Origin of the sequence: Devosia pacifica (assembly GCF_014652635.1) — a bacterium.
GTDB classification, from domain to species: Bacteria; Pseudomonadota; Alphaproteobacteria; order Rhizobiales; family Devosiaceae; genus Devosia; species Devosia pacifica.
This window is the reverse complement of sequence record NZ_BMZE01000001.1, coordinates 744,735-855,151: the sequence shown is the minus strand read 5'-3', so window position 1 is coordinate 855,151 and position 110,417 is coordinate 744,735. Positions and strand designations below refer to the sequence as shown.

122 protein-coding genes, 1 tRNA gene and 2 other RNA genes (2 of these 125 cut by a window edge) are annotated in these 110,417 nt (G+C 60.2%); 82 read left to right on the top strand and 43 right to left on the bottom strand.

The features are described 5' to 3' along the window. The 3 genes from IE127_RS04360 to IE127_RS04350 form a co-directional block, all read left to right on the top strand. A protein-coding gene (locus tag IE127_RS04360) for an FdhF/YdeP family oxidoreductase (RefSeq protein ID WP_189423742.1) crosses the window boundary here: on the top strand, positions 1-106 show its 3' portion. Its footprint begins 2,105 nt before the window's first position; the window shows 106 of its 2,211 coding nt (coding positions 2,106-2,211); its start codon lies beyond the left edge, outside the window; the stop codon is at positions 104-106. A 129-nt stretch (positions 107-235) separates the two neighbouring features. Further along, positions 236-1,891: an energy-dependent translational throttle protein EttA gene (gene ettA / locus IE127_RS04355; protein WP_189423740.1), complete on the top strand. Its 1,656-nt coding sequence runs from the start codon at positions 236-238 to the stop codon at positions 1,889-1,891. 72 nt (positions 1,892-1,963) lie between these two features. Then, positions 1,964-2,797, top strand: a complete 834-nt coding sequence (locus IE127_RS04350) for an alpha/beta fold hydrolase (protein ID WP_189423738.1) — start codon at positions 1,964-1,966, stop codon at positions 2,795-2,797. A gap of 71 nt (positions 2,798-2,868) precedes the next feature. On the opposite strand, the gene IE127_RS04345 is transcribed toward IE127_RS04350, so the two are convergent. Next, the gene (locus tag IE127_RS04345) at positions 2,869-3,318 is read right to left on the bottom strand and encodes a host attachment protein (protein ID WP_189423736.1); all 450 of its coding nucleotides are present in this window, start codon (positions 3,316-3,318) and stop codon (positions 2,869-2,871) included. Between the two features lie 186 nt (positions 3,319-3,504). Here IE127_RS04345 and rarD point away from each other — a divergent pair, with 186 nt between their 5' ends. Further along, entirely contained in the window at positions 3,505-4,467 is a 963-nt protein-coding gene (gene rarD / locus IE127_RS04340; RefSeq protein ID WP_210310412.1) for an EamA family transporter RarD, read from the top strand. A gap of 6 nt (positions 4,468-4,473) precedes the next feature. On the opposite strand, the gene IE127_RS04335 is transcribed toward rarD, so the two are convergent. Further along, a complete protein-coding gene (locus IE127_RS04335) occupies positions 4,474-5,382 on the bottom strand; it encodes a hydrogen peroxide-inducible genes activator (protein WP_189423734.1) in 909 nt (302 codons plus the stop codon). 125 nt (positions 5,383-5,507) lie between these two features. Here IE127_RS04335 and IE127_RS04330 point away from each other — a divergent pair, with 125 nt between their 5' ends. The 8 genes from IE127_RS04330 (at position 5,508) to IE127_RS04295 (ending at position 14,132) form a co-directional block, all read left to right on the top strand. Further along, positions 5,508-7,034: a catalase gene (locus tag IE127_RS04330; protein ID WP_189423732.1), complete on the top strand. Its 1,527-nt coding sequence runs from the start codon at positions 5,508-5,510 to the stop codon at positions 7,032-7,034. A 182-nt stretch (positions 7,035-7,216) separates the two neighbouring features. Then, positions 7,217-8,347: a DUF2336 domain-containing protein gene (locus IE127_RS04325; RefSeq protein WP_189423730.1), complete on the top strand. Its 1,131-nt coding sequence runs from the start codon at positions 7,217-7,219 to the stop codon at positions 8,345-8,347. Positions 8,348-8,432: 85 nt separating this feature from the next. Further along, on the top strand, positions 8,433-9,398 hold the full coding sequence (locus IE127_RS04320; protein ID WP_189423728.1) for an ArsR/SmtB family transcription factor: 966 nt from the start codon (positions 8,433-8,435) through the stop codon (positions 9,396-9,398). 3 nt (positions 9,399-9,401) lie between these two features. Then, a complete protein-coding gene (metF, locus tag IE127_RS04315; RefSeq protein WP_189423726.1) occupies positions 9,402-10,301 on the top strand; it encodes a methylenetetrahydrofolate reductase [NAD(P)H] in 900 nt (299 codons plus the stop codon). A gap of 198 nt (positions 10,302-10,499) precedes the next feature. After that, positions 10,500-11,432 carry a hypothetical protein gene (locus IE127_RS04310; RefSeq protein ID WP_189423724.1) on the top strand — a complete coding sequence of 311 codons (933 nt, stop codon included), beginning with the start codon at positions 10,500-10,502 and terminating at the stop codon, positions 11,430-11,432. A 102-nt stretch (positions 11,433-11,534) separates the two neighbouring features. Then, positions 11,535-12,287 carry a J domain-containing protein gene (locus IE127_RS04305; protein WP_189423722.1) on the top strand — a complete coding sequence of 251 codons (753 nt, stop codon included), beginning with the start codon at positions 11,535-11,537 and terminating at the stop codon, positions 12,285-12,287. A 33-nt stretch (positions 12,288-12,320) separates the two neighbouring features. Next, an RNA gene (gene rnpB, locus IE127_RS04300) (RNase P RNA component class A) lies at positions 12,321-12,693 on the top strand. 74 nt (positions 12,694-12,767) lie between these two features. Continuing rightward, entirely contained in the window at positions 12,768-14,132 is a 1,365-nt protein-coding gene (locus IE127_RS04295) for a cytochrome P450 (protein WP_189423720.1), read from the top strand. Here IE127_RS04295 and IE127_RS04290 read toward each other — a convergent pair whose 3' ends face one another. Further along, positions 14,133-14,999, bottom strand: coding sequence for an alpha/beta fold hydrolase (locus IE127_RS04290; protein WP_189423718.1), 867 nt, complete (start codon positions 14,997-14,999; stop codon positions 14,133-14,135). Positions 15,000-15,117: 118 nt separating this feature from the next. On the opposite strand from IE127_RS04290, the gene IE127_RS04285 reads away from it, so the two are divergent. The 3 genes from IE127_RS04285 (at position 15,118) to IE127_RS04275 (ending at position 17,645) form a co-directional block, all read left to right on the top strand. After that, positions 15,118-15,660: a methyltransferase family protein gene (locus tag IE127_RS04285; protein WP_189423717.1), complete on the top strand. Its 543-nt coding sequence runs from the start codon at positions 15,118-15,120 to the stop codon at positions 15,658-15,660. Between the two features lie 96 nt (positions 15,661-15,756). After that, a complete protein-coding gene (locus IE127_RS04280; protein WP_189423715.1) occupies positions 15,757-17,433 on the top strand; it encodes a Na/Pi cotransporter family protein in 1,677 nt (558 codons plus the stop codon). After that, a complete protein-coding gene (locus tag IE127_RS04275; RefSeq protein ID WP_189423712.1) occupies positions 17,430-17,645 on the top strand; it encodes a SlyX family protein in 216 nt (71 codons plus the stop codon). The genes IE127_RS04280 and IE127_RS04275 overlap by 4 nt, the downstream gene beginning before the upstream one ends. Here the strand turns inward: IE127_RS04275 and IE127_RS04270 are convergent, their stop codons facing one another. The 3 genes from IE127_RS04270 to IE127_RS04260 are packed head-to-tail and all read right to left on the bottom strand — an operon-like array spanning position 17,646 to position 20,622. Continuing rightward, a complete protein-coding gene (locus tag IE127_RS04270; RefSeq protein WP_189423710.1) occupies positions 17,646-18,683 on the bottom strand; it encodes a response regulator in 1,038 nt (345 codons plus the stop codon). A gap of 2 nt (positions 18,684-18,685) precedes the next feature. After that, positions 18,686-19,132 (bottom strand): response regulator, encoded by a 447-nt coding sequence (locus IE127_RS04265; RefSeq protein ID WP_244639923.1) that lies wholly within the window; start codon positions 19,130-19,132, stop codon positions 18,686-18,688. Further along, the gene (locus tag IE127_RS04260; protein WP_189423708.1) at positions 19,129-20,622 is read right to left on the bottom strand and encodes a sensor histidine kinase; all 1,494 of its coding nucleotides are present in this window, start codon (positions 20,620-20,622) and stop codon (positions 19,129-19,131) included. The genes IE127_RS04265 and IE127_RS04260 overlap by 4 nt, the downstream gene beginning before the upstream one ends. Before the next feature lie 265 nt (positions 20,623-20,887). On the opposite strand from IE127_RS04260, the gene rsmH reads away from it, so the two are divergent. The 20 genes from rsmH (at position 20,888) to IE127_RS04160 (ending at position 46,133) form a co-directional block, all read left to right on the top strand. After that, the gene (gene rsmH, locus IE127_RS04255; protein ID WP_189423706.1) at positions 20,888-21,841 is read left to right on the top strand and encodes a 16S rRNA (cytosine(1402)-N(4))-methyltransferase RsmH; all 954 of its coding nucleotides are present in this window, start codon (positions 20,888-20,890) and stop codon (positions 21,839-21,841) included. Beyond that, entirely contained in the window at positions 21,838-22,215 is a 378-nt protein-coding gene (gene ftsL, locus IE127_RS04250) for a cell division protein FtsL (protein ID WP_189423704.1), read from the top strand. Before rsmH ends, ftsL begins: the two co-directional genes overlap by 4 nt. Continuing rightward, complete coding sequence (locus tag IE127_RS04245; protein ID WP_189423702.1) at positions 22,215-23,921, top strand: peptidoglycan D,D-transpeptidase FtsI family protein; 1,707 nt, start codon at positions 22,215-22,217, stop codon at positions 23,919-23,921. Before ftsL ends, IE127_RS04245 begins: the two co-directional genes overlap by 1 nt. Positions 23,922-23,945: 24 nt before the next feature. Then, a complete protein-coding gene (locus IE127_RS04240) occupies positions 23,946-25,394 on the top strand; it encodes a UDP-N-acetylmuramoyl-L-alanyl-D-glutamate--2,6-diaminopimelate ligase (protein ID WP_189423700.1) in 1,449 nt (482 codons plus the stop codon). Then, positions 25,391-26,785 (top strand): UDP-N-acetylmuramoyl-tripeptide--D-alanyl-D-alanine ligase, encoded by a 1,395-nt coding sequence (locus tag IE127_RS04235; protein ID WP_189423699.1) that lies wholly within the window; start codon positions 25,391-25,393, stop codon positions 26,783-26,785. The genes IE127_RS04240 and IE127_RS04235 overlap by 4 nt, the downstream gene beginning before the upstream one ends. A gap of 27 nt (positions 26,786-26,812) precedes the next feature. Continuing rightward, complete coding sequence (gene mraY, locus IE127_RS04230; protein ID WP_189423697.1) at positions 26,813-27,898, top strand: phospho-N-acetylmuramoyl-pentapeptide-transferase; 1,086 nt, start codon at positions 26,813-26,815, stop codon at positions 27,896-27,898. A gap of 111 nt (positions 27,899-28,009) precedes the next feature. Then, positions 28,010-29,170, top strand: a complete 1,161-nt coding sequence (locus tag IE127_RS04225; RefSeq protein ID WP_189423695.1) for an FtsW/RodA/SpoVE family cell cycle protein — start codon at positions 28,010-28,012, stop codon at positions 29,168-29,170. Then, the gene (gene murG, locus IE127_RS04220; protein ID WP_189423693.1) at positions 29,167-30,285 is read left to right on the top strand and encodes an undecaprenyldiphospho-muramoylpentapeptide beta-N-acetylglucosaminyltransferase; all 1,119 of its coding nucleotides are present in this window, start codon (positions 29,167-29,169) and stop codon (positions 30,283-30,285) included. The genes IE127_RS04225 and murG overlap by 4 nt, the downstream gene beginning before the upstream one ends. After that, on the top strand, positions 30,282-31,700 hold the full coding sequence (murC, locus tag IE127_RS04215) for a UDP-N-acetylmuramate--L-alanine ligase (protein ID WP_189423691.1): 1,419 nt from the start codon (positions 30,282-30,284) through the stop codon (positions 31,698-31,700). Before murG ends, murC begins: the two co-directional genes overlap by 4 nt. Then, complete coding sequence (murB, locus tag IE127_RS04210) at positions 31,697-32,674, top strand: UDP-N-acetylmuramate dehydrogenase (protein WP_189423689.1); 978 nt, start codon at positions 31,697-31,699, stop codon at positions 32,672-32,674. The genes murC and murB overlap by 4 nt, the downstream gene beginning before the upstream one ends. Continuing rightward, the gene (locus tag IE127_RS04205) at positions 32,674-33,597 is read left to right on the top strand and encodes a D-alanine--D-alanine ligase (protein WP_189423687.1); all 924 of its coding nucleotides are present in this window, start codon (positions 32,674-32,676) and stop codon (positions 33,595-33,597) included. Before murB ends, IE127_RS04205 begins: the two co-directional genes overlap by 1 nt. Continuing rightward, on the top strand, positions 33,585-34,463 hold the full coding sequence (locus IE127_RS04200; RefSeq protein ID WP_189423685.1) for a cell division protein FtsQ/DivIB: 879 nt from the start codon (positions 33,585-33,587) through the stop codon (positions 34,461-34,463). The genes IE127_RS04205 and IE127_RS04200 overlap by 13 nt, the downstream gene beginning before the upstream one ends. Continuing rightward, positions 34,460-35,773, top strand: coding sequence for a cell division protein FtsA (gene ftsA, locus IE127_RS04195; RefSeq protein WP_189423683.1), 1,314 nt, complete (start codon positions 34,460-34,462; stop codon positions 35,771-35,773). The genes IE127_RS04200 and ftsA overlap by 4 nt, the downstream gene beginning before the upstream one ends. 220 nt (positions 35,774-35,993) lie before the next feature. Continuing rightward, positions 35,994-37,037: an AAA family ATPase gene (locus IE127_RS04190; RefSeq protein ID WP_189423681.1), complete on the top strand. Its 1,044-nt coding sequence runs from the start codon at positions 35,994-35,996 to the stop codon at positions 37,035-37,037. A 222-nt stretch (positions 37,038-37,259) separates the two neighbouring features. Continuing rightward, positions 37,260-38,939, top strand: coding sequence for a cell division protein FtsZ (ftsZ, locus tag IE127_RS04185; protein ID WP_189423679.1), 1,680 nt, complete (start codon positions 37,260-37,262; stop codon positions 38,937-38,939). Positions 38,940-39,042: 103 nt separating this feature from the next. After that, positions 39,043-39,999, top strand: coding sequence for a UDP-3-O-acyl-N-acetylglucosamine deacetylase (gene lpxC, locus IE127_RS04180; protein WP_189423677.1), 957 nt, complete (start codon positions 39,043-39,045; stop codon positions 39,997-39,999). 75 nt (positions 40,000-40,074) lie between these two features. Continuing rightward, positions 40,075-40,944, top strand: a complete 870-nt coding sequence (locus tag IE127_RS04175) for an outer membrane protein assembly factor BamD (RefSeq protein ID WP_308430291.1) — start codon at positions 40,075-40,077, stop codon at positions 40,942-40,944. Positions 40,945-41,043: 99 nt separating this feature from the next. Beyond that, on the top strand, positions 41,044-42,714 hold the full coding sequence (recN, locus tag IE127_RS04170) for a DNA repair protein RecN (protein ID WP_189423673.1): 1,671 nt from the start codon (positions 41,044-41,046) through the stop codon (positions 42,712-42,714). Positions 42,715-42,717: 3 nt separating this feature from the next. Next, the gene (gene ligA / locus IE127_RS04165; RefSeq protein ID WP_189423671.1) at positions 42,718-44,859 is read left to right on the top strand and encodes an NAD-dependent DNA ligase LigA; all 2,142 of its coding nucleotides are present in this window, start codon (positions 42,718-42,720) and stop codon (positions 44,857-44,859) included. Positions 44,860-44,861: 2 nt separating this feature from the next. Beyond that, positions 44,862-46,133 carry a hypothetical protein gene (locus tag IE127_RS04160; protein WP_189423669.1) on the top strand — a complete coding sequence of 424 codons (1,272 nt, stop codon included), beginning with the start codon at positions 44,862-44,864 and terminating at the stop codon, positions 46,131-46,133. 19 nt (positions 46,134-46,152) lie between these two features. Here IE127_RS04160 and IE127_RS04155 read toward each other — a convergent pair whose 3' ends face one another. Beyond that, entirely contained in the window at positions 46,153-47,973 is a 1,821-nt protein-coding gene (locus IE127_RS04155; RefSeq protein WP_189423667.1) for an aminopeptidase P family protein, read from the bottom strand. After that, complete coding sequence (locus IE127_RS04150; protein ID WP_189423665.1) at positions 47,974-48,135, bottom strand: hypothetical protein; 162 nt, start codon at positions 48,133-48,135, stop codon at positions 47,974-47,976. Between the two features lie 78 nt (positions 48,136-48,213). Here IE127_RS04150 and IE127_RS19810 point away from each other — a divergent pair, with 78 nt between their 5' ends. Continuing rightward, positions 48,214-48,345, top strand: coding sequence for a hypothetical protein (locus tag IE127_RS19810; RefSeq protein WP_280516633.1), 132 nt, complete (start codon positions 48,214-48,216; stop codon positions 48,343-48,345). A 65-nt stretch (positions 48,346-48,410) separates the two neighbouring features. Here the strand turns inward: IE127_RS19810 and IE127_RS04145 are convergent, their stop codons facing one another. Further along, positions 48,411-49,280 (bottom strand): 50S ribosomal protein L11 methyltransferase, encoded by an 870-nt coding sequence (locus tag IE127_RS04145; RefSeq protein WP_189423663.1) that lies wholly within the window; start codon positions 49,278-49,280, stop codon positions 48,411-48,413. A 111-nt stretch (positions 49,281-49,391) separates the two neighbouring features. Here IE127_RS04145 and IE127_RS04140 point away from each other — a divergent pair, with 111 nt between their 5' ends. After that, positions 49,392-49,688 (top strand): putative quinol monooxygenase, encoded by a 297-nt coding sequence (locus IE127_RS04140; protein ID WP_189423661.1) that lies wholly within the window; start codon positions 49,392-49,394, stop codon positions 49,686-49,688. A gap of 7 nt (positions 49,689-49,695) precedes the next feature. Here the strand turns inward: IE127_RS04140 and IE127_RS04135 are convergent, their stop codons facing one another. Continuing rightward, positions 49,696-50,013, bottom strand: coding sequence for a heavy metal-binding domain-containing protein (locus IE127_RS04135; protein ID WP_189423659.1), 318 nt, complete (start codon positions 50,011-50,013; stop codon positions 49,696-49,698). A 12-nt stretch (positions 50,014-50,025) separates the two neighbouring features. Further along, positions 50,026-52,362 (bottom strand): ATP-dependent helicase, encoded by a 2,337-nt coding sequence (locus IE127_RS04130; RefSeq protein ID WP_210310411.1) that lies wholly within the window; start codon positions 52,360-52,362, stop codon positions 50,026-50,028. Between the two features lie 201 nt (positions 52,363-52,563). On the opposite strand from IE127_RS04130, the gene IE127_RS04125 reads away from it, so the two are divergent. Both IE127_RS04125 and IE127_RS04120 read left to right on the top strand, forming a co-directional pair. After that, positions 52,564-54,744, top strand: a complete 2,181-nt coding sequence (locus tag IE127_RS04125) for an esterase-like activity of phytase family protein (RefSeq protein WP_189423655.1) — start codon at positions 52,564-52,566, stop codon at positions 54,742-54,744. A 192-nt stretch (positions 54,745-54,936) separates the two neighbouring features. Further along, positions 54,937-58,539: an AsmA family protein gene (locus IE127_RS04120; RefSeq protein WP_189423653.1), complete on the top strand. Its 3,603-nt coding sequence runs from the start codon at positions 54,937-54,939 to the stop codon at positions 58,537-58,539. Between the two features lie 14 nt (positions 58,540-58,553). On the opposite strand, the gene IE127_RS04115 is transcribed toward IE127_RS04120, so the two are convergent. The 3 genes from IE127_RS04115 to ssrA all read right to left on the bottom strand — a co-directional run bounded on the left by IE127_RS04115 (position 58,554) and on the right by ssrA (position 59,727). Further along, positions 58,554-58,787 (bottom strand): ribbon-helix-helix domain-containing protein, encoded by a 234-nt coding sequence (locus IE127_RS04115; protein ID WP_189423651.1) that lies wholly within the window; start codon positions 58,785-58,787, stop codon positions 58,554-58,556. Between the two features lie 5 nt (positions 58,788-58,792). Beyond that, a complete protein-coding gene (locus IE127_RS04110; protein WP_189423650.1) occupies positions 58,793-59,287 on the bottom strand; it encodes an SspB family protein in 495 nt (164 codons plus the stop codon). A gap of 108 nt (positions 59,288-59,395) precedes the next feature. Continuing rightward, positions 59,396-59,727: a transfer-messenger RNA gene (gene ssrA / locus IE127_RS04105) on the bottom strand. 75 nt (positions 59,728-59,802) lie between these two features. Here ssrA and IE127_RS04100 point away from each other — a divergent pair. From IE127_RS04100 to IE127_RS04075, 6 genes are all read left to right on the top strand, one after another. After that, a complete protein-coding gene (locus IE127_RS04100) occupies positions 59,803-60,312 on the top strand; it encodes a thermonuclease family protein (RefSeq protein ID WP_189423649.1) in 510 nt (169 codons plus the stop codon). A 67-nt stretch (positions 60,313-60,379) separates the two neighbouring features. After that, entirely contained in the window at positions 60,380-61,174 is a 795-nt protein-coding gene (locus IE127_RS04095) for a thymidylate synthase (protein ID WP_189423648.1), read from the top strand. After that, positions 61,171-61,719, top strand: a complete 549-nt coding sequence (locus IE127_RS04090; protein WP_189423647.1) for a dihydrofolate reductase — start codon at positions 61,171-61,173, stop codon at positions 61,717-61,719. Before IE127_RS04095 ends, IE127_RS04090 begins: the two co-directional genes overlap by 4 nt. 61 nt (positions 61,720-61,780) lie before the next feature. Continuing rightward, positions 61,781-62,953, top strand: a complete 1,173-nt coding sequence (gene hflK, locus IE127_RS04085) for an FtsH protease activity modulator HflK (RefSeq protein WP_189423646.1) — start codon at positions 61,781-61,783, stop codon at positions 62,951-62,953. 3 nt (positions 62,954-62,956) lie between these two features. Further along, on the top strand, positions 62,957-64,228 hold the full coding sequence (gene hflC / locus IE127_RS04080) for a protease modulator HflC (RefSeq protein WP_189423645.1): 1,272 nt from the start codon (positions 62,957-62,959) through the stop codon (positions 64,226-64,228). Continuing rightward, entirely contained in the window at positions 64,225-64,416 is a 192-nt protein-coding gene (locus tag IE127_RS04075) for a DUF2065 domain-containing protein (protein WP_189423643.1), read from the top strand. Before hflC ends, IE127_RS04075 begins: the two co-directional genes overlap by 4 nt. Here IE127_RS04075 and IE127_RS04070 read toward each other — a convergent pair. Next, entirely contained in the window at positions 64,413-64,961 is a 549-nt protein-coding gene (locus IE127_RS04070; protein WP_189423641.1) for a GNAT family N-acetyltransferase, read from the bottom strand. The two genes, IE127_RS04075 and IE127_RS04070, sit on opposite strands and share 4 nt — an antisense overlap. Beyond that, on the bottom strand, positions 64,958-65,830 hold the full coding sequence (serB, locus tag IE127_RS04065; protein ID WP_189423639.1) for a phosphoserine phosphatase SerB: 873 nt from the start codon (positions 65,828-65,830) through the stop codon (positions 64,958-64,960). Before serB ends, IE127_RS04070 begins: the two co-directional genes overlap by 4 nt. Between serB and miaA the strand changes: the two genes are divergently transcribed. Then, entirely contained in the window at positions 65,829-66,743 is a 915-nt protein-coding gene (miaA, locus tag IE127_RS04060; protein WP_244639921.1) for a tRNA (adenosine(37)-N6)-dimethylallyltransferase MiaA, read from the top strand. The two genes, serB and miaA, sit on opposite strands and share 2 nt — an antisense overlap. Before the next feature lie 2 nt (positions 66,744-66,745). Here miaA and IE127_RS04055 read toward each other — a convergent pair whose 3' ends face one another. Next, complete coding sequence (locus IE127_RS04055) at positions 66,746-68,164, bottom strand: MATE family efflux transporter (RefSeq protein WP_189423637.1); 1,419 nt, start codon at positions 68,162-68,164, stop codon at positions 66,746-66,748. A gap of 84 nt (positions 68,165-68,248) precedes the next feature. On the opposite strand from IE127_RS04055, the gene IE127_RS04050 reads away from it, so the two are divergent. The 9 genes from IE127_RS04050 to IE127_RS04010 all read left to right on the top strand — a co-directional run bounded on the left by IE127_RS04050 (position 68,249) and on the right by IE127_RS04010 (position 77,776). Next, complete coding sequence (locus IE127_RS04050) at positions 68,249-68,599, top strand: DUF423 domain-containing protein (protein ID WP_189423635.1); 351 nt, start codon at positions 68,249-68,251, stop codon at positions 68,597-68,599. Between the two features lie 89 nt (positions 68,600-68,688). After that, a complete protein-coding gene (locus tag IE127_RS04045) occupies positions 68,689-68,961 on the top strand; it encodes a YMGG-like glycine zipper-containing protein (protein WP_189423633.1) in 273 nt (90 codons plus the stop codon). Positions 68,962-69,247: 286 nt separating this feature from the next. Continuing rightward, positions 69,248-70,891, top strand: a complete 1,644-nt coding sequence (locus IE127_RS04040; RefSeq protein ID WP_189423632.1) for a BCCT family transporter — start codon at positions 69,248-69,250, stop codon at positions 70,889-70,891. A gap of 231 nt (positions 70,892-71,122) precedes the next feature. After that, positions 71,123-71,332, top strand: a complete 210-nt coding sequence (locus IE127_RS04035; RefSeq protein WP_189423630.1) for a cold-shock protein — start codon at positions 71,123-71,125, stop codon at positions 71,330-71,332. A 302-nt stretch (positions 71,333-71,634) separates the two neighbouring features. After that, entirely contained in the window at positions 71,635-73,398 is a 1,764-nt protein-coding gene (locus IE127_RS04030; RefSeq protein ID WP_189423628.1) for an acetolactate synthase 3 large subunit, read from the top strand. 27 nt (positions 73,399-73,425) lie between these two features. Further along, the gene (ilvN, locus tag IE127_RS04025) at positions 73,426-73,980 is read left to right on the top strand and encodes an acetolactate synthase small subunit (RefSeq protein WP_189423626.1); all 555 of its coding nucleotides are present in this window, start codon (positions 73,426-73,428) and stop codon (positions 73,978-73,980) included. Positions 73,981-74,107: 127 nt separating this feature from the next. Beyond that, positions 74,108-74,854, top strand: coding sequence for a pyridoxine 5'-phosphate synthase (locus IE127_RS04020; RefSeq protein WP_189423625.1), 747 nt, complete (start codon positions 74,108-74,110; stop codon positions 74,852-74,854). Positions 74,855-75,074: 220 nt separating this feature from the next. Beyond that, positions 75,075-75,674 (top strand): NADPH-dependent FMN reductase, encoded by a 600-nt coding sequence (locus IE127_RS04015; RefSeq protein WP_189423624.1) that lies wholly within the window; start codon positions 75,075-75,077, stop codon positions 75,672-75,674. Positions 75,675-75,850: 176 nt separating this feature from the next. Then, entirely contained in the window at positions 75,851-77,776 is a 1,926-nt protein-coding gene (locus IE127_RS04010; protein WP_189423623.1) for a potassium transporter Kup, read from the top strand. Between the two features lie 12 nt (positions 77,777-77,788). Here IE127_RS04010 and IE127_RS04005 read toward each other — a convergent pair whose 3' ends face one another. Beyond that, positions 77,789-78,226, bottom strand: a complete 438-nt coding sequence (locus tag IE127_RS04005) for a hypothetical protein (protein WP_189423622.1) — start codon at positions 78,224-78,226, stop codon at positions 77,789-77,791. A 143-nt stretch (positions 78,227-78,369) separates the two neighbouring features. Then, positions 78,370-79,515, bottom strand: a complete 1,146-nt coding sequence (locus tag IE127_RS04000; protein WP_189423621.1) for an NADH:flavin oxidoreductase/NADH oxidase — start codon at positions 79,513-79,515, stop codon at positions 78,370-78,372. A gap of 163 nt (positions 79,516-79,678) precedes the next feature. On the opposite strand from IE127_RS04000, the gene IE127_RS03995 reads away from it, so the two are divergent. From IE127_RS03995 to IE127_RS03965, 7 genes are all read left to right on the top strand, one after another. Continuing rightward, positions 79,679-80,326 carry a TetR/AcrR family transcriptional regulator gene (locus tag IE127_RS03995; protein WP_189423620.1) on the top strand — a complete coding sequence of 216 codons (648 nt, stop codon included), beginning with the start codon at positions 79,679-79,681 and terminating at the stop codon, positions 80,324-80,326. 22 nt (positions 80,327-80,348) lie between these two features. After that, positions 80,349-81,368, top strand: coding sequence for a ketol-acid reductoisomerase (ilvC, locus tag IE127_RS03990; protein WP_189423619.1), 1,020 nt, complete (start codon positions 80,349-80,351; stop codon positions 81,366-81,368). A gap of 107 nt (positions 81,369-81,475) precedes the next feature. Then, positions 81,476-81,949, top strand: a complete 474-nt coding sequence (locus tag IE127_RS03985; RefSeq protein WP_189423617.1) for a GFA family protein — start codon at positions 81,476-81,478, stop codon at positions 81,947-81,949. Between the two features lie 17 nt (positions 81,950-81,966). After that, positions 81,967-82,854, top strand: coding sequence for a PhzF family phenazine biosynthesis protein (locus tag IE127_RS03980; protein ID WP_189423616.1), 888 nt, complete (start codon positions 81,967-81,969; stop codon positions 82,852-82,854). Positions 82,855-83,184: 330 nt separating this feature from the next. Then, positions 83,185-84,741: a 2-isopropylmalate synthase gene (locus tag IE127_RS03975; RefSeq protein ID WP_189423614.1), complete on the top strand. Its 1,557-nt coding sequence runs from the start codon at positions 83,185-83,187 to the stop codon at positions 84,739-84,741. After that, complete coding sequence (locus IE127_RS03970) at positions 84,738-85,199, top strand: GNAT family N-acetyltransferase (RefSeq protein ID WP_189423612.1); 462 nt, start codon at positions 84,738-84,740, stop codon at positions 85,197-85,199. The genes IE127_RS03975 and IE127_RS03970 overlap by 4 nt, the downstream gene beginning before the upstream one ends. A 70-nt stretch (positions 85,200-85,269) precedes the next feature. Beyond that, positions 85,270-86,220 (top strand): endonuclease/exonuclease/phosphatase family protein, encoded by a 951-nt coding sequence (locus tag IE127_RS03965; protein ID WP_189423610.1) that lies wholly within the window; start codon positions 85,270-85,272, stop codon positions 86,218-86,220. Here the strand turns inward: IE127_RS03965 and IE127_RS03960 are convergent. Then, the gene (locus IE127_RS03960) at positions 86,217-87,332 is read right to left on the bottom strand and encodes a pyridoxal phosphate-dependent aminotransferase (RefSeq protein WP_189423609.1); all 1,116 of its coding nucleotides are present in this window, start codon (positions 87,330-87,332) and stop codon (positions 86,217-86,219) included. The two genes, IE127_RS03965 and IE127_RS03960, sit on opposite strands and share 4 nt — an antisense overlap. Before the next feature lie 319 nt (positions 87,333-87,651). On the opposite strand from IE127_RS03960, the gene IE127_RS03955 reads away from it, so the two are divergent. Then, the gene (locus tag IE127_RS03955; protein ID WP_189423608.1) at positions 87,652-87,858 is read left to right on the top strand and encodes a hypothetical protein; all 207 of its coding nucleotides are present in this window, start codon (positions 87,652-87,654) and stop codon (positions 87,856-87,858) included. Positions 87,859-87,902: 44 nt separating this feature from the next. Here IE127_RS03955 and IE127_RS03950 read toward each other — a convergent pair whose 3' ends face one another. After that, entirely contained in the window at positions 87,903-88,730 is an 828-nt protein-coding gene (locus IE127_RS03950; RefSeq protein WP_189423607.1) for a mechanosensitive ion channel family protein, read from the bottom strand. Between the two features lie 165 nt (positions 88,731-88,895). Between IE127_RS03950 and IE127_RS03945 the strand changes: the two genes are divergently transcribed. Next, positions 88,896-88,971 (top strand) — tRNA-Lys (locus IE127_RS03945). Between the two features lie 82 nt (positions 88,972-89,053). Here IE127_RS03945 and IE127_RS03940 read toward each other — a convergent pair. The 21 genes from IE127_RS03940 to IE127_RS03840 form a co-directional block, all read right to left on the bottom strand. Continuing rightward, positions 89,054-90,103 carry a tyrosine-type recombinase/integrase gene (locus IE127_RS03940; protein WP_189423606.1) on the bottom strand — a complete coding sequence of 350 codons (1,050 nt, stop codon included), beginning with the start codon at positions 90,101-90,103 and terminating at the stop codon, positions 89,054-89,056. Positions 90,104-90,393: 290 nt separating this feature from the next. Beyond that, positions 90,394-90,621, bottom strand: a complete 228-nt coding sequence (locus IE127_RS03935; protein WP_189423605.1) for a hypothetical protein — start codon at positions 90,619-90,621, stop codon at positions 90,394-90,396. Further along, complete coding sequence (locus IE127_RS03930; RefSeq protein WP_189423604.1) at positions 90,614-90,841, bottom strand: hypothetical protein; 228 nt, start codon at positions 90,839-90,841, stop codon at positions 90,614-90,616. Before IE127_RS03930 ends, IE127_RS03935 begins: the two co-directional genes overlap by 8 nt. Further along, positions 90,834-92,030 carry a hypothetical protein gene (locus tag IE127_RS03925; protein WP_189423603.1) on the bottom strand — a complete coding sequence of 399 codons (1,197 nt, stop codon included), beginning with the start codon at positions 92,028-92,030 and terminating at the stop codon, positions 90,834-90,836. The genes IE127_RS03930 and IE127_RS03925 overlap by 8 nt, the downstream gene beginning before the upstream one ends. After that, on the bottom strand, positions 92,020-92,304 hold the full coding sequence (locus IE127_RS03920) for a hypothetical protein (RefSeq protein WP_189423601.1): 285 nt from the start codon (positions 92,302-92,304) through the stop codon (positions 92,020-92,022). The genes IE127_RS03925 and IE127_RS03920 overlap by 11 nt, the downstream gene beginning before the upstream one ends. Next, a complete protein-coding gene (locus tag IE127_RS03915; RefSeq protein WP_189423600.1) occupies positions 92,301-92,606 on the bottom strand; it encodes a hypothetical protein in 306 nt (101 codons plus the stop codon). Before IE127_RS03915 ends, IE127_RS03920 begins: the two co-directional genes overlap by 4 nt. Then, the gene (locus IE127_RS03910) at positions 92,606-93,460 is read right to left on the bottom strand and encodes a hypothetical protein (protein ID WP_189423599.1); all 855 of its coding nucleotides are present in this window, start codon (positions 93,458-93,460) and stop codon (positions 92,606-92,608) included. Before IE127_RS03910 ends, IE127_RS03915 begins: the two co-directional genes overlap by 1 nt. 26 nt (positions 93,461-93,486) lie before the next feature. Further along, entirely contained in the window at positions 93,487-94,146 is a 660-nt protein-coding gene (locus tag IE127_RS03905) for a hypothetical protein (RefSeq protein WP_244639920.1), read from the bottom strand. Beyond that, entirely contained in the window at positions 94,143-94,649 is a 507-nt protein-coding gene (locus IE127_RS03900; protein ID WP_189423598.1) for a nuclease domain-containing protein, read from the bottom strand. The genes IE127_RS03905 and IE127_RS03900 overlap by 4 nt, the downstream gene beginning before the upstream one ends. Continuing rightward, on the bottom strand, positions 94,642-94,830 hold the full coding sequence (locus tag IE127_RS03895) for a hypothetical protein (RefSeq protein ID WP_189423597.1): 189 nt from the start codon (positions 94,828-94,830) through the stop codon (positions 94,642-94,644). The genes IE127_RS03900 and IE127_RS03895 overlap by 8 nt, the downstream gene beginning before the upstream one ends. Next, positions 94,823-95,041 (bottom strand): hypothetical protein, encoded by a 219-nt coding sequence (locus IE127_RS03890; protein WP_189423596.1) that lies wholly within the window; start codon positions 95,039-95,041, stop codon positions 94,823-94,825. The genes IE127_RS03895 and IE127_RS03890 overlap by 8 nt, the downstream gene beginning before the upstream one ends. After that, positions 95,038-95,397, bottom strand: a complete 360-nt coding sequence (locus tag IE127_RS03885) for an ASCH domain-containing protein (RefSeq protein WP_189423595.1) — start codon at positions 95,395-95,397, stop codon at positions 95,038-95,040. The genes IE127_RS03890 and IE127_RS03885 overlap by 4 nt, the downstream gene beginning before the upstream one ends. Then, positions 95,397-95,612: a hypothetical protein gene (locus IE127_RS03880; RefSeq protein ID WP_189423594.1), complete on the bottom strand. Its 216-nt coding sequence runs from the start codon at positions 95,610-95,612 to the stop codon at positions 95,397-95,399. The genes IE127_RS03885 and IE127_RS03880 overlap by 1 nt, the downstream gene beginning before the upstream one ends. Continuing rightward, the gene (locus IE127_RS03875) at positions 95,609-96,067 is read right to left on the bottom strand and encodes a NinB/YbcN family protein (protein WP_189423593.1); all 459 of its coding nucleotides are present in this window, start codon (positions 96,065-96,067) and stop codon (positions 95,609-95,611) included. Before IE127_RS03875 ends, IE127_RS03880 begins: the two co-directional genes overlap by 4 nt. After that, a complete protein-coding gene (locus IE127_RS03870) occupies positions 96,064-96,264 on the bottom strand; it encodes a hypothetical protein (RefSeq protein WP_189423592.1) in 201 nt (66 codons plus the stop codon). Before IE127_RS03870 ends, IE127_RS03875 begins: the two co-directional genes overlap by 4 nt. A gap of 70 nt (positions 96,265-96,334) precedes the next feature. After that, complete coding sequence (gene bet, locus IE127_RS03865; protein WP_189423591.1) at positions 96,335-97,342, bottom strand: phage recombination protein Bet; 1,008 nt, start codon at positions 97,340-97,342, stop codon at positions 96,335-96,337. Further along, a complete protein-coding gene (locus IE127_RS03860) occupies positions 97,339-97,860 on the bottom strand; it encodes a siphovirus Gp157 family protein (RefSeq protein ID WP_244639918.1) in 522 nt (173 codons plus the stop codon). The genes bet and IE127_RS03860 overlap by 4 nt, the downstream gene beginning before the upstream one ends. 2 nt (positions 97,861-97,862) lie before the next feature. Then, entirely contained in the window at positions 97,863-98,054 is a 192-nt protein-coding gene (locus tag IE127_RS03855) for a hypothetical protein (protein ID WP_189423589.1), read from the bottom strand. Then, positions 98,044-98,295: a hypothetical protein gene (locus IE127_RS03850; RefSeq protein ID WP_189423588.1), complete on the bottom strand. Its 252-nt coding sequence runs from the start codon at positions 98,293-98,295 to the stop codon at positions 98,044-98,046. The genes IE127_RS03855 and IE127_RS03850 overlap by 11 nt, the downstream gene beginning before the upstream one ends. Then, positions 98,292-98,606, bottom strand: coding sequence for a hypothetical protein (locus IE127_RS03845; protein ID WP_189423587.1), 315 nt, complete (start codon positions 98,604-98,606; stop codon positions 98,292-98,294). The genes IE127_RS03850 and IE127_RS03845 overlap by 4 nt, the downstream gene beginning before the upstream one ends. Next, positions 98,603-98,959 carry a hypothetical protein gene (locus tag IE127_RS03840; protein WP_189423586.1) on the bottom strand — a complete coding sequence of 119 codons (357 nt, stop codon included), beginning with the start codon at positions 98,957-98,959 and terminating at the stop codon, positions 98,603-98,605. The genes IE127_RS03845 and IE127_RS03840 overlap by 4 nt, the downstream gene beginning before the upstream one ends. Positions 98,960-99,154: 195 nt before the next feature. On the opposite strand from IE127_RS03840, the gene IE127_RS03835 reads away from it, so the two are divergent. Then, positions 99,155-99,421: a hypothetical protein gene (locus IE127_RS03835; RefSeq protein ID WP_189423585.1), complete on the top strand. Its 267-nt coding sequence runs from the start codon at positions 99,155-99,157 to the stop codon at positions 99,419-99,421. Here the strand turns inward: IE127_RS03835 and IE127_RS03830 are convergent. After that, positions 99,418-100,125, bottom strand: a complete 708-nt coding sequence (locus IE127_RS03830) for an XRE family transcriptional regulator (protein WP_189423584.1) — start codon at positions 100,123-100,125, stop codon at positions 99,418-99,420. The two genes, IE127_RS03835 and IE127_RS03830, sit on opposite strands and share 4 nt — an antisense overlap. Before the next feature lie 30 nt (positions 100,126-100,155). Here IE127_RS03830 and IE127_RS03825 point away from each other — a divergent pair, with 30 nt between their 5' ends. The 17 genes from IE127_RS03825 to IE127_RS03745 all read left to right on the top strand — a co-directional run. Further along, positions 100,156-100,380: a YdaS family helix-turn-helix protein gene (locus tag IE127_RS03825; protein ID WP_189423582.1), complete on the top strand. Its 225-nt coding sequence runs from the start codon at positions 100,156-100,158 to the stop codon at positions 100,378-100,380. Between the two features lie 83 nt (positions 100,381-100,463). Beyond that, complete coding sequence (locus IE127_RS03820; protein ID WP_189423580.1) at positions 100,464-100,799, top strand: YfdP family phage-associated protein; 336 nt, start codon at positions 100,464-100,466, stop codon at positions 100,797-100,799. Beyond that, positions 100,792-101,598 (top strand): DUF2303 family protein, encoded by an 807-nt coding sequence (locus IE127_RS03815; RefSeq protein WP_189423579.1) that lies wholly within the window; start codon positions 100,792-100,794, stop codon positions 101,596-101,598. Before IE127_RS03820 ends, IE127_RS03815 begins: the two co-directional genes overlap by 8 nt. A 598-nt stretch (positions 101,599-102,196) precedes the next feature. Then, a complete protein-coding gene (locus IE127_RS03810) occupies positions 102,197-102,598 on the top strand; it encodes a hypothetical protein (RefSeq protein WP_194599187.1) in 402 nt (133 codons plus the stop codon). Positions 102,599-102,705: 107 nt separating this feature from the next. Further along, positions 102,706-102,930: a hypothetical protein gene (locus IE127_RS03805; protein ID WP_189423575.1), complete on the top strand. Its 225-nt coding sequence runs from the start codon at positions 102,706-102,708 to the stop codon at positions 102,928-102,930. After that, positions 102,930-103,145: a hypothetical protein gene (locus tag IE127_RS03800; RefSeq protein ID WP_189423573.1), complete on the top strand. Its 216-nt coding sequence runs from the start codon at positions 102,930-102,932 to the stop codon at positions 103,143-103,145. The genes IE127_RS03805 and IE127_RS03800 overlap by 1 nt, the downstream gene beginning before the upstream one ends. Then, positions 103,142-103,360: a hypothetical protein gene (locus tag IE127_RS03795; RefSeq protein WP_189423572.1), complete on the top strand. Its 219-nt coding sequence runs from the start codon at positions 103,142-103,144 to the stop codon at positions 103,358-103,360. Before IE127_RS03800 ends, IE127_RS03795 begins: the two co-directional genes overlap by 4 nt. 361 nt (positions 103,361-103,721) lie before the next feature. Next, on the top strand, positions 103,722-104,141 hold the full coding sequence (locus IE127_RS03790; protein ID WP_189423570.1) for a helix-turn-helix domain-containing protein: 420 nt from the start codon (positions 103,722-103,724) through the stop codon (positions 104,139-104,141). Further along, positions 104,134-104,316 (top strand): hypothetical protein, encoded by a 183-nt coding sequence (locus IE127_RS03785; protein ID WP_189424751.1) that lies wholly within the window; start codon positions 104,134-104,136, stop codon positions 104,314-104,316. Before IE127_RS03790 ends, IE127_RS03785 begins: the two co-directional genes overlap by 8 nt. Next, complete coding sequence (locus IE127_RS03780; RefSeq protein ID WP_189423568.1) at positions 104,313-105,719, top strand: replicative DNA helicase; 1,407 nt, start codon at positions 104,313-104,315, stop codon at positions 105,717-105,719. The genes IE127_RS03785 and IE127_RS03780 overlap by 4 nt, the downstream gene beginning before the upstream one ends. Continuing rightward, positions 105,719-106,579 (top strand): DUF1376 domain-containing protein, encoded by an 861-nt coding sequence (locus IE127_RS03775; RefSeq protein ID WP_189423566.1) that lies wholly within the window; start codon positions 105,719-105,721, stop codon positions 106,577-106,579. Before IE127_RS03780 ends, IE127_RS03775 begins: the two co-directional genes overlap by 1 nt. 187 nt (positions 106,580-106,766) lie before the next feature. Continuing rightward, complete coding sequence (locus IE127_RS03770) at positions 106,767-107,588, top strand: hypothetical protein (protein ID WP_189423564.1); 822 nt, start codon at positions 106,767-106,769, stop codon at positions 107,586-107,588. Beyond that, positions 107,585-107,764, top strand: a complete 180-nt coding sequence (locus IE127_RS03765) for a hypothetical protein (protein WP_189423562.1) — start codon at positions 107,585-107,587, stop codon at positions 107,762-107,764. The genes IE127_RS03770 and IE127_RS03765 overlap by 4 nt, the downstream gene beginning before the upstream one ends. Continuing rightward, the gene (locus tag IE127_RS03760) at positions 107,761-108,333 is read left to right on the top strand and encodes a hypothetical protein (protein WP_189423560.1); all 573 of its coding nucleotides are present in this window, start codon (positions 107,761-107,763) and stop codon (positions 108,331-108,333) included. The genes IE127_RS03765 and IE127_RS03760 overlap by 4 nt, the downstream gene beginning before the upstream one ends. 201 nt (positions 108,334-108,534) lie before the next feature. Beyond that, positions 108,535-108,963, top strand: a complete 429-nt coding sequence (locus IE127_RS03755; RefSeq protein ID WP_189423558.1) for a putative Ig domain-containing protein — start codon at positions 108,535-108,537, stop codon at positions 108,961-108,963. Between the two features lie 87 nt (positions 108,964-109,050). Beyond that, positions 109,051-109,362 (top strand): hypothetical protein, encoded by a 312-nt coding sequence (locus tag IE127_RS03750; protein ID WP_189423556.1) that lies wholly within the window; start codon positions 109,051-109,053, stop codon positions 109,360-109,362. Continuing rightward, positions 109,349-110,417, top strand: partial view of a phage terminase large subunit gene (locus IE127_RS03745; protein WP_189423554.1) — the 5' portion only. It continues 236 nt past the right edge of the window; the window shows 1,069 of its 1,305 coding nt (coding positions 1-1,069); its start codon is at positions 109,349-109,351; its stop codon lies beyond the right edge, outside the window. The genes IE127_RS03750 and IE127_RS03745 overlap by 14 nt, the downstream gene beginning before the upstream one ends.

Genomic DNA, 110,417 nt, shown 5'->3' with positions numbered 1-110,417 from the left:
GACAGAAGTGGATCCGCGCTCACAGACCCCGGCTTTCAAATCGGTTTCGGTAGACATAGAGACTGGCATCCGGGAGGCTGACGCGGAGCCCGTTGCTTCTGCATAGGGCTGAGCCAGGAGGCCAAGTCGGCCGCGCCGGGCCTCTTCCCATCGGCAGCGCTGTTGCTAGTGGCTCCGGGATGGCCTAGATACCGCGCAAGTTTCCACGATCATTTCAAGCGGGGATCACGCGGCCATGGCCCGCCAATTCATCTATCATATGCACGGAATGTCCAAAGCCTATGCCGGTGGCAAAAAGGTTCTGGATGGTATCAATCTCAGTTTCTACCCGGACGCCAAGATTGGCGTTCTCGGCCCGAACGGCGCCGGTAAATCGACCCTCCTGAAGATCATGGCGGGGATCGACACCGAATTTCAGGGCGAGGCCTGGGTCGCGGATGGCGCGACTGTCGGCTACCTGTCACAGGAGCCGCAACTCGATCCGGCGCTCGACGTGATGGGCAATGTCATGACTGGCGTGAAGGCCAAGAAGGACGTGCTCGATCGCTATAACGAGCTGATGATGAACTATTCCGACGAGACGGCCGATGAAGCCTCAAAGCTTCAGGACCAGATCGATGCGGAAAATCTGTGGGATCTCGAGTCCCAGGTCGAGATGGCAATGGAAGCGCTTGGCTGCCCATCGGGCGATGCTGACGTGACCAAGCTGTCCGGCGGTGAGAAGCGCCGCGTTGCGCTGTGCGCGCTACTGCTTTCGAAGCCCGACCTGTTGCTGCTCGACGAACCGACCAACCACCTCGATGCCGAAACCACCGGCTGGCTCGAGCGGCATTTGCGCGACTACGAAGGCGCAGTGCTGATCATCACCCACGATCGCTACTTCCTCGACAACGTCACGGGCTGGATCCTCGAGCTCGATCGTGGCCGCGGCATTCCCTACGAAGGCAATTACACGGCCTATCTCGAATCCAAGGCGAAGCGTTACGCGCAGGAGCAGCGCGAGGATGCGGCGCGGCTCAAGGTGCTGCAGCGCGAGCGCGAGTGGATGGGCCAGTCGCCGCAGGCGCGCCAGGCCAAATCCAAGGCGCGCGTGCGGGCCTATGATGATCTGGTGAAGCTGAACGAGGCGCGCAGCCAGTCGTCTAACGCACAGATCGTCATTCCGGCCGGTGAACGGCTCGGCCAGAACGTCATCGACGTCGAGGGCTTGAACAAGGGCTTTGGTGAGCACCTGCTGATCGAGGATCTCAGCTTCAGCCTGCCGCCAGGCGGCATTGTGGGGATCATCGGGCCGAACGGTGCCGGTAAATCGACGTTGTTCAAGATGCTGACCGGACAGGAAGAGCCGGACTCAGGATCTATCAAGGTCGGTGAGACGGTGCATCTCGGATATGTCGACCAGAGCCGTGATGCGCTCGATGCCAACAAGACTGTCTGGGAGGAAATCTCCGGCGGTCAGGACGTGATCATGCTCGGCAAACGCGAAGTCAATTCGCGCGCCTACACCTCGGCCTTCAACTTCAAGGGCGGGGACCAGCAGCAGAAAGTGGGTAATCTTTCGGGTGGTCAGCGCAACCGCGTGCACCTCGCCAAGATGCTCAAGTCGGGCGCCAACGTCCTGCTGCTCGACGAGCCGACCAACGATCTCGACACCGAGACGCTGGCAGCGCTTGAAGAGGCTCTGGAAGAGTTCGCCGGTTGCGCCGTGGTGATCAGCCACGATCGCATGTTCCTCGACCGTCTTGCGACCCACATGCTGGCCTTTGAAGGCGACAGCCATGTCGAATGGTTTGAAGGCAATTTTGCCGATTATGAAGCGGACAAGATGCGCCGGTTGGGGCCGGAAGCCGTCAATCCGAAGCGGGCCACCTATAAGCCGCTGACGCGCTAATCAGTACTGCAGGCGGAGCTGAAGCTTCGCCTGCATTTTCTTGTGGGCTGCGGCCCGTTCTGGAGTGGCCCGATGGCCCTTGCCGAATTTTCCGAGTGGATTGGGGACGCCCGCTTTGGCGGTTTTGAGGGCGGCGAGGGGCTGCCGGTGGTCTTTCTGCACGCCGGTGTTGCCGACCACCGCATGTGGCGCGATGCCATGGAGATGGTGGTCGCTGCCGGGTACCGCGCCTTCGCCTATGACCGCCGCGGGTTCGGCTTGACCGAGAGCCCCGACGAGCCGTTCAGCCACATCGATGACCTTGAGGCGGTGCTCGATGCGCGCGGCATTCAGGCTGCGGTGCTGGTTGGTGCCTCAATGGGCGGGGCGCTGGCGCTCGATTTCGCGCTCGAAAATCCTGAGCGCATTGCCGGGCTCGTGTTGGTCGGTACGGCGCTGAGCGGAGCCGACGAACCGGACCTGCCGGACGAGATCCTGCCATTGATCGAAGCGATGGATATCGCCGACGAGCGAGGCGATCGGGACATGCAGATCAAAGTCGCGGCGCATGCCTGGCTTGATGGTCCGCTGAGCCGCAATGGCCGCGTCGAGGGGCCGGCTCGGGTGCTGTTCGAGGAGATGAACGCGGCAATCTACGCCAAGCCTCAGCTCAGTGAGGAAATCGAGGCCGAATCGATCGTGGATGATCTGGAGGAAATCACGGCGCCAACGCTGCTGGTGGTGGGCGAACTCGATTTCCCGCACATCATCGCGCGGCACGACGACCTCTCCGATGTTCTCGAGAACACATTTGCGACCATTGTCGAAGGCACTGCGCACTTGCCGCCGTTGGAGCGCCCTGCAGTGTTCAACCGGCTTTTACAGGAATTTCTTGAAGCGATTACCGGTCAGGCGCCGGACGCTTAGAAGCTTGATACTTTGAGTCAGCGACTTGCCGCGCTGATTCTGACAGACGCGGCAAGCCATTGATTTGACTTCTAAACGGCGATGATGCCGTCGAGATGCTTGCTCATCTGCTCGGTTGGCAGATTGGTAAGATCCTTGTCGAGCTCGGCGATGACGGCCTTTTTCGATTCCGGCCCGAGCGCCTTGCGAATGGTGCCAAGGGCGATCGGTGCTGCCGCAATGATCAGCCGGTCAAATGCACCCTGCTGTTTGCTCTTTTCCAGCATCTCGGCCATGGACTTCACGAACTCGGCCTCGCGATGTTCGACCGGGTCGGTACGCGGCTCCATGGCACTGCGGCCTGGTCCCGCTGAGGAGAACGAGCGGCCCGGACGGTCAGCCATGATGTCCTTCGACTGCATCGCGGGAATGGAAAACTCATGACCGCGAACCTGCTGCAGCCCCTTGTTCGGGCCGGTATTTTCCAGCACGCGCGCCTGTCCTCCATCGGCGACAAGTACCCAGGTGACGGTCTTTTTCATCGTCTCGCTCCTCGAAGTTTCTGAAACGGGTTCAGTCTGACGCCCAACGCGTCGGTGGCGGAAAGGTTTGCATGGATACGACCGGACCGCTCAGCCTAGCTGAAGCAAAATTTGTGGCAGGCTGGAGGCGGGCGAGGAAAGCTGCTACCAGCCGCCGCAGGGCTCCGCTCGGGGCCGGAGTCTTACATGTCCGAACCTCAACACATCCCTCCTATCGCGCCGCCAGAAACGCCAGCTACACGTAGCGGTACCCTGGCCGACAATGCGAAAGGCGGCGTGCTGGCCGCGCTTGCCGCCTATGGGCTGTGGGGCTTTCTGCCGATCCTGTTCCGAATGCTCGACGGCGTGCCATCGACGCTGATCGTTGCCGAACGCATATTGTGGTCTCTTGTACTTGTCGGCGTTTTCCTGCTGATCAAACGCAGGCTAGGTGAGGTGATCGCGGTTCTGCGCGATCGCCGGCGTCTGTTGTATGTCACTGTTGCCGCGCTGGTTCTGGCATGCAACTGGCTGCTCTATGTGTGGGCTGTCGAAACGGAGCAATTGCTGGAGGCCAGCTTTGGATACTTCATCAATCCGCTGGTCAATGTGGCGCTTGGCATGGTGCTGCTGGGCGAGCGACAGAACCGTTGGCAGGCGGTGTCGATCGCAATAGCGGTGGTCGGTATCGGCATTCAGGCAGCGGGTCTCGGCAATATCCCGTTCATCGCATTGGGTCTTGCGCTGTCGTTCGGACTTTATGGATTTTTCCGCAAGACAGCCGGCGTTGGAGCGACCATCGGGCTGTTTGCAGAAACGCTGGTCATGGCGCCGATCGCGCTCGTTTTCGTGGTGGTGTTCACTGCGTTGCACGGAACCGGGCCGCACGCAGATCCGCAGACATTCATCTTGCTGATGCTCACCGGACCAGCAACCGCCGTGCCGCTGCTGCTTTTCGCCTATGCCGTGCAGCGTCTGCGGCTTACGACGATCGGCATGTTCCAGTACATTGCGCCGTCCATCCAGTTTCTTGTTGCGATCCTGATGTTCGGCGAGGCGCTGAACGAGGTCCGGCTAATCAGTTTCGCCCTGATCTGGATTTCGCTTGCGGTGTTTACCGTCGACAGCGTTCGCCAGCGGCGTCGGCGCTCATCGTCCGCGGCGGCCTGAGGGCCTTCAGGCGGACGATACAGTCTGACGCTGAACGTCGCGAATTACGGTTGCGATTGCTGCAAAGGTTTCGGCGAAGGGTGACCCCTCGCGCCAGACCAGACGCAGCATGCGACCGGCCTGCGGATCCGCCAATGGATGAATGGTGACGCGTTGATCGGCGGCTTCCTTTCGCAGCGACAACCGGGGCAGGAGCGTGACACCCTGACCGTTGGCGACAAACTCGACAATGGTCGACAAAGAGGTGGCGGCGAACGTCCGGGCGCCTCGGTTGGCCTCGAGCTGACAGGCATCGATCGCCTGATCACGCAGGCAATGCCCCTCATCGAGCAGCAGGAAACGTGCCGGGTCGACCGCTTGCAAGGTCAATGGACCGTGGGAGCGCTCGTCGCGCCCCGTTGCCAGCACAAATTCATCCTCGAAGAGTTCGACGCTTTCAAACCGGACGCCGTCTGCAGGAGGCTCTGTGGCAAGCAGTGCCAGGTCGACATCACCCTCCTCGAGCCCGGTCAAGAGCGCATCGGTCTTGTTCTCGCTGATGCTGAATGACAGTTGAGCGAGCTTTGATCGGAAAGCGGGAAACACGTCCGGCAGCAGATATGGCGCGACTGTCGGTATGAGGCCAAACCTGATCGGGCCGTTCGGTACGCCGCCGCGTCCTTCCGCAAAGGCTTCGAGCCCTTCAGCGGCTGCGACGACTGCACGCGCCCGCTCAAGAAACTCGCGACCGAACGGGGTAGGGCGAACCGACCGGGAGAGCCTGTCGAATAGCGGCGTGCCGCAAGACTGCTCAAGCAGTTGGATCTGTTGCGACAGGGCAGGCTGGCTAACGTGGCATCGTTCGGCTGCACGACCGAAATGCGCGGCCTCGGCCACAGCAATTGCATAGCGCATCTGCCTGAGCGAAATTGCCATAGGAATTTCTTATCGGATTGGAAAGATCAATCAATTTGATCAATCGCCGCGTTGACGTCAAGGTGCCTTTCTAGAATCGCTAAAAACTGGCGGTGGAACCCGCCGGACTACACGGGGAGACAATCATGGCAGAAGACAAACCAAGGTTGACGACCTCCGCGGGCGCGCCCGTGGTGGACAATCAGAACAGCAAGACGGTGGGGCCCCAGGGGCCGCTGCTGCTCGAAGACTATCAGCTGGTGGAAAAGCTTGCGCACCAGAACCGCGAACGCGTGCCGGAGCGCATCGTGCATGCGAAAGGCTGGGGTGCTTACGGCACCTTCACCGTGACGCACGACATCAGCAAGTATACCCGCGCCAAGCTTTTCTCCGAAGTTGGCAAGAAGACCGAAATGCTCGCCCGCTTTTCGACGGTGGCCGGTGAGCAGGGCGCTGCGGACGCCGAGCGTGACGTGCGTGGCTTTGCACTGAAGTTTTATACCGAAGAAGGCAACTGGGACATGGTTGGCAACAACACCCCGGTGTTCTTCGTCGCCGATCCCTACAAGTTCCCGGACTTCATCCACACACAAAAGCGCCATCCCAAGACCAATATGCGCTCACCGACGGCTATGTGGGATTTCTGGTCGCTATGCCCTGAATCGCTGCACCAGGTGACGATCCTGATGTCGGATCGCGGCCTGCCGGTTTCGCCGATGCACATGAACGGCTACTCCTCGCATACGTTCTCGCTGTGGAATGCAAATGGCGAACGCTTCTGGGTGAAGTTCCACTTCAAGACCCAGCAGGGCCACAAGCACTTCACCAACGAAGAAGCCGAGAGCGTCATCGGCAAGACGCGCGAGAGCTACCAGGAAGCGCTGTTTGGTTCGATTGAAAAAGGCGAATTCCCGAAGTGGACGCTGAAGATTCAGGTGATGCCTGAGGACGAGGCCGAGGAATTCGAAAAGAAGACCGGCTGGAGCGCGTTCGACCTTACCAAGGTTTGGCCGCACGACATGTATCCGCTGATCGAAGTCGGCGAAATGGAGCTGAACCGGAACCCCGACAACTATTTTGCCGATATCGAGCAGTCTGCGTTCAATCCGTCAAACGTCGTCCCCGGCATCGGCTTTTCTCCCGACAAGATGCTTCAGGGCCGGCTGTTCTCCTATCCGGACGCACACCGCTATCGCATCGGCACGCATTACGAGGCGCTGCCTGTCAACAAGCCGCGCTGCCCGGTTCACCATTACCACCGCGATGGCACCATGCCGTTCGGCCTGCACACCAACCCCGATGCCTATTACGAGCCGAACAGCTTCGGTGGTCCGGTTGAGGACAAGAGCTTCGAGGAGCCGCCGCACAAGTATGCCGGCACCGTCGGGCGGCACGAATTCCGCGCCAACGCCGATCATTACTCGCAGCCTCGCGCCCTGTTCGAGAAGGTGTTCGATGATGCGCAGCGCGATCGGCTGTTCCACAATATCGCTGCGGCGATGGGTGGGGTGCCGGAATTCATCGTCGAGCGTCAGCTTGCGCACTTCAAGAAGGTGCATCCGGACTACGAGGCCGGCATCCGCCAGGCGCTCAAGGAGCAGCACGGGTATGAAGCCAACACCATCGCTGCCGATGGTGATGCGGCACGCGCTGGCGTCAACGCTGCCGAGTAGCAGGTTTTAGTTTGTCAGGATCGAAAAGGGCGTGGCACGAGCCGCGCCCTTTTCAGTTTCAGATTTAGACAAGGCTGCTAACTGATTAGAATTCGATTCAAATTTGCCTTCGGTATTTCAGGCCGCCCCTACGTGACTGCCCGCACACTGTGAGGAAGTCAGGCATAGTGCCGGAGGGTAAAATGGCCGAGTTGGACGAGGGGCATCGCGCCTTTTCGAGCTTCAGGGTGCTGAGCGACGATCACCAGGATACCGAGGGTGAGCGCGAGCAACTGTTCCGCAACATGGCGAAACTGTTCTCTTATGTTTCGGACCGGTGCGACGACGACCAGATTGCCCAGTATGACGACGTGCTGTGCCAACTTGCAGCTTTGGTTGAACTTGAGGCGCGTGTCGAAGTCGCCGAGCTCTTATCGCCACTCAATCGCGCCCCGGGGACCGTTATCCTTCGGCTGGCGAATGATGAAATCGAGGTTGCGCGTCCGCTGCTCGAGTTCTCGAGCGTCCTCGGCGAGGACGACCTCATTGATATCGTCATCAACAAAAGCGAAGCGCACCGAACTGCGATTGCCGGCCGGCAGGCAGGCCTGACCGAGAAAGTGGGCGCTGCGCTGGTCGAGCATGGCGGCAGCGGCTCGGTTACACAGCTTGTGCGCAATCCCAAGGCCGAGTTTGCACGCGAGACGCTGGAGCGCCTTATAGAACGTTCGGACCGCGACCCTGAAATTGCCGACAGTCTGCGCAACCGCCCCGACATCGACTGGAATTCGGTGCGCAGTACCATCGACCGCGTGTCCCGGTCGGTCATGGCAGGCCTAGAAGACAGGGCTGCGGTCGACCCGGTTGCAGCCGATAAGGTGAATGCCGCGGTCTATGCCCGCATGCGCAACAATGCCGGCTTTAACGCCAGCGAATGGAAGAGCGCCTACAATCAGGTGCGTGCGCTCGGCGAAAAGCGGCAACTGGACAGCAAGGCGCTGGCGCGGTTCGCGCGTTTCAGCTACGGACACCACGCCGCTGCAACCATCTCAGTACTGTACCACGTTCCAGCGGAAGTTCTGGTCAAGTGGCTGGCCATGCAGGATTATGCGGCGATGACTGTGGTGCTGCGGGCTGCGGAAGTGGACGAAGACATCTTCGACAAGGTGATGGCCGTGCTGCCGTGGCGGGACCTGCCCTCTGAGGAGGATCGCAAGAATGTGCGCGTTCGCTTCGACGCGCTCAACCGTTACCAGGCTCGCGAGATACTGGAGACCTGGCGCAAGCGCGGTTTCCGGCGACAGGGCTCTGCACCGGTGAAGGCGACGGCCTGAGCTCTTATTCGACGCTAAGGTGTAGCGCGGGCTAGACCCGGTAGCCGATAGGATATAAAGACATCTTTATATCCCGTGAGGCTACATGGCGACACTCGACACATTGGTGAGCGTGCTCAAGGGGGCGGGTGAGGATACCCGCCTTCGTATCCTTGCGCTCCTGGCCGATGGTGAGCACACGGTCAAGGACCTTACAGAGATCCTGTGCCAGAGCCAGCCGCGCGTTTCCCGACATCTCAAGTTGCTCGCCGATGCAGGGCTGATTGAACGCCATGCCGAAGGAGCCTGGGCATATTTCGGCCTCATCCGTTCGGGTGCCGGGAGCGAGCTGGCGCATTGGTTGGTTGAGAGACTAGACGGCGATGATCCGGCACGTCGGGCCGATCGGGAGCGGCAGTCCATCGTTCGCGAGGCACAACAGCTGCAGGCGGCGGAGTATTTCGCAGGTGTTGCGCAGAGTTGGGATTTTCTGCGCAGCCTGCACGTGCCGGAATCTGCTGTCGAGCGCGAGATTCTATCGGTGCTCGAGGGCAGGATGCTGGACTTCGTGGTGGATCTCGGCACCGGGACGGGGCGCATGCTGGAGCTGCTGGCGCCGCACTACAGACATGGCCTGGGGATCGATTCGAGCCGAGAGATGCTTTCGGTGGCGCGCGCGAAACTCGGCGCGGCGGGTGTGTCGCATGCACAGGTGCGCATGGGCGATCTCATGCAGATGGATGATTTCGCGGCGCAGAGCGACCTCGTCATCCTTCATCAAGTGCTTCACTACTTCGATAATCCGGGGCAGGCAGTGGCTGCAGCTCGACAGATGCTGAAGCCGGCAGGCGAGATGCTGATTGTCGACTTCGCGCCTCATGAACTCGAATTCTTGCGCGTGGAGCATGCCCACAGACGCCTTGGGCTCTCGCCGGAGCAGGTGCAGCTATGGGCCGAGCGCGCCGGCCTGCGCGTGGCATCGCTAAAAGAATTTCCCAATATCAACGTCGAGGGACACGCCGGGTTGACGGTGTGTCTGTGGCGCCTTGCAGAATCTCAACAGGAGAGCTGATCAATGCTTTCGTCCCTGACCGATCGTCCGAGCCGCCGCTCGGCCAGCCAGCGTCCCGAAGTGCAGCTTTCGTTCGAATTCTTCCCGCCGAAGACCGACGCGATGGAGGCGCGGTTCTGGGAGTCTATCGATCGGCTCGCACCTTTACGGCCGCGCTTTGTTTCGGTGACCTATGGGGCTGGCGGATCTACGCGTGAGCGTACCTTGCGCATGGTCTCCCAGATCAAGGGCCGGAGCGGGGTGGACGCGGCGGCGCACCTGACCTGTGTCGGGTCCAGCAAGGACGACGTCAACGCTGTCGTGGAAGGCTATAAGGAGGCCGGAATCAACCGCATCGTTGCATTGCGCGGCGATCCGCCGGAAGGCGTCGGCCAGCCTTTTACCCCGCACCCCGAAGGCTATAAGAGTGCAGCGGATCTGGTGGCGGGGCTGCGACGCATCGGCGACTTCGATATTTCCGTTGCCGCATATCCAGAAATGCATCCACAAAGCCTCGACTGGGATGCCGATATCGACAATCTCAAGCGCAAACTGGACGCCGGGGCGCAGCGTGCCATCACGCAGATGTTCTTCGATAACGCGGACTATCTTCGGTACGTCGAGCGGGCGCGAAAGGCGGGTATCACCGCCCCGATCGTGCCCGGCATCCAGCCGATCCACAGTTTCAAGCAGATCTCGGGGTTTGCCGCCAAATGCGGTGCCACGATACCCGACTGGTTCGCCGAACGCTTTGAGGGGCTGGACGACGATCCCGACACGCACGCGCTCGTGGCGTCTGCGGTTGCAGCCGAACAGGTGATGGAACTGCTGGACGAGGGCGTGACGCAATTTCACTTTTATACGCTCAACCGGTCCAACCATGTGCTGGCCTTGGCACGGCTTTTGGGGCGGCGGGTTTCTTAGGCTTTCGGTAACCATTAACGCGACTTCAACCATGATTTGGTCCCATTGGGCTGGCATGGATCGCGCGGTTTGCCGGCGCGTATTGCGGCATGAAGTGTGTTCAGGCCGGGTTCAGCTAGGTCATTCTAGTCTAGGACATCGGTGTGAGCCGTAGCGTATAGGTCGCCGCAGCGACCGGACCTTGAAGGACAATGTCGGATGAAGATGAGCCGTCGTGTCACGAATGGATTGGCGTGGGCTGGTTTGCTGGTTGTGATCGGCGTGCCATCGGCAGATGTGATTACCGCCCAGTTTGCCGGAGAGACCTCCGAACAAACGAACGCTGATGTCGCAATTGTCTCGAAGCCTGTGGTTCTTGAAACCGAGGCGCCGGAGCGCCTCGATGAAGTGGCGGAAACCACCGAAGCGCCTGTGGATGCCTCCGAGAGTGCCGCAGATGTCGCAGCGCGTGATCCCGTGGACAATTTCATCCAATCCGGGCGAGAGCTGCCGAGCTATATCAGTTCGGGGAATGATGCGCCGAGCAACACAGCTTCCGTGCCAACACCGGTAGAGCCGGCGGCACGGCCTACGAGTGCCCCGGTAGCCAGCCCGGCCCCCGCGACACAGACTGCCGCGCCATCGCAGCCGTCGTCTCCGCCGCAGCCTGCGGCAGTGGCAGACACGCCGCCGACAAGTCCTGTTGAGATCGTCGAACAGCGTTCAGAGGTCGCATCGCTGCCGCAAGGCGACAGCACCGCAACCAATGCTGCGCCGAGCGATATACCATCGACCACTGCTCTCGCACCTGTTCCCATGCCACGCTCGATGCGGCCCGAGCCGGTCGAGCAGGCGTTGATTGTGCCGGAGCGTCAGGTTCCGTCGCCGAGCTATGCCGATGCGCCGGTTCCGCCTGCCGATGTAAGGTCCAGCGCGCGAGTCGTTACCAGCGATGACCTGGCGGATTGGGAATACGGCCCGCTGTCGGATTTCCTCGAGGGGCAGAGCAGGGGCAGCGTGAGCGCTCCCGAAAGCCGCTATGATCCGGATGGGTTCTTTCTGGACGAGGGGCCGAACGGCTCGAGCAGCGCGGAATTCCGCCGCGATTATTCCGATCCCGGCCGCGTGGTTCGGGTCTATCCATTGAACTGAGCGGGAGCGCCAAGCGGCGCTCCTTTCGTTTCTGGGCCACGGTGCCTTGACGTGACCGCTGCAAAGCCATCCTGTTGCGGTACGAGGTGAACGGGGGTCCGGATGCGCAAAGCTGAACAAACGCGTGCCGGCAGCGATGTCTGGTCGAGGCTGGCGGAGCTGATCGGGTCGCCGCGCGAACGGACGGGACTTGCAGGCTCGCTGCTGAACATCCTAGATCCAGACACCTGGCTCCCCGGCGGGCGCGACGCCGCGTTCACGCTGGCGCTGATCGCACTTGCCGCGAAAATGGCGGTGGCCGACGGTGCCGTGACTGCCTCCGAGGAGCGTGCTTTCAGAGCCACTGTGGAGGTGACGAAAGGCCAGGAGGAGCATGTGCAGCGCGTGTTCGATCTGGCGAAGCAGGACGTTGCCGGCTACCAGGCCTATGCACGCAAGATTGCCCGGTTCTTCCACGACAGTCCGGACACGCTCGAGCACGTACTCGATGCGCTTTTTCACATCGCCACGGCCGACGGGATCGTTCATGAGGCAGAGCTGGAATACGTGCAGGCTGTCAGCGACATATTCGGGTTCGACGAAGCGCGGTTCGAGCAGATCGCGGAACAGCACGTGCGGCTCGACAAGGGTCTCGATCCTTACCGGGTGCTGGGGCTTTCGCCGGACGCGGAGCCTGCAGAAGTTCGTCGCGTCTACCGGCTCTTGGTGGCGGAACACCACCCAGACAGGCTGATTGCCAAAGGGGTGCCCGAGGAGATGATCGATTCGGCGACGCAGCGAATGACCAGCATCAATCTTGCGTATAACGCGATCATGAAGCCGCAGCAGCGCCTGATCAGCGCAGAGCAGGATTGACGGAAGGCCTCCCGGGTCCGTAAAGCACCCCGGCCAGTTGACCGGGCGGCCGCTCTTTCGGGAGAGGAAAGTCCGGGCTCCATTGAAACACGGTGCCGGATAACGTCCGGCGAGGGTGACCTCAGGGAAAGTGCCACAGAAAGCAAACCGCCGCGATGCGTCGCGGTAAGGGTGAAAGGGTGCGGTAAGAGCGCACCGGTCGTCTGGTAACAGACGTCGCACGGTAAACCCCACCGGGAGCAAAACCAAATAGGGATGACGCGGAGTTCGCTCCAGCCGGTTTCATGGCCTGTCATCCGGGTTGGTTGCACCAGGCGTCCGGCAACGGGCGTCGCAGATGAATGGCCGCCGCGTCCGCATTTCGATGCGGGCCTTACAGAACCCGGCTTACAGGTCAACTGGCGTTCACCTTCGGCTTGTATTGCTTCGGCGAACAGGCCACTACTTGCTGAGGCCACACATAATCCCAGCGGGTCGGAAATGACGGCAGTCGAAGCGCCTTCGCACGAACAGGCAATCACACCGACTGGCCCAAAGGGCCTTCCGGTTCTTGGACATATGCTGGAGATGGGGCGCGACACGCTCGGATTTCTGGAACGCAGTGCGCGCGAGCATGGGGATGTCACCGCGCTGCGGCTGGCGACCTTTCCAGCAATCCTCGTCAACAATCCGGATCTTATCGAGCAGGTTCTGGTCAAGCAGCACACCAAGTTTACCAAGAACCGGGTGTTCTGGCGCCAGCTCAGCGCGCTTTTGGGCAACGGCCTGTTCACCGCGGAAGATTCCGAGTGGCAGCGCCAGCGGAAACTGGCGGCACCGGCATTCGCCACGCGACCGCTCGAGAGCTATGCACCGCATATGGTCTCCATTGCCGAAAAGCATATCGGTGCCTTCGAGGATGGTGCGGTCATCGACATGCACCGCGAGATGATGGCGCTGGGGCTCTTGATCGCCGCGCAGACGCTGCTCGATGCCGATGTGTCCGACTATCTCGATGACATGGAGAAGGCCGCATACTGGGTGATCGACGAAGTGGCCGCGCGGTTCTCCCGACCGGTCGTCATTCCCGACGTCGTGCCGCTGCCGGGTCACATACGCTATCGGCGCGGCATCGATTTCATCGAAAAGATGGTCTACCGCATCATTGCCGAGAACCGTGCGGGCAAAGGCGCTGAAAGCGGGTTTCTGGCGTTGCTGATGGGCGCGCGTGATGAGAACGGGCAGGCGCTATCCGACAAGCAGTTGCGCGACGAAATCTGCAACATGCTGCTTGCCGGTTACGAAACATCGGCACTCAGCATTGCCTGGGGTTTCCATCTGCTCGGCCAGCATCGGGACATTCAGGACCGGATCGCCGCCGAGGTGAAGCGCGTTGTCGGCGATCGGTCCGTCACCCACGAAGACTTGCCGAATCTTGTCGAGACCGAGCATGCGGTCATCGAGATTTTGCGGCTCTTGCCCCCCGGCTGGGCAATCGGGCGCGAGGCCCGGGAGGATGTACGACTTGGCGCATATCACGTGCCAAAGGGGACCACTGTGATCCTCAGCCCTTGGGTGACGCAGCGTGATGCGCGCAATTTTGAAGACCCTTTGAGTTTCAAGCCGGAGCGGTGGGCGGGCGATTTCCGCCGCAAGCTGCCTCGCTTCGCATACTTCCCATTTGGCGGTGGGCCGCGCGTGTGCATCGGCAATCGGTTCGCGATGATGGAGGCGATGCTGTTGCTGGCGACCATCGTGCAGCGTTTCGATGTCGAGCGCCTGACCGACCGGCCGGTGAAGTTCCTGCCCTCGATTACACTGCGGCCGCAAGGCGGGATCTGGGTGCGCTTGAACCGTCGGCGCTGATCAGGCGCGCCGATGCAGCTCGACGGGCGGCGTTGCGCGTTCGTGGATAGCGACCTCTGCGGCGAAACGGTGCAACAGCGTGTTGAAGGCATACGGCCTGTTGCGGAAGGGCGCGTGTCCTGCGTCGGGCAGGATATGGCACATGCCCTCCCAAAGATTGCGATATTGCAGACCGGCGAGGTAACGTAGCCGCACCACAGGTTCATCCGAGCCGTTCACGACGGCGAGCGGTATGGGGGAGGTCTGAACAACGGTCTTCTGGTTGGCGCCTTCTCCGCGCATCAGACTGCGGTTCACCCGCGTGCGCATCGCCCCATCAGCACGAAGAACCGCTGCAACGTCGTCGGGTGTGGCGCCATCCTTGAAGCACAGGCGCGCAAAGCGCTCCGCATCCTTGCTGGTGTAAACTGCCTTGGATGCGAGAAGCATGTCCCAGTGAGCCTGAAAACCTTTCAATGCGGCGACCGGACCGCGTCCGATGGGCGCCGCACCTGATATCATCACCCCTGAGAGCATTTCCGGGTGCCGGCTCATCAGCTCAATCGCGATGTGTCCGCCAATTGACCAGCCGAAGACCGCAACGCGTTTGATGCCGCTGGCCTCAAGTACAGCGGCCGTCAGCTCTGCGAGCGCCGGTAAAGTGTATGCCTGGTCTACATCTTCACAGTCATCGGACTGTCCGTGGCCGGGCAGGTCGAAGGCGATCAGTCTGAAATGATCCGCCAGCGGGCTTGCGAACTGACGCTGGAACACGAGGCCATCACTGCCCAGTCCGTGAAGCATCAACAGTGGCGGACGATCCACGAGTGTATCGTGTACCGCTATCCGGCCAACGCGCGTATCGAAATATGTTGCCTTCGCGTGCATGAGTAACCTCACCATCAGGAACTCATACTAGGCCCGAAAGATATACTGGGAGTTTCAGGTTTCGGTTAAGCAAGTGTTGTAATGTCGGATCGATTCCGACCCAGCAACGGACCGATGCATGACACTCGATCTTTTCGTAACACTCGTTAGTGCCGTAATTGTCGGTGCTTATATGTGGTCAGTCCGGGGACATTTCGCCTCGGAGGGGATGCCGCGCGGGGCATTGGTCATCGCATTGATCGTGACGGCCAACACCATTGTCCTGCTGGCGCTGACATGGCTGTTGCCGCAGCCTGCCTGGGCTCAAATTCTCGGTATCGCGATCGAAATTGCGAGCGGGTTGCTATTCGTCTGGGCGATCATGTCGTCTCGCAAGGCCCGGCTGAAGTTCGTGTTTGATCCGGAACACCCTCACGGGCTCGTCGAGAGCGGGCCATACCGGTTTGTCCGGCACCCGTTCTATGTTTCCTACATCGTCTTTTGGACAGGCTGGTCTATTGCGACGTGGTCCGCATGGTCGCTGATCGGTCTTGTGGTGGTCATCGCTCTTTATGTGCGGGCTGCGCGCATGGAGGAGAACAACTTCGCGGCGACGCCGATGTCGGGTGAGTACGCATCCTACCGTCAGCGTGTCGGCTTTTTCTGGCCAAGGCTGCGCTAGCGGAACTATTGTTACATCTTTCGCTTTCGGTAGTACGCAGGTTCTCAAATCGGCGCCTGTCGTTCTTTCCAAATTCTGTGAGGTGTATCCGCGCAAATGAACCTTTATCTCGTGCTCTTGCATCTGGCTGGCGCCATTACTTTACTATTGTGGGCCGTTCGCATGGTCCGGACCGGCGTCGAGCGCAGTCAGCAACCTGCACTGAAAAGGCTCTTGCGACGGAACGGCGGCGGTGGCCTGCGCGCGGCTGCCATCGGCGCGGCGATTGCTGTGCTGCTGCAGAGCTCAACAGCGGTAGCAATGCTGGCAGCCGGGTTCGCTGCCGCTGGAACGCTGACACTTGCGACGGGATTGACGCTGATGCTGGGGGCGGATCTTGGATCTGCGCTCGTCGTTCAAATTCTTTCGGTAGAACTGACCTGGCTTGTGCCGCTCTTGCTGGTTGCGGGCGGTTGGGCATTCTTCAGGGGCGGTTCCCGCAAATTCCGACAGGGTGGTCGGATCCTCATGGGGATCGCGCTCATCCTCGTCTCATTGCAGATGATTGGAGAAGCGACGGAGCCGTTGCGGGCATCGGCGTTGCTGCCGGGCGTAGTCGGTTATCTGGCGAGTGATTTCGTCACTGCGTTTCTGATAGCTGCAGCATTCACCTGGCTTGTCCACTCGAGTGTGGCCGCAATATTGCTCTTCGCAACGTTCGCGGTGCAGGGGCTGGTGCCCTCAGAGCTTGGCGTGTCGCTTATTCTCGGCGCAAATGTCGGCGGTGGGCTGATCGCGATGGGCCTGACCCGCAACAGCGTCGTCGCAGCGCGCCGCATCGCACTCGGCAATCTGGTGTTCAGGGGCTCGTTCGCTGTAGCTGGACTTCTTGTCTATCACTACCTGCAGCCTTCGCTCACGCTCTTGGGCGGCGAGACAGCGCGACAGATGATCAATCTGCACCTTGCCTTTAACGCGCTCCTGCTGGCGCTCTGCCTGCCACTGACCGGGCTGATGAGCCGGCTGGTGTCGCGGCTGATCCCTGAACACGAGCAGCCAGAGGAAGCGCAGCTGGTGCTGACGAGCAGTCGGCTCGACCGGTCCGTGATATCTCAGCCGACGCTGGCGCTGGCCAGTGCGAAGCGCGAGTTGCTGCGCATGGCAGAGATCATCGAACGGATGATCACGCCGATGATGGATCTCTACGAAACGGGTGATCCCGTTCAAATCAAGCAGGTCAAGAAGCTTGAGGAAGCGGTTGATCGGGCACAGTCCGATATCAAGCTGTATCTGGCCCAGATCAGCTACCCTGAAGATATGCGTGACGAGGCGCGCCGCGGGCAGGAGCTGGCGAATTTCGCGATAAATCTCGAATATGTTGGCGACGCCATCTCGAAGACGCTGGTGAAGCTTGCAGAAACCCGCCGCGACCAGAACTTGAAGTTCTCCGCCGCCGGTTGGCGCGAACTCAACGAGCTGCATTATCGGGTGATGCAGAATATGCAATTGGCGCTCAACGTGTTGATGTCCGAGGACCCGGAATCAGCCCGGCTGCTGCTCGAGGAAAAGGATGCGATGCGTTCGGCAGAGCGGGCAAGCGCGGTGGGGCACTTGCAGCGCCTGAGGGATGGCGCTGCGCAAAGCATCGAGACCAGCAATATTCATCTGGAAACGGTACGTGCACTCAAGACCATCAATTCGTTGTTCGCGAGCGTTGCGTATCCAATCCTGTCGCAGAACGGCGACCTGCTCGACAGCAGACTTGTCGAACAATCATCGCGGGGTGAAATGTGAGCGGGGATATCGAAGCGAGGCTCGAAGGGCTTGAGGTTCGCGTGGCCTATCAAGAGCAGACGATCGACGATCTCAACAAGGCGCTTTCCGAGCAATGGCGGACCATCGATGCGCTAAAGAGGAAACTCTCTCAGCTTGAGGAAGAAGTGGCCGAAGCTGAAATCTCTGCCCGAGCCGAGGGGGCGGTCGAGCGACCCCCGCCTCACTACTGATCAGAGTTCGATGCTCAGTATGGCGCGCGTGCCCTTGTCTTTCGCGGCGTAGGACACGGTGGATCCAATGTTGGTGGCCATCGACTTGATGAGCCTCGTGCCAAGCCCGGTACCCTGAATAGGTTTGTCGTCGCTCCAGCCGACGCCATCATCCTCGATGATGAGATGCGCAACGCCATCGCCTTGACGATTGAGCAGAATGCGCACTTCGCCCTCCTCGCCATCGGGGTACGCGTATTTGAAGGCGTTAGTGACCAGCTCGGTGGCGATCACGCCTACCGAGACGGCCTTATCCGTGGGGATGCGGATGGCCTGCAGGTCGAGAAGAAGTCTGGCATTCGAACCTTCGGCGGAGATCGAGGTCTGTAGTTCTTCGATAAGCCCGGTCAGATACTCGCCAGCATCGACGAACCGAACATCGTCCGAGGTATAAAGGCGACGATGAACGCCTGAGATCGCGGAAATTCGCGCCTGTGTTTCGGCCAGGGCGTCTTTCGCGGCGGCCTCAGAGACAGCATGAGCCTGCATGCGCACCATCGCGGCGACCATCGACAGACTGTTGGCAACGCGATGGTTTACCTCGCGCAGCAGTAGCTCGGCGCGGTCCTTGGCTTCCACCAGTTCCGCCTCGGCTCGCTCCTTGGCACGCATCAGCCGGGCACGCTCCACGGCCTGATCGATGGTGCTGCCCAACAGTTCAAGAAAATCGTCCGCAATGCTTTTCGACACGTAGTCGAATGCACCGGCCTTGAGCGCGGAGACGGCCACCGCGGTTTCTGCCGAGCCGGTGACGTAGACGACGGGCGGTGCGCCGGGTGCGTCCTTGAGCTCTGCCAGCACGTCGAGGCCGGTGCCGACCGGAAGGTAATGGTCAAGGCCCACGACGTCGATCCCGCCTTCACGTATCCGCGCAAGGCCGGCTTCGGCGTTATCGACATGCTCGACACCATAGCCGCGCCGCTCAAGCGTACGCTGAACCAGCCGGGCCAGTCCGGGGTCATCGTCGATATAAAGAACCTTGATCGGACGGTTCGGCATCACTAGTCGGTTTCCGGCACCTGCATGACAGAAAAGAACATGCCGAGCTGTCGAATGGCGTTGGCAAACCCGTCATAGTCGACTGGCTTGGTGATATAGACGTTCGCGCCGAGATCATAACAACGCTGAATCTCCCGCTCGTCGTCGGTCGTCGTCAACACAACGACGGGCGTGCGGCGGGTATGGACGTTGTTCTTGATCTTTTCGAGAATGGCGACCCCGGTCATGTCGGGCAGGTTTAGGTCTAGCAGCACCAGCAGGTGTCGCGAGGCGCTGACCTGTCCTGATCTGTCTTCACCGAACATGTAGTTGAGGGCGCTCGTACCATCGACAAACGGAATGATCTCGTTGGCGACGCCGGCGCGACGAATGTTCTTTTCGATGAGCCGCGCGTGGCCTTCATCGTCCTCGATCATAACGATACTGACGGCCTGGGCCTGGGTATTCATGCGGCGTTACTCCTGACTATGGCACTGAGGTCACGGGCAAGAGCGACGCGGAACGTCGTACCTCGACCGAGTTCAGATTCTACTGTGATGTCGCCACCGAGGTTGCGGACCAGGGTGCGCACATGGGCGAGGCCGATCCCCTCGCCAGCCTGACTTTGCGCACCTGAACGCCGGAACAGCTCGAAGACCCGTTCATGATCCTCCGCCGCGATACCGCGGCCATTGTCTTCCACATCGATGAGGATGCGATTTCCTGGAGCCTGATTGGCGGTGATATGCACGCGCAAGGGACGCTCCGGATCGGCATATTTCACGGCGTTGTCAAGCAGATTGCCGAAAATCTGTTCGAGCGCAAGCCGGTCCGAGACAAGAGAGGGCAGGTCCGGCTCGACCTCGATCTCACCACCTTGCTCGGCAACCTGGTGGTGGATAGACGATGTTACCACCTCGAGAAGGTCCGAAAGCTCAATCTCTTCCGGCCGGACGGGTCTGCGACCATCGCGCGAGATCTTAAGAATGGCGTTGATCAGACCATCCATCTTGCGCGTCGAGCTTCTGATGAAGCGAAGAGCCTCGGGGACATCGTCTTCGGCGGCAAGACGGGCCTCCTTCTCGTTCGGGTCGTCGGTTGGTTCTACCGACTTCAAATAGCTCTGGATCGGGGCAATGCTGGCTTCAAGCTCGCTGGTAAAACCCATGATATTGACCAGCGGTGCACGCAGATCATGGGTAACAATATAGGCGAAGCGCTGCACCTCTTCGCTGGCGCGCGATAGTTCGCTGGTACGGTCGGCGACACGCTCCTCGAGTCGTATATTCGTTGTTTCCAGCTCTCGCCGCGTGCTGACGAGCTCACGTGTGTAGTTCAACACCGTCCAAACAGATCCGCCAACCACGGCGAGGATGACGAGGGCGCCCAATATTGTCACCAGCCGCAGAGCGTTGGCCGCATTGCGCTGGTCGATAACGCCTTGGTTCAGTCGCTCATCGGCCGCCGATATGATGGCGCTGAACAGTTCGCGCGCCGAGTCCATGATCTCCTTGCCCTCGTCGGTCTTGACGAGCGTGATCGCTTCTTCGAGCTCTCCTTCGCGCGTCAACTCGATCGTCGTCAGGGCTTCCTCGAGCTTTTGCTCGATTCCCACGCGAAGCGCCGCCAGCGGTTGTTCAGCCTGCGGATATTGGGAAAGCGCACCCTCCAAACGCGATAGGGCCGGCAGCACTCTTTGCATCGCAGCTTCGTAGGGCTCGAGATACTGTTCCTCGAGCGTGAGCATGTAGCCACGCTGACCGATCTCGAGGTCCTGAAGTGCCGAGCGCAGTTCCGTAGTGGCGGTGCGGGCTTCGCGTGCCTCGACCACCTCGTTGAAATAGGTCTGCGTACGTTCAACCAGCCATATCGTTGTGCCGACGATTGCGAGAAGGGCGATCAGCCCCGCAAGCAGTAGAGCGGCGGTGGCACGAACAACTGTCGTATTGGAAATCGGCATGCTGGCTCATCACAGTCTCTGTTGCTCCTAGATCGCCTGAAAGCCGGGGAACCGCAATAGGCTGGCGACCACTGAAACAGCTTCGCAGGTGCTTTGAGCGAGAGTTTTCCGATGCTGAAGCCGCATGGGAAACAGAATCTTAAGCGTCGACCGGCACACTGCGGCTTTGAGATCGCCGGCGGCGTACATACCAATCGCCGGTAGTGGAGTAGCATCAAAAATGGGCAGGCGTTAAGTGCCCGGTCATGCCAGCCAGACACCGCACATGTCGGTATTGCTCGATGAGGTCGTCGCGGCGCTGTCGCCGCTCGACGGATTGCGGGTTGTCGACGGCACGTTCGGCGCCGGTGGTTACTCGCAGGCGCTGCTGGAAGCTGGCGCCGAGGTCGTAGCCATTGACCGTGATCCGAGTGTGCGACCCCATGTCGAGCGATTGGCCGAGGCTCATGCCGCGCGCTTCAGTTTCGTCGAAGGGCGCTTTGCCGAACTCGACACGCTTGTTGACGAGCCGTCGCGCGTCGACGCGGTGGTGCTGGATATCGGCGTGTCCTCGATGCAGCTCGACGATGCGGCGCGGGGGTTTTCGTTCATGAGAGACGGACCGCTCGACATGCGCATGGGAAATACCGGGCCAAGCGCTGCCGATCTGGTGAACGAACTCGATGCAGAACCCCTGGCCAATATTCTTTTTGCCTTTGGCGAGGAGCGCCGTTCGCGCCGCATCGCGCAGTTCATTCTCGCAGAGCGGGAGCGGGCGCGGATCGAGACAACCGGTCGATTGGCCGGCATTGTCGAGAAGGCTATCGGCCGCAAACCAGGCGACAATCATCCGGCCACGCGCAGCTTCCAGGCGCTGCGCATTGCGGTCAACCGCGAGTTCGATGAACTGGTTGAAGGTTTGTTCGCTGCCGAGCGTCTGCTCAAGCAGGGAGGACGGCTGGCCGTCGTGACGTTTCATTCGCTCGAAGATCGCATCGTCAAGCGCTTCCTTGATTCCAGCAAGACGGCTGGGCAGCAATCGCGGCACCTGCCGCAGGCCGAGCCCGTCGCGTCCCGCTGGGAGGATGTCGCAAAGCCACAAAAGCCCGGTCGCGAAGAGCTGCAGATGAACCCGCGTGCGCGCTCCGCAACGCTGCGTACCGCCGTGCGAACCGGGGTCGAAGCGCGGGCAGTGGACTATGCCGGTCTTGGAGTTCCGGTAGCGCGAGGCCTCACATGATCAAGACGCTCAACGCAGTTCTGTTGGTGGTATGCGGATTGGCATTTACCGGTGTTTATGCCCTCAAGTTCGCTATTCAGCACGAGGCGACGCAGATAAGTCGGCTGGAAAGCCATATCTCCGATCAGGAAGCCGAATTGTCGATGCTGAAGGCCGATTGGGCTGTTCTGACCCAGCCCGGGCATATCGAGCCGGTGGTCATCCGCCATCAGGAAACGCTTCAACTGGCTGAGGTGGAACCCGAGCAGTTCGGCCGCTTCACCGACCTTCCCATGCGCCCGGCAAAGCCCGATGCGCATGCAATGGATGCCCTGTTCCAGGCGCTGGAAGTGGGTGTTGATCCGATTGGTGCCCTTCTCGAGGAGATCGACTGATGGCGCTCGCTACGGCCGGTGGTCCGCAGATTGCAATCGATGGCACGCGAAAGGTACGTGGCAGCCTGACGCAAGGCCGTATCCGCTGGATGCTGCTGGCAATCGTTCTCGGGTTCGTCGTTGTGGGCGGCCGCCTTGTGCAATTGGGGATGGTGGAGACCGATACCCGAATCGAAGGGCAGGCGCGCGATGTCATTCAGGCAACCCGCCCGCCTATTCTCGACCGCAACGGCGCCGAGATGGCCGTCGACATCCGTGTGCCGTCGCTCTACGCCGAGCCGAGACGGATCATCGATGTAGATCAGGCCGCCGAGAGCCTGTTGACAGTGATGCCCGATCTCGATCCCAAGTGGCTGCGTGACCGTTTGACAGGTGACGAAGGGTTTGTCTGGATCAAGCGCGAGCTGACGCCTGCGATCGAACAGCGTGTCATGCGCCTCGGTATTCCCGGCATCGATTTCATCACGGAATCCAAACGCTTCTATCCCGCCGGACGTGAGGCATCGCATGTCCTAGGATCGGTTAATGTCGACAATCAGGGTATTGCCGGCATCGAGATGCATATGGACCGCGAGAACGTGGCATTGCTGCAGGAGCTGGGACTTGCGCGCGGCAACGCGCTGGCACCGGTTTCTCTGTCAATCGACATGCGGGTGCAACATGTGCTGCATGAACAGCTCGTGGACGCGATGGAGCGCTACCAGGCGATAGCCGCAGCCGGCGTGATTCTCGACATCCACACAGGCGAGGTGCTGGGTATGGCGTCTTTGCCGGATTTCGATCCCAACGAGCCGGCCACAGCACTCGAAAAAGGCAGCTTCAATCGCATAACCTCGGGTATTTTCGAGCTTGGTTCGACGTTCAAGACGGTGACACTGGCGGGTGCACTCGACAGTTCGAGAGTTGCCATCACCGACCAGTTTGATGCCCGTTACGGTGTCCGTTTTGGCCGTTATACGATCGACGACTTTCATGGCAAGCACCGCATCCTCAGCCTTCCCGAGGTCTACAAGTACTCTTCCAATATCGGGACGATCCGGATCATGCAGCAGTGGGGGAAGGACAATTTCCGCGCCTTCCTCACCGAGCTTGGCTTCGACAAGCGGGTTCCGTTCGAACTGCCGGAAATGCGCGATCCGGTCGTGCCGAAGGAATTTTCCGAAGTGGGTGCGGCGACGGCATCGTTCGGGCATGGCCTGAGCGTCAGCCCTTTGCACATGGCAACCGCCGTTTCTGCGTTCACGAACGGTGGCAACTACATCACCCCGACGCTTTATCATCGCTCCTCCGAGGAGGCGCAGTCGCTCTACAGGCCCGTCATCTCAGAGCAAACCAGCGATGCAGTGCGGTATCTGATGCGGCTCAACGCACTCGAAGGGTCGGGCAGCCGCATGGACGATATTGCGGAGGGATATCGCGCCGGCGGCAAGACCGGAACCGCGGAAAAAGTTGTCGATGGTCGCTATTCCTCCTCGAAGGTTCTGAACATATTCGCGTCGGTTTTCCCGCTGGATAATCCGCGCTATGCAATGGTGATGATGGTGGACGAACCGCAGCGGGAAAACCCGCAATCCGGCACGACCGCCGGCTGGAATGCGGGTGAAATGACCGGGCGCGTGATCAAGCGCATCGCCCCCATGTTGGGTGTCGCTCCCGATTTCAGCACCGCCGTTGACACCAACCTTGTGCCGCCACAGCTGCGCTAGGCAGTCAGAATTGGGAGACCGTTTGTGTCCTTAAGCGTAACGCAACTGCTCGAAGGCTCGGGCGCCCGGCCCAAGAAAGGCCTGGCGCCGGTTTTTGGCATTCAATCGGATAGTCGCCTGCTCGAACCCGGTGACGTGTTTTTCGCGCTTCCGGGCGTTAAAGCGCACGGCATCGACCATGTCGAGGAAGCCGTTGCCCGCGGTGCGCTTGCAATAGTCAGCGATCGTGATCCGGTTGGTGATGTCGGCATTCCCGTGATCAAGGTTGCGGATGTCCGCGCGGCTTATGCGCGCGCCGCATCGCGCGTATATGATCCGCAGCCGGATGTGGTGGTTGCCGTTACCGGCACGAACGGCAAGTCCTCTGTGGCTTCGTTTGTACGGCAGATCTGGGACTACTCGGGTCTTATGAGTGGCAGTATCGGCACTCTCGGCGTCGAGACGCGGCGTGGTCTCCGCCCCGGCAATCTCACCACGCCGGATGCGCGCACCTTGCACCAGAACCTGCGCGCGTTGCGGGCTCAAGGGGTGAATTACGTGGCGCTCGAGGCCTCAAGCCACGGGCTGGACCAGCGTAGGCTCGACGGCATCTATTTCGAGGCGGTCGCTTTTACCAATCTGAGCCGTGACCACCTCGATTATCACGAGGATATGGATGCCTATCGCGACGCCAAGCTGCGCCTCTTTGATCAGCTTCTGGTCGACGGCGGCGCTGCCGTGGTCAATGTCGACGATCCGTCACACGAGCCATTCATGTTCTCGGCCCTCGGGCGTGGCTCGACGCTGCTGACTGTCGGGCGCGAAGGCGCTTATCTCGAGATCATCAAGATCGAACCCAAAGGGTATGGCCAGAGGGTCGAAGTGCGCCATGTCGGGGAGAAACACGAGTTCTTCCTTCCCTTGACTGGTGAGTTTCAGGTGTCGAACGCGCTGGTCGCGGCGGCGCTGGCGATGTCAACGGGTGTCGACAAGGCGGACGCCTTTCCAGCTCTTGAGCGGCTGACCGGTGCCAAGGGCCGTCTTGAACTGGTGGCCGAGCACAATGGTGGGGCCGTGTTCGTCGACTATTCGCACAAGCCGGTAGCGCTGCAATATGCCCTGGAGGCCCTGCAGCCTTACGCCACCAATCGCCTGCATGTCGTCTTCGGGGCGGGCGGAGACCGGGACAAGGGCAAAAGGCCGATGATGGGCGAGATTGCAGTTCAACAGGCCGATAACGTCATCATCACCGATGACAATCCGCGTACCGAAGATCCTGCCGCCATCCGCAAAGAAATTCTGGCCGCCGCGCATGGGGCCCGGGAAATTGGCGACCGCCGTGAGGCGATCATGGCCGCCATCGCTGAAATGCAGCCGGGTGATGTGGTTCTGGTGGCCGGCAAGGGTCACGAAGACTATCAGATCATCGGCACGACGAAGCACCACTTCTCGGACCACGAGGTTATAGCCGAGGCCATCAAGGCAAGCGCGTGAGCCCGCTCTATTCGATCGACGAAATCGTTGCAGCCACGAGCGGCGAGGCGCGCCGCGTCGAGCGCTCTGGGATTGGGTCCATCTCCATAGATTCCCGCGATTTGTCCGAGGGCGCACTATTCGTCGCGATCTCGGGTGATCGGTTTGACGGGCATGATTTCGTGGATGATGCCGTACAGCGTGGCGCTGCGGCAGCGCTGGTGTCGGCGGACCGGGCCGACAGTGTCGACAGTCCGCTGATCGTAGTGCCGGATGCCCTTGAGGGCCTGGTAGCGTTGGGCCGTTACGCGCGGGAGCGCAGCGTGGCCAAAATCGTTGCGGTCACCGGCAGTGTCGGCAAAACAACGACCAAGGAGGCGATCAGGATCGCCTTGTCGGGCTCGGGCGCGACACATGCCGGGGTACGCAGCTTCAACAACCATTGGGGCGTGCCGTTGACGCTGGCGCGTATGCCCCGCGATACGGCCTATGGCGTTTTTGAGATCGGGATGAACCATGCCGGCGAGATAACGCCGCTGGTGCAGCAGGTGCGCCCGCATGTTGCGGTGATCACGACCATTGCGCCTGCGCATATCGAAAATCTCGGGTCCATCGAGGCGATCGCCAGAGCCAAGGCCGAGATTTTTTCGGGCGTGGTGCCGGGTGGCGCCGTCCTCATCAATATCGATCACGATCAGCGCGACATTCTTCTGGCAGAGGCTTCGCGCGCCGAGGTCGACAACGTCGTGACCTACGGATTCGCGCAAGGTAGCGACTGGCAGATCACTGATTATGCACAGGATGAAGCAGGGTCTGAACTGACGGTTCGGCACCATGGTGTCGACCATCGGCTGCGCATTGGCGCCGCAGGCCGACATATGGCCAGCAACGCGGCCGCAGCTCTTGCGGCCTCGGCGCTTTGCGGGGCCGAAATCGGCGCTGCAGCCGAGGCTCTGCAATCGTTCGGCGCGCCCGAGGGGCGGGGGCAGCGGTTTCTGCTGGGGCCGGCAGAGGCAAAGCTTGTGCTCGTCGACGAGAGCTATAACGCCAATCTGGCCTCCATGTCGGCGGCTCTCGAAGTGTTTCGAGACCTCACACCGCCGGGCGGCCGCAAGATCGTCGTACTTGGCGACATGTTGGAGCTTGGCGCACACAGCGCGCAGATGCACCGCGATCTTCAGCACCCGCTGGCTGCAGCCAATCCCGATGCTGTCTATCTTGTAGGCCGGCACATGCAGGCTCTTGCCGACGTAATCGGCCCATCAGGCGTTGCCGGACACGCACACTCGGTCGGGGAGTTGATCACGCCATTGCTCGACAGTCTTGCCTATGGCGACGCAGTTATGGTCAAAGGGTCAAACGGCGTTGGACTTGGGCGGATGGTCGAGGCCATTCGCGCACGATTCGGATAACGCTGGCCCCGATTAGGACCTGAACGCATGCTCTATTTCCTCGGCCAGTTGGGTGACACGCTGGTCGCGTTCAATGTGTTCCGATACATCACCTTTCGCACCGCGGGTGCCGTGATAACGGCGCTGTTCTTCGTGTTCATGTTTGGGCCGGGGATGATCGCGATGCTGAGGCTGCGGCAGGGGCATGGCCAGCCGATCCGAGAGGATGGCCCGGCCGGGCACATCCTGACCAAGAAGGGCACGCCGACCATGGGAGGGCTGATGATCCTCGCCGGGGTCGTCACGTCGACCCTTTTATGGTCCAACCTGACCAATGGCTATGTCTGGGTCGTCTTGCTGGTGACCGTTGGGTTTGGCGCCATCGGCTTTTACGACGACTTCCTCAAGGTCAAGCGGATGAGCCACAAGGGATTTGGTGGCAAGCAGCGTCTGGCGATTGAGACGCTTATTGCAGCTGTGGCCTGCTTTTTCATCGCGCAACTTGGCGAGGGCCCGTATTCCAACGCGCTGCTGTTCCCCTTCGTCAAGGATCTGGCGCTAAACCTCGGCTGGTTCTTCGTGCTGTTCGGCGCGTTCGTGATTGTTGCTGCCGGAAATTCTGTGAACCTGACGGACGGGCTGGACGGGCTGGCGATCGTGCCGGTGATGGTCGCTGCTGCGTGCTTCGGGCTCATCGCTTATCTGGTCGGTTCGGTGACGTTCTCGGATTATCTTCTCATTAACCATGTCGAGGGCACGGCGGAGCTTGCCGTGGTCTGTGGTGCACTGATCGGGGCTGGGCTGGGCTTCTTGTGGTTCAACGCCCCGCCAGCCCAGATTTTCATGGGCGATACTGGCTCACTGGCGCTCGGTGGTGCTTTGGGGTCGATCGCTGTGGCGACGAAGCACGAGATCGTCCTGGCGATCGTTGGCGGGCTATTCGTGCTTGAGACGGTTTCGGTTATCGTTCAAGTCACCTCGTTCCGTCTTACCGGCAAGCGCGTCTTCCGAATGGCCCCGATCCACCACCATTTCGAGCATCTGGGGTGGACAGAGAGCCAAGTGGTGATCCGGTTCTGGATCATTTCGTTCGTCCTGGCGCTGATCGGTCTTAGCTCACTGAAGCTGCGCTGATCCTCAGTGGTTTGCAAAACGCGATGAAGTTGGGAAATCGGTAACCATCACGCGGTTAGTGTGGTTTCTGGTTTCATCATGAAAGGCCGGTTTTTCCGGCGGCCGTCGCTCATGTTCTCTCGCGCCAGTAAAACGCCCCTCGCCGAATGGTGGTGGAGCATCGACAAGAGCCTGCTCGCTGCGCTGTTCCTGCTGCTGGCGTTCGGGATGATCCTCAGTTTCCCTGCCAGTCCGCCGGTAGCCGAGCGTCTTGGCTACGATTCCTGGCATTTCGTCATTCGTCACGCGATGTTTCTAGTGCCCACCATCGTCGTTATGGTCGGGGTATCGATCCTGACGCCGCGACAGGCGCGCTTTGCTGCTCTCGCAGTGCTCATCGTCAGTGCGATATTGCTATGGGCAACGCTGAAATTTGCGACCGAGATCAATGGCGCGCGGCGCTGGGTGTCGTTTGCCGGCCAGACGCTGCAGCCGTCAGAGTTCGTCAAGCCGGCTTTCGCGGTGATCTCTGCCTGGCTGTTTTCCGAAAGCATGCTGCGCCGCAACGTGCCTGGCCGCATTCTGGCGACCCTGATCATGCTGGCGCTGGTTGTGCCGCTGCTCCTGCAACCGGATATCGGGCAGACCGCGCTGGTGTTCTCCACCTGGGCCGTGCTGCTGTTCCTCTCCGGCATCTCGTGGTGGATCATTATCGCTCTGGCGCTGTCGGGTGGTGGCCTCTTGTTCGGCGCCTACCTCGTGTTTCCACACTTCGCCCGTCGCGTTGATGCGTTTATCGACCCTGAGGGCGGCGGAAACACTTACCAGATCGATCGGGCAGTGGAGTCTTTGCATGAAGGCGGATGGTTCGGGCGCGGGCCGGGCGAGTCGATCGCCAAGACGCGCATTCCCGATGCCCACGCCGACTATGTCTTCTCGGCGGCCGCAGGCGAGTTCGGCATCATTTTCTGCCTGGTTCTTGTCGGACTCTTCTGCTTCATCGTGGTGCGGGCGCTTCTGGGAGCGCAGCGACAGGCGAGCCTGTTTCCGCGCCTCGCCGGTGCAACCCTCGCCACCCAGATCGCGATGCAGGCAGGCATCAACCTGGCTGTGAACCTCAACCTCGTGCCGCCCAAGGGCATGACGCTGCCATTCGTTTCGTATGGCGGCACCTCCATGATCGCGGTGGCCTTCGCAATGGGACTGATGCTGGCCTTGACCCGCACCAAGCCGGAAGAGCGCATGGCGACCGGTCTTCCGATGTATCGAAGCGCGGTGGCGCCGGCAGAATGAAGACCTTCGTTCTCATGGCCGGCGGGTCGGGTGGACACCTGTTTCCTGCAATGGCACTTGCCCAGGAACTGCAGCGGCGTGGCCACACGATCGATCTGATGACGGATCATCGCGTCGCCAGCTATGGCGGCGATTTTCCGGCGCGCCAAACGCACATCGTGCCCGCGGCAACGCCCTCGATACGCAACCCGCTAAAGTTCATTGGCGCAGGCGCACGCATTGTCGGCGGCATAGGCGTGGCGACGAACAAATTGCGGCGGATTTCGCCTGACGCTGTCGTCGGCTTCGGTGGGTACCCAACTTTCCCGCCGATGGTCGCAGCACGACTGCTGGGGATCCCTGGTGTGCTGCATGAGCAGAATGCCGTCGTCGGTCGGGCGAACCGGGCATTGATGCGCTTCGTCAAAGTGATGGCTACCAGCTTTGACGACGTTCGCTATGCTGATGACGCTGGCCTCGAGCGCGTGCTAACGGGCAACCCCGTACGCGACCGCGTCAGGGCGCTGGCGACGACACCGTATCCGGCGCTGGGACCTGACACAGCCGTCAATATCCTCGTGTTTGGTGGCAGTCAGGGCGCGCGCGTATTTTCGGATCTCGTGCCTCCGGCGATCGCGGCTTTGCCTGAGGATTTGCGGCGGCGTCTTCGGGTGACCCAACAGTGCCGCGCCGAAGATCTCGATCGCGTGGCAGAGGCCTATCGGCAGGCTCGGGTCAGCGTCGATCTCAAGGCATTCTTTGACGATCTGCCGGAACGGATGGCCGCAGCACATCTCGTGATTGGCCGGGCCGGAGCTTCAACGATCGCGGAGCTGACGGTGCTCGGGCGTCCCTCGATCCTGGTGCCGTTGCCCGGGGCACTCGATGCCGACCAGAAGAACAACGCATTGGTAGTCGAGCGGGCAGGGGGCGGCTGGATTGCGGAGCAGGCCACGCTTTCACCGCAATCGCTTGGCACCCGCCTCACTACACTGTTATCGGAGCCCGAATCGCTGCGCCAGGCGGCGGAAGCGGCCCGGACGCTGGGCCAGCCTCGGGCGGTCGAGAAACTTGCCGATCTTGCGGAGCGCATGGCTGCGGGCGAGACGAGCGAAGGAAGGACACCTCACGCATGAAAATGCCGCGCGATATCGGGCCGGTGCACTTTGTTGGCATCGGCGGCATCGGCATGAGTGGAATTGCCGAAATCCTGCACAACCAGGGGTACAAGGTTCAAGGCTCGGATGCCGCAGCCAACGCCAATGTGCAAAGGCTGCGGGACATGGGAATCTCGGTAAAGATCGGGCAGAGCCCGGAAAACCTCGGTGAGGCGACGGTTGTCGTGATCTCCTCGGCGATCCGCAAGGATAATCCTGAGCTGGTGGCGGCGCGGGCACGCGGGCTTCCGATCGTGCGGCGCGCCGAAATGCTCGCGGAAATCATGCGCTTCAAGAATGCGATCGCCATTGGCGGTACGCATGGCAAGACGACAACGACCACTCTGGTCGCGACACTTCTGGATTCCGCCAAGCTTGATCCGACAGTGATCAATGGCGGCATCATCAACGCCTACGGCACCAATGCGCGGCTCGGCGCCGGCGAGTGGATGGTGGTCGAGGCCGACGAGAGCGATGGCACGTTCGTCAAGCTTCCGGCGGACGTAGCGGTCGTCACCAATATCGACCCCGAACATCTCGATCACTACCACGACTTCGAGGGTGTGAAGCGCGCATTTCATACGTTCGTCGAGAACGTGCCTTTCTACGGCTTTGCGGTGATGTGCCTCGATCATCCGGAAGTTCAAGCGCTGGTGGGTGAAATCCGCGATCGTCGGGTGATCACTTATGGCCGGAACCCCCAGGCCGATGTGCGTCTCGTCGATCTCGAGAACGTCGATGGCGTGTCGCATTTTGCGGTTGAGATCCGTGACCGCATACGCATGACGCATTTGCGGATCGAAGGGCTCGAGCTGCCGATGCCGGGCGAACACAACGCGCTCAACGCGACGGCCGCGATCGCCGTGGCGGATCAGTTGAACGTCTCGGCCGACGCTATCCGCAAAGGGCTCAAGGCCTTCTCGGGCGTCAGCCGCCGTTTCACGACCACCGGTGTGGTCGATGGGGTGACCATCATCGATGACTATGGGCACCATCCGGTCGAAATCACCTCGGTGCTGCGGGCGGCCCGTCAGTCGGCGCGCCGTGACGTCATCGCCGTAGTGCAACCGCACCGGTATACGCGCTTGCGTGACCTGTTCGATGATTTCTCAGCATGCTTCAACGATGCCGACACAGTTATCGTGGCGCCGGTATACGCCGCCGGTGAACAGCCAATCGAAGGTGTGACCGCCGAAGAACTGGTAGCGCGCATTCGCGCGCGGGGACACCGTAACGTTATGGCCATCAATGGTCCTGAAGACCTTGCGCCGCTTCTGTCTGAGCGCGCCGCCGACGGGGACTATGTGGTCTGCCTTGGTGCTGGCAACATCACGCAATGGGCAGGCGCGCTGCCGGATGAACTCGCCGCGCAAAAGGCGAGGGCAACGGCATGAGCTTTGATGATCTGATCCCGCGCCTCGGCGATTGGGTTTCGGAGGTGCGCGGTCGGCTTGTGCCCAACCAGCTGCTTTCGGAAGTAACCTGGTTTCGCGTCGGTGGTCCGGCGCAGCTTTTCTTCATGCCCGCTGATGAAGAGGACCTGGCGTATTTTCTCAAGAACCTGCCCGAAGACATTCGCGTCACGACCATCGGGCTGGGGTCAAATCTGCTGATCCGCGATGGCGGTCTCGACGGCGTCGTCATCCGCCTCGCCGGCAAGGCTTTCGGCTCTATTGAAGTCCTGGACGGGCACCGGCTGCGTGTCGGCACCGCACTGCCGGACGTGAAGGTCGCGACGGCAGCGGCAGAGGCCGGCATTGATGGACTGACGTTTTATCGCGGCATACCCGGGGGCATTGGCGGCGCGCTGTACATGAACGCCGGGTGCTATGGCACCGAGACCCGCGAGCGCGTGGTCGAACTGCGCGGCGTCACCCGCCAGGGAGACATCATCACGCTGACCAATGCCGATATGGACTACCGCTATCGCAAGTCCAACGGTCCGCGCGGCGTGGTCTTTACATCAGCGCTCTACCAGGGCGTGGCTGGCGACAAAGATGAAATCCGGGCGCGGATGCGTGAGATCACAGAGAAACGTGAGTCTAGTCAGCCCACTAGAGCCAAGACCGGAGGTTCGACATTCAAGAATCCCGAAGGCCACTCGAGCTGGAAGCTGATTGACGCGGCGGGTTGTCGGGGCCTTCAGGTGGGCGACGCGCAAATGAGCGAGCTTCATGCAAACTTCTTGCTCAATCTTGGCGCGGCGACAGCTCACGACATCGAAACGCTGGGTGAAACGGTGCGCAACCGCGTTCGGGCAACGCACGGTATCGACCTGCAATGGGAGATCCGCCGCATGGGCCATTTCGCGGCAGGCAAAGAAGTGCGTGAATTCCTTGATGGCGATGTTTTCGTTGGGCCGGTGTGATGACAGAAAAGCATGTTGCCGTCCTGATGGGCGGCTGGTCCAATGAGCGTGAGGTTTCGCTGAGTTCCGGGCGCGGCTGCGCCGAGGCTCTGCGCCGGGCGGGATATCGGGTGACTGAGCTCGATGTCGATCGCGACATCGCACAAAGGTTAATGGCACTCGGCCCGGACGTGGCCTTTAACGCTCTCCATGGTGCGTTTGGTGAAAGCGGCATGATCCAGGGCCTGCTGGAACTGTTGCAGATCCCTTATACGCACTCAGGCGTTCTGGCCTCGGCGCTGGCGATGGATAAGCATCAGGCAAAGATCATGTTCAAGGCGGCCGGCATCCCGGTCACCGACCATCTGATCGTCTCGCGCGCCGAGGCGGCGCATTCTCATGTGATGGCGCCGCCCTATGTCATCAAGCCAATCGCCGATGGCTCAAGCCTCGGCGTATTTATCGTCAAGGGCGACCAAAGCCACCCGCCACAGGAATTGCTGCGTGAAGACTGGAAGAGCGGCGAAGAGGTGATGGTCGAGCGGTTCATAGCCGGCCGCGAACTGACCTGCTCAGTAATGGGCGATGTGGCGCTGGGCGTGACGGAGATCGTCACCGATCTTGGCTTTTATAACTATGAAGCGAAGTATGCCAAAGGTGGATCACATCACATCATTCCGGCGCAAGTTTCATCGAAAATTTACGACAAAGTGCAGAAAATGAGCCTGAAAGCCCACGCTGCACTGGGCTGCCGAGGCGTAACGCGGAGCGACTTCCGCTACAACGAGCAGGCAGGCGAAGATGGTGAACTGGTCTGTCTTGAGCTGAATACCCAGCCGGGCATGACCGAGACCTCCCTCGTTCCAGAGCAAGCGCTTGCCGCCGGGCATTCGTTCGAAGAGCTTGTCGCCTGGATGGTGGAGGACGCGAGTTGCAACAGGTAGGGACAAAGGCCTTTCTGGCTGACGCCCATCCGGTCGATCCCAGATTGCTTCCGGTCCTTGCACGGCGCCCGGGAGAACGCGTTCGCATCCGCGCCACCCGGGCCTGGATCCTGCACCGCCATCACATCGTGCGAGCACTGCTTGTGGCTGTTGCTCTCGTGCTCATTGCCTCGGCTTACCAGTTTCGCCACGATATCGGCCTTGCTGCGGGCAGCGTTGGTGAACTCGCACATACAGAATTGGCTCGGGCCGGGTTCGGTATCGAGCGGATCCAGATATCCGGCCAGACACTGACGCAGGAAACGGATGTGCTGTCCGCGCTGGCGGTCGGGCCGGGCATATCGATGCTCAGCTACGATGTCGCGGGAGCCCGTGAACGTATTGCCGAACTACCGGCAGTCGATGGCGTCACCATCCGCAAGGACTATCCAAACGGGCTCGAGGTCGAGCTTGTGGAGAAGTTGCCGGTCGCGCGCTGGCGCGTCGATGGCGTTACCTTCGTTGTCGATGGCAAGGGCAACCAGATCGGCGTTGATAAGGGCGCCTATGGCGAACTTCCGCTGGTTATCGGTGACGGCGCCGCCGACGATGCCATTGTGATGATCCGCGCGCTTCAGCGTTATCCTGACCTTACCGAAGACGTCGTGGCATTGTCGCGGATCGCCGACCGGCGGTGGGATCTGCTCTATGAGACGGGCCTGCGCGTGCAGTTACCCGAACTCGGCGTGGCCCAGGCGCTCGATCGGCTCGAAGGCTATCAGAGGGACTATCAGCTGATCGACCGCGATGTGACAATCATCGATCTCAGGGTGCCGCACCTTGTGGCCTTGCGGCCGGCCAAGCACGAAGAAGAAGACGAAGAATGATCACCGATTCCATGACTGCGCGCCTGCGGCCCGTGCAACCCGGACGCACCACACTTGTCGCCGTACTCGATATCGGTTCGACAAAGATCTGCTGCGTTATCGCGCGCCTGGTTCCCCGCCCTGAGGGCAAGGCGCTGCGCGGTCGCACGCACCAGGCTGAGGTGATCGGCTTCGGGTATGGTCCATCGGCCGGTGTGAAGTCCGGCGTGATCTCAGACAGCGACAAGGCCGAAAATGCAATTCGGTCGGTGGTCGGCATGGCGGAACGTGCCGCAGGGCTTACGGTCGAATCCGTCATCGTCAATATCAGTGCTGGACGGCTAGGTTCCGAGACGTTCTCGGCCGCCGTTTCATTGGGTGGCCAGGAAGTCGAAAAAGCGGACATCCAGCGTGTGCTGCGGGCGGTCAATGCGCGCTCGGTTCGTAATGAGCGCTCGATCGTTCACGCGCTGCCGATCGGCTATTCGCTCGACGGGCAGCGCGGTATCGCCGATCCACGCGGCATGGTTGGCGAAAAGCTCGGCATCGATGTCTCGGTGATCAGCGCTGAAACCCTGGCGATGCGCAATCTGGAGCTGGTGCTGCATCGCTGTCATCTGCAGATCGAGGCGATCATCGCAACGCCCTATGCTTCGGGACTGTCGACGCTGGTAGACGACGAGGCGCAGCTCGGTGTGGCTTGCATCGACTTTGGCGGTGCAACAACGACAGTCTCGGTTTTCAACGAAGGTCATCTGGTGTTTGCGGACGCCATAGCGATTGGTGGCCACCATTTGACGATGGATATTGCGCGGCAGCTATCTGTCAGCATTGCGGATGCCGAGCGGCTGAAGACCCTGCACGGATCGGTGCTGCCCGGCCAGAGCGACGAACGTGAGATGATCTCGATCCAGCCGGTCGGCGCGCGGCACGATGAGGCCCCAGCGCAGATTCCACGGGCGGTGCTGACGCGGTTCATGCGGCCGCGCATCGAGGAAATCCTGACAGCCATACGCGACCGGATGCAGGCAACCGGGATGATGGATGTGTGCGGACGCCGGTTCGTAATGACCGGAGGCGCCAGCGAGATGACGGGATTGCCTGAGGTGGCGCGGCGCGTCCTCGCACGAAACGTGCGCAATGGCCGGCCACTCGGCATATCGGGCCTGCCGGATATCGCCAAAGGTGCCGCCTTTGCGGGTGTCGCGGGAATGCTGATTTATCCGCAGGTGTGCGCAAACGAATATACAGATCCAAGCCCGGCACGCCGTCTTACCGGTACGGACGGATATTTCGCGCGCGTCGGCAACTGGCTGCGGCACAGCTTTTAAGTGCGAGGGCCCAGGCCTGCACGAGTTCAGGTCGGCCTTTACAGAGCCGGTGGTTTCTCGTGTCTTGTTCTGCGCTTGAAGGTTGCTTGAGGTTATAGCCGCTAGCGTGCTCATGCGCTTGTCGAGATAGTGGCGAAATCGTGGAACGTTTGTCGGCAGAGCGGCTTGAGTGGGGGCGGAATGCACGCGCCTTTTTCAAGCTAACAGGTGGACCCTGCCCATGACATACGTCGAGACCGACAGCCGACTTAAAATAATATCCTGGGGCAGCGTTATCGCCGGTGCGGTAACCGTTCTGGCCATAACGTTCGCACTGTCCCTCGCCGTAAGCTGGCTGGGCCTCGGTGTGGTGGACGTCGATTCCAACGATCCGCTGGCTGGCGTGGGTACAACCTTCGGCTGGGCCTCTGCCGCCGCCTTGATCATCAGCCTGGCCGCCGGCGGCTATATCGCAGGCTACCTCTCAGGCGTCGCCGGCTGGGTGCATGGCTTTCTCACATGGGCAGTCGCCCTTATCGTTGCAGCGATCATTTCCTTCAGCGCAGTCGGTGGCATCATTGGCGCTACCGGCAATGTGGTTGGCAGCATCGCGAACGTGACGGGATCCGCAGCGAGCGCGACGGGAAGTGCAGTATCGAGCGTTGCCAGTGCAATAACCCCGCAGGTCGACAATCTCATAAACACGCTGGACGAACAGGTGCTCGACGATATCGACCAGCAGGAGGCCACTGCAACGCTGCGTCGTGCGCTTTCGCAGGTCGAGCTTAGCGAGCTCGAGCCGGACCTGATCCAGGAGCAGATTGCTGGTGCGCGCACGGATATCGCCCAGGCTGCGGAACAGCTGGTTACCCAGCCGACGGATTTCCAGACAGTTCTCGACGAACTCATCAGCAGCCTTCAGTCTCGTGTTGAAACGCTCGAGAGCGAGATCAATCGCGAGGACGTCGTCGCTGCAATTGCTGACAACACCACGTTGAGCGAAAGCGAAGTCGAACAGGCCGCGGATCGTGTCATCGGGGTCTATGAAGATCTCGCTGCAACCGCCAGCGCGCAGTTGAACGATGTCGAGCAGGCTGTGACGCGTGCCCAGTCCCGTATCGCGGTATTGCAGGAGCAGGCCGTCGAACAGGCGGACCGGGCAACCGAGGCTGTCTCCGAGGCTGCAGGCTGGGCATTCCTCGCTCTGTTCATCGGCGCGGTGATTGCCACGTTGGCGGGCATTGCCGGTACCGAAGCTCCGGTTGCATCGCGGACGCGCTTCTAAGCTTTTGTATTCAACCGCCATTGATTGATGCCCGTTGTGCTTCGGCACAGCGGGCATCTTTTTGTCCGCATAAGCCGCGCGAGGATGGTTAACCAAGCCTTTCCGAAGGGGTCACAGAGGCACAGATTTGCTCATTCGTTAACGCAATCTGCCGCAGTGTTAGGGTGTGGTTAACGAATTGGAGAGTAAATCTAGGCCAATCACGCCACTATGGGGCCCTCAATGACCATCAACCTCACCATCCCCGATATCCAGGAACTCAAACCCCGCATCACGGTGTTCGGCGTCGGCGGTGCAGGCGGGAACGCGGTCAACAACATGATCGAGTCCGGCCTCGACGGAGTCGATTTCGTCGTTGCCAATACCGATGCTCAAGCGCTCGCGCTGTCGAAGGCGCAACGCATCATTCAACTCGGTGTCGGTGTTACCGAGGGGCTGGGCGCCGGCTCGCACCCGGAAGTCGGTCGTGCTGCTGCCGAAGAGAGTTTTGACGAGATCAACGATCACCTTTCGGGATCGCACATGGTCTTTATCACCGCCGGCATGGGCGGTGGTACCGGCACCGGCGCGGCACCGGTTGTGGCGCGGGCCGCGCGCGAGCAGGGCATCCTGACTGTAGGTGTCGTAACCAAGCCGTTCAGCTTTGAAGGTACGCGTCGCGCGCGCCTTGCCGAGGATGGCATCGACGAGCTGCATCGGCATGTCGATACGCTGATCGTTATTCCGAACCAGAATCTTTTCCGTGTCGCCAACGAGAAGACAACCTTTGCCGACGCCTTCGCAATGGCCGACCAGGTGCTGTTCTCCGGCGTTGCCTGCATCACCGACCTGATGGTCAAGGAAGGCCTGATCAACCTCGATTTCGCCGACGTCCGCGCCGTCATGCGTGGCATGGGCAAGGCGATGATGGGTACCGGCGAGGCTTCGGGCGAAGATCGTGCCCGCCACGCCGCAGAGGCAGCAATTGCAAATCCGTTGCTCGACGATGTGTCGATGCAGGGTGCGCGCGGTCTGCTGATCTCGATCACCGGCGGACCCGATCTGACGCTTTACGAAGTCGATGAAGCTGCCAGCCGCATCCGCGAGGAAGTCGACTCCGACGCCAACATCATCCTCGGCGCCACTTACGACTCCAGCCTCGATGGCACTATTCGCGTCTCGGTCGTTGCTACCGGTACTGACGCAGCCATGGTGCAGGCCATGGAGCCAAGCAAGCCGCACGCATCGCGTTCTCCGCTTTCAGTGCGTCGCCCGGCGCCTGCTGTCGAGCAGACTATTGCTGCGCCGCAACCCGTTGCTGACGCGCAGGAAGAGCAGGCCGACGAGCAGTTCGAGGCAGCAGTGGCCGAGGCGATCAGCCAGCGCGACCTGCAGCCTGCACCTGTTGCCGAGCTTTCCGAAGATGACGACATCTCGGTCGAGCCGTACACACCGGTGGCAACGCGCCACGAGCCGCGCCATGATTCGTTCGACGAGCCGACGGCGCGCGAAGAGGCACCGATTCCAGCCGCACACGTGCCCTCGCATGCGACTCGCCCCGAGGGGCAGCGCCGCATGCCGCGCACTGAGGAGCTTCCGGTTGTTGCGCGCAAGTCACAGGATGGGCACGAACGTGCTGACGGCGAGTCCCGCAATGCACGTGCACTGTTCAAGCGTCTGGCTTCGAATGTCGGCCTAAATCTGCGTCAGCAGGAAGAGGCTGAGCGCCAGGAGCCGCGTCAGATCCAGGCTGACGATTTCGATGCGCGAAATGCCATTGAGGCCGCTCCTGCAAGGGTTTCGCAGCCTCGTCCGGCCGCCGAAGGTGCCCGCGGCAACCTCGATACGCAGGGCCGCCAGCAGCCGCAGCAGACCCAGAAAGAGCACCTCGAGATCCCGGCCTTCCTGCGCAAGCACGGCTGATCCACAGGTTGAACCCGTAATCAAGGCGGCCCGTCGCGACTTCCGCGCCGGGCCGTTTTTCGCTAAGAGCCGGGCAGTGTCGAGGGCTCGGGTGGAGCTGCATATGAGCAAATTGTCGACGCGCCAGCGCACGTTGGCGTCCGAATTGAATTTCGGTGGCTATGGCGTGCATAGCGGCCAGCCGGTAACGCTGACGATCGCACCGGCGCCACCGAATAGCGGCTTTCTGATCTGCCGGGATCTTGGCTCCGGCCATACAACGCTTCCGGTTCAGGTCCACTTCTCGCGAATTACCCGCACCACGTTGTGCACCACGCTCGATCTCGGCGACAGCGTCAGCGTCGCAACAATCGAGCATGTTACCTCTGCGCTGAGCGGCATGGGTGTCGATAACGCACTGATCACCCTGGACGGTGCCGAATGCCCAATCCTCGATGGCAGCGCGCAGCCCTTTGCGAGCGCCATCCTCGAGGCCGGCCTCGAAATCCAGCCGGCATCGCGCCGCTTTATCAAGATCATGCGGGCGGTCACTGTCCGCAACAACGATGCCTTCGCGGCGCTCGAGCCCTATAACGGGCGGGCGCTTGATCTTGAGATCGATTTCGACAGCAAGGTCATCGGGCGCCAGCGGATGATCTTTGATTGGTCGCCCCGGCGCTATTACGAAGACGTTTCGCGAGCGCGCACGTTCGGCTTCGCCCGCGATGCCAAGATTTTGCGCCAGGCGGGTTACGCTCTCGGCTCTTCGCTCGACAACTCGATTACGGTTCACGAGGACCGTATCCTCAATCCTGGCGGGCTGCGCTACGAAGACGAGTTCGTGCGCCACAAGCTGCTCGATGCGATCGGCGACCTTTCGCTTGGCGGCATGCCGATCTACGGGCGCTTCCGCTCATACAAGGGCGGCCACGCGCTTAACGCGCATGTGCTTTCCGGTCTCTTTTCCAGTGACGCCAACTATGAGATAGTCACTGCGGAGGACCTTCCGCTGAATTTCGATGCGCTCGATGATCTGCCGGAAGGCCTTTCTGCTCAGCCTTATCTACGCTCGGTTGTCTGAAGCTTGTCACGCAGCCGGGCAGTTCGGCTGTGCCACAGTTTTGAAGCAATTGATGACTAGGCCGACAGCGGCAGTATGGAACGAGAGACGGGGCACCTGGTGACACTCAGTTTTCTTCGCGGTGGGGCAGGGCGTACTGCTCGAGCCATGGCAGTGAGCATGACAGTACTGGCGCTGGCCGGCTGCACGGGCATGAACCTGTTCGGTCCACCGAAAGTGCGCGAGGAAACCATTGTTCCTGAGGCGACGCTGTATCAGGAAGCCCTCAACAATATGGACCGCCAGCGCTATCTGACGGCCATCGAACAACTCGAAAAGGCGGAGCGCCAGCATCCGCGCGGGGAGCTGCGTGAAGAGACCAAGCTGATGCTGGTTTACGCGCACTACCGGATTGGCAAGTTCAACGAGGCGATCCTGGCAGCCGACAAGTATCTTGCGCTGTATCCGAACGGGCAGGATGCCGCCTATGTGATGTATCTCAAGGGCACCTCGTATTTCGGCCAGATCAAGGATATAACGCGCGATCAGGAGCTGTCGGAAAGGGCCATTGAGGTCTACACCGCGCTTATCCGCGCGCACCCTGGTTCCGAGTATGCCGATGATGCGCGTGAGAAGTTGGCGGTGGCCAATGATCAGCTTGCCGGCAAGGAGATGTCGGTCGGCCGCTACTATCTCGGCAACGGGCAGTATACTGCTTCGATCAATCGCTTCCGTATGGTGGTCGAGAACTATCAGACGTCGACTCATATCGAGGAAGCCCTTTACCGGCTCACCGAAGCTTATCTGTCGCTGGGCCTGACTGGTGAAGCGCGGAACGCGGCGGCTGTTCTCGGCCACAATTATCCGTCGAGCGAGTGGTATCAGAGAAGCTATAAGCTTCTGGCTGATCAGGGACTTTCGCCCGCGGTGAACGAAGGCAGTTGGCTGACCGCACAGCGCAGCTGACATTTCTGTTGCTATTTTGTTCCGCTTTCGGTTAGTCTCCGCTTGCTGCGGGGACTTGCCGTAGCTTGTGACCGGAGTGTCTGAGGGACTGCACCGGAAATGCTTATTGCACTGTCCGTTCGCAACATCGTCCTGATCGATCAGCTCGACCTGGCTCTTGACGCCGGGATGACGGTCCTTACCGGCGAGACCGGCGCCGGCAAATCCATTTTGCTCGATGCACTCACCTTGGCGCTTGGCGGGCGAGGGGATGCCAGCCTTGTTCGAAAGGGCGAGGAAAGCGGACAGGTCGTCGCCGTACTGCAACTTGATAGTACACACCCCGCGCGAGCGGTTTTGCGCGATAATGCCATTCCAGATGATGAAGACATCATTCTGCGGCGCGTGCAGTTTGCCGATGGACGTACCCGCGCCTTCGTCAATGATCAGCCGGTGTCGGCGAACCTGCTGCGCAAGGTCGGTAGCCAGGTCGTCGAGATTCACGGTCAGCATGATGATCGGGCGCTTGTCGATTCAGCAACACACCGCGTGGCGCTCGATGCCTTTGGCGGGCATGAGGCGCTTGCCGCAGCGGTTCGCGATGCCTGGCAGGTCTACACCGACGCCGACGACGCGCTTCGTGAGCAGGAAGCGTTGGTCGCCGAGGCACGTGAGCGTGAGGACTATGCGCGCCACACGGTTGAGGAACTTTCCGATCTGGCTGCCGAGCCAGGAGAGGAAGAGGAACTGACGACCCGCCGTCACGATCTGATGCAGATCGAAAAGTCCGCCAGCGAAGTGACCGAGATCGATGAGATCCTGAACGGTCCCTCGGCGCCCTCCATTACTCTTGCCGCGCTGTTGCGGCGGCTGGCGCGCAAGGCGGACACGGGCACCGAACTTTTCCGGCCGATCGTCGACAGTCTCGATGAAACTCTGTCGGCCCTCGACAGGACCGGTGAGGCGCTAGAGACGCTGAAGCAACAAATGGCTTACGATCCGGGCGAACTGGAAGGCGTCGAGGAGCGCTTGTTCGCCCTCCGTGCCGCTGCGCGCAAGCATCAGGTTCTCTGTGACGAACTGCCCGAGGTTCTCGAGCGCTACCAGAGTGAGCTGGAGACGCTGCAAAGCGGAGAGACCCGTCTCGAGGCGCTGCGCGAGGCACGCGAAGCGGCCTATTCCGACTACATTTCAGGCTCGCATGATCTGAGCAAGGCGCGCAGTAACGCCGCCGGGGCGTTGAGCGACGCGGTTGAGCAGGAGCTGCCCGACCTCAAGCTCGCCAGTGCGCGGTTCATCGTCGATCATCAGACCGATCCCGAGCGGGTATCGGCTCATGGGTTCGACCAGATTGCCTTTCATGTACAGACCAACCCGGGAACGAGCGCGGGGCCACTGCTCAAGGTTGCGTCTGGTGGCGAACTCAGCCGGTTCCTCCTCGCCTTGAAGGTTGTACTGGCGGATCGTGCGTCGGCTCCGGTGCTGATATTCGATGAGATCGATACGGGTGTTGGCGGCGCTGTAGCCGATGCGATTGGACGCCGGCTCCGCCGGCTTGCGGATCGGGTTCAGGTGCTCTCGGTCACCCACGCTCCGCAGGTTGCGGCGCGGGCAGGGCGGCACCTGCTGATCGAAAAGCAGGCAGTCGAGGAGGGTGCATTCGTGCGTACACATGTAAAGCCACTTGATCCGGCACAGCGCCGCGAGGAAGTTGCACGCATGCTGGCGGGTGCGACAGTGACGGCGGAGGCCCGCGCCGCCGCCAAGAAATTGCTGAGTGAAGTCGGGTAGTTGATGAGTCAGGCTGAAGTAGAGAATCTGTCTGAGGATGCGGCGCGTTCAGAGCTGAACACGCTGCACGAGCGTCTGCAGGCCGCCGACACCGCCTACTTCCAGAATGACGCGCCCGAGATTTCTGATGCCGAGTATGACGCGCTGAAGCGGCGCTATCTCGCGCTTGAAGCAGCGTTTCCTGAACTGGCGCGGCCAGATTCTCTCAGCAGCAAGGTCGGTGCGGCACCATCCGAAGGCTTTGCGAAGGTCCGGCACGGCATTCCGATGCTGAGCCTGTCGAATGCTTTCGACGACGGCGATGTGGCCGAGTTTATCCAGCGCGGGCGCAAGTTTTTCGACAAGGAGAAGGATCTCGAGCTCGCGTTCACTGCGGAGCCGAAAATCGACGGTCTTTCCGCTTCGCTACGTTACGAGAACGGCATGTTCGTACGCGGGGCCACGCGTGGCGATGGCACTGTGGGCGAAGACATTACCGAAAACCTCAAAACGATCGGTGATATTCCGAACCGCCTGAAAGGCAGCGGATGGCCCGAGGTGATCGAGATCCGAGGCGAAGTCTACATGACGCACGAGGAGTTTCGGCGCCTCAAGGAACGCTCGGCTGCGGAAGGCGGACAGGATTATGTCAATCCGCGCAATACGGCGGCCGGCTCGCTGCGCCAGAAGGACCCATCGGTCACTGCGCGACGTAACCTCAAGTTCTTCGCCTATGCGTGGGGGGAGACCTCTGCCGCGCCGGCGGAGACACAGTACGAAGCCGTGCAGCGGTTTGCGGAGTGGGGCTTTGTGGTCAATCCGCTAATGATCCGGGCCACCAGCATCGAGACGCTGCTGGAGCACTATCGAGAGATCGAACAGCAGCGCGCCACGCTCGGCTACGATATCGACGGCGTCGTCTACAAGGTCGACAGGCTGGACCTGCAACAGCGCTGGGGGTTCGTCGCTCGCGCACCGCGTTGGGCCATTGCTCACAAGTTTCCCGCCGAACAGGCAACGACGATCCTCGATCGAATCGATATTCAGGTCGGCCGTACCGGAACCTTGACCCCTGTGGCGCGCCTGCAGCCCGTAACAGTGGGTGGAGTGGTGGTCGAGAATGCCACCTTGCACAACGAGGACTATATTGCGGGGCGAGACGGTAACGGTCAGCCCATCCGCGACGGCTTTGACATTCGCGAGGGCGATACTGTCATCGTGCAGCGGGCCGGTGACGTCATTCCCCAAATTGTTGCGGTGATTCCGGAAAAGCGCCCAATTGACGCAAAACCCTATGTCTTTCCGCATCTGTGCCCCGAGTGCGGCTCTGAGGCGGTGCGTGAAGTCAACGAGAAGACGGGCAAGCTTGATGCCCGCCGTCGGTGCACTGGAGAACTGGTGTGCCCGGCACAGGCTGTCGAACGCCTGAAGCACTTCGTATCGCGCGATGCGCTCGACATCGACGGACTCGGGGACAAGCAGGTGACGGCCTTCTATCAGGAAGGTCGGATCGTGCATCCTGCGGATATCTTCACTCTGAAGGAGCGTGACGCGCGAGCTCTGAAGAAGCTGAAGGACCTTGAAGGATGGGGCGAAACTTCGGTTCGAAAGCTGTTCGACGCCATCGATGCGCGGAGAACTCCTGAGCTCGATCGATTTATCTTTTCGCTTGGAATCCGCCATGTCGGGGAGACCACGGCCACTCTGCTGGCGCGGACGTTTGGCAGTTTTGCCCAGTTTCGAGACGCCGCCGAACACGCCGCGCATCACGAAGGCAAGCCGAGCGAGCTGTTCCCTTCTATCAATGGCATCGGCGATACGGTGACAAATGCCATTGCCGATTTTTTTCGCAATGAGCGCAATGTCAGCGCGCTGGATGATCTGCTGCAGCAGTTAACGCCGCAGGACTATGCGGTCGAGATCAGTACCGAAAGCCCGGTTTCGGGCAAAACCGTGGTGTTTACTGGCACACTTGAACGCATGACGAGGTCGGAGGCCAAGGGCATGGCTGAACGATATGGCGCGAAAGTTGCCGGATCGGTATCAGGCAGTACCGATATCCTCATCGCCGGCCCTGGCGCTGGCTCGAAGCTCAAGAAGGCCGAGGAACTCGGCGTCGAAGTGATCAGCGAGGACGATTGGTTCGCGCTGGTTGAGGGAGAATGACGATGCTGCGTGTGACTTTCGGCTTGGCTATGTTGGGACTGGTGGGAGCAGGACCCGCCATCGCCCAGGACGCATCTATGATCGTGCAGCAAGCAGTGGCGAACGGCGATTTTGGCGGCGGGATTGAAGATCTGCAGCCACTGGCCGAGACCGAGAATGCTGCCCAGTTCGGGCTAGGCGCGCTGATGGCGGGCAATGCCCTGCAGGAGTTCTCGCGAGGCCTCGTGCGGCACGGCGCGACGGTTCCGCCCACTGACGTGTTCGCCATGATGATAGAGGGCGGCGCGGAAGGCAGCGAGGGGCCCCAAGAGCCGGCGGAGCCGATCGACTACCAGAAATTTCGCGCGTTGCTGCAAGACCTCGTCGATGACCTCGACGAGGCGCGAAGCGTCTTAGTGGACGCTGGAGGTGGCGAGGAGTTCGTGGTGCCCGTTGACGTCTTCTCCATCCACTTTGATCTGGATGGTGACGGGACAGCAGATGCTGATGCCAGCCTTGGCGGGTTGTTCGAAGGCGGCCTTGCCTCCACCGGAGGAACGATGGCTGGCGCGGACGCCAAGACGATGGAAAAGCTCGGCGAGACAGCAGAACTTGTCGTGGGTTTCGATCGCGCAGACGCGTACTGGCTCGCAGGTTACACGCAGGTGGTCGCGGCCCATGCCGACTGGCTCCTGGCGCATGATTTCGAGCAGCTGTTCAATGTCTATTTTCACCGCGTGTTCCCGCAGGCGGGGCTGCCAATGACTGAGCATTCAGGCGTTGGCACTCTGTTCGGCGGTCCGCAGAGCGATGCGCTGATCGCCGATATGGTCGCTGCGGTACACAGCTTTAACTTCGCGGTGACCGACCGAGAGCGGCTGGCAGGGGTTCTGGAAAGATTGAAATCCGTCACCGCTTTCTCGCGGCAGAACTGGGACGCGATACTGGCGGAGACCGACGATGATCGCGAGTTGGTGCCATCACCAACGCAAACGCCGCTAGCCGGTGGACCCGCCGTCACAGAAGAGGTGGTGGCGGCATGGATGGATACACTCGACACCATCGACCGACTGCTTGCCGGCGACCTGCTGCTACCGCACTGGCGGTTCGCGCGAGGGATCGACATCACTGCTTATTTCGAGACGGCAACGCATACCGATCTGGTCATGCTGATCACCGGCTACGATGCGCTGGCCTATCTCGCGGACGGCCCGATCGCAAGCGCTGAGGATTTCCAGAGCGGGAACGAGGTCTTCGGTGACGATTTCCCGTTGTTCGCGCTCTGGTTCAATTAATCGCTTTGTAAGCCGCGGATCAGATCGGCCTCGTCGCGTCTTCCAGCCAATCGAGCACGTCGCCTGACACTGTCGGCCCGATCTCACGCAGGACACGCTGGTGATAAGCGTTCAGCCAGCTTCGCTCGTCCTCAGTCAGCAAACCGACATCGACCAGACGCGTGTCGATTGGGGCGAGGGTAATCGTCTCGAATTCGAGATAGCCCGACCCGACCTTGCTTTCGCGCACCACGATCAAGTTTTCGATGCGGATGCCGTAGGCGCCGGTTTCGTAATATCCCGGCTCGTTCGAAAGCACCATGCCCGCTTCAAGTGGAAGGGTGTAGCGTGGCGCGATGCCGGTCGGTCCTTCATGAACAGACAGCACATGGCCGACGCCGTGGCCGGTGCCGTGATTGTAAGTCAGTCCCACCTGCCAAAGATGCTGACGCGCGAGAATGTCGATCTGCGCACCCGTCGTGCCTTTCGGAAAGCGGACAGTCGAAATGCCGATCATACCTTTGAGGACGCGGGTGAAACGGTCACGCTGCTGTTGCGTGGTGTCACCTGTCGACATCGTGCGGGTGATGTCGGTTGTGCCGCTGATATATTGCGCACCGCTGTCCACCAGCATCAATTCGCCCGGTGCCAGCGTGCGGTTGGTCTTGTCGGTGACCCGGTAGTGCACGATGGCACCGTTTGGGCCGGCCCCCGAGATGGTATCGAAACTCGCATCGATGCAGGTCTCTTCCTCCCGACGGAAGGCTTCGAGTGCTGACACGATCGCAATTTCGGTCAACTCTCCATCCGGCGCATGTCGATCGAACCAGGAAAGGAACTTGGCGAGCGCAGTGCCATCCAGCCGGTGCGCCTCACGCATGCCGGAAAGCTCTACCTCGTTCTTGCGCGCCTTGGGCAGGAGTACCGGATCGCGCCGCTCGAGCAGCTTGCTACCCGCTGCGCGCAAAGTCTCGGTAATTGCCACGGGCACGGTTGCCGGGTCGACCTGCACTTGGGATTCGCCGAACTGCGAGAGTGCGGAAGACAACTCTTCGGTACTGCGAACATCAGCCAACTCGGCGAATCGTTGTCGTAGAGCGTCGGTGATCTTTGCGGCGTCGAGAAACAGCGTCGGTCGGCCAGTTGCGGGGACAATCGCGAAGCCGAGGACGAATGGGGTATTTGGTACGTCGCGGCCGCGGATGTTTAACAACCAGCAGATTGATTCCGGCAGGCTCAACACGGTGGCGGCAGCACCGGTTTCGCTCAGGGTCGTCTGCAGGTCGCTAATCTTGTCGGAAGCCTCGCGTCCGGCACGGTTGCGCCCCAGAAACTCGATTTCGCTGACCGGCGCAGAAGGTCTGTCCGGCCAGATTTTGTCGACGAGGTTTTCGCTGGCCACGAGCGTGGCCTTGCCGCCGAGTTTTTCTTCAAGTGCCTTGATCTCACCCGGCGTATGCAACCAGGGGTCATATCCGATCCTGCCGCCCTGCGGGACGTAGGCCGCGACTTCCTCTGAGATGCCGCCCTGGCCAACCTCGAGCACATCGACAAGGCTGGTGTCGGTTTGCGCCGGAGCCTGCAGGGTATAGCGGGAATCAACGAACAGCGCGGCCTTTTCGCGATTGACGATGGCCATGCCGGCCGAGCCGGTGAAGCCTGTAAGATAGGCAAGGCGTGCCTCGCCCGGCGGCACAGACTCGCCGCGATGGGCGTCAGCGCGCGGCACCAGAAATCCATCAAGCTCGTGCTTTTGTAGTTCTGCGCGCAGAGCCTCGAGGCGTTTCGCAACGTTCTGCGGATCGCTGGTCGTCTCGAAACTTTGGAAGATTGCGGGCGGTGGGAATGCAGATTCGGTCATCTATGCCTCGGGCAGGAACGACGGCTGAATGGCAGCGTCACAGGCTTCGGACATACCATAGTCGGCAGGGGCTGCAATGTGGCGCACGCCCAATGCGCCAAATCCTTGATCGGCTGTTAACTTGCCTTGCAGCACCGGCATAGCTGGATTGAGCAGGTGCATCTAACGCTCTGGCGTCACTGCGGCTATATACTGAGTTATCGAGGCGGGGCGCCTCGCGCGGGTTAGACGGAGACAGAAATGACCGAGAGCAAGAACGATTTTCGCAGGGCACTGGGAGCTGTGATCGATGCTCGTGGCCGGGAAACCGCTCGCCACGGTTCCTATCGCATGCAGCACCAGCTGATCGGCGCTTTCACCAAGCGTCCATAAGCGCGTAGCGCAGCATTAGCTTTTTGATCCCCGGACCGTTGGTCCGGGGATTTTTGTTTCCTGCACTAGAGCTTTTCAAGCATGAGCGTGGTCCAGTCCCGACGCTGCAGCTTGCGCCGCAAGGTTATGCCCTGAAGATGATAGGCATTGGTGACGCGCGCCGCCTGATGCTCCAGAATTCCCGACAGGACAATGGTTGCGCCGCGGCCTGCAACCCGACCAATGGCCGGCGCGAGTTGTGAGAGAGGACCAGCGAGGATATTCGCGACGATCAGGTCGTAGGGCGCGTTTCCTGCGATGGTTCTATGATCAAGACCTGTTGCCAGCAACGGCACGATCAGCTTGCTGACGCCATTCGTTGCGGCATTATTGCGAGTGGTCTCCACCGCAATAGGATCGATGTCGCTGGCAATCACTGGAGACTTCAGACGTTTGGCGATTGCAATCGCGAGAACGCCGGTGCCGGTGCCGACATCGAGGAGATAGCGCGGGCGCTTGCGTTTCAGCGTGATGTCGATTGCCTCGAGGCAGCCGGTGGTGGTTTCGTGATGACCCGTACCGAATGCCTGAGCGGCGTCGATCATGACAGGAGTCAGTCCATACGGGGGTGGGTCGATCTCGTGGCTGCCATAGACGAAGAAGCCACCCGCCCGGACAGGCGCCAGCCCCTCGAGCGAGCGTGAAACCCAGTCTATCGAGGGGTCGATGGACTCCACCTCGAACTCGACAGCGGCACCCAGCACCCGACGCGACAGTTCCTGAAAGGCCTCGAGGTCGGGTTCGCCCTCACAGGAAGCCTCGAAGTACCAGGTGCCGGTTTCTTCGTCCTCATGGGCGGAAGCCGTCAGCGCCAGCGCGTCTTCTTCCATCACCGCATCCGCCAAGGCGTATGCCTGCTGCTTGCTTAAAGCTACCCGCACCTGTTCAACCGTCATCGCTGTTCCTCTTCGTGCGGGTAGTTGGACAGGGCTGGGGGCGCTGTCAATGGATTGACGGCATTCAGCCGTCGCGATACTTCTTGTTCATTCTTTGTTCTGGAGGCGGGTATGTATGGTTTGATCGGACAGATGCTGGCTCAGGACGGGCAACGGGAAGAGCTCATCTCATTGCTGCTGCAGATGAAGGACGAGATGCCGGGCTGCCTCAGTTACGTGATCGCGGAAGATCAGGAGAATGCCAATGCGATCTGGATCAGCGAAGTGTGGACCGACAAGGCCAGCCACGCGGATTCGCTGCAACTGACGCATGTTCAGGCCACGATCGCAAAGGCGCGGCCGATCATTGCCGGGTTTGGGCACAGGTTCGAGACTGCTCCGCGCGGGGGCGTTGGTCTGCCGGGATAGGCGCCGATCAGAACCTTACGGCAGTCCCTGTGATCGACACCATCAGCATCGAGCCTTTATCACCCACAACCTCATAGTCGAGATCGACGCCGATAATGGCGTCGGCACCAAGGCTCGCTGCCTCTTCTTCGAGCTCGCGCAACGCTTCCTCGCGCGCACCGCGCAAGGCGTTCTGATACGCTCCGGACCTGCCGCCAACGATATCGCGAATATTAGCGAACAGATCGCGGAAGATGTTGGCGCCGATGATCACCTCGCCAGTGACGATCCCGAGATATTCACGCACCGGGCGGCCTTCGAGCGTTGTTGTTGTTGTGATGATCATGAAAGGTCTCCGTCAGGACTTGCGAATGAAGCTGTCGAGGACCTTCTTGCGTCCGGTCTCGAACTGGATGGTGAGCTTGTTGCCTTCGATATTGATGATCTCGCCGTGGCCGAACTTGAGGTGCAGCACGGTCTCGCCAAGGCTGAACGCGGAACTCGTCCCCGGGTCGCTCACCGACTTGGCGACAAGCTCTCCATCAATTGTCATCGGACCAGGGCTCTTGCGGTTTTCGCGCTGACGCTGCGCGCGCTGCCAACCAGGCGTCTCGTAGACACTGTCGAACGGGTCGACCTGATTGAAGCGCGAACTGGCGCCGCCGCCGTAGCCATAACCGCCATAGGACGAGCCGGTATCCTTGACCTCGACAGCGTCCGCCGGAAGTTCATCAAGGAAACGCGACGGGATAGCGGACTGCCACAGCCCGTGAATGCGCCGATTCTGGGCGAGCGAGATCTTTGCGCGCTTGCGGGCACGGGTGATGCCGACATAGGCGAGCCGGCGTTCTTCCTCGAGCCCGGCACGGCCGGATTCGTCCAACGCCCGCTGGTGCGGAAACAGGCCTTCTTCCCAACCCGGCAGAAACACCGTGTTGAACTCCAGCCCTTTGGCTGAGTGCAGCGTCATGATCGAGACGGCATCATCGCTGTCGGCACTGTCGCGATCCATGACAAGTGAAATGTGTTCGAGGAAGCCGCCGAGTGTTTCGAACTCTTCCATTGAGCGGACGAGTTCCTTGAGGTTTTCCAACCGGCCGGGCGAGTCCGGGGCCTTGTCGGCCTGCCACATGGCAGTATAGCCGCTTTCGTCGAGGATCTGCTCCGCCAGTTCGGCGTGCGGTATGCTTCGGGATCGCTCTGCCCAATCGTCGAACTGCGCCAGCAATTCGCGCAGCGTCGTGCGCTGCTTGGGTTTGAGATCTTCCGTCTCGATCAGCATGCGCGTGGCCGTGGTCAGAGGCACATTCTGGTGCCGGGCCGTGCCCATCAGCACTTTTACCGTAGTGTCGCCCAGACCGCGTTTGGGCACGTTGACGATGCGCTCGAAGGCGAGGTCATCAGTGAAATTCGAGACCAGGCGCAGATAGGCGAGGGCATCGCGGATTTCACGACGCTCATAAAAGCGTGGGCCGCCGACGACCCTGTAGTTGAGGCCAAGCGTGATGAAGCGCTCTTCGAACTCGCGCATCTGAAACGAGGCGCGCACGAGTATTGCCATTGAATCGAGCGCTTCGCCGTTGCGTTGCAACTGCTCGATATCTTCGCCGATCTGGCGGGCTTCTTCCTCGCTGTCCCAAACCGAGGTGACGGCAACCGTTTCGCCCCGTTCACCGACATCGGTCTGCAGTGTCTTGCCGAGCCGGCTTTCATTGTGGGCAATGAGGTGAGAGGCGGCGGAGAGGATATTCGAAGTCGAGCGATAGTTGCGCTCGAGCTTGATCACCTTGGCGCCCGGAAAGTCTTTTTCGAAGCGCAGGATGTTGTCCACCTCGGCGCCGCGCCAGCCATAGATGGACTGATCGTCGTCGCCGACTACGCAGATATTTGCTTCACTGGCCGGCTTGCCCTGCGCCAGAAGGCGCAGCCACAAATACTGCGCCACATTGCTGTCCTGGTACTCGTCGACCAGCATGTAGCGAAAGCGCCGATGGTACTCCGCCAGAACGTCCGGCTGCTCGCGGAACAGCCGGATGCATTCGAGCAGAAGGTCGCCGAAATCCGCGGCATTGAGGACTTTGAGCCGGGCCTGATAGTCGGCATAGAGCTTTTTTCCCTTGCCGTTGGCGAAGAACCCGGCATCTGCCTCCGAAACGTCACGGGGCAGCAGGCCGCGGTTCTTCCATGCGTCGAGCATTCCGGCAAACTGGCGCGCCGGCCAGCGCTTCTCGTCGATGTTCTCGGCAGCCAGCAACTGCTTGATCAGGCGGATCTGGTCATCAGTATCGAGAATGGTGAAATCCGAGCGCAGATCGACAAGTTCGGCGTGTCGCCGCAGAATCCGCGCGGAAATTGAGTGGAAGGTGCCGAGCCAGGGCATGCCCTCGACGCTCGAGCCAACGAGGCTGCCGATCCGCTCCTTCATCTCGCGCGCGGCCTTATTGGTGAACGTTACGGACAGAATTTCGGCGCCACGGGCCATGCGCGTCGACAGGATATGCGCGATCCTCGTGGTCAACACGCGGGTCTTGCCGGTACCAGCGCCAGCCAGCACCAAAAGCGGCCCTTCGGTCGACAACACCGCGTCACGTTGTTCCTCGTTCAGGCCCTCGAGATAATCCGGAGGGCGGCGAGAGAACTGGCTTGTGATTGGACCGGCAGCTGGCCGGTCGAAAGAGGGGGCGGTTCCGGGCATGAAGCACTTTCGGTTCGGCCGCGGCAGCGCGGGCAGGCTTCTGCCCCAGGCGACGAATCTCATTTTGTTCCGAGCAGAATATAGGTGTCGCCGGCAGCGGTGTACAGGAGGACGACTGGCTGTCACGCGAGTGTCACGCAAAGTTCACGCAAATGTCGCGCTGGGTTTTTACGGGTGCCGCATCCAAAAATGGGGGATATCATGCGTCATACCAGCCGAATTGCGGCCCTGGCCGCTGTGTTGCTTGCCGGCACCGCCGCCGCGCACGCAGAACAGTACTTCGATCGTATCGCCAGCTTCCCGGTGGCTCAGAATAATCCGGAAGCCGAAGAGACTTCATCAGAGATCATCACCGTCACTGAAGACGGCATGACGCTGATCTACTCCGACAGCCCTGCAGGCGGTATTGGCTTCATCGACATCACAGATGCTGCGGCTCCCGAAGCCGCGGGCTTTGTCGATCTCAGCGGTGAGCCGACAACCGTCGTGGTGTTCGGCGATAAGGTTCTGGCGGGTGTGAACACCTCGGAAAGCTACACAAATCCATCGGGCCACGTTGCCAGCATCGATATCGCCAGCCAGTCCATTGGCGTCACCTGTGACCTTGGCGGTCAGCCGGATGCCTTGGCGCGCAATGCCGACGGTTCGCTTCTTGCCGTTGCGATCGAAAACGAGCGCGACGAGGATCTCAACGATGGCGAGTTGCCGCAGCTGCCCGCCGGCGGTCTTGCGGTGTTCAGCGTCGCCGATGGTGAGATCGACTGCGACAGCCGCATGCTTGTCGACCTGACCGGTCTCGCCGATATCGGCCCGACGGACCCGGAGCCGGAATATGTCTCCATCAACGGCGAGAACGAGATCGTCGTCTCGCTTCAGGAGAACAACCACTTCGTCATCGTTGATGGCGACAGCGGCGAAATCATCAACCATTTCAGCGCCGGTTCGGTCGATCTCGAGAATATCGATGTCGAAGACGACGGTGTGCTCGACTTCAGCGGATCCCAGGACGGGCGCCTGCGTGAGCCGGACGCCGTCAAGTGGATTGACGACGAGCGCTTCATCTCAGCCAACGAGGGCGACTACAACGGTGGCTCGCGCAGCTTCACCATCTGGAACAAGGATGGCAGCGTCTCGTATGAGAGCGGCGCCTCGATGGAAATGATCGCAGCCCAGCTTGGTCACTATCCAGACGGCCGTTCCGATGCCAAGGGCGTCGAGCCGGAAGGCGTCGAGGTCGCAACGTTCGGCGATACGACGTATCTCTTCGTCGGCCAGGAGCGCTCCTCGCTGGTGGCAGTCTACAAGGATACCGGTGCCGAGCCGGAATACTTGCAGTCGCTGCCGTCGGGCATCGGCCCGGAAGGTGCGGTGGAAATCCCCGAGCGTAACCTGCTGATCACCGCCAATGAAAACGATCTGCGTGTGGACGGCGGTGTCGGTTCGCACGTGATGATCTTCGAACTCGCCGAAGCCGAGCAGCCGGTCTATCCGCAGATAATGTCTGATCTCGATGCAGATGGCCGCCCGATCGGTTGGGTGGCGCTGTCGGGTCTGGTTGCCGACGCGGAACAGGCCGGTATGCTTTACGCAGTATCCGACAGCTTCCTGTCCGGCCAGCCATCGATCTACACGATTGATGCCACGCAAACCCCGGCCATGATTACCGACAAGACCGTTGTCACCCGGGATGGCGATGCTGCCAGCGGTATTGATCTTGAAGGCATTGCGCTTGATGGCGAGGGCGGGTTCTGGCTGGCTTCAGAAGGCCGCACCGACCGTGAGGTGCCGCATGCGCTCTATCACGTCGATGCCGAAGGTGCGATCCAGCAAGAAGTGATGTTCCCGGAAGAGCTTCTGGCGAACGAAATCCGCTTTGGTGCGGAAGGCGTGACTGTTGTCGGTGAAGGCGATGACATGACCCTTTGGATCGCCATCCAGCGCGAGTGGGGCGATGATCCGGCCGGCATGGTCAAGCTTGTCTCCTACAATCCGGCTTCGGGCGAATGGGCGGCGGTGCACTATCTGCTTGAAACGCCAGCAGAAGGCGCCTGGGTCGGCCTGTCGGAAATCACTGCACACGGCGATTATGTCTACATCGTCGAGCGCGACAACCAGATCGGCGAAGCAGCCGAACTCAAGGCGCTCTACCGCGTGCCGATGTCCCAGATGCAGGGCGCTTCGATCGGTGGAGAACTTCCGGTTGTCACCAAGGAAGAAGTCCGCGACTTCATCCCCGACCTGCAGTCCTTCAACGGTTACGTTCTGGACAAGGTCGAGGGCTTTGCGATCGACGCCAACAATGAAGGCTGGGTCGTGACCGACAACGATGGCGTTGACGACTCCTCGGGCGAGACCAATTTCTGGTCGATCGGCCAGATGTAAGAGCCTAGGCGCAAAACTTATTTGGGCGGTCGGCCGTTTGGCTGGCCGCCTTTTTTATGTGCGCTGACACAATGGTGATATTGCTGGTCTTGGTCGGGTCAGATTCGTTCTGTCGTTACCGGCAGATGACGGGGTTGCACTCCCGTCTCGCCCGCCTGCATTCTGTGTTCGCCGAACGAAAGCGATACGCCCTTGCTGAACCGCATCTACATCATTGTAGGCCTGCTTGCGATTTTCGTCCTCGCTGCCGCATTTATCGTGCCGCGCTTTATCCAGTGGAGCGATTATCGCGAGCGCATGGAAATCATCGCGAGCGATGTCGTCGGCGCGGAGGTGAGCATTCTCGGGGACATCGACTTCCGCTTGCTGCCGCAGCCGCGGCTGTTGTTCTCGGATGTCGTGGTAGGCGAACTTGAAGAGCCGTCAGTGACAGTGGAATCGGTCGATGCCGAGTTTTCGCTGATCGAGTTCCTGCGCGACCAGTACAATTTGACGCGCTTTGACCTCAACGCGCCAGTGATTGACCTGACGATCGACAAGAATGGTCTGTTGGTCTCCGACTTCGCATTTGCTGGGGAAGCAGGCGCCACCAATGTCGTGCTGGAAAGTGCCCATATCGTCAACGGCAGCGTCCGGCTGATGGATCGCCGGGCAAGCGAGAACGTGGTGCTGAGCGGTGTGGAAGGGAACCTGAGACTATCGGGGTTCTCCGGGCCATTTCAGTTCCAGGGCAGGGGCGAGTTTCGCGACGCGCCGTATCGGTTGCGCCTTAATACGTCGGCTGTCGATGAGGCCGGAGAGAGCAGGCTTTCGGCGCGTGTCGAATCGATCGGGGGTCCGCACACATTCCAGTTCGATGGCGATCTCATGCCTGGCTCGGCGCCGCGTTTCGAAGGCGGCATGACGTATCGGCATACCCCCGAGGCTGCCGAGGCCGCCGAGGACATTCGTGGCGATCTGATTCTCGAAAGCAATATCGAGGCATCGACCGACAGGGTGGTGCTCACCGGCTATTCACTGATGCCTGATGAGAACCGCCCTGGCACACGCTTGACCGGGCAGGCGAGCATCCAGCTCGGTGCTCGGCGCGATTTCGACGCAGTGGTCAATGGTGGCGTGTTCTCGCTGCCGCCGCGCGATGCATCGGAAGATCAAGCGCAGCAGCCTTATGAGTTCGTCCGCCTGTTGCGGGAACTGCCGGCGCTGCCCGTGCCGCCAATTCCCGGTACCGTTGCCGTCGAACTGACTGAAATGGGGCTACGCGATTTTTCCTTGCGCGACGTTCAGGTGGAGGCATCGACAGATGCCAGCGAGTGGTCCATCGAAAGCCTGGCCGCGCGTCTGCCAGGCGCCACAGATCTGACCGCCAGTGGCGTCCTGTCTTCCACCGGCGAGCGCCCTGAGTTTCGTGGTGAGGTTTCGATCAATTCGCAGCGTCTCGACGCCCTGTCTCAGATTTGGCGGGCGCCGGGCGACGAGAATGCGCTGTTCAATACACCGGGGAGCTATGCCGCAAACGTCGTGCTGGGGGCGGACGCCCTGGCGCTTTCATCCGGCAGGTTCGTGCTCGACGGTGTTTCAAACGTTCTGAACCTCCGCGTCGGATTCGGCGAGGAGCCGAGGCTCGATGTCACTGGCAGATTCGGTGCCCTGAGCGAGCGCGAAAGCGCTGGACTTCTGCAACTCCTGCCGCCTCCCGGTAACAGCAACACGTTTTCGGTGAGTTTTCCCGCCGGTAGCTTCTCGCTTCGCGCCGATGCCGCAAACGTTCTCGATATGCACGGCGAAGACCTTATTGCCGAAGGCAGCTGGGGCGATAGCAGCGTCCTGCTCGAGCGTGTCGCGGCCGCGCCGCTTGGCGATGTGGCATTCGATGCGGCGTTGAATCTGCAGGGCGGATTTTCGGATCCGGTCGTGTCCGGTACCGGCACTGTAAACGTTCTGTCCGAAGAGGCGGAGGGGCTGTCGCGGGCCTACGAGCTGTTGAACATGCCTCAGAAGTGGCGCGAAGCCTTCAATGCCTTTCTCCCGGCAGAGCTCTCTTTTGACCTCGGCGGTGCTGACGCTGGCCAGCCAACCCTGACGATCGATGGCGATCTGGATGGCACCGATTTCATGCTGACTGCCAGCTATGCCGGCGGGATCTTCACAGCGCTTGGTGGCGAGGTTTCGGCCAGAGGCTATCTTGAGGCTGACGAAAGCCGCACGTTGATGTCGCAGCTGCGTCTCGGCGCCCTCAATCCGTTTGATCCATTCGGCGAGATGCTGATCCACTTCAACCTGGACGGGCAGGCGCCGGCGAACCTCACAGCACGAGTGACGGCAAGTGCCTCCGAGCAGAGCGTCAGCTACAGCGGTGAGCTGTCCATTGCCGATGCGATCTCGGGCGAGGGCACGATCGAGGCACGCCTCGACCAGACAGGCGCCTGGCTCGAACTGCTTGGCCTGCGTGGAGCCGATCTTCCGGGACTGATTGGCACCGCACAACTGGCTTTCGAGGACGGCGATGCCTTGCGGTTGAGCGATATTCAGGGGACAAGCGCGGGGACCGGGTTTTCCGGAGAGCTCAGCCTTGAGCAAACGCCTTCCGGCCGACAGGTGGACGGTGCGATGAGCATCAACTCGGCCAGTGTGTCCGGGGTGGCATCGCTGCTCGGGGGCGCCAGCGGCGTGGCGACACTGGAAGAGGGCGTATGGCCAGACAGCCCCCTTCAAATGCCAGAGGCGCCCGCACCATCGCGCGGTACTGTGAATGTTAGCATTCCTGAGCTCATCGGGAGCGGGAATGCTGCGATCCAGGACGTTAGCTTTGATCTGAACTGGGACGCTGAGCGGGTACGTCTGGCGGATCTGCGCGCTGAGATCGGTGATGGCAGTATCGAAGGGAGTGTCGGACTTTGCTGCGACAATGCCCTGACCGAACGCACGCTGAGCGGACGGGTAATGCTCGAAGATGTGGACATGACAGCGCTTCTGCCGACGGACATCACTGCAATTGCCGGTCAAGTGAGTGGCGGCTTGCAGTTCGAGGGCACCGGCACCGACTTTCGTTCGATCCTCGGGCGGATGGCAGGGCAGGGCAACGTTACCGTCTCTGACCTGACGCTGTCGGCGCTTGACCCAGATGTCTATCAGTCGGTCAATCGGCTCGACAGCGTGCTCGACATGGATGCCGATGCTCTCGCCAACATCATCGGCATGGGGCTGAGCCGCGGGGCCTTCGAGGCGGAGACGGCACAGGGCGTGATCAACATTGCTGGAGGCACTGCACGTCTGTCGAACCTGCAGATCGATGGTCAGGACGCGGCCCTCAGCGGAACGCTGACAATTGGCCTCGCCGATCTCGATCTTGGCGGCAGCTTCACCATGGTTCCGCGCGCGGAGTATGACGAGGATGCCATCATGAGTTCGGAAACAGGTCGTGTTGGCGTTGCGTTGTCCGGCACGCTCTTCGATCCACAGGTTGACACGCGCCTATCAGCGATGGTGGCGGCCCTGCAGGTGCGCGCAAACGAGCTTGAAGTGCAAAGGCTGGAACAACTTCGGCTCGAAGCGGAAGCCAGGCAGCGCGAAGCTGCTGAGGAGCGCAATCGGCTCATCGAGGAGCAGCTTCAACAAATGGAGCAGCAGCGGGCAGAGGAGGCTTCCGAAGCTGCGGAAGCTGAGGAGCCAGTCGAGCCAGCACCGCGAGCACCGGTTCTCGATGCGCCGCAGCAGCAGCCGGCGACGCCGCCATTCGAATCTGGAGCGGATGGCCCGGTTTATAACGGGCCGCCTCTCAACCTGAGCTTTTAGAGATCGCTTCCGCTTCAGTCCTCTTGCGGCGCTGGTCGAGGAAGCCGATGGTCCCTGAACCACGCTAGAACGGCGAGGCGAATGGCCGAAGAGAGATTATCGCTCCTGCGAGACTGGTCGATCAGTTCGACCGTTGCAGGGATCGATAGCGAAAGTTCTGCTGCTACAGCGTCAAGGCCCGACCAGAACTCGGGCTCGAGGGCAATGCTTGTGCGATGCCCCGCAATGGTGAGGGAACGCTTCTGCAAGCGGCTCAGGGCTTCTTTCGGAAAGAATCGAGGCTGACGACTTTCTCACCCGGCTCGCCCTCGGGCTCGTCGTCTGTGCTGCCGGATTCGGCGGCCTCTGCCATTTCAGCTGCATCCGGCACCTCTCCGCCGAGTTCTTCGAGCTCGCCAAGATCCTGGAACTGCATGCCGGTTTGCACCGATGGATCGAAGAAGCCGCGCAGGGCGGCGAATGGGATGACCAGGGTTTCCGGTTGCCCAAAAGACAGACCGACCTCGAAGTTGGTCTCATTGACCTTGAGTCCCCAGAACTGGTTCTGCAGCACGATGGTCATTTCCTTGTCGTACTGGTCCAGCAGCTTCTGCGAGATCCTGACGCCGGGGGCCCGGGTATAAAAGGTGATGAAGAAGTGATGCTCGCCGGGCAGGCCAGCCCGCGCCACTTCAGCCAGGACCTTGCGCACCACGCCACGCAGCGCCTCCTGGGTGAGAATGTCGTAGCGGATCAGATCTTCAGCCATCGGTACCTTCCGGAAACAGAATCCGTAGAACGGGGCTCATATCAGCCTCACCCGGCGCAACAATTCAAGGCCTAAACGCGCAGGATATGAAACACAGATGCTGGTTGAAGTGCAGGCTTCTGTTGCCAGGTGCCTGCGAACCCCGCCTACCGCCTGCTACAGCGGAAGGGCTTCATTCGAGACTATCGCGCCGCATTACGCAGCGAGACGGGCCTCAGCATAGTTGTCATTGGCAACTATAAAAATTGGTCTGATAACGGTAGTACCATACCGAGCGAAAACACACCCTTTACACCCCCGTCGATCCTATTTCGCCCCCATAATGGTGGAGGCGCCGGGTACCGCCCCCGGGTCCGAGTGGCTTATTCCGATGGCCATTTATCGCCATAGCTCTTGCGAGCACGCCCAATATAGGGATGGGATCGGCCGATGCAAACCCCTGTTTCGATTGTCGTGTTCGCTTGACCAGACATTAACTGCGCCGGGCCATCCTCGATGTGATTTCGGGGGATGTAATGGCTCGTTCGGTTCGCCTGGTTCGCGCACGCCGCAGGGTGCGGCTTCCGTTTCCGCTGGCAGTGGCTTTCGCTTTTGCTGTCGGGCTCGGCGTATTGCCGCTTACCACCTCCCTGCCGCTGACCGATTGGCTCGCAGGCGATGGCCGTGCGGTGACAGCCCACGGCACGTTTGGCTCATGCGCAGGATCAACCCGCATCGATTGCGTCGTCGATGGCGACACGATCTGGCTTAGGGGCGAAAAGATCCGCATTGCAGATATCAATACTCCTGAAATCAGCCGTCCGTCATGCGCAAGCGAGGCCGCGCTCGGTGAGCGAGCCAAGCAGAGACTGATGCAACTGCTGAATGAAGGAGAGTTTCGTGTCGAACGCAGGGGAAGCAGAGACACCGACCGATATGGGCGCTCGTTGCGCGTTCTGACTCGAGACGGCAATTCCCTCGGTGAGGTGCTGGTCGCAGAAGGGCTGGCGCATCGGTGGGAGGGGAGGATGCTCAGCTGGTGCTGAGCCGCTACCCTGTTAAAAGCTGCATTCAGCAAGAGCGCTCGACAACAAGAATCGCTACCATGCTGCCATGCAGCAATACCTGAAACTCCTGTCCGACATTCTTGCCAACGGCACTGACAAATCAGACCGCACGGGGACCGGCACGCGCTCGCTCTTTGGCTATCAGATGCGCTTCGATCTGGCAGAGGGGTTCCCTCTCGTCACGACCAAGAAATTGCATTTGCGCTCGGTTGTTTATGAGTTGCTATGGTTCTTGCGCGGCGACACCAACGTGCGCTGGCTGCAGGAGAACGGCGTCAAGATCTGGGATGAGTGGGCCGACGAGAATGGCGATCTCGGTCCCGTTTACGGATCACAGTGGCGCAGTTGGCCGGCACCGGATGGCACGCATATTGATCAGATCGCAAAGCTGGTCGATGGCTTGAAAAACAATCCTGACTCGCGCCGACATATCGTTTCTGCCTGGAATCCGGCCGAGATCGATGAGATGGCGCTACCGCCGTGTCATTGCCTTTTCCAGTTCTATGTCGCGGATGGGCGTTTGAGCTGTCAGCTCTATCAGCGCTCGGCGGATACGTTTCTAGGCGTACCGTTCAACATCGCCTCATATGCCTTGCTGACGCATATGCTGGCACAGGTTACGGGCTATCGGCCGGGTGAATTCATTCACACGTTCGGCGATGTCCATCTTTACGCCAATCATTTTGCCCAAGCGCGGGAGCAGTTGTCTCGAACGCCTCGGCCTTTGCCGAAACTGCAGCTTTCTTCTGAGATCACTCGACTTGAGGACTTCACCTTCGAGGACATTGGCTTCGAAGGGTATGAACCGCATCCACATATCAAGGCTCCGGTCGCCGTATGAGTGCAGAGGCTTCAAGCGAAGATGATGTCCGCATCAGCATGATTGCGGGCGTGGCAGAGAACGGCGTCATTGGCTGTGATCAGGCGATTCCGTGGCGCATCCCCTCGGACATGCAGTTTTTCCGAAAGATGACGCTTGGCAAGCCCATAGTCATGGGGCGCAAGCAATTCGAGACTGTCGGCAAGCCGCTGCCCAAGCGTACCAACCTCGTGGTGACCCGCCAGGCGGGGTACCAGCCAGATGGGGTTCTGGTCATCAGCAACCTTAACGACGCAATCCACCATGCGAAAGCCATTGCGGCGGCTGATGGTGTCGATGAAATCATGATTATTGGTGGTGGAGAAATATACCGGCAGGCGCTTGATCTGGCAGATCGGCTATACATAAGCCATATAGATCTTTCGCCGGAAGGCGAAGTATACTTCCCTGAAATATCGTCCAGGGACTGGGAAGTTGTCTCATTGCCAGAGGTCGAGCCGGACCCTCGCGATGATGCGACGTTTCGTGTCAAGATTTACGAGCGTGTTCACGCCGCTTTTCATTGATCGAGGTTCGGCCCTTTCCTATATAGGGCGCAATTCAATCGAACCAGCCGAAAGGTATGCGATGCCGTGGGAGAGTAACGGAGGCGGAGGTGGCCGCAATAATGGTGGCGGTCCCTGGGGCCAGGCACCCGGCGGCGGCGGCAATGGCGGCGGAGGCGGTGGCCCGCGTCGTCCGAGTAATGGCGGCCCAAATCTCGAAGATATTCTCAATCGCGGCCGCGACCGATTCCGCGGAGGCGGCGGAGGCAGCGGCGGTGCTGGTGGTGGCATCCCAGGCGGCAAATGGGCCGTAGGCGGTGCAGCCCTCGCGCTGATTGCCTTCTGGGTCGCGAACTCGGTCTATACCGTGAGCCCACAGGAAGTCGGCGTTGAGCTGCGCTTCGGCCAGCCTAAAGACGAGCTGGCAATGCCGGGGCTGCACTTCCATCTGTGGCCGATCGAGACGGTCGAGCGTGTCTCGATCACCGAAAACCAGACTGTCATCGGCAATGCCTCGGGCACTGGGTCGCGGGCGAACGCCGAGGATGGGCTGATGCTTTCGGGTGATCAGAACATTGTGGATGTGCGCTTTTCGGTCCTGTGGTCTGTCGAGGATCCAGCTCAGTACCTCTTCAATGTCCGCAACCCTGAAGAAATGGTGCGATCGGTAGCGGAAAGCGCGATGCGCGAAGTCGTCGGGCGTCGTCCTGCACAGGACATTTTCCGTGACGACCGTGCGGGTATTGCCCGCCAAGTGCGCGACATCACCGCTGGAATCCTCGCGGATTATGATCTCGGCGTGAATGTCGGGCAGATTTCGATCGAGAATGCCGCGCCTCCAGCTGAAGTCGCCGACGCCTTTAACGAGGTGCAGCGTGCCGAACAGGACGAGGATCGTCTTCAGGAAGAAGCTCGCCAGTACGCGAATTCGCTGCTTGGTGATGCCCGCGGTCAGGCAGCGCAACTGCGCGAAGATGCGGCAGCTTACGCAAACCGCGTCGTGCAGGAGGCAACTGGTGAGGCTGAGCGCTTTAACCAGGTCTATGCAGCTTACGTGAATGCCCCTGATGTGACCCGCAAGCGTCTCTATCTCGAAATGATGGAAGACGTGATGAGCAGCTCCGAGAAGGTGCTGATCGAGGAAGGTACGGGCGGTTCCGGCGTCGTGCCCTATCTGCCGCTGCCAGAGCTGCAGTCCAGACAGAGCGGCACGTCCAGCGCCGGTGCGTCCTCAACTACAAGCGCGGGGAACTAAGCCATGAACAATCGTCTGATTATCGCGGCCGTTGTTGTTCTGGCCGCCCTGTATGTCGTTGTCTCCTCGGTCTATATCGTCAACGAACGCCAGCAGGCGATCGTGACGCGGTTCGGCGAGATCACGGCCGTTCACTCTGAGCCGGGACTGTATTTCAAGATCCCGACCGACGTCATTGACCGCGTGCAGATGATCGAGGATCGGCTGCTGCGTTACGATCTCGCCGACATGACCGTGCAGGTCTCCGGCGGTGCGTTTTATGAGGTCGACGCTTTCCTGACCTACCGGATCGTTGATCCACGGTTGTTCCGCCAGCGTGCGCTGGGTGAGCTTTCGGTGGTCGAGGATCGTATCGCAACGCGTTTTGATGCGGCTCTTCGCCAGGTCTATGGCCTGCGTGAATTCAGCGCGGCCCTTTCGGAGCAGCGCACCCAGATGATGCTCGAGGCCCGCGACCTGATCCGTCCGGAGATGGCCGAAATCGGCATTGAGATTGTAGACGTGCGTATTCAGCGGACCGATCTCGCTGAAGAAGTCTCCGAAAGGACCTTCGAACGCATGCGGGCTGAGCGTCTCGCCGAGGCGGCTCTGCTACGTGCCCGGGGCCAGGAGCAGGCGCAGAGCTTGCGTGCTATTGCTGATCGTCAGGCCGTCGAGATCGTTGCCGCCGCGACCCGTGATTCCGAAATCATCCGCGGTGAGGGTGACGCCACGGCAAACTCTCTGTTTGCCGACGCCTACACCCAGAACGAAGAGTTCTTCGAGTTCTATCGGTCCATGGAAGCCTATCGGAACGCGCTCGCCAATACCGGTACGACGATGGTGCTGTCGCCGCAGTCGGCTTTCTTCGACTATTTCGGTTCGAGCGGTTCTATTCCTGAGCCGAGCGAGGAGTTCGCCACCCCGCGCGTGACTGGGCAGCCGATCGTGGTGCAAGAGACAGACGAGCCGGCGCTCGATGGTCTCGGCATCGAAGAAACGGTGCCACCTTCCATCACGCTCGAGGACGGCTCCGAACTTTCGCCGACGGTCGGCACCGAAATCCCTGAGCCGGCCGAACCAGATCCGTCGGTCTCCGCACCGGATGTGCCGGGTGCCGAGCCAACGGAGGTGCCGCCGAGCGAAGGGCTTCTTCAGGATATACAGGGCGGCACCGATAGCCTCTCACCTGTTGATAATACCGGCTCGGCTGCAGACCAGGTTGACCCTGAGGCTGAGGATGCTGGCTCCGACGCTGGTGCCGTGGCCGATGAAGAGGCAGTTCCGGCACAGTGACGGAATTGCTCGCCGCGTTGTTTCTTGCCATCGTCATCGAGGGCCTGATCTACGCGGCGTTTCCTGAGCAGATGCAAAAGACGCTGGCGAGCATCATGAACATGCCGCCAGCGTCTTTGCGTATTGCAGGGCTGCTCGCCGCTGGCGGCGGTCTCTTGATGCTCTGGCTGGTGCGCAGCGCGTCCTAGCTGGTGGCTTGCTGTGGGTTGGACATGCGGTAGAGCACGTGGGCGCGAAGCCAATGGCCCACAGGCACCTTGGGATGCTCGAAATCGCCCTCTGGATCATGGGTCATGCCGATTTTTTGCATCACGCGCTGGCTCGGTGCATTCGGGTGTGCGGTAAAGGCGACGACTTCTGAAAAACCCTTGAAATTGAAGGCATGGTCCAGTGCCCCGAGTGCCGCCTCGGTGGCATAGCCATTACCCCAGAACGGCCGGCCGATGATCCAGCCAATCTCTACCGGCGGATTGCCCTTGAGGGGCATCTCGACAGGCGCATAGCCGACATCTCCGAGAAACACCCCGTCACTTTTTCGCTCGACCGCCCAGAAGCCATGCCCGTCTTCCTCAATGCCCCTGATGAACCGATCGACAATGGCGTTGCTCTGCGAGCGGGAGAGGATGGTGGGATAGAACCGGCGCGTCTCGGCGTCGCCGTTGAACGACGCATAGGGCTCTCGGTCGCTATCGCGCCATTGCCGGAGGATGAGCCGCGGCGTTTCGATAATCATCGCACTATATCGTCTTCTGCAAATCCTTGCAGGTAGAGCAGGGCAGTCAGATCTGCGTGGTCGATCCTGATCGGGGCGGCCTCGGCTACCTTCGGCTTGGCGTGAAGAGCGACGCCGAAGCCCGCGGCCGTAATCATATCGAGGTCATTGGCTCCGTCGCCGACCGCGAGTGTATCTGTCAGTGGGAAGCCGCCATTCTCGGCCTCCTGCTGTAGGCGCTGCAACTTAACGCTCTTGTCGACAATAGGTTGGCCGACAGAGCCTGTCAGGCGGTCGCCATCAAATTCAAGCGTGTTGGCGATCGCTTCGTCGAAGCCGATGCGCTTGGCGATGTGATCGGCGAAAAAGGTGAAGCCACCAGAGATCAGGACGGTTCGCGCGCCATAAGCCTTCATGGTCTGAACCAGTGCGCGGCCGCCCGAGGCCAACGTGATCCGCTCGCGCCGGATCTCTTCCATGACCTTACGCTCGAGCCCGGTGAGAAGCGCAACGCGTGTCTTGAGCGCTTCGGCGAAATCGAGCTCACCGCGCATCGCGCGCTCGGTGATTTCGGCAACACGCGGCTTGAGGTCAAGCGCATCGGCAAGTTCGTCGATGCACTCCTCGTTGATCATAGTAGAATCCATGTCGGCGATCAGCAGTCGCTTGCGCCGTCCCCCGCTGGGCACGAGCGCAGCATCGATGCGGCGAGAGCCGATAATGCCGCGCGCATCCGACAGGGGATCGGTTGACTTCGGCTCGATGATCTCGCAGGCAATGCCGTGATCGAGCCAATTTAACTCGCCCCCGATCTCGAGCTGCACCATCTTGGCGAGTGCCGCATCCAGTTCCGGATCGGAAGGATCGGCGATAAGGCACAGTACCGGCATGCGAAACGAACTCTCCCGGATGATCGACGCTGCGGCCGCCAATGGCCGACGAACCGCCGTCCTGATAGCGGGTCCGACCGCCAGCGGCAAGTCAGGGCTGGCGCACGCATTGGCGCGGGCCGTGGATGGAGTGGTGATCAACACCGATGCGCTGCAGGTCTACGACACATTACGCGTCGTGACGGCCCGCCCCAGCGCCGATGAGATACAGGATGTGCCTTACCGGCTTTACGGCTTTGTCGACTGTGCAGAGGCTTTCTCGACGGGCAAATGGCTTGCGAACGCGCGGCAGGTGATCGCGGAAAGTGACAGGAAGATCCTGTTTTTTGTTGGTGGTACGGGGCTTTATTTCGATGCCTTGATAAACGGATTCGCGGACATTCCGCAGGTCGCGGCGACCGTGCGGGCAGAGGTGCGGTCTCGGATTGCCGGCCTCGATGCGGAGCAGCGGCTGGCATTGTTACAGGTGGAGGATCCTGAAGCGGCCCTTCGGCTCAAGGTTGTCGATCCGCAACGGCTCGAGCGCGCGCTGAGCGTCAAGGCTGCAACCGGCCGAATGCTTTCAAGCTTTCAGCAGCAGCCGGAAACTGGTGCGCTTGTCGGGATTGAGACAGTTCGCGTTGTGCTGGATCCCGACCGGGAGGTGCTGCGCCAGCGTATCGCGAACCGTTTCGAGGAGATGTTCACCAATGGCGCCGTGGACGAGGTGAGGAATTTGCTCGAGCGGAAGCTCGATCCGTCGCTACCCGCAATGAAGGCGATTGGCGTACCGGAAATATCGGCGTGGTTGCACGGCGATATTATTCAGGAAACTGCGATAGAACGCGCGGTCATCGCCACGCGCCAATATGCCAAACGCCAGAGAACCTGGTTTCGCAACCGCTTTTCGGATTGGGTGCGTTTGCCGAGCTAGGCTTACGCCGGAATTCCCCTCAACAGGCCCAGCCGTTCGCGCCAGGCAAAGCGCCAGGTGAGAACGATCGCGACTGCCGATAGACCCACCGCAAGTCCGAGCCAGATACCGACACCTTCGAGATCGGCGACGAACCCCAAAGCGTAAGCTGTCGGAAGGCCGATGAACCAGTAGCCGATAATTGCAGCCAACATCGGCACCGTGGTGTCATTGAGGCCGCGCAGCGCGTGAGCGGCGATCACCTGCGCCCCATCAACGATCTGGAACAGGCCGGCGACCACGAGGTAGGTGGCTGCCAGAGCCAGAGCCTCGGTGTTCGATGCCTGGTTGGGATCGAGGAAAAGGCGCACGAACACTCCGGAGAACGCGATGAACAATGCCGCTGAAAAGGCCATGAAGCCAGTGCCAAGAGCCATCGCAACCCAACCGGCGCGGGCCACCGCGTCCCGGTCTTTTGCCCCATACCCGACACCGACCCGCACCGTACTGGCCATGCCAAGGCCGAGCGGCACCATGAACGCGGTGGATGCACATTGCAGTGCCACGGCATGGGCGGCCACCTCGTCAGTGCCGAGCCAACCCATGAACAGTGCAGCGGCGGTGAACATGCCGACTTCGGCGAGCAGGGTAAAGCCGATGGGTACGCCGATGCGCACGATCTGCCAGAATCGTGACCAGTCCGGCCGCCAGAATCGCACGAGAATGTTGAAGCGCTTGAATCGACGATGCCGCAGCACGAAAAGCAGCATTAGCGCGAACATCAGCAGGTTGGTCGTCAATGTCGCAACGGCCGCCCCACGAAGCTCGAGCCTCGGAGCACCGAAATTGCCGAATATCAGCAAATAGTTGACTGCGGCGTTGAAGAATACGCCGGCAACGGTGATCCACAGAATGATCCGCGTTGTGTCGAATGCAGAGAGCAGTGAGCGCAAGGTCATGATGCCGAGCGCGGGCAGGACGGAGAATGCCGCAATCTGCATGTACTGTCCGGCGCGTTCTGTCGCCAGCGGATCCTGACCGGTGACCGTGAAGAACAGTTCGATCTGAAGCAGCAGCGGGATGATCAGGGCGGAAGCCGCGATCGAGACCCAAAATCCCTGGCGCACCACGCGCCGAATGCCCTTGATATTGCGGGCGCCACGAGCCTGAGCAACCAGCGGCGCGACGGCGCTCACCGTGCCGATACCAAGCAGCAGCACCGGCGTGAGAACCGCCGTTGCAAGCGTGCCGGCAGCAAGAAAATCTGAGCCAAGCCAGCCGAGCATGATTACGTCGGTGACGTGCAGGGCGTTCTGCGCAAGCTGGGCAATCACCAGCGGCCAGGCGAGCAAGAGCGTTGCCTTCAGTTCATCCTGCCACGAGGGTGCGGCAGCACGGTGTGGCGCCGCCCCCTGCGTCACCGTGAAATCTTGCTCTGTCATTGTCTTTGGTCCTACTCGCAGGCAAGACCTCTATCCGATTGGCCGCAGACTTCAAGCGCCGGTGATCCGGCAAGGATCGTGCACATGGAACGCAAAGTCATGATGCTTATGGCAGGCGCGATGGGCGCGGGGGGTGTTGCCGCGGCCGCTGCCGCTTCGCATCTGGAGTCGAGCCGCACCATCGCCGCGCTGGCGACGATTGCGCTTGCGCATGCGCCGGTTCTGCTGATTCTTGCAGAGCGGCTCAAGCGGGGGCGCCTGATCCGGCTCGCAGCATGGGTGCTGGCGATTGGCGCAGCCGGCTTTGTTCTCGACATGGCAATCCGCACCTTTTTGCCTGACCGCATGCCGGGCTTTGCTGCCCCTGTATTCGGCGCAATGATGATGCTGGGCTGGGTTGGTACGGGAATTTTCGGTGTTGCCGAAAAGCACTGATTTTCGCTGGTGCCACAGATTGTTCACGTTTGGCGGAACCATTGGCAAGCTTGCTCATTCAGTCGGGCAGTAACCATCCGGAGGGTTTCATGTACAAAATTCTTATCGTCCTCGCAGCTATCTTCTCACTCGCAGCTTGCACCAGCACCCAGACGGGCGCCGCCATCGGCGCAGGCGGCGGTGCCATTGTGGGTGCTGCAACGACGGGCAGCGTGTTGGGCACGGCAGTTGGCGCAGGCATTGGCGGCGTTGCTGGCGCTGCGGCAGGCAACGTTCTCGGCCGCCTTGAGAGCAACCCGAACCGTTGCGTTTATCAGCGCGCTGATGGCACCCGTTTTGTCGACGTTTGCCCCGAGGGCTGATACTGGTCGAATAGACCACTGAATTGAAGGGCGCCTGAGGGCGCCCTTTTTTTCTTGTGCCGCAGCAGTTTGTGTCGGCCCGTCATCACAAAAGGCGAGGCTTCAAACGACGTCTTTCCCCGAGGCGGTTGCAGTTGCAAGTCAAATACTCTCTACTTGCAGAATAACATCGATCAACCTCGCATCTGCCTCGCCCCGCACAGGGCGCGGGCGGATCTATTTGTCCTAAATGCCGGCCCTCGGAAAAAACGGGGGTCGGCAAGGCGCGAAGACCAGGGAGTATTACATGGCATCGAACGAGGAGTCGGCGGTCACCAAGGCAATTCCATCTCCGGAAGGGCCGACCCAGATCATCGAGACTGACTATTCTATTGGTCAGGATAATATCAGGCCGAAATTCGGGCGTTTTCGCCTGGACATCCACAACCCGGTCTTCGTGATTTCGGTCCTCACGATCGTCGCATTCGTTGCGATTACGCTTATTCTGGGCGAGCGCTCACGTCCGATCTTCGAGGGCGTTCGGGACTGGCTGACAGCGAACTTCGACTGGTTCTTCCTCAGCGCCGGCAATATCTTCGTGCTGGTCTGTCTGTTTCTGGTGGTGTCGCCATACGGCAAGATTCGTATTGGTGGACGCGAGGCAAAGCCGGATTTCGGCTACGCAGGCTGGTTTGCCATGCTGTTTGCTGCTGGCATGGGCATCGGGTTGATGTTCTACGGCGTGTCCGAGCCGCTTTCGCACTTTTCCAGTTCAGTCGGCGGCGTGGTGACCGAGGACGGTGTGAGAACCGATTGGGCTCCACTCGGGGCGGCAGCCGAAAACAATGTTGCGGCTGAACGGCTCGGTATGGCGGCGACAATCTTCCACTGGGCGCTACATCCTTGGGCGATCTACGCGGTGGTGGCATTGTCGCTAGCGATATTCAGCTATAACAAGGGCTTGCCGCTGACCATTCGCTCCATTTTCTATCCGATTTTCGGCGAGCGGGTCTGGGGGTGGACCGGGCACGTGATCGACATTCTCGCTGTGTTCGCGACCCTGTTTGGCCTCGCAACATCGCTCGGGATTGGTGCACGTCAGGCGAATGCCGGGTTGGAGTTCCTGTTCGGCCTCCCGGTCAACAATACAGTGATGGTGCTGCTGATCGTCGCGATCACCTGCGTTGCGCTGGGCTCGGTTGTTGCGGGCCTGGATGCAGGTGTGAAGCGGCTTTCAGAGATCAACATGTTGCTGGCCGTGCTGTTGCTGGCCTTCGTCATAGCCGTCGGCCCAACGGTTTCGATTCTCGTAGGTTTTTTCGCCAATCTCGGCGCCTATCTGCAGCATCTGCCGGCGCTATCGAACCCATTTGGTCGCACGGATGACAATTTCCGGCATGGCTGGACAGCCTTTTACTGGGCTTGGTGGATTTCCTGGTCGCCGTTTGTGGGCATGTTCATTGCCCGTGTCAGCCGTGGCCGCACCGTACGCGAATTCATCGTGTGTGTGCTGCTTATTCCCTCGCTGGTGTCAGTGCTCTGGATGACTGCATTCGGTGGGACAGCCATTCATGAGGTGGTGGATCAGGGCCTCACGACTGTCGCCGACTCAGCGCTCGAAATTCAGCTGTTCCAGATGCTGTCCTACCTGCCTCTTGCACAGTTGACCTCGTTTGTCGGCATCGCCCTGGTGATCGTGTTTTTCGTGACCTCCTCGGACTCCGGTTCGTTGGTGATCGATACGATTACAGCAGGGGGCAAGGTGAATGCGCCCACGGCGCAGCGCGTTCTTTGGGCAAGCTTTGAAGGCCTCGTGGCAATCGCGTTGTTGCTTGGGGGTGGATTGGCAGCGCTTCAGGCAATGGCGGTCTCCACGGGGTTCCCGTTCGCGATTATCCTTTTGGTCGCCTGCGTCGGTCTCATTAAAGGGCTGGCGAGCGAACCGCGATAACAACACTGGCTCCGGGCGGCTCGGCTGTCCGGGGCCTTGCTATTGCCGCAAAGAGCAGCCATAAGGCTTCAGCGTTTTCAGCCGTACTTGGCTATATCGACGGCGTCCTTGGACGTCTGGTTGCCTCTCCACGATCTTGCGAACGTTTGTTTCCGCACAGCGCGAGCGCGCGACGCGGTTTTCGGCCCGTTCGCTGATGGCTTCGGGCGCCATTCTCTAAAGGACTTCACCATGACGACTGGTACCGTCAAATTCTTCAACACCACCAAGGGCTTCGGCTTCATCTCCCCGGATGACGGTGGCAAGGACGCATTCGTCCACATCAGCGCTGTTGAGCGCGCCGGGATGCACACCCTGACCGAAGGTCAGAAGGTGACCTACGATCTCGAGACCGGCCGTGATGGCCGCGCCTCTGCTGCAAATCTGCAGGCTGCAGACTGATTTGACGAAGGGCCACCGCAAGGTGGCCCTTTTTCTTTCCCGCGTCGGCGGGATATATAGTCGAGCTTTTTCTTGACACACCCGAAGCAAGTTTTTATCTGTTTTGCGGTATTCGACTGAGGAGCGACCCCGTGCGGTCTATCATTCTCGTAGTAGGTTGGCGCATCGGCAACGTGGGATAAGTTCCCGCGCGATAGCTGATGCGCCGAACAAGGTCCCGAAAGGGGCCTTTTTTATTGGCTGGTTCACGCCGGCTTTGCAGGTAAGGGCGGTGATGGCGCCCGGTGAGGAAGGATAAGGCAATGGCCGAACAAATGACCGGCGCAGAAATGGTTGTGCAGGCTCTGATCGACCAGAACGTGCAGCACATCTTCGGGTATCCCGGTGGTGCAGCACTCCCGATCTATGATGCGATCTTTCAGCAGGACAGTGTTCAGCACATTCTGGTGCGCCACGAGCAGGGTGCGACCCACATGGCCGAAGGCTATGCACGCTCGACGGGCAAGCCCGGTGTGGTGCTGGTTACGTCGGGTCCGGGAGCAACCAATGCTGTTACCGGCCTCACCGATGCCCTGATGGATTCCATCCCGTTGGTCTGCATCACCGCGCAGGTCCCGACCACCTTGATCGGCTCGGACGGTTTCCAGGAATGCGACACGGTCGGCATCACGCGCAGCTGCACCAAGCATAATTATCTGGTCAAGCGCGTTGAGGATCTCCCAAGGGTTCTTCATGAAGCTTTTCATATCGCTACCAGCGGGCGTCCCGGCCCGGTGGTGATCGACATTCCGAAAGATGTCCAGTTCGCCCTCGGCGAGTATACCCGTCCGGAGGCCGACGGTTTCCGGCATTCGAGCTACAAGCCGCAGACGCAAGGGGATCTCGAGGCCATCAAAGTTGCCGTCGAGATGATGCTGCGCGCCGAGCGTCCGGTGATCTACTCCGGTGGTGGTGTGATCAACTCGGGCCCGGAAGCGTCCAAGCACTTGCGTGAGTTGGCTGAATTGACCGGCTTTCCCGTCACCTCGACCCTGATGGGGCTGGGAGCATTCCCGGCGTCCGATCCGCAGTGGCTTGGGATGCTTGGCATGCACGGCACCTACGAAGCCAACCTTGCGATGCATGATTGCGATCTGATGATCAATATCGGCGCGCGGTTCGACGATCGTATCACCGGACGGATCGATGCGTTTTCTCCGGACTCGACCAAGGTTCACGTCGATATCGATCCGGCGCAGATCAACAAGAATGTCCGTGTCGATCTACCGATCGTCGGTGATTGCGGGCTGGTGCTCGAGGAAATGGTTCGGCTTTACCGCTCGATAACCAACGAGCCGCGCACCGAGGCAATTGCAGACTGGTGGAAGCAGATCGAGGGCTGGCGTGAGGTGAAGTCGCTGAACTACACGCCATCGGAAACGACCATCAAGCCGCAATACGCGATCGCCAGACTGTACGAAATGACCAAGGACCGTGATGTCTACATCACTACCGAGGTCGGGCAGCACCAGATGTGGGCCGCGCAGCACTTCCATTTCGACAAGCCGAACCGGTGGATGACCTCTGGCGGTCTGGGCACGATGGGGTACGGCCTGCCTGCGGCTGTCGGCGTTCAGGTGGCGCACCCGGATGCGCTGGTTATCGATATTGCCGGCGAAGCCAGCGTTCAGATGACAATGCAGGAAATGTCGACGGCGGTGCAGTATCGGCTGCCGATCAAGATCTTCATCCTCAACAATGAGCGTATGGGGATGGTTCGGCAGTGGCAGGACCTGCTGCATGGCGGCCGGTACGCGCACTCCTATTCAGAAAGCCTGCCGGATTTCGTCAAGCTGGCAGAGGCTTATGGCGGCAAGGGCATACGTTGCGACAACCCTGCCGAGCTCGATGCTGCGATCCAGGAGATGCTCGATTACCCAGGACCGGTTCTCTTCGACGTCCTCGTGGAAAAGGATGAGAACTGCCTGCCGATGATCCCGTCGGGCAAGCCACACAACGAGATCATCCTGCCCGATACAGCCAATATCGGATCGATCATTGACGAAAAAGGGCGCCAGCTCGTCTAGGCGAGCCCAGCGATAGGAGATTTCAGAATGAACGCTCATCTTCTGCCGACTGGATCGGCCTACTTCATTACCAAGGAAACCGATGCTCCGGAGCGGCATACGCTATCGGTTCTGGTGGATAACGAGCCCGGCCTTTTGGCTCGCGTTGTCGGCCTGTTCTCGGCACGTGGGTTCAACATCGAGAGTCTCACTGTCAGCGAGACCGAGCACGACAAGGGCTTAAGCCGCATCACTGTCGTGGTGGTGGCGACGCCCAAGGTGCTGGTTCAGATCAAGCTGCAGCTGGAGCGCCTGGTGCCGGTGCACAAGGTGCATGATCTGACGGCCGAAGGTGCTTCGCTCGAGCGTGAGCTGGCGCTGATAAAAGTCGGCGGATCAGGCGAGCATCGCGCAGAAACCTTGCGCCTTGCCGATGCCTTTCGCGCCAACATCGTCGATGCGACAACCGAAAGCTTCGTCTTCGAAGTGACGGGTAAGCCCTCGAAAATAGACTCTTTTATTTCCCTGATGGTGCCGCTCGGTCTGATCGAAGTCGTACGCACCGGTGTGGCGGCAATATCGCGCGGTCCCGAGGGAATGTAGCTGAGCAAGACTGGTGGCCGGGTGAGTTCCGGCCATCAGCCAAACTGATCTTTGGATCACCAAGAAGAATTGAGGCTTTACCGACTTATCGTGTAACAGCGTTTTCAGCCTTGTTCGGGATAAGCCTATGACCGCGCTTTCAGTCAACCTCAATGCCGTCGCGCAATTGCGCAATCGCCGCGATTTGCCGTGGCCGAGCGTTACGGGAATTGCCCGTATCGCGCTTGATGCGGGGGCGGCGGGGATCACGGTGCATCCGCGACCAGACGGGCGTCACATTCGCCGCGCCGACGTCCACGATCTGGCGGAACTGATTGCCGCGGAGTACCCGCACGCGGAGTTCAACGTCGAAGGCTATCCTACAGACGAGTTTCTCGAACTGGCCACGTCTGTGTCACTGCACCAGGTGACGCTGGTCCCCGACGATCCGCAGCAGGCGACATCGGACCATGGATGGGATTTTCGCGGTAAGGCGAACTTTCTGGCAGACATCGTCAGGGGACTTCAGGCCGATGGCCGCCGGGTGTCGCTGTTCTGCGATCCTGACGCTGGTCCTGATGATATTTCTGCGGCGCGAGACACCGGTGCCGCCCGGATCGAGTTGTTCACCGGTCCCTATGGCGGGTGCATCGAAGATGAGGACGCGGCAGCGCATGAGCTCGAGGCGATGCGGCGAACAGTGGATGATGCCTTGGCAAAGGGCCTCGCTGTCAATGCAGGCCACGATCTGACCCTCGGCAATCTGCCAGCTTTCAAGACTGTTCTGCCTGAGATTGCGGAAGTGTCGATCGGCCATGGCCTGACCGCCGACGCCCTGATTCTCGGATTCGGCGAGGCGGTGCGTCAGTACAGGGCAATTCTTGAAACTGATTGATCGTCTTTGGCAGACAGTCCGTCACGAGGCGGTGGCCGTTAGCCTTCTGTCGCCCTGCGAAACCGCGATTTCAAGGCGATTCAACAGGTTACATACATGATACCGGGGCGCACCGGTGTGCGTGGACCACTTGTCAGTGCCTCCTTGCGCTCTGTCGAGACAGGAACATATATCGCCTCAGTTCTGATTTGTTCCTGACTTCAACGAGAAGAGTTTGAAAATGTCCAAGCCAAAGATAGCCGTAATCGTCTCCTCTACACGTGACTCGCGTTTTGCCGACAAGCCGGCGCAGTGGGTCCTTCAGCAGGCTCAGAAGCGCGACGAATTCGATGTCGAACTGGTCGACATCAAGGATTTTGATCTGCCGTTCTTCAACGAGATGGCCTCCAATCTCTGGATGCCGAGCGAAGACCCGAATGCCATCGCCTGGCAGAAAAAGATCGGTGAGTTCGACGGCTACATCTTCGTGGTCGCCGAGTATAACCGTTCGATCACTGGCGCCCTCAAGAATGCGCTCGACCAGGCCTATCTCGAGTGGAACCGCAAGCCTGCTGCCTATGTCGGCTATGGCTCGGTTGGCGCCGCCCGTGCCATCGAGCATCTGCGCCTGATCAACATCGAACTGCAGATGGTCCCCGTGCGTTCCGGCGTCCACATTGGCGGTTCCGAGTTCATGAAGGTCCACCCGCTTGGCGAGAACGGCGATATCTCGAACATCGAGCCGGCAATCCTTCCGGGCATGAATGACCTGCTGGATCAGCTCGTGTGGTGGACCTCGGCCACCAAGGCACAGCGCGAGCGTGACGCGGCTAACGCCTGATCCGGCGTCGCCAGGCGCGACTCTCGAGTTCTTGTGTTGTCGGATCGGCGGTGCCCTGGCGGGCGCCGCCGATCTGCTTTGTAAGCAACTCCTTGTGCGGGCGGGGAGACGCGGGTTGTGCCGCTGGGTGGGCGGGTGTATAGGGCGCCGGCCCTTGAACCAGTAGCCCAAAGCTCATGACGCAAACCAGTAGCGCCGGCAGCACCCCAGCCGGTGACGTTGCGACCGAACAGGCCGGCAACGGCCACGGCAGCCTTCCGCTCCTCACTCTAGGCGTCGTTGGTGTCGTTTACGGAGATATCGGCACCAGTCCAATCTATGCCTTCCGGCAGGCTATGAGCGTGGCACCGGGCGGCCACAACACAACAGGTGAAATCCTCGGGCTGTTGTCGCTGATCGTCTGGGCTTTGACGCTGACTGTTGCCGTCAAGTACATCTTCTTCGTTACCCGTGCCGACAATAACGGCGAAGGCGGCACGCTTTCGCTGATGTCGCTCGCGCGCAAGACATTCGACAAAGCGCCGACCTGGATTACTGGTCTGGGCGTGCTCGGCGCCGCGATGTTCTACGGCGATGCGATGATCACGCCGGCAATCTCGGTGCTCTCTGCGGTCGAGGGCCTTGAGATTGTGGCGCCGAACATGACGCGGTGGGTTGTGCCGATCACCCTCGTCATCATTGTCGGGCTTTTTGCGGTGCAAAGGTTTGGTACGGCGGGCGTGGCCATCGTGTTCGGCCCGATTACGGCGGTCTGGTTCCTTGTTCTTGGCACTATCGGCGTCGTTCACATCGTCCAGTATCCGGGAATTCTCGCAGCGCTGAATCCGTATTATGCGATCGAATTTCTCGTCACCCACGCCAATCTCGCCTTTGTCGTCATGGGTGCCGTGTTTCTAGCGGTCACGGGTGCAGAGGCGCTCTATGTCGATATCGGTCACTTCGGGCGTCGCCCGATCGTTCTGGCCTGGTTCGGTCTCGTATTCCCGTGTCTGCTGCTGAATTACTTCGGGCAGGGGGCATTTGTGCTCAGTGTCGGCCCGGAAACCGTCCGAAGCCCATTTTTTGAGATGCATCCCGATTGGGCCATTGGCCCGTTCGTAGCCCTTGCAACCATGGCCACGATTATTGCCAGTCAAGCGGTAATTTCCGGCGCCTATAGCCTGACGCAGCAGGCAATCGCGCTCAATTTGCTGCCGCGCATGGTCGTACGCCATACCTCCGAGACGCAGAGCGGCCAGGTGTACATGCCGCAGGTCAACAGCTTCCTGATGATCATGGTGCTGATCCTCGTCGTGGCTTTCCGCAGTTCCGAGGCGCTCAGCCAGGCTTATGGCATTGCCGTATCGGGCATCATGATCGTCACGCTGGCGCTGCTGCTGGTGGTGATGCGCCGCAACTGGAAATGGCACACCATATGGCTCGTTGGCTTCGCAGCGCTCTACGCCGTGATCGACGGAGGCTTCTTCATCGTCAACGCCGCCAAGATCTTCAACGGCGGCTGGGTGCCGGTGGCGGTCGCTGCGATCGTGTCACTGGTAATGGTGACCTGGATGCTGGGGCGTCGCCGTCTGGCTGAAAAGACCCGTCGGGACGAAGTGCCGCTATCCTTCCTCGTCGACAACCTCGCAAAGAAGCGTCCGACAACGGTGCCCGGCACGGCGATCTTCCTGACCAGCGACATCGAAGGCGCCCCCACGGCGTTGCTGCACTCGCTCAAGCACTACAAAGTCTTGCACGAGTCGAACGTGATCCTCACAGTCAACACGTCGCCATCGCCGCGTGTGCCCGATGACGAGAAGGTTCACTACGAAGCCTATAACGAGCTGTTCAGCCGCGTGATCGTGACGTTTGGCTATATGGAAGAGCCGAATATCCCCAAGGCGCTGGCACTTGCCCGTAAGATCGGGTGGAAGTTCGATATCATGTCGACATCGTTTTTCCTGTCCCGGCGCTCACTCAAGGCAGGGCAAAAGGGGAACATGCTCAGGCGTTGGCAGGATCGTGTCTTCGCACGGCTCGCGCGTAATGCCAGCGATGCGACGGAGTATTTCCACATCCCGACCGGTCGGGTGGTCGAAATCGGTACGCAGCTGGTGCTCTGAGGCGCTTGGACCTCAGGTTTCGATATCCGGGCAGACATAGGGCACGTTGGCTGCGGTGAAACGCTGCTCCTCGACGCTGCCGCCAATGCGATGCAGACGCAGAACAAGTTCGCCCTCGTTCAGGCTCGCGATGTCGGCATCGATCTTCATGCCGTCCTCGTCCCAGCTGATCCGTGACGTCGAGACCTGCTGCCACTCGGAAAGCCGATAGGTTTCCCAGCAGCTGTCCGAGACCAGCGTGCCGTCCTGCAGGAAGATGTGCATTGGGCCGGGCAGACCGGTTTCGTCCGCCCGGACCCAGACGCGATTTAGCAAGGGATTTTTGGAGGTCTCGCCGTCGTCTCCGGCCTCGGTTTCAGTTTCGATATCTTGCGCCGAAGCAGGCAGGGCCATGCATGTGCCAACACCCCAAACACTGAGCAGTGCGAAAATAGCGGCCTTGGTATCCATGTCATGTTCCCCTTCAACGACGCTGATCTGGTTATCCCGGATCAGCAAGACAAGAGTGGCACCCCGATTGCGGTGATTTTTGGATCGAGTTGCATCAATCGTCTGAGCGGGGCACCGCTCCAAAAATCATGGTTTGCAAACCGTTAACGCGTTGCGCCGGCGGCGAGACTGCGATCGCGGTCGCGCATGCGGGCTGCGGCCTGTATCGGCCAGAGATCATAGTCCGGTTCTTCCTGTAGTGCCTTGGCGGCGTGTACCGGCCAATTGGGGTCGTCAAGCGCGCCGCGGGCAAGCGCCGCGAAGTCCGCCTGTCCTTCGGCAATCATCCTGTTGGCGGCAATGGGGTCATGAATCAGGCCGACGGCCATTGTGGGCACACCCGTTGCCTGTCGGATCGCTTCAGAAAACGGCACCTGGTATAGCGGCTCGGCCTTAATCCGCCCGCCAGAAAAGCCGCCTGAGGAGCAGTCGATGATGTCGACGCCGCGCGCCTTGAGTTCGTTGACGAAGGCGATGCTGTCCTCGACGCTCCAGCCGTCCGGATGATTGTCGCTGACGGAGATTCGTAAGGCGAGGGGGCGATCTTCGGGCCAGTGCTCACGGACGGCCTCAACCACCCGCAACGGGAACCGCATGCGGTTCTCGCGACTGCCGCCATAGCTATCCGTCCGTTGGTTGGCGAGCGGCGATAGAAACTGATTCAGCAAATAACCGTGTGCTGCGTGTACCTCGACGAGGTCAAAGCCCGCATCGAGCGCACGGCGCGTTGCACTCGCGAATGCCTCGACGATCGCATCGAGCCCGGCCTCGTCGAGTTCGACCGGCGTGGTGAAATCCGATCCTTCGGCATGGATCACCGGGCTCGGGGCCACAGGTGTCCAGCTTTCAAAACCAACGGCCGCTTTTTCGGCCTCGGTTTCGTCAAAGCCGTGGCGCCAGGCGATCGGAGTCGATGCCTTGCGTCCGGCATGCGCCAACTGCAGGCCGGCCGTCGATCCCTGGGCATGAATAAAGTCGTTGATGCGCTTGAGCGGAGCGATCTGCTCATCGTTCCACAGACCAAGGTCACCATAGGAGATGCGGCCGTCAGCGGTAACTGCGGTGGCTTCGACAATGACCAGACCAAAACCACCAAGCGCAAATCGGCCGAGATGAACAAAATGCCAATCGTTGGCAAGCCCGTTGACTGCGGAGTATTGGCACATGGGTGCGACGACGGTCCGGTTACGTAATGTCAGGCCGCGCGCCTCAAAAGGCTGGAACAAGGGAGGGGTGTTGGCTTGAGACATCGATCTGATCGCCTTTCCTATTATCGGCACTTTACGATGAAGTTGTAGCACAGAATGCTTCATCGGCAAGTGCCGATGAAGCAGGCAAGAACTCTCTGCTTGACGCCGAACCGTAACGTACGGTACGCCACTTGCGGAACTTTGAGTTTAGAGGAAATTCGCCGTGGCGCTGACCATAAAGGTCAATGAAGAGACGTTTACACCCCGCCAGCAGGCGGTGTTGACGGCGGCTCTTGATCTGTTGGTGGAAAATGGCGACCGGCTGACTATGACTGCGGTGGCGCGGCGCGCGAACTGCTCCAAGGAAACCCTCTACAAATGGTTCGGGGATCGCGACGGGCTATTGACGGCGACCGTTCAATGGCAGGCCGCAAAGGTGCGCATGCCGCAGGTCGACCGCACTACACTCAGTGCCGGCTCACTGCGCGAGAGTGTCGAGCAATTCGCGCGTGACCTGCTTGAGACGCTTCTGGGGGAAGTCTCGATCACGCTGAACCGGATTGCTGTCACGCACGCTGCGGCCGAAAAGGACCGTCTCGGGGAAATTGTTCTCGAGAACGGCCCTTTGGGAATCCGCCGGCGCCTGAAACCGATCATTGAGGCGGGCCGCGATGCGCGGCTGTTGCGCTTTCCGAGCAGCGAGGATGCCTACCGCACCTTCTTCGGCCTCGTGGTGCGCGACATCCAGATTCGCCTGCTCTTGGGGGACAAGACCCTCAAGCAGGTTAACGTCGATGCGGAAGCAAAAGCCGCCACCGACCAGTTTTTCGCCCTTTACGGGGTGGAGCAGTTCCGGCGCGAGCCGGCTTGAGTCGCAATCAGGGGAGAAATCCATGCGCGTCTATTATGATCGGGATGCCGATCTCAACATCATCAAGTCCAAGAAAGTCGCCATCATCGGCTACGGCAGCCAAGGGCATGCCCATGTGCTGAACCTGCGCGATTCCGGCGTCACCGACGTCGCCGTCGGTCTGCGGCCGAGTTCAGCCTCTGCCAAGAAGGCGGAAGGCGAAGGCCTCAAGGTGATGTCCGTTGCCGAGGCTGCGGCTTGGGCAGATGTGATCATGATGTTGACGCCGGATGAGCTCCAGGCCGAGATCTACAAGGAGCACATCGAGCCGAACATTCGCGACGGCGCTGCACTGGCATTCGCGCATGGCCTCAACGTGCACTTCAACCTTATCGAGCCGAAAAAGACCGTCGATGTGATCATGATCGCGCCGAAGGGCCCGGGTCATACGGTTCGCGGCGAGTACCAGCGCGGCGGCGGCGTTCCTTGCCTGATCGCTATCGATCAGGACGCTTCTGGCAACGCGCACGACATCGCACTGGCATATGCTTCGGGCGTTGGTGGCGGTCGCTCCGGCGTTATCGAGACGACGTTCCGCGAAGAGTGCGAGACCGACCTGTTCGGCGAGCAGGTTGTGCTGTGTGGCGGCCTGGTCGAATTGATCCGCGCTGGTTTCGAAACCTTGGTCGAAGGCGGCTATGCGCCCGAGATGGCCTATTTCGAGTGCCTTCACGAGGTGAAGCTGATCGTCGACCTGATCTATCAGGGCGGCATCGCCAACATGAACTACTCGATCTCGAATACTGCCGAGTGGGGCGAGTACGTCACCGGTCCGCGCATCATCACCGAGGACACCAAGGCCGAAATGAAGCGCGTGCTCAAGGACATCCAGTCCGGCAAGTTCACCGCCGAGTGGATGCAGGAGCATCATTCGGGCCAGGCTCGCTTCAAGGCAACGCGTCGGCTTGCGGACGAACATCCGATCGAGGAAGTCGGCGAAAAGCTGCGCGGCATGATGCCTTGGATCAAGGCGGGCGCGCTCGTCGACAAGGAAAAGAACTAGCGGCGGCTGCCGTTAAACCCTGGGGCGTCCGCGTTGCGGGCGCCCTTTTTCATGATACCGATGAGCGGGACCTAGAAAGGTTCGGCTTCAAGAGGAGATCGGCGACGATGTCGATGCCAGACTTTCCCGTTCAGGGCGGGTGCGTGTGCAGATCGGTGCGCTACGAACTGACGGCACCGCCGCTGGCGGTTTACAATTGCCATTGCAAGGATTGCCAGAGGTTCTCGGGAGCCGGCTGGTCGATGTCCATGCCGGTCAACGCTGAGTCTCTGAACATTCTTGACGGCTCGGTGGTGCACTACGACAAGCCAGCTGATAGCGGCCGCGTCGTCCGTATGTTCGCTTGTGCCGAGTGCGGGACAAAGCTCTGGAACGAGCCATTGTCGTCACCCGAGATGCTCGTGGTGCGGGCCGGCACGCTCGATGACCTCGCCTGGGTCAGGCCGGTTGGCAATATCTGGACTGCCAGCCGCGCTCATTGGGTCGAAATCGATCCGCATCTCGTCAATTTTGACGGGCAGCCGCCCTCGCGTGATCCGCTCTATGCGGCCTGGCAGCGGCAGATGGCAGCACAGAGTTAGTCCAAGGGGCAGACGACATGCTGAGATATCAACTGCTCGACGTCTTCACGAGCCAGCCGCTAGCCGGCAATCCGCTGGCAGTGGTGCATGATGCGCAGCGCCTGTCTTCTCAATCGATGCAGGCGATAGCGCGCGAGTTCAACCTCTCGGAGACCGTGTTCGTACTGCCGCCGGCATCGAGTTCGAACACGGCGCGCCTGCGGATATTTACACCGATGGTTGAATTGCCGTTCGCGGGGCATCCGACTGTTGGCGCCGCGGTGGCGCTGGGGCTGGCGCGCAAGATGAGCGCGATGCGGCTTGAGGAAGAGGTGGGACTTGTCACCACCTTGTTCGAGCGCGTCGGGCCGCGTCAGGGAGAGGCAAGGTTCACCCTGCCAAAGCTGCCTGAGCCCGCCGGGCCAGCGCCAGCGAGGCGCGATATCGCCATGGTGCTGGGCCTTGATCCTGAGGAGATTGGTTGCGGCTCTTACGCGCCTGAGGTCTACTCGGCCGGCAATCCATTTTACCTCATTCCAGTGCGCGGTCCTGATGCTTTGGCCAAGGCCAGTCCGGTTTTCGGAGCGCGTTGGCCAGAGCTTTTTCCGGTGGGCCGGCACTCTGTCTATGTTTTCACCGAAACGCCGGGCGAGGATGGAAACGAGCTGGCGGCACGTATGTTCTCTCCCGGCATGGGTCTCAAGGAAGATCCGGGCACCGGATCCGCCGCTGCAGCCCTAATCGGCGCCCTGGCCGAGCGTTACGGCGATAGCGGTCAGGCGGAACTGACATTGAGGCAGGGTGACGAGATGGGGCGGCCGTGCCGCATCCGGCTTTATTTCCGGCTCGAGGAAGGCAGACTGATCCATGCCGGCATTGGCGGAGACGCTGTGCTGGTGGGCGAAGGGCAACTGGATATCGACTGAACGAGACATCGTACAATGCACTCAGCCGCATACGGTCTTGCACAGGACGAGAAACTCGCGCATTGTTGTCGGCGAACCGGGATCCAAGCCATGAAGCGCTCGCGCGCCATTGCTATGACGAAAAGCACTCGCGACAGCCAGAAGCTGCGCGAATATGCTGCGCATGGATTTCTGCTCGGCGCTCTGCTCCTCCTGCTCCTTATCAGCCCCTGGTAACCGGCAGCTCGTTTTGTGCGAGCGGGTCATCAGGGGATTGTCCAGCAGCCGAACACTTCAGTTTGTCCGGCATCTTGAGCATTGCTCTCGAGCCGGCGATAGGATGAGCAAGACATGACGACAGATACCAGCAACCGCGACCGCGTCTTTATTTTCGACACCACCCTGCGTGATGGCGAGCAATCGCCGGGCGCTACCATGACTCTCGAGGAAAAACTGCAGGTCGCGGAAGTTCTCGACGAAATGGGCGTCGATATCATCGAGGCGGGCTTTCCCATCGCCTCTGTCGGCGATTTCGAGGCCGTCGTGGCCGTCGCCAAGCAGGTAAAAAAGGCCACCGTAGCCGGGCTTGCCCGCGCCATACCCGCGGACATCGACCGGGCCGGTGAGGCCGTGCGTCATGCCCAGCGCGGGCGCATCCACACATTCGTCTCGACGTCGCCAATTCATCTGGCACACCAGATGAAAAAGACCGAGGACGAGGTGATCGAGATCATCACCAAGACCGTCGGGCAGGCCCGCAACCTGATTGATGATGTCGAATGGTCGGCGATGGACGCGACCCGCACTCCGATGGACTTCCTGATGCGCTGTGTCGAGACGGCGATCAAGGCTGGCGCACGCACGATCAACCTGCCGGATACGGTTGGGTATACGATCCCCGAAGAACACTTCCAGATGTTCAAGACCATGCGTGAGAAGGTGCCCGGCGCGGAAGACGTGGTGTTTTCGGCGCATTGCCACGACGATCTCGGGATGGCAGTGGCCAACTCGCTGGCAGCAGTCGCCGGTGGCGCGCGTCAGGTGGAGTGCACGATCAACGGCCTTGGCGAACGGGCCGGCAATGCGGCGCTGGAAGAGATTGTCATGGCGTTGCAGACTCGCGGCGACGCGATGCCGTTTTTCACCAATGTCGAATCGACACATCTCAGCCGTGCCAGCAAGATCGTATCTGCAGCGTCCAATTTTCCGGTGCAGTACAACAAGTCTATCGTCGGCAAGAACGCCTTCGCGCATGAAAGCGGCATCCACCAGGATGGCATGCTGAAAAACGCCGAGACCTACGAGATCATGACCCCGGCCAGCGTCGGTATCAAGGCGACAACACTGGTCATGGGCAAGCATTCCGGCCGCGCGGCCTTCAAGGACAAGTTGCGCGAACTGGGCTATGAGCTTGGCGACAATGCCTTTCAGGAAGCGTTTGTGCGCTTCAAGGACTTGGCCGACCGCAAGAAGCATATCTACGATGCCGATATAATCGCCCTTGTCGACGACGAAGTCGGCTCGTCCAGCGACCGCATCAAGCTCGTCGGCATGGAAGTGGTTTCCAAGACCGGCGGCGTTCACACCTGCAATCTGACGCTGTCGATCGATGGCGAGGTTTCTGCCGTGAGCTACGAGGGGATGGGCTCGGTCGACGCAATCTTCTCGGCCATCAAGCAGGCAGTGGGGCAGGAGCCGCATCTGGTGCTTTATGCCGTCGATGGCGTCACCGGCGGCACCGACGCGCAGGCGAACGCACATGTGCGCCTCGAAATGAATGGCAAGATCGTTTCGGGCAACGCGGCCGAACCGGATACGCTGGTGGCTTCGGCGCGCGCCTATCTCAATGCCTATAACCGGCTGCTGATGGATCGCGGCGCATCTGCGCAAGGAGCGATGGCGGGATGACCGCCTCGCTCCGGCTTCAGCCGGTGCGTACGGAACATGACTGGACAGCACTGCATGCCATAAGGCGTGCAGTGCTGTTTGTTCCGGGTCGTCCGCTTGGGCACGTCAGCTATGACGAAGACCATGCTGATGATCGTGCGCCGGGCAACCAGCCTTATGTGCTTTACGATGACGAACGCGGCATCGGTACGACGCGGCTCGACAGCCGCGGCGGTGACGTCGGCGTGGTTCGGCTCGTCGCTATACTTACCGAATTGCAGGGGCAGGGGTATGGGCGATCGCTTCAGGCGCTCATCGATCAGCAGGCGCATGTGAATGGATGGCATACGCTCTACGTCAATGCGATCAGGACCGCCGAGGGCTACTACACCCGCACGGGCTGGGAACGACACGAATGGGATGCGGCCGAGTTGGAAGGGATATCGGCCAGTTGCGTTCAGATGCGTAAACAGCTTTAGCCATATCGCCACAAGGCGATTGCAATTGCGATGAACTCCGGTCATCACGCTCTCCTGTGCCGGGAACGTGATGATCGACAAGCGCGAGATCAGAGGGATTGTAACGGGCCTGGCCTTCGTGGTCGGTCTGATCGTCATTGCGGCGAGTGCGCCGCCATATTTGCCGGGCCAAGCGCTTCTGCAATCGCTCAGGCTTCATCTGGCAATCGGTCTCGCCGTTTTCTTGCCAGCGTTCCTATTCCTTGCCGCACCGTGGCGTGCTCTGGGAACGGCGCTACTGCTCATCGCGAGCCTTTTCCATAGCTGGTCGATCATCAACACGCAGCAACAGGCGCGCACCCTGGTTGAGGGAGCCGAGTTCGCAACGGGGTTCGATGTCCTCAGCTTCAACGTGCTGATCTCCAACCAGAACGGTGAGGCGATTGCCGACATGCTGCTCGAGCGGGATGCCGATGTCGTCGTATTAACCGAAGGCGCGCCGGTCTACAGCGAGTTCTCGCGGCTGTCGCAGCGCTATCCGTATCGCGCTGGCTGCGTCGAGGTCGCGACCTGCGATCTGATGATCCTGTCAAAGACCGAACTGATCGATGTCGACATCTTGAGCCTCAGTTCATTCTCGCCAAACCGCACAATTCTGGCCCGCACCACTATTGATGGCGAGCCGGTCCGGTTGGCTGCAGTCCACCTGACTAAGCCATATTTCGATTGGCAGGCGCAGGGAGAAGCGTTCAAACTGACGCAGTTTCTGAACCAGAGCGAAGGCGCGCTGGTGCTTGCCGGCGATCTCAACGCCGCTGCCTGGTCTGGCAATATCCACCGGCTGCTGTTGAACACCGGCATGATCCCCGGACCGGAATATCCGGCGACGTGGCCGACCGAGTTCGGTCCGGCCGGCGTTCCGATCGACAACATCTTCACGCGCAAGCCCGCATATATTTCGCGGATATCGGCACTTCCCGATCCGCTGGGCTCCAATCACCGCGGGCTGATTGCGCGTGTCGAGATCATTGAAGGGCGCTAGCCCTCGGCAGCTTTCGCTTCAGCGATCGCGCCGGGCAACTCGGCCTCGAGTATATCGAGCGCCTCGTGCGGTCCGACGCTGATCCTGATGCAGTGATCGAGCCCAGGTCCGCCTGGTTTGCGGATGAATACACCGCGCGTTGCCAGAGCTTCGAGAATGGCGCGGGCGAAGGCCGCGTTGCTGCCCGTATCCATGGTGACGAAGTTGGTTGCCGATGGAATTGGGGTGAGACCATTGTTGCGCCCGATTTTGCCCAGCCGGTCTCGGCAGGTGATGATTTCGGCAACCGTCTCCCGCAGCCATTGCTGGGCACCGAGAGCCGCGATGGCGCCAGCCTGGCCGATGCGGCTGATTGCGAAGTGGTTGCGAACACGGTTGAACGCCGCGATCGTCTGTTCTTCGCCGATGACGTAACCGACGCGAACGCCAGCCATGCCATACGCCTTCGAGAAGGTGCGCATGCGCAGAACGTTGGGGCGGAGAGGATGGATATCGGGCAGGGTTCCTGCCGGCGCCAGCTCGCCATAGGCCTCATCGAGGATCAGCATCGTGTCTTCAGGAAGGGCATCCATGAAGGCGCTGACGTCACTTGCAGGCCACCATGTGCCCATCGGGTTATCGGGGTTCGCGAGATAGACGAGATGCGCTCCCTCGCGTTCAACGGCCGCCAGAAGACCATCGAGATTTTCACGATAGTCGACAAACGGGACTTTCACCTCGCGGCCGCCAAAGCCCACGACGTGAAAATCGAAGGTCGGGTAGCCACCGAGTGACGTGATCACAGGATCTCCCGGATTGATGTAGAGCCGCGCCGCAAGGCCGAGCAGCGAATCGACGCCATCGCCAGCAGCAATCTCGGTGGCCCTCACGCCGCAATGCTGCGCTATCGCAGCGCGCAAATCGTAATTTTCTGGATCGCCGTACTTCCAGGCCTCAGGTGCCTCGGCCTGCATGGCTGCAATCGTTTGGGGCGCAGCCCCAAAGCCGCTTTCATTGGCACCGATGCGGGCGCGAAACGGTCGTCCGAGCCGGCGCTCGATGGTTTCGGGGCCGACAAACGGCACAGTGTCGGGGAGGTCAGCGGCGAGGCGCGAAAAAGGCGGTCTGGGCATTAAGAACGATCTTCATCTGGGCAGGTCCCAGCACTGTAGTCGGCGCAGGAACTGCTGAAAATCCCGTAGGTTTGATTCGTGTCTTGCCCTGGCTTAAGTGCCGGCACGGAGGCTATTGAAGATTTCAACAGCATTGGGATTGCCGGAAAATAGCCGGGAGCCCGGAAAACGGGGCTCCCTGGTATGCGTAATCCGATACCGGCAATTTTCATTAAAACTACCCTAGCCGCATAAGAACTGCGAAAGCATGGCGGCCCCAGCTTCTCACAGCGCCGCAACGCGCCGAATATCCTGAAACCCACGGTTTACGAGGCTGGGCATGTCCCCGACATATCTACTTGCACGCGATCATCTGGAGCAGGCGGCGACCATCCTGCACGATGCCGATTCGCGAACTCTGCAACTGCGCAACATCATAGAACGCACTATCGGTCTGATTGACGAGATGCGCTCGAACGACCTTCGCAGCGACGACAACGTCCTCGATCTTGGGGAGTTCAAGCGTCTGAAGCGAATGGGGTACTAGTTCGGTAGCCGGCGGCGATTGTCATCACCGCCGGCGGCGCTGCCTCAGGCAGACTCTGTCTGCTTGAGGATGCTTACGTCGAGCTTGTTGTACGGGATTTCGATTCCGGCGTTGTCGAGCTCGATTTTCACCTTTTCCCTCAGATCATTCTTCGTGGACCAATTATTGGGGCCTGTGGTCCATGCCCGCAGCGACATGATCACGGCGCTATCGGCGAGATCAGCCACAAATACCGCTGGCGCAGGTGTTTCCAGCACCCGTTCGTCCGAAGTCGCGGCGTTCAGAAGCACTTCGCGGGCCTGGGCGATGTTGGCATCGTATGCGATGCCAATCTTGATCTCAGCCATGCGTGTGGCTTCGCGCGTGTAGTTGGTGATCCTTGCGTCCCAGAGCTGCGAGTTGGGCGCGAACACATAGATGCCGTCATAGGTGCGAAGTTGCGTGCCAAACAGTCCGATCTCGACCACAGTGCCCGACAGACCCTCGGCGTCGATATATTCGCCGGTGCGGATGGGCCGGAGCCAGATCAGCATCACGCCCGCCGCGATGTTGGACAGTGTCCCCTGTAGGGCCAGGGCGATAGCAAGACCCGCCGCACCCAGAATGGCGAGTATCGAGGCGGTCTCGACACCAAACTGTCCGAGCACGATGATCAGCGTCACCAGCAGAATACCGTAACGGACAACCTGCGAGAGGATCGGGGCGATGGTCTGGTCCATCTGCTTGCCGTTGGGCAGCACCTTGCCGACGTTCTTGGCAAGGAAGCCGGAAAGTATCCAACCGGCAGCCAGCACGATCAGTGCTGTCAAAAGGGATAGTGCGTTTGACAGGATCCATTCGGTAGACACCGAAAAGATTTCGCCGTTCTCCATTACGTCGCTCCTTGGGACTTTGGCGTTTCGCGTAAAAGGCGGGGATTCTTAACGCAGGTCAAAGGCGTGGAACCAGGATTGGTTGCGCGCAGAAGATTGGCCCCCTTGCACGGAAGTTCTGGACAGGCCGGAATCGCTTTGCTAGAGAGGCGCCACTTCGGGACCGGGTGTATAGCTCAGTTGGTAGAGCAGCTGACTCTTAATCAGCGGGTCCAAGGTTCGAGTCCTTGTACACCCACCACCGAAGTGTTCATTTCCCCAAGAAAATCAGTGCTTTGGGTGAATTGGCCAAGTTGGCCGATTTTCCCCGTTTTACACGGTTCTCAATCTTTTACCGAACCGCGTGCTTTTCTGTTCCCCGCCTCAAGCTTTGTGACCGCAGAATCGCCGGCCAGATAGTGCCGTCGAATGATCGCCTCAGCGTCTCTTTCCGAGTGCCCGCTCACCTCTGCAATCTCTTTGATCGATGCGCCATTACGATAGGCGAGCGTGACAAATGTGCCGCGCAGATCATGGAAGGTCACACCCTCAATCCCCGCCTTTACGCATGTCTTCGCCCATGAGGCCCTGAAGCCGTCGCTGGTCCATGAGCGCTTGCCGCGCTCCGTCGTCAGGATCGTGACCGCCTCACGCTTTGTGCCGTCCAGTAGCGCCTTCAGGTCGCTTGAGACGCGCACCCGGACCGTGCGCCCGGTCTTGCTCTGCCTCAGAGTGATGTGTGAGCCGTCATAGGCGCTCCAGGGCAGGCGTAGCAGGTCGCCTTGGCGTTGCCCTGTCCAGCGGGCCAGTTCGAGCGCCAGAGACAGCTTTGTGCCGGCGTGAGCCTTGAAGGCCTTCAGCTGATCGTCTGACCATATCTGATCGCGGCGCGTGCCGGCCGATAGCTTCTCGACGCGCTCGAGCGGGTTGCGGTCGATCAGTTCGCGGTCGCGGGCAACTGACAGGATGCGCGCCAGCACCGTAATGAGCATGTCCGCCTTGCGCGGAGTGTCGGCAAAGCCGTCGCGCCATTCGAGGAATAGGGAACGTGTGCCGCGCTTGTCGATGACCTCTACCGGCAAATCGCAGAACTCGGCTTCAATCTCATCGATTGCCGCGTCGTAGCTGCGCTTGGTAGCATCACCAAGCTTATGGAATGCGGCGCTCTGGCGATAGACGTAGACCAGCCCAGCGAGTGTTCCTTCCCGCTTGGCATCCTCGTGGTCGCGTGTCAGCTTGGTGTATTCGACTAGGTATTCGTGCGAGCCCGGGTCCTCGGCATGGATACGAGGCCCGCCGCGCCAGGCGTAGCGGTAGATGACGACTTCGCCGGATGAGAGCCGGCGCTTGACCTCATGAACGCCCACCAGCCTGTGCTTTCGCTTTGCGGGCATCGCGCTTCGCCTTCCATTGATCGAGGCCGGAAAGCTTTTGCTCCGGTTCCATCTCGTCAACGGGAACAAACCGCACTTCGCCGGTTGTCACCACAATTCCCATAGTTATGCCAGCGTCCTTGGCCCCACGCATTATGCGGGTCACGTCGCTCTGCCGGATGAGTGCAGGCCTCGCTACCATCCCATAAGCCCCCATATGATTGTCTGAAGGCCAGAGCCAAGGGCCATGATTGCCCAGATGACGATGGCTGCTCCGAAGGCTATGGCAGTGGGCCAGATTCCCCAACGTCTCATGCCCGGCTCCACTTCAAGTGATTGCGTGCATAGACCGTCCACAGCGCCAGGTTCATGGGTAACAGGCCCCATGTTTCGGTGGTGATGATGAAGACTAACCAGAGGGCCTGATTGCCCAGACCGATAAGCCAAGCGTGACGCGCCTTATTGCCGGCGAGGATGGTCATGTAGATGGTGATGGCCGAAAGCAGCCACGGCAGGTAAATGCCGATCGCTTCACCCATTGTCGCTCTCCTGAGATAGAGCAGCGCGACGGGCGTCAAGGGCTTCCGAGGCCAGCATGCAGATCGCCAGCATCATGTCGGCATCGCACTGCACCTTGGGCTGGCCGGCTCTGTAGGCCATATCGGTGATGCCGTAGACTTCGCCCAGCCCGCCCGTTGACAGATAGTCCATTGCCGAACGGATATCCTCGGGCAGATTATCGTTTGCTCGGCTAGCCATTCCCGACCTCCCGTGTATCGCGGATGGTGGCGTCGACAACCTCGGCCAGTTTTGTTGCCATGACAGAGGCGCCTTCCGCTTTCTTGCGATCACGGAATTCTAGACCTACGCTTGCAGCTCCATAGAGTGCCGTGTTGCGAACGATTGCGACCGCCTTCTCTAGGCCGGCGATACGAACATTCAAATCCTGGGCGCACCCATCGCCGGCGCGATCTTGTCTAGAGAGGTAGTCCTCGAACTTAGCCTCGATTTCTGTACACGCCGCTTCAAGCACGCCATCGCCTTCTGGCTCAGCGTTAATTGCCAATTGCCAGCCGCATGCGCGCATGGTCGGATGCGCAAGCTCTATCAGTTTCTCCGCCTCAGCAAGAGCAGCCTCGGCGCGGGTGAGTTTGGCTTCGAGTGCGTCGAACTTGTCCCGCACCGATTCTGCGTGGCCAATTCCCTCCGGTTCATGCAATCCCAAGATCGTCGCGACCGACTGACACTGACCGTGCCAGCCATGCGCCGAGTCCATTGCTTCGTCCCGCTCCCTCGTCAGCCTTTCGACCGTCTCGACAACGGCACTGACTGCGCTGCGGATAATCTTCTCTGAACGCTCATCACCTCGCGCCCCGAGCCCGCTTGCAACCGCAAGCAAGTCCATCAAAGGCGTGGGCTCAAGTTCCGCTACCGCCTCGTCCTCTACCTTATGGGTAGTCGGTGGCTGTTTCGCAGGACGCAGGACCAAAACCGGGGCCTCACCGTTCGGCCCCTTTGCTGCAATCTGAGATGCTCGTTTCATCGCCTCAGACAAGGTGCGCTGATTTTCGATGACTACGCCTTCCGCCATCAACTCGCCGTTAATGTAGCGGTCAAACTCATATGCCGATGCGGACACTGTGGCCGCTACTTCTTGACAAGGCCCCGGATAAGCCTGCCACGTGCCCGCGTGATTACGGTAATGCCACTGACCTTTGTTGTCCTTCGCTAGATACGTTCCGCAATTATCGAGATTCGGAATGGTGGCCGGTGGCTGTTGGGTGGCGGTGAGGGTGCGGTCACTGCATTCACGACAGTAGTAGGAGCCAACCCCGCCCTTCTCAAGGTGGACGGTAGCGCGGTTCTTACAGTCTGCCGAGGCGCAAGCAATATTCGCGTTTGCATCCGTCACCCGCACATCGCCGCTGCGTTCTGTTTCACTGGTCATCGGCTGTTCCTTTCGGGGGAGTGGGGAGGGCTACGTTGACGTGCTCTCGTATATGCCCAATAGAATACCCACTCTTGAGAACCGCCCGACCATCATCTAGCGCTAGCGCGTATCGGACGAGTTTAAGTGCCTTCTCAGCCTCGGACAGTTGGGCAAGGAGAGACTCGATTGCGTTGGCGGCTTGTATTCCAAGCGCCGCATCTGATTGTTCTAAATGACGTAACTCATCAGCAAGCGCCGCGTACTTCTCTTTGTCTATCAGTGCAGGGGTCATGGCTGGGGCTCCGCATCGGGCCACGTCTCAGGCTCGAGGTAGTAATCGCCCAAGTGCCAGACTTGCGTTCCTTCTATGTCCTCAATGTAGTCGTTCTTTGCCAGCCAACCCATGAAGCCGTACAGGTCTGGGCCGTCCCAATCTTTGCTGTCGGGATGCTCTTTCGCCCAATTGTCGGTGTACTCTTTGGCTACTTCATGTTGGTCAAAATCCCGTAGAACCTTGAAAGGCCCGTGATCGCGGTAGTCGCTGTAACAACCCACTGTGATTACGAGGGTAGTGTCTTTTGCAATTCGAGCCATCATGCCTCTCCTTGTTCTGCGAGGGCTTGGCGGGCGATCTTGCCACCGTCTGCCGCAAGTGCGTGACGCCCGGCGTCGCCTTCGCTATGATTTAGGCGAGCTAGTCGAGTCTGTTCGCCGTACCACTCTAGTGCCTCGCGCAGCCGCTTGTTCTCTGCCTCTGCATCGGTAGACGGGCGACGACTGAGGCAGTCGCGAAGACGTGCAATTGCTGGCGAAACGTGTCCCTCGAACTCGCGAACAGCGTCTTCAATGTCGTCGCTCATACCGCCGCGCTCGAAGTCCTCGAGTCGGTCGATCAGGAACTGAGCTTCCGCCCGCAATCCCTCTACATCGGTAGACGGTGGGGTGGTGAGGCAGGAGGCGACAGCGTTGTTGAAGTGCTGTTGTGCGGCGTTCTCGGCAGCGCTCCAGTCGTGGACGCGACCAATCGAGATGGCATCTTTCATGCAGAAGCGATCTTCATGAACCGCGAACTCGACGAAAATCGCACCCATGGCGCTGTCTTCATCGGAGAATATCCGATACATCCCAAACGAACACTTTGCTTGATAAGTCTCGACGCCTTCTCCGCGAATAGGATCCCACTCAAGCGGCTTCACCACCCCCTCTGTCGGCTCTATTGGTACGGTGGGGGAGGTGGCACGAATGCGCTTTTCTATCGCCCGAACAAACCTTTCAGCACGATAGGAAGGTACGTCATAGGTTGCCTGAGGGATTAGCGGTGCGGATTTTTCACGGGTCAGAAGATCGTTGATCTTAGCTTCCGTTTGCCACGGGAAGCACTCATTGATGATCTCCATAATCTCGCCATCCGACAGACACGGCAGCAGTTCCGGTGTATCCTTATCCATGTCGGCTCCTGTGTGTTGGGGGTTGGTCATGCGGCTTTCTTTTCGCGATATCTGGCCGGCGCATTGGCGTTGAAGACAGCGCGGCAGAATCCGCGCGGGCTGGCGCTGCGAATGTCTCCGCGATCGCTCGTTGGGCTGGCCTTGTGAATGCGGTCATCGGGCGGCACGTCTGCAAGGTGCGGTGCGGTGAACTTCTCCGGCATCACAAAGCCATTCATCGGCCAGATGCAGGTCTTCTTGGTGTAATGGTCGTCAGCGCACCAGCCGGTGTAATCTGACGGGTGGAAGTAGTGCGCCGGCTTGCCAATGTGCGGCACTGTCGAGAAGTACCCGACAGGGTTCTCCAGAAAGCCCGGGGCGCCTGACCATGCGATCGCTTGCCGGCAGGCCTCGAATATCTCCAGAGCATCTCGGAGCATCAGCCCGCGCTTGGTTGCGTGATCCCGCGCCCCACTGCCACTGACATGCGTGCAGGGTGGCCAGGCGCCGACAAAGACGGGCCGGTATCCCTGTGGTGGCGTCCATGAGCGAACATCACCCCAGACGAAGTTGATGCTTCCCTCGCGACGAGGCCTGCGAATGGAATGCTGCACGTCAACGCAGAAGCACTCAATGCCGGCCTCAGCCCAAGGCTCGGCAGCAACGCCAGTCCGGTCGCAAAGGAAGATTGCGCAGTCTTCCATCATTCCACCTCCTCAGGGCTTTCAATCCGCCCTATGCCTTTGGTGAGTTCTCTGGTGGCGGTGTGTTGGGGCTTGGCCGGGCGCTTGGGGCGCTGCGGCATCTCTTTGCTGCCGTAGATCTTGGCGCGCTGATTGCGTGGCTTGCGCTTCGGCACAGGACGCGCTGAGGCGGGCTTGGACTGATCTAGCGGCACCTGCACCACTCCGGTCTCCACAAGCCTTCTGAGCGTCCGCTGCAAGGCCCTGAGCAGCATCCGGTAAAGGTCTGCGTCGGCTAGCCCGTGACGATGCAGGTCAAGTGCTGAGTGGCATGCGTAACAAGCGTGAACTGCACTCGTGTCGTCAGCCTTCCGGCTTTTGCCGAAGCTTTCGTCATGGACATGCGCCAGCACGGTTGTTTCCGGGTTATGGTCGCAGATACCAGGGAAGTTCAGCGTGCATGGTTGCCCCTTGGCGGCGCGGCGCAGGGCTTTCGAGCGAATTGGCTCGCGGCGGAATTCAGGCATTGCCACCCCCACGATTGCGCGGGCAATCCCAATCGCACCACTCGCTGCCAGCCAGAGTGCACTGGCCGTCCGGCATCATGCCGCAGTCTTCGTACTCGTCGTAATCTTCCTCAACGAAGCCATTATCATAGTCCCAATCGTCGTAATCGGCGGGGGTGTCTGACTTGGGTTTATCAGCCATTCTCGACCTCCTGGCGCCCGCGCTCGGTTAAGTGAAACCTCGGGCCGTCATCGGTGTCTTCGGCACGAAGAATGCCTGCATGTTCCAGTCGGCGCAGAGTGCGGCGAAGTTTGGCGTTGCGTAGAAACTCTGGATTACCCGGACACACAGACCCGCCATTTTCGCGGATCAGGAACAGTAGCTCGTGCTCTATGGGGGTGAGGCGGGTCATGCTGCAGGCTCCCACCGGATCACGTAGCCGATGAAATGATCGCTGCCGTATCGGTCCTTGAACCATGCGTGCATGTCGGCGTAGTCGCGAAAGCCATCCTGCCGTGCAAACTCATCCGCGCTTGGGAATAGGCTGGCATCACCGAACGTGATGTATTCTGGCGCTAGGTGCACGTAGTGGCACATGGTGCAGACCGGATCAGGCGATACGATCTTACGGCAAGCTTTGGTGCGCATGCCGGTGTACAGCTGCAAGCGCTGTCCCGGTCGGACACGTGCTGTCTTACGGATCGTTTGGGATTTCTCGCCGCGCTCGATTGGACCGACAAACTGCGCTTGGAAATTGATAGCGGCCATTATGCTGCCTGTTCCTTCTCGCCAGCCTTGAAGGCCTCAACTGCCTGCGCGTAGCTTTCACGCTCGGGGCCGTGGGCTCCGCATGCAAGGCAGGCGCACTGGACGCGAGTGAATCGTCGCTCGGTGATAGCAAATGCCCATTCCAGACCGTCGCCATCGTGGCCGCAGTGGGGGCAGGCGGGGATATTGGGCATGTCGTCGTGTAACGGGTTCATGCTGCCATCCTTCCCGGATCGTATGCGAAGCGATCAGGCGGGATCGTCAGCTCGATGCCGGCCTCGGCATGCCGCTTGAACACGAGGTCCATGTACCGGGTCATTTCCGACACCTTCATCAGGCGCGTGACCGGCAGGTCCATGTCGCGGACAGCAGCCAGCTTGTCCTCATAGTCGAGAGGGCGGATCAGCCTGTCATAGGTGGCGCGAAACTGTTCGGATGCCTCGCGAAGGATCGGAACGCCGATTTCCAGCTTGCACCTTGCGCGGACATCATCGCGGTCTTCGCCGGTCTGGTCGGCAATCTCGCGATACCACTTGTGGCTGAGACGGTTCTGCTCGGCCGAGCGATCGCGTCCGTCAGTTATCTCTACGATGAAAGGGCGCTTCCGGCCGTCGAGGTCTGTCTTGAGCGAAGACAGGTCATCGAGGTTCTTGATCGCGTGCGTCGTCATGCGCCCACTCCGTAAATCCAGAGGATGCGGTCCCGACGCAGTTCCTCGATGCGGCTGAGCAGGTCATCATCAAGCTGCATGTATTCATGCGTCTCGATGTAATTGCCTTCCCATCGGGACATGTCAGCCTCGCCAGTGACCGAGGCAATTGCGCGCTCGGCTGTCTGAACGAAGTCCTCTTGCTGTCCTCTGGTCATTGAAACTATCACCGGCTGCTTTCGCACTTGCCTCCTTGCGGAACCGGCTCCCTGCTTGGTGGGGATAGGGTTAGGCGGCTGCGGCTTCGTCTTCCGACGCCTCTTCAGCTTCGCCTTCGGGATCTGGTTCTTTCGCCTTCGCCTCGATGAGTTTCTTGATCTCGAGTGCATCGACGGGCGACCGCGCCCAGAACTGCTGGAGGCCGACGCGGTTAGCCTGCGCCCAGAGTCCGACATCCTTCTTCGATGAATCCCGGATGAACTCCGCGGCACGATCCGCGAACTGACCGAGCGGCACGTTCTCAAGTGCCCAGCCGTTACCCCAGGTGACGGTGATGCTGTCCTCTTGCCGCCCGATGCGGAGCATGCGCTCGGCCTCTTCGGCCTGTGCAGCGATCTCGCTTGCATCCATGTCGGCAAGCTTCGCCTTATCCATTTCGGCTTCGTCATAGAGGCCGGTGAACTGCTCAGGCCAGCCGGCGCGAAGGGCTTGCATTTCCGCACATTTGGCAATCATGAGCTTGGGCATGCGTGCCCAGTTGCCGCTGTCATCAAGCCTCTTGGTGACAGCGCCCTTGGGAACCTTCTTTTTCTTGGGCTTACCGCTGTCCTCCCAGACTTCCCCGGTCTCTACCCATTCGTAGTCTTCTGCCGTATCCTTCACCGGCGCGAACTCGTCCCAGTCAGCCTGGCCGGCGACTTCGTACCACTCACCTGTTTTGACATCCTGCTTCCACAGGTAGACGGTCGCCGAGACGATGCCCTTCGGGTTGGTTTCGCTCTTCAGGTCGGGGTCGATCTCAAATGTTGGCGGCTTGCTTGCCGGCCGGTAGTCGCCGCAGCGCTGCGCAATAACGCGTTGGCCGTCGCGGGTGATGATGATGGTCATCTTGCGCTTCGCCGCATCGCTCTTCGAGAAGACCATCGGAATGATCTGTCCAAGGAACGGATCAAGGCCCTTGGCGCGCGCAACCTCAACAAAGAGATTGAACTCGTCGTTGTTGCAGTCTTTCGCGGTCGTCTTCTTGATCAGCGCAATCTGTCGATCGGTGTGCTCGTAGTGTGCAATCTGGTTCATTTCCGCCTCACGGTTAGGGATACGGTTCCGTTGTCGAGGGTTGCGCCGGCTATCTCTTCGCCATCGCGCAGCGCTTGGGTCAGCGCCTTCTTGTCGAGCTTTGGCGCCGGTCGCGCTTGCTCGACGAAGAACCTGGCTGGGATGTCGGCCTCGTTGATGATCACCGGACTAGGCGCGCGCTTTGCGATAGACAGCGTTGCGGCTGGGAGCTTTATCGTCGTCTGCTCTGCAGCCAGCAGCGCTTGTTCGATCAATGCCTTTCGGCGTTCCCGGCGCGCCTTGATGGAAGCAAGCCGGCTGTCAAAGCGGTCACGAACTGCCTTGAGCCCGATCTCGAGCGCGTCGTCTTCGTCGTCTTGCTCAATTGCGGCGCACAGGGCTTCGTGCAGCGAGGTTTCTCCCTCGATCGCGTCGGCAACCAGATCGTCGTCCTCATCAGCGCCATGCTCGCGCAGGGCTCTCATCAGATCCTTTGCGGCTTCGGTTTGCCGGCGCAGGTCGTATTCAGTGTTCGACATGCTCATCCTCCAAAGATCATGGTGAGCACCGCTGTCTCCGGGTAGCGGAGCCATTCGGCGAAGAGCAGGGTGGTGAGAAAGAAGCCTGCGAGAAGGACCGCAACCTTTGCCGTCTCGTATGCGTGCTGAGCGCGCGCAGCTTTGACCGCCGCAGCCTTGGCGTCAGCGAAGAGCTCTTCGAGTTCAGCGTCCATTGGTGCGAGCCTCCGCAGTTTCGCGAGCGACCAGATCTGCGCCAGCGGGTGTGATCTTGAATTCGTATGGATTGCCGGGCCGGGTGCGGTCCGTCAGGTAGCCGGCGTCTTTCAAGTCATGAGCTGTGCGAAGCTGCTGAGGGCAGTTCGGGCGGTACACGCCTTCGGACTGCGCCCATGCGAGCGCGAGCAGCTCTTCATCAGACAGTGCAGCAGTATTGGGGGCGGTGAGGGCGCTCATTTGGCCGGCTCCGCATCCTGTGCGTAGACGCTCCCGCTGCTGTTATAGTCCCAGCTAAAGTCGCCTTCGGGCATTGTTTCAGCGATTTCCATCGCTTCCTCAGCCGACGCGGCAGTTACCCTGACGAACGCTTCCATTGTCACTTCCTGAGTGACAAACACCTTCCACTCGATCTGCTCGCCTTCCTCGCGAGGCAGCTTGCCCCACAAAGGGTCGTGCTTCTGCAATTCGGCTTGCGCTGCGCCATAGGGCATATCGGCAATGCGCCTTAGTTCGTCGGGGCTGATGGGGCCGGTGGCTGGATGGCTCATGCTGCCACCCGTGCAGCAGCGCGGCGCTCAGCAGCGAGATAGCGATGCTCCGCCGCCCGGCACTCAGCAGCCTTGGTCAGAGAAGCTTTTGCGGATGCAGGAAAGCCCTTGATGTGAGCCTGACGGGCATGAGCCAGTGCCTTGGCGCGAAGGCAGCGCCAGTGCTGAGATGAGGCATTGGCCGCGACAATGGCAGGCATGCCGAAGTGACCGCCCGGAATGTTCAGATCATCCTCGACAGCCGCAGCAGCGAGAGCCTGATAGCGAGCATCTGAAGCCACACGATCCTTCGTCGCTGCATACTCAGCGCCGAGTGCATCAATCGCGGCAAGGGCTCTGTCGAGTGGGGTCATGGTGTCGGCTCCTGACGGGGCGGCGTGTGTGTTATCGTGTGTACACATTACCCACACGCGAACACACGTGTCAACACCTTTAAGTGTGAGATCAGTTGTGCACGTTATTCACACATCCGAATCATTTGCGTGTGGAGCCGTTGACTCATTCGTGAACAAAATGAGAACATCGGGCATCAACATCAGGAGGGGGCAATGGCGCTCACGAGTTCTCGCAAGCCGCTCTACGCGGTCATCACGTTCAGCAAGGTGAAGGGGGGTGTGTCGATCGATGCCGCGCGGCAAGCCAAAGGGGAGGCTTCAGCTAAGAGGTTGGCCGAGCGCCTGGCAGAGAACTGCGTAGGAGCTATAGCGATCTCGCGAGTAGGAGATCCCGATATCGGAGAGTTTGATGATCCGATTGAGGTGGCGCGCTTTGGGGATATACCAGAGGAGTATGAGAGGACACTGCTGGCCTTTTAGCGGGCGTCGTACTTCCCGACCACCGAATAGCAGCGAGGCCACTCGGCTTTCGCTAGCGAGAAATCTTCGGCGGGATTCCACTGCGAAACCCGCCATATTCCATCAGACTGGCTCTGGTAGCGCTTTATGAGCGCGCGGACTTTCATACTGCTTTCAGGGCCGAGCAGTACGCAATTCTTGCCTCTGCGAGGCGGCAATCGCGGATTGACCAAGGCAATGTCGCCCGGCTCGAACGCGGGGAACATGGATTCCTCGGTCACCAGAACGCCAAAGCCCTCCCGGATATTGATCAACGGGGCAGGCCACTTCAGATAGTCGATCGGATCAAAATTGATGATGATCGCGCCGTCGCCACCTTCTGCCTGGGCATAAAGAGGCATTCCCTTTTCGCCAACGAGTAAGTCTTGCGGGATCACCTCGCCGGGCTCGGCGGTTTGCGATACGGCCCGGCTTATATCTGACCCAAGGACGCGCAAGATCGGGTCGATGTAGCGCGAGTGTTTCACCTTGCCAGTCTCAATGCGACCGATGTTCTGCTGACTTGTGCCTACGCGCTCCGCCAAAACGTCTTGGCTCCAGCCGCGAGCTTCGCGCTTTTCCCTGATCAGATCGCCAATTTTTTCAAAGCTGTCGGCCATGTGAGTATCTAACACGCGACCGTGTAACGCTTCCAACACATACCTCCACACAAACAGGTTTGACACTTCACACTTATTGGGTGTAAGTGTGTGTGTATGGAACACGTTCGCGACCTTCTTACAGCCGCTGTGCGGCGCGCCGGCTCCGAAGAAAAGCTCGGAAAGGCGCTTGGATATTCCCAACACGCTATCTGGCGTGCGCGCCGGATAGGCCGCGTCTCTCCCGAAATGGCTGGCAAGCTGCACGAGTGGTCGAACGGGTTCATTTCCCGCCACGATCTGCGCCCTGACGTCTTCGGCAAACCCGAGGAAGCGGCATGATCGGTCATCGCATACCGGCTACGGGCGGTTTCCCTTTCCATGGCGATGCAGCCGTAGATGCGTCCCAGAATGTGAGGACGACAATGTCTCGTGCATTTGCAGACGTGCTCCGAGAGCTTTCCGGCGGCACCATCTATGAAGACCTCGGCACCCAACTCGGGGAGGTCGTTACCGGCGTCCTCGAGACAGGAAAGGTTGGCGAGCTTTCGCTGAAGCTTTCCATCAAGCCGAACGGCGAGGGCAGTGTTCAGGTTATTCCTGACATCAAGCAGAAGGTGCCCAAGCAGGCCGTTGGCTCCACCTTGTTCTTCGCTACTTCCTCCGGGTCGCTTCTTCGCAACGATCCGCGGCAAACCGAAATGCCGCTGCGTGAAGTTAAGCACGAAGACCGTCCGGTGAAGGATGCGGCCAATGGATAATTCCGAGATCCGCAGCGCCGTGCAGGCTGGATTGTCGGCAGGAAAGGCCAATTTCATCGAGAACGGTGGCGCATATGCGATCGTCCCTGATGGCGCGGAGTTGTCTGATCTAGAGCGTTTCATGCCGGCGCCGGCCTACGCCAAGGCTTCGGTTTCGGCGCGAACCGTTCAAGCCCTGATCGATTACACAAACCGGCATCGCACCCCGGCAACTTCCATATTTGCCGACGTCGAGGCGGGATCGGTGGAGGCTGTGATTGACTTTGTCACGGCTGAGAACGCGCCAGCTCATAAAGCCAACCGTATCCGATACAGCGCTCCGTTCTCCGAGGAATGGAAACGTTGGACCAGCATCAGCGGCAAGCCGATGAACCAGGAGGCGTTTGCCACCTTCATCGAAGAGAACCGCGAAGACGTCGTTACCCCTGATGGGGCGACAATGTTGGAACTGGCGAAGACCCTCGACGCCAAAAAGAAGGTCACGTTCAAGTCTGGCATTCGCCTCGAGAACGGCTCTGTCACTCTCGACTATACGGATGACACCACGGCGACTGGCGGCATATCGGGCAAGTTGCCGATCCCGACGGAGATCGAGCTTGGTGTGCCAGTCTTTTACGGTGGAGACCGGTACAAGATCACGGCGTTTTTCCGCTACCGGATCAATGAAGGCAAGCTCGTCATGTGGATTGATCTTCACCGGATCAAGCACATCCGAGACGCGGCTTTCTCTGACATCATAGCCGCCGTCGCCGAGGCCGTATCGGACGTCCCGGTCTATGAGGCGGCAATCGATGGCTAGTTTCATCAGCATGCTTATCCCTGGCGCAAAGCGCCGGGGACTTTCCTCTATCGCTTATGCCCTCGTGTGCAGCGCTATGTTGCTGGCTGTCGCCATATGCGCCGTCGTTATCCTCGGTGCGCAGCTATGATCGCGACTCCACACCAATCTCAGATGCGAGCTGATGCGTGCCCTTCCGCGCGTCGGCTTCCACCTGCGATTGTAGATCAATCTCAGGACTGGTTGGCGCTGATCCGCCGGGCAGGGCTCACCCGGATATGTCCGGGGTTCAGTTGTATCTATCACGTTTCCTTGCTGACTAGCCGGGGCCTTTGTGCTCCGGCGCTTTTCTCCCAAATTCTCAGTTTGGCTAGTCGGGCCCGTTCCCTCCTCCTCGTGACCACTAGCCAAATGCCGGCGATGCGATCCGTCCTCCCTCGCGTCATCGGCACCCCCATTCCGGTGAGCGCCTCTGTGGCTGCTCCCGGCCATATCCTCTTCAAGCGCGCTCAGCACGTCCTGGCAGATGTCCCCGAGCGCTCTCATCGTCATGTTCCGATCCTTTCAGCGGTTGCTGCCTTCGATGGCTTCAACCGTAGCGAGAGAAGGGACCAAGGACGTGGAATACCCATCCAAGGACTCGACCTACTCAGCCGAGATCTCGGCACATTCATCCAAGGGTCAGCGTGAAATGACTGACGCCAATTTTGCATCAGAACTTATTCAAGACACCTTTTCGATCCGTTCGGGTCGGAATGCAAAGGCCGCAATTGGCGCGGCGTTCGAAGCGCTCAAGAGACGTGAGCGTGGACTACCCGCAGATGTGCTGAGGGAACGCCCTCGCCAGTGGACGGAGCGCCGCGTGCGCTCGCTCTGGTTCAAGGAAGCCCGGCGCGTCGACCACTACGAAATCCAGGATCTGACGGCGGTGGCCGTCGAGGAGGCCCGCATTGAAAGGCAACGTCTCAAAGCTCGTGAGGATCGCCTTACTGCGCTCATTGCCGCTCGCACTGAGAGCTAGGTGGGCGCGTCACCGAGTACGCAAGGCGGATGCCTTTGCTCAATGGATATGCCCGGAGTCCGCGACCGATCCGAGCCTGACTGAAACGAACGAACCGGAGGAACACGATGACGACCGCAGTTAGTCAGTTCTGGATGGTGTGGAGCCCACAAGGCGGCGCTCCAACCAAGAAGCACCACGTCCTAGATCTCGCCCACGCTGAGGCGCGTCGGCTCTCTAGCACGTGCCCGGGTGCAGAGTTCTACGTTCTTGAAGCCGTCGCCGGATATCACCTGCCGAAGCCGGGGCCTGAGAAAATCACCATCGTGTCTGATGACGGGATACCGTTCTGATGAGCGCGCTCACAATGCCCACTAAGGGCACAAAGGAATGGCAGGCCAAGCATCAGGCCAATTGTGCAGCTCTCGAGCGGCTGCTGAAGTCCAACGGCTTTACCAAATCGCGTCGGCGGAAGCTGTTCAATGCTGCGGCTGCCGGCCGTCCTGCTGATCTTGCAGACAAGGTTCGCGCTGACCGCCAGTCGCGTGGTGCGGAGGGCAGGGCGTGACACCGGAAACCAATTGGTCCCGATCGGACATCATCCCCGCACAAACCACCGTGCATCTGAACCTCAGGTGGACGATGGCCGACATGGACCGGCTTTCGGAGATGCTGCGCAAGCGACATCCTGTTTCCGATATCGCCTTCATGTTCGGCGTCCATCCTCAAGAAGTCCGTGATGTTGTCGCTCGCAATCCTCATCTTCCGAGGGCTGCAGGATGACCTGCATAACCCTGCCTTGGCCAGACAAGAAACTATCCCCGAACGCTCGCACTCATTGGGCGCCGAAAGCCGCTGCGGCTAAGGCCGCGCGAACGGATGCTGGCTGGGCTGTCCGGGCTGCTGTCGAAAAGAAACCTGACTGGCACAGCGTCAGCGTCTCGATGCTGTTCTGCCCGCCGGACGGGCGCCGCAGGGATCGCGATAACCTCATTTCCAGCATGCAGGCAGCAACAGACGGCATCGCTGATGCTCTCGGCATAGACGATTCCAAGTTCGTCTGCACCTACGCCATTGGCCCTGTTGTGAAGGGTGGCGAGGTCCGGGTCTGCCTTTCAGAGCATCAGCTTCTGAGGAGGCATAGATGCAAGCCATTGAATACGCCTCAGCCAATCAGATGCGTCAGGAATACCGGGCGCGGCATGACCGGCTCTATCCCGCGCGTCCGGTGACCCGTCTTGTGATCCCGGCTTCGCCTGAGCCGAAGCTTCCAAGACGTGGCTATGCCGAGCCTATCGGTCCACGCAAGCCGACCGAGCCTCGACATTGGGCGGAAATCGTCGCGGTGATTGCCGCCTCTAACGGTGTGACCGCCAAAGACATCATCTCTCCGTCCAAGGTCCGCCCGATCGCGAATGCTCGCTTTGAGGCAATTTACCAGCTTCGCATCGAGAAGCGCATGAGTTGGGCGGCAATCGCCAGATGCCTGGGCAACAGGGACATCACCACGGTGCGCTCCGCATACTTCAAACACGTCGAACGTCTGGAGGCTCGCCGTGGGTGAGATCATCGTCCTCGACGACACGCGAACGTCTCGCGCCGAGAAGCTGCAGATCCTGTGGCGCGCCTATCTGAACGCCAAGGAGCGGGCAGAGCAAACGCACGACATCCATGATGGCATCGCCGCCGGCAAGGCATGGGCACGCTGGCTCTCGCTCTTCACGGAGCCTGCTGCATGAATATCAATCTCGATGCCGAACAGGCCCTGATCGGCGCCGTACTGATGAACCCTGACGCTCTCGATGTTGTCGATGGGCTTGTGAGGGCCGAGGATTTCTCAGAGCCGGTGCATGTCCAAGTCTACGACGCCTTCTTGCGCGCTCGCGATGAGGGGCGGCGCGTTGACGTGACACTGATGCAATCGGTGCTCGGCCTGGACGCCAAGACCGTCCTCGTCAAAGGGATGACGACGGGCGAGTACATCGCCAAGCTCGCAGCGAACGCCACGACTGTCCTCAATGCGCCTGACTATGCCCGTGTGATTGCAGAGGCCGCGAACTATCGTCGGCTGGAGCAATCGGGCCGAATGCTCTCCGACCGGGCGTCACAGGGCTACAGCGGCGGCACGCCCGGCGAAGTGGCTTCGAGCATCATCACCGACCTAGACGCCATCGTGATGGCAACAGCCAACAAGGGTTCGCGCCGCGTCTCTGTTGGTGATGCGGTTGCCTCGGCTCATAGCGTCTTGCTGGACCGCATGGAGCATGGCGTTGAGACGGGTATCGGCTGGGGCGTCTCAGACCTCGATGACGTGACCAAGCTTTACCCGGGCGAACTCACCATAGCTGCAGCAAGGCCCTCTATGGGCAAGACCACGCTTGCATTGAGTTCGTGCCTCGCTGCGGCGCGGAGTGGGGCAGGCGTCCTATTCGTCTCGCTGGAGATGGGTGAAGTGTCGCTTGGCCAACGCGTTCTCTCAGACATCGCATACGAACCCGACCAAACGCCGATCGCCTATACCGACATTCGAGACGCCAAGGTGTCTCAGGCCGACATGCAGCGCCTCTCGGTCGCCTTGGAGCGAGTGAGGCAGTATCCGCTTATCATCGAGCAGGAGCCGGGCCTGACGGTCTCCCAGATCGCCGCCCGGGCGCGCGCAGCCCGCAAACCGCTCATGCGCGATTTCAATGCGACACTCGATCTTCTTGTGGTGGATCATCTGGGCTTGATTGCATCCGGTGACCGCTACGCAGGCGCCCGGCATCTGGAGCTTGGTGCCATCACCTCAGCGCTCAAGGTTCTGGCAAAGGATATGCAGATCCCGGTTCTACTGCTCTGCCAGTTGAGCCGTGGCGTCGAGAGCCGAGAGAACAAGCGCCCGCAACTGTCTGACCTGCGCGAATCCGGTCGCATCGAGGAAGACGCCGATACGGTCGTGCTACTCTATCGCGAGGCCTATTACCTCGAGCGCACCAAAGAGACCGAGCCGGACAAGGACATGATCCGCATGGAGCGGCTGCGCGACTGCCGCAACGTTCTTGAGATCAATGTGGCCAAGCAGCGCCAGGGCGCGACCCGTACCGTCGAGGCCTTCGTCCACATGCCCTCGAACGCAATCCGCAACCTCGCGAGGAGATACTGATGAACGGCCTGCCTTACTACAAGGCTTATCCCCGCGACTTCATCGAAGGCACCATCGGGATGCCGTTCGAGGTCAAGTGTGCCTACCGCGTCGTCTTGGACCTGATCTACATGCAGGGCGGCAATCTGCCGGACGATGCCCGCTATATTTCTGGGCTGCTCGGGTGCTCCGTCAGGAAGTGGAATTCGATCCGTGAGGCACTTGTCTCCTCGGGTAAACTGGAAGTTTCGGGCGAGTTTCTGACGAATTATCGCGCAGTTTCGGAGCTCGAAACTCTCGCGAAAGTTCAAGATAAACAGGCCGAAAATGCGCGCGGTCCTAGAAAAATCAAGGACTTAGAAAAGCCACCGCAAAACCATACAGAACCAGAACCAGAACCAATAGCTGCTACGCAGCATCGCGCGGCAGGCGCAATCGATTATCGGAAGCTCACCGATCAGCTGCTCGAGGCCGCTGGCATCAGCGACTTTCGTGAAGAGCGAAACCCGAAACTGCTGCATGTCGGGCCGATCGTTGGTCTGATCCAAGCCGGGTATTCGCTCCGGGATGATATCCTGCCGTACATCCGGGCCAAAGCCGCGGCCGGCTTCAGGCCGCGATCATGGGGCTATTACGTCGAGGGCATCAAGGACGACGCCAAGCATCGCCTCGGCATTGCGTCCGAAGCCAAGCCGGACCCAAAAGCAGCGCTAGCCTCGTGGCCTGACAGCAAGTGGCAAACCGTGCTCGAGTTCGCCAGAGAACGCCGCGAATGGTCATCGCAAACATACGGCCCGCCACCGTTCGCAGACGGCTGCCTGGTGCCCAAGCATTTGCTCAGTGATGCCGACCGCCAGTTCGGAGCGAGGCGCGCAGCATGATGCCAAGCGAACTCGTGGACAGCGGCAAGCCGATCATCCGTAGGGGCGACACAGAGCCAACGCAGCCTCAAGCGCTCGTAAGCTGGTGCGACCATCCCGGCTGCACCGCTTTCGCCCCTCACGGCTATCGTGACGGCAACGGTAGGCAGAAGACCTACTGCCGCGAGCACAAGCCGGAGAACCGCGCATGACCAAGGCAGCATTTTCTCGCGAAACCGATTTGTGCAGGCTGTTTATCGCATGCCTTCCGGACGGCTGGATTGCATATCCAGAGACCGGCGGATTCGATATCTTGCTGGTTCGCTCGGCAGACGGTTTTCAGATTGGCGTTGAGGCCAAGCTGAAGCTGAACGCGAAGGTGATCGCCCAGGCAATGGAAAAAGGGCGATGGGTTTACACGCTCGACGGCTTCCAGCCTGATTGCAGGGCAGTGCTCGTGCCGGCCGGGGTAAATACTGATCTCTCCGCTGTGTGCGCAGGTCTCGGAATTACGATCATCCGCATGCGCAATCTCGAACTTGATGCTGATGGCATGCCGCGGTGGTACGGCCGCCGGGGCGAAATGGTGAGCATCGGGGGAAGTGCGTACTCTCATCCCTTCGAGCCGAACTTGCCAGGCGATGATGTATTCGGTGACTGGTTCGAGCGCGCGCCGGCAAAGCGCATCACGTTGCCAGATTGGGTGCCGGATGTCGTTGCAGGCGACAAGTCGCCGGTTTCTCTGACACCGTGGAAGGTAAAGGCGATCAAGATCGTCGTGACGCTTGCGAAGCGAGGCTATGTCACTCGCGGCGACTTCAAGCACTTTAAAATCAACATGACACTGTGGACTGCGCCGCACTCACGCTGGCTGGTGAAAGACGGGGCAGGCGGATGGATCGCAGGGCCGGGGCTGCCCGACTTCCGTAAGCAGCACCCCGTCAACTTCGAGCAGATCGAGGCGGACTTTGAAAAGTGGCAGCCGCCTGAGACTGCAACGCAGCCCGGCTTGTTTTCGGGGGCAGCATGACCCGCACAGTCGAAGACCGCATCCGCCTGATCGATGAAGAGCTGCACGATCTGCGCAATGCGGGACCGGGCGTCGAGGGCCGGCGCCAGACACTCCGCAGGCAGCGCGCCATGCTGACAGAGGACAAGCGTCCTGAACTTGTAATTCCATCACCGCGAAGGGGCCGATACGAATGAGCAAACGGGGAAGGCCGCGCAAGGCCAATGCGAAGCGCACTCCATCTGGGCAGATATCGCGAGCAGCATCGGCTTATGCCGAGAACGAAGATCCGATCCGAATCCGCATGCAGCATCTTGGCCTGACCGAGAAAGAGGCGCGTGACCAGAAGGCGGCAAGCGTTCACGGCATCATGAAGCTGCGCAAGAAGATTGATGACCAGCAGTACGATGCTGGAGAGGCTGCACTTGTTGTGCGAGACGCGTATCTGCGCGCAATCCGGGCACCAGATAGCCTCGCAGCCACGTCAGGCAGCAGCAGTACCGATCTGGATGATGAGACCTATGCGGAGCGTTGCAACCGGGCTCGGTCAAAGTACGCGGACATGCAGCGCGCTATTCACGACGCCCAGGCGGTACATCGCCACACCAACCTATGGGCAGCACTCGATCTGATGCTCTATCGCAATGAGTATTACGAGCACATGGAAGGTGATTTCTCCACAGTGCTGCGCGTTCTGTCGGTGCATTTCGGCTTGACGAAAAATCGCAAATCAGGCCCACTAGCGCACGAATTGATACTTAGTTGAACTTGCGCCTTAAGCCCGCCCGATCCGTCGAGGCGGGTTTTGTCGTTTTGAGCACCTCAATGCCAGACACATCCCGCTGCCCCACAAGCTTCACACTCCGCTGGGGCTATGAGGGCAAGACACGCCTCTCCACCACGTTCCTATGGTGCGTAAGGGGCGGGAATACCTTTCGGTAATCACCACCATCATCGGAGATCCACGATGGACAACAATGACCTCAAGGGCTCCGGCCCGTCCTTCATTGGCGACCTCGCCCGCATGGGTGGGGATGTCGTCGGCACCATGACCCAGGACCAGCTAAAGGGCTCCGGCCCAAGCTTCCCGGCTGACCTTGCGCGCATGGGCGGCGGCATCGTTGGCCCTGTCGTCTCCGGCACTCCGGTAACCACGGCAACCGAAGACGCAGCCTACGACGGGTTCACCGTCGAAGCCACGGGCGGCACTGCGCCTTATGCCTACGCTCTTGTTGGTGATTGGCCTGCTGGCCTGGCAGTCAACTCCAGCACAGGCGCCGTCACAGGCACGCCGACCGAGGCCGGCACGTTCGAAGACCTCTCGGTCAGTGCTACCGACGATGATGAGGAAGTCGGCCAGCTTACGCCGTTCACTCTCGTGGTCGCTGCCGCTTAATTCGTAGAATAACTCTATCGCGAAGTGCCAATCTGCCCGAGGGCGGAAGGAAATATTTTGCGCAATAACCCGGAAGGGACTGCTGCAATGGCCGTAAAAGAAACCAAGGAAAACAGGGTCGGCAAAGGCAAGGCTGGCCCTGGTCGACCTAAAGGGCTGCCAAACAAGACCACGTCGAAGCTCAAGGACGCAATTCTCCTCGCTGCCGAAAAAAGCGGAGGCGATACTAAGGGCAAGGATGGTCTGGTCGGCTATCTCAAGCGCGTTGCCGATGAAGACGTGAAGGCGTTCTCCGGCCTGCTGGGCAAGGTTCTGCCGATGCAGGTGACCGGTGAGGATGGCGGGCCCATCCGAGTTGCCAAGGTCGAGCTCGTAGCCCTCGAAGATGGCGACAGCTAAGATCGCGCTACCCCCGAAGCTGATCCCTGTGTTTGCAGGCGAAGCTGACGTTCGGGGTGCATATGGCGGGCGCGGCTCAGGCAAGACGCGCTCGTTTGCCAAGATGTCTGCCGTGCGTGCCTACATGTGGGCGGCAGCGGGGCGGAGCGGGCAAGTCCTCTGCGGACGCCAGTTCATGAAGACGCTGGCCGATTCCTCGCTCGAGGAGATCAAGCAGTCGATCAAAGAGGAGCCCTGGCTCGCAGGGTTTTTCGACATCGGCGAGACGTACATCCGCACCCAGGGCCTGCCGGGCGATGTCTACTACACGTTCATGGGCCTCGATCGGAACATCGATAGCGTCAAGTCTCAGGCTCGCATTCTGCTGGCATGGGTAGACGAGGCCGAGCCGGTCACCGACGAGGCTTGGACAAAGCTTATTCCGACCCTGCGCGAGGAAGACTCCGAACTCTGGGTGACGTGGAACCCGGAGCGCAAGACGAGCGCGACACACAAGCGGTTCAGGCTCGGCGGCGATCCTCGTTACAAGCTCATCGAGCTGAACTTCCGGGATAACCCGCGCTTCCCGGCGATCCTCGAGCGCCAGCGTCAGCGCGACATGCAACAGCGGCCCGACCAGTACGGGCACATATGGGAAGGCGACTTCCGGTCTGTTGTCGAGGGCGCATATTTCGCCCAGGCGCTGACCAAGGCGAAAGAGGATGGCCGCATCGGCAGGGTATCCGCTGACCCGCTGATGACCATTCGGGCGTTTGCGGACATTGGCGGCACAGGTGCTCGGGCCGATGCCTTCGTGATCTGGATTGCCCAGTTCATCGGCAAAGAGATCCGCGTCCTTGATCATTATGAGGCTGTTGGCCAGCCGGGCGCCGCGCACCTCGATTGGTTGCGCAGCCGTGGCTATGAGCCGGCCAAGTGTCAGGTCTGGCTTCCGCATGACGGCAAGCACGGCGAGAAGGTCTACGACGCCTCTTATGAGAGCTTCTTCCGCCAGGCTGGCTACAAGGTTTCGGTTGTTTCGAACCAAGGCAAGGGTGCCGCCAAACAGCGCATTG

Coding starts and splice junctions, on each gene's coding strand:
- ettA (WP_189423740.1), top strand. CDS start 236: ATGGCCCGCCAATTCATCTATCATATGCACGGAATGTCCAAAGCCTAT.
- IE127_RS04350 (WP_189423738.1), top strand. CDS start 1,964: ATGGCCCTTGCCGAATTTTCCGAGTGGATTGGGGACGCCCGCTTTGGC.
- IE127_RS04345 (WP_189423736.1), bottom strand. CDS start 3,318: ATGAAAAAGACCGTCACCTGGGTACTTGTCGCCGATGGAGGACAGGCG.
- rarD (WP_210310412.1), top strand. CDS start 3,505: ATGTCCGAACCTCAACACATCCCTCCTATCGCGCCGCCAGAAACGCCA.
- IE127_RS04335 (WP_189423734.1), bottom strand. CDS start 5,382: ATGGCAATTTCGCTCAGGCAGATGCGCTATGCAATTGCTGTGGCCGAG.
- IE127_RS04330 (WP_189423732.1), top strand. CDS start 5,508: ATGGCAGAAGACAAACCAAGGTTGACGACCTCCGCGGGCGCGCCCGTG.
- IE127_RS04325 (WP_189423730.1), top strand. CDS start 7,217: ATGGCCGAGTTGGACGAGGGGCATCGCGCCTTTTCGAGCTTCAGGGTG.
- IE127_RS04320 (WP_189423728.1), top strand. CDS start 8,433: ATGGCGACACTCGACACATTGGTGAGCGTGCTCAAGGGGGCGGGTGAG.
- metF (WP_189423726.1), top strand. CDS start 9,402: ATGCTTTCGTCCCTGACCGATCGTCCGAGCCGCCGCTCGGCCAGCCAG.
- IE127_RS04310 (WP_189423724.1), top strand. CDS start 10,500: ATGAAGATGAGCCGTCGTGTCACGAATGGATTGGCGTGGGCTGGTTTG.
- IE127_RS04305 (WP_189423722.1), top strand. CDS start 11,535: ATGCGCAAAGCTGAACAAACGCGTGCCGGCAGCGATGTCTGGTCGAGG.
- IE127_RS04295 (WP_189423720.1), top strand. CDS start 12,768: ATGACGGCAGTCGAAGCGCCTTCGCACGAACAGGCAATCACACCGACT.
- IE127_RS04290 (WP_189423718.1), bottom strand. CDS start 14,999: ATGCACGCGAAGGCAACATATTTCGATACGCGCGTTGGCCGGATAGCG.
- IE127_RS04285 (WP_189423717.1), top strand. CDS start 15,118: ATGACACTCGATCTTTTCGTAACACTCGTTAGTGCCGTAATTGTCGGT.
- IE127_RS04280 (WP_189423715.1), top strand. CDS start 15,757: ATGAACCTTTATCTCGTGCTCTTGCATCTGGCTGGCGCCATTACTTTA.
- IE127_RS04270 (WP_189423710.1), bottom strand. CDS start 18,683: ATGCCGAACCGTCCGATCAAGGTTCTTTATATCGACGATGACCCCGGA.
- IE127_RS04265 (WP_244639923.1), bottom strand. CDS start 19,132: ATGAATACCCAGGCCCAGGCCGTCAGTATCGTTATGATCGAGGACGAT.
- IE127_RS04260 (WP_189423708.1), bottom strand. CDS start 20,622: ATGCCGATTTCCAATACGACAGTTGTTCGTGCCACCGCCGCTCTACTG.
- rsmH (WP_189423706.1), top strand. CDS start 20,888: ATGTCGGTATTGCTCGATGAGGTCGTCGCGGCGCTGTCGCCGCTCGAC.
- ftsL (WP_189423704.1), top strand. CDS start 21,838: ATGATCAAGACGCTCAACGCAGTTCTGTTGGTGGTATGCGGATTGGCA.
- IE127_RS04245 (WP_189423702.1), top strand. CDS start 22,215: ATGGCGCTCGCTACGGCCGGTGGTCCGCAGATTGCAATCGATGGCACG.
- mraY (WP_189423697.1), top strand. CDS start 26,813: ATGCTCTATTTCCTCGGCCAGTTGGGTGACACGCTGGTCGCGTTCAAT.
- IE127_RS04225 (WP_189423695.1), top strand. CDS start 28,010: ATGTTCTCTCGCGCCAGTAAAACGCCCCTCGCCGAATGGTGGTGGAGC.
- murG (WP_189423693.1), top strand. CDS start 29,167: ATGAAGACCTTCGTTCTCATGGCCGGCGGGTCGGGTGGACACCTGTTT.
- murC (WP_189423691.1), top strand. CDS start 30,282: ATGAAAATGCCGCGCGATATCGGGCCGGTGCACTTTGTTGGCATCGGC.
- murB (WP_189423689.1), top strand. CDS start 31,697: ATGAGCTTTGATGATCTGATCCCGCGCCTCGGCGATTGGGTTTCGGAG.
- IE127_RS04205 (WP_189423687.1), top strand. CDS start 32,674: ATGACAGAAAAGCATGTTGCCGTCCTGATGGGCGGCTGGTCCAATGAG.
- ftsA (WP_189423683.1), top strand. CDS start 34,460: ATGATCACCGATTCCATGACTGCGCGCCTGCGGCCCGTGCAACCCGGA.
- IE127_RS04190 (WP_189423681.1), top strand. CDS start 35,994: ATGACATACGTCGAGACCGACAGCCGACTTAAAATAATATCCTGGGGC.
- ftsZ (WP_189423679.1), top strand. CDS start 37,260: ATGACCATCAACCTCACCATCCCCGATATCCAGGAACTCAAACCCCGC.
- lpxC (WP_189423677.1), top strand. CDS start 39,043: ATGAGCAAATTGTCGACGCGCCAGCGCACGTTGGCGTCCGAATTGAAT.
- IE127_RS04175 (WP_308430291.1), top strand. CDS start 40,075: ATGGAACGAGAGACGGGGCACCTGGTGACACTCAGTTTTCTTCGCGGT.
- recN (WP_189423673.1), top strand. CDS start 41,044: ATGCTTATTGCACTGTCCGTTCGCAACATCGTCCTGATCGATCAGCTC.
- ligA (WP_189423671.1), top strand. CDS start 42,718: ATGAGTCAGGCTGAAGTAGAGAATCTGTCTGAGGATGCGGCGCGTTCA.
- IE127_RS04160 (WP_189423669.1), top strand. CDS start 44,862: ATGCTGCGTGTGACTTTCGGCTTGGCTATGTTGGGACTGGTGGGAGCA.
- IE127_RS04155 (WP_189423667.1), bottom strand. CDS start 47,973: ATGACCGAATCTGCATTCCCACCGCCCGCAATCTTCCAAAGTTTCGAG.
- IE127_RS04150 (WP_189423665.1), bottom strand. CDS start 48,135: ATGCACCTGCTCAATCCAGCTATGCCGGTGCTGCAAGGCAAGTTAACA.
- IE127_RS19810 (WP_280516633.1), top strand. CDS start 48,214: ATGACCGAGAGCAAGAACGATTTTCGCAGGGCACTGGGAGCTGTGATC.
- IE127_RS04145 (WP_189423663.1), bottom strand. CDS start 49,280: ATGACGGTTGAACAGGTGCGGGTAGCTTTAAGCAAGCAGCAGGCATAC.
- IE127_RS04140 (WP_189423661.1), top strand. CDS start 49,392: ATGTATGGTTTGATCGGACAGATGCTGGCTCAGGACGGGCAACGGGAA.
- IE127_RS04135 (WP_189423659.1), bottom strand. CDS start 50,013: ATGATCATCACAACAACAACAACGCTCGAAGGCCGCCCGGTGCGTGAA.
- IE127_RS04130 (WP_210310411.1), bottom strand. CDS start 52,362: ATGCCCGGAACCGCCCCCTCTTTCGACCGGCCAGCTGCCGGTCCAATC.
- IE127_RS04125 (WP_189423655.1), top strand. CDS start 52,564: ATGCGTCATACCAGCCGAATTGCGGCCCTGGCCGCTGTGTTGCTTGCC.
- IE127_RS04110 (WP_189423650.1), bottom strand. CDS start 59,287: ATGGCTGAAGATCTGATCCGCTACGACATTCTCACCCAGGAGGCGCTG.
- IE127_RS04100 (WP_189423649.1), top strand. CDS start 59,803: ATGGCTCGTTCGGTTCGCCTGGTTCGCGCACGCCGCAGGGTGCGGCTT.
- IE127_RS04095 (WP_189423648.1), top strand. CDS start 60,380: ATGCAGCAATACCTGAAACTCCTGTCCGACATTCTTGCCAACGGCACT.
- IE127_RS04090 (WP_189423647.1), top strand. CDS start 61,171: ATGAGTGCAGAGGCTTCAAGCGAAGATGATGTCCGCATCAGCATGATT.
- hflK (WP_189423646.1), top strand. CDS start 61,781: ATGCCGTGGGAGAGTAACGGAGGCGGAGGTGGCCGCAATAATGGTGGC.
- hflC (WP_189423645.1), top strand. CDS start 62,957: ATGAACAATCGTCTGATTATCGCGGCCGTTGTTGTTCTGGCCGCCCTG.
- IE127_RS04070 (WP_189423641.1), bottom strand. CDS start 64,961: ATGATTATCGAAACGCCGCGGCTCATCCTCCGGCAATGGCGCGATAGC.
- miaA (WP_244639921.1), top strand. CDS start 65,829: ATGCGAAACGAACTCTCCCGGATGATCGACGCTGCGGCCGCCAATGGC.
- serB (WP_189423639.1), bottom strand. CDS start 65,830: ATGCCGGTACTGTGCCTTATCGCCGATCCTTCCGATCCGGAACTGGAT.
- IE127_RS04055 (WP_189423637.1), bottom strand. CDS start 68,164: ATGACAGAGCAAGATTTCACGGTGACGCAGGGGGCGGCGCCACACCGT.
- IE127_RS04050 (WP_189423635.1), top strand. CDS start 68,249: ATGGAACGCAAAGTCATGATGCTTATGGCAGGCGCGATGGGCGCGGGG.
- IE127_RS04045 (WP_189423633.1), top strand. CDS start 68,689: ATGTACAAAATTCTTATCGTCCTCGCAGCTATCTTCTCACTCGCAGCT.
- IE127_RS04040 (WP_189423632.1), top strand. CDS start 69,248: ATGGCATCGAACGAGGAGTCGGCGGTCACCAAGGCAATTCCATCTCCG.
- IE127_RS04035 (WP_189423630.1), top strand. CDS start 71,123: ATGACGACTGGTACCGTCAAATTCTTCAACACCACCAAGGGCTTCGGC.
- IE127_RS04030 (WP_189423628.1), top strand. CDS start 71,635: ATGGCCGAACAAATGACCGGCGCAGAAATGGTTGTGCAGGCTCTGATC.
- ilvN (WP_189423626.1), top strand. CDS start 73,426: ATGAACGCTCATCTTCTGCCGACTGGATCGGCCTACTTCATTACCAAG.
- IE127_RS04020 (WP_189423625.1), top strand. CDS start 74,108: ATGACCGCGCTTTCAGTCAACCTCAATGCCGTCGCGCAATTGCGCAAT.
- IE127_RS04015 (WP_189423624.1), top strand. CDS start 75,075: ATGTCCAAGCCAAAGATAGCCGTAATCGTCTCCTCTACACGTGACTCG.
- IE127_RS04010 (WP_189423623.1), top strand. CDS start 75,851: ATGACGCAAACCAGTAGCGCCGGCAGCACCCCAGCCGGTGACGTTGCG.
- IE127_RS04005 (WP_189423622.1), bottom strand. CDS start 78,226: ATGGATACCAAGGCCGCTATTTTCGCACTGCTCAGTGTTTGGGGTGTT.
- IE127_RS04000 (WP_189423621.1), bottom strand. CDS start 79,515: ATGTCTCAAGCCAACACCCCTCCCTTGTTCCAGCCTTTTGAGGCGCGC.
- ilvC (WP_189423619.1), top strand. CDS start 80,349: ATGCGCGTCTATTATGATCGGGATGCCGATCTCAACATCATCAAGTCC.
- IE127_RS03985 (WP_189423617.1), top strand. CDS start 81,476: ATGTCGATGCCAGACTTTCCCGTTCAGGGCGGGTGCGTGTGCAGATCG.
- IE127_RS03980 (WP_189423616.1), top strand. CDS start 81,967: ATGCTGAGATATCAACTGCTCGACGTCTTCACGAGCCAGCCGCTAGCC.
- IE127_RS03975 (WP_189423614.1), top strand. CDS start 83,185: ATGACGACAGATACCAGCAACCGCGACCGCGTCTTTATTTTCGACACC.
- IE127_RS03970 (WP_189423612.1), top strand. CDS start 84,738: ATGACCGCCTCGCTCCGGCTTCAGCCGGTGCGTACGGAACATGACTGG.
- IE127_RS03965 (WP_189423610.1), top strand. CDS start 85,270: ATGATCGACAAGCGCGAGATCAGAGGGATTGTAACGGGCCTGGCCTTC.
- IE127_RS03960 (WP_189423609.1), bottom strand. CDS start 87,332: ATGCCCAGACCGCCTTTTTCGCGCCTCGCCGCTGACCTCCCCGACACT.
- IE127_RS03955 (WP_189423608.1), top strand. CDS start 87,652: ATGTCCCCGACATATCTACTTGCACGCGATCATCTGGAGCAGGCGGCG.
- IE127_RS03950 (WP_189423607.1), bottom strand. CDS start 88,730: ATGGAGAACGGCGAAATCTTTTCGGTGTCTACCGAATGGATCCTGTCA.
- IE127_RS03940 (WP_189423606.1), bottom strand. CDS start 90,103: ATGCCCGCAAAGCGAAAGCACAGGCTGGTGGGCGTTCATGAGGTCAAG.
- IE127_RS03935 (WP_189423605.1), bottom strand. CDS start 90,621: ATGGGTGAAGCGATCGGCATTTACCTGCCGTGGCTGCTTTCGGCCATC.
- IE127_RS03930 (WP_189423604.1), bottom strand. CDS start 90,841: ATGGCTAGCCGAGCAAACGATAATCTGCCCGAGGATATCCGTTCGGCA.
- IE127_RS03925 (WP_189423603.1), bottom strand. CDS start 92,030: ATGACCAGTGAAACAGAACGCAGCGGCGATGTGCGGGTGACGGATGCA.
- IE127_RS03920 (WP_189423601.1), bottom strand. CDS start 92,304: ATGACCCCTGCACTGATAGACAAAGAGAAGTACGCGGCGCTTGCTGAT.
- IE127_RS03915 (WP_189423600.1), bottom strand. CDS start 92,606: ATGGCTCGAATTGCAAAAGACACTACCCTCGTAATCACAGTGGGTTGT.
- IE127_RS03910 (WP_189423599.1), bottom strand. CDS start 93,460: ATGGATAAGGATACACCGGAACTGCTGCCGTGTCTGTCGGATGGCGAG.
- IE127_RS03905 (WP_244639920.1), bottom strand. CDS start 94,146: ATGATGGAAGACTGCGCAATCTTCCTTTGCGACCGGACTGGCGTTGCT.
- IE127_RS03900 (WP_189423598.1), bottom strand. CDS start 94,649: ATGCCTGAATTCCGCCGCGAGCCAATTCGCTCGAAAGCCCTGCGCCGC.
- IE127_RS03895 (WP_189423597.1), bottom strand. CDS start 94,830: ATGGCTGATAAACCCAAGTCAGACACCCCCGCCGATTACGACGATTGG.
- IE127_RS03890 (WP_189423596.1), bottom strand. CDS start 95,041: ATGACCCGCCTCACCCCCATAGAGCACGAGCTACTGTTCCTGATCCGC.
- IE127_RS03885 (WP_189423595.1), bottom strand. CDS start 95,397: ATGGCCGCTATCAATTTCCAAGCGCAGTTTGTCGGTCCAATCGAGCGC.
- IE127_RS03880 (WP_189423594.1), bottom strand. CDS start 95,612: ATGAACCCGTTACACGACGACATGCCCAATATCCCCGCCTGCCCCCAC.
- IE127_RS03875 (WP_189423593.1), bottom strand. CDS start 96,067: ATGACGACGCACGCGATCAAGAACCTCGATGACCTGTCTTCGCTCAAG.
- IE127_RS03870 (WP_189423592.1), bottom strand. CDS start 96,264: ATGACCAGAGGACAGCAAGAGGACTTCGTTCAGACAGCCGAGCGCGCA.
- bet (WP_189423591.1), bottom strand. CDS start 97,342: ATGAACCAGATTGCACACTACGAGCACACCGATCGACAGATTGCGCTG.
- IE127_RS03860 (WP_244639918.1), bottom strand. CDS start 97,860: ATGTCGAACACTGAATACGACCTGCGCCGGCAAACCGAAGCCGCAAAG.
- IE127_RS03855 (WP_189423589.1), bottom strand. CDS start 98,054: ATGGACGCTGAACTCGAAGAGCTCTTCGCTGACGCCAAGGCTGCGGCG.
- IE127_RS03850 (WP_189423588.1), bottom strand. CDS start 98,295: ATGAGCGCCCTCACCGCCCCCAATACTGCTGCACTGTCTGATGAAGAG.
- IE127_RS03845 (WP_189423587.1), bottom strand. CDS start 98,606: ATGAGCCATCCAGCCACCGGCCCCATCAGCCCCGACGAACTAAGGCGC.
- IE127_RS03840 (WP_189423586.1), bottom strand. CDS start 98,959: ATGACCCCACTCGACAGAGCCCTTGCCGCGATTGATGCACTCGGCGCT.
- IE127_RS03835 (WP_189423585.1), top strand. CDS start 99,155: ATGGCGCTCACGAGTTCTCGCAAGCCGCTCTACGCGGTCATCACGTTC.
- IE127_RS03825 (WP_189423582.1), top strand. CDS start 100,156: ATGGAACACGTTCGCGACCTTCTTACAGCCGCTGTGCGGCGCGCCGGC.
- IE127_RS03820 (WP_189423580.1), top strand. CDS start 100,464: ATGTCTCGTGCATTTGCAGACGTGCTCCGAGAGCTTTCCGGCGGCACC.
- IE127_RS03815 (WP_189423579.1), top strand. CDS start 100,792: ATGGATAATTCCGAGATCCGCAGCGCCGTGCAGGCTGGATTGTCGGCA.
- IE127_RS03805 (WP_189423575.1), top strand. CDS start 102,706: ATGACGACCGCAGTTAGTCAGTTCTGGATGGTGTGGAGCCCACAAGGC.
- IE127_RS03800 (WP_189423573.1), top strand. CDS start 102,930: ATGAGCGCGCTCACAATGCCCACTAAGGGCACAAAGGAATGGCAGGCC.
- IE127_RS03790 (WP_189423570.1), top strand. CDS start 103,722: ATGCAAGCCATTGAATACGCCTCAGCCAATCAGATGCGTCAGGAATAC.
- IE127_RS03780 (WP_189423568.1), top strand. CDS start 104,313: ATGAATATCAATCTCGATGCCGAACAGGCCCTGATCGGCGCCGTACTG.
- IE127_RS03775 (WP_189423566.1), top strand. CDS start 105,719: ATGAACGGCCTGCCTTACTACAAGGCTTATCCCCGCGACTTCATCGAA.
- IE127_RS03770 (WP_189423564.1), top strand. CDS start 106,767: ATGACCAAGGCAGCATTTTCTCGCGAAACCGATTTGTGCAGGCTGTTT.
- IE127_RS03765 (WP_189423562.1), top strand. CDS start 107,585: ATGACCCGCACAGTCGAAGACCGCATCCGCCTGATCGATGAAGAGCTG.
- IE127_RS03760 (WP_189423560.1), top strand. CDS start 107,761: ATGAGCAAACGGGGAAGGCCGCGCAAGGCCAATGCGAAGCGCACTCCA.
- IE127_RS03755 (WP_189423558.1), top strand. CDS start 108,535: ATGGACAACAATGACCTCAAGGGCTCCGGCCCGTCCTTCATTGGCGAC.
- IE127_RS03750 (WP_189423556.1), top strand. CDS start 109,051: ATGGCCGTAAAAGAAACCAAGGAAAACAGGGTCGGCAAAGGCAAGGCT.